We start from the raw sequence: 112,425 nt of genomic DNA on the forward strand, positions 1-112,425 counted from the left end.
AGGACAGCACCGACGTCATCGGCTCGCTGCTGCTGGGCCTGTACAACCAGGCCGGCGTGCTGCAGCACGTGGGCGTGACCTCGTCGTTCACCAGGGACGTGCGGCGCCAGCTGGCGCAGGAGCTGGCGCCCTTGCGCGACAACGCGATGGAGAACCACCCCTGGCGCGACTGGGCGCAGGCCAGCGCGGGCGACGCCGACCGCATGCCGGGGGCGAAGTCGCGCTGGAGCGGCGGCAAGGACCTGGGCTGGGAGCCGCTGCGGCCCGAGCGGGTGTGCGAGGTCAAGTACGACCACCTGCAGGGCGACCGCTTCCGCCACGCCACCACCTTCCTGCGCTGGCGGCCCGACAAGGCGCCGCAGGACTGCCGCTACGACCAGCTGGAGACCGCGACGCCGTTCGAGCTGCAGCAGGTGCTCACAGCGCGTTGACCGGGATCTTCAGGTAGGCGACGCCGTTGGCTTCGGGCGGCGGCAGCTCGCCGGCGCGGATGTTGACCTGCACCGCCGGCAGGATCAGCGTCGGCATCTCCAGCGTCGCGTCGCGCCGGGTCCGCATGTCCACGAAGGCGTCCTCGCCGACGCCGTCATGCACGTGGATGTTGCCCTTGCGCTGTTCGGCGACGGTGGTCTCCCAGGCGGGCTCGCGGCCCTGCGGCGGGTAGTCGTGGCACATGAACAGGCGCGTGGACGGCGGCAGTTCCAACAGGCGACGGATCGACGCGTACAGCTTGCGGGCATCGCCCCCCGGGAAGTCGCAGCGCGCGGTGCCCACGTCCGGCATGAACAGGGTGTCGCCCACGAACACCGCGTCGCCGAAGCGATAGGCGATGTCGGCCGGCGTATGGCCGGGCACGTGCAGGACCTCGCCGACCAGCCGGCCCACGCGGATCTCGTCGCCGTCGGCCAGCAGGCGGTCGAACTGCGAGCCGTCCTGCCGGAACTCCGGCCCCAGGTGGTAGATGGCCTTGAACACGCCCTGCACGGCGGTGATGTGCTCGCCGATGGCCGTCTTGCCGCCCAGTTCCGCCTTCAGGTAGGGCGCCGCCGTCAGGTGGTCGGCATGGGCGTGGGTCTCCAGGATCCATTCGACCCGCAGGTTGTGCGCCTGCACGAACTCGATCAGGCGGTCGGCCGATGCGGTGCCGGTGCGGCCTGACCTGGGGTCGTAATCCAGCACCGGGTCGATGATGGCGCAGGCCGAGCCCGGACCGTCGTGGATGACGTAGCTCACGGTCCACGTCGCTGCGTCGAAGACGGCGTGCACTTGGGGGTTCATGGGACAGCTCCTTCGTTTGGCTTGTCGATATTCTATTGACAAATATCTTGTCCCTCAATAGACTATCTGCCAAGCAAACGTTGAAGAGCCACCCATGACCCCCGACACGACCGTTCCCCTGTCCGAGATGCAGGCGGCCTCGCACAAGGCCTGCGTCCTGATGAAGGTGCTGGCCAACCCCGACCGGCTGCTGATCCTGTGCCACCTGTCGCAAGGCGAGGCACGGGTCGGCGAACTGGAACAGGCGCTGGGCATCGTCCAGCCCACCTTGTCGCAGCAGCTGACCGTGCTGCGGGCCGAAGAGCTGGTCACCACCCGGCGCGAGGGCAAGAACATCTACTACTCGCTGGCCAGCCCGCAGGCGCTGGCGGTGATCCAGACCCTTTACCAGCAGTTCTGCCAAGGCGCGCAGGAGTAAGCCCATGACCATCGACTGGACCCATTTCACCCCTTGGGCCTCGCTCGCCGGCGGCGTGCTGCTCGGCGTCGCGGCTGCCGTCTTCATCCTGGCCAATGGCCGGGTGCTGGGCATCAGCGGCATCCTGGGCGGGCTGCTGTCGCCCAAGCCGGGCGACGCCGGCTGGCGCATCGCCTTCCTGCTCGGCATGGCGGCGGCACCCGTGACCTTCGGGCTGCTGGCGCCGGCCGGTTTTCTGCCGGCGCCGCGCATCGAGGCCGGCCTGGGGGCGGTGATCGCGGCCGGCCTGCTGGTCGGCTTCGGCACCCGCTACGGCTCCGGCTGCACCAGCGGCCATGGCGTATGCGGGCTGTCGCGCCTGTCGCCGCGCTCGCTGGTTGCCACCGCGGCCTTCATGGGCGCGGGCTTCCTGACCGTCTATCTGCTGCGCCACGCCTGAAAGGACCCCGCACCATGAGCCGTGCCATCGAATTCCTCGTCGGCCTGCTGTTCGGCTGGGGCCTGCTGCTGTCGGGCATGACCGATCCCGGCAAGGTCCAGGGCTTTCTCGACGTGGCGGGCGCCTGGGACCCCTCGCTCGCCTTCGTGATGGGCGGCGCCATTGCCGTCGGCTTCTTCGCCTTCGCGCTGGCGCGCAAGCGCACCCGCACCTTACTGGGCGGCGCGCTGCAGCTGCCGACAGCGCGCGACATCGACAAGCCGCTGGTCGTCGGCTCCCTGATCTTCGGCGCCGGCTGGGGCCTGGCGGGCTTCTGCCCGGGACCGGGGCTGGTGGCGATGGCCGCCGGCAACGGCAAGGCGCTGGTGTTCGTCGCCGCCATGGTCGTGGGCATGCTCGGCTTCGAGCTGCTGGACCGCTTCAGCCGTCGCGGGCCGCGGCCCGCCGCCTCCTGAAGCAAGCGACGCCATGAGTGCCGCCGCCGGCCGCCGCGCAGCTTGGCTGCTGCGTCCGGCCTGGTCGCGCGGCTACGGCCGCGACACCCTGCTGCGCGATGGCGTGGCGGCGGTGATCGTCACGCTGATGCTGATCCCGCAAAGCCTGGCCTATGCCGCGCTGGCGGGGCTGCCACTCGAGGCCGGGCTGTACGCCAGCATCGCGCCGCTGCTGCTCTATGCCCTGTTCGGCAGCAGCGGCGTGCTGGCGGTGGGGCCGGTGGCCGTGGTGTCGCTGATGACGGCCGCCGCGATCGGCGAGCACGCCGCGGCCGGCGTGCCGGCTTGGACCGCCGCGCTCACGCTGGCCTTCCTGTCCGGCGGCATGCTGTTCCTGATGGGACTGCTGCGGCTGGGCTTCGTCGCCAACTTCCTCAGCCGCCCGGTGATCGCCGGTTTCATCACGGCCTCCGCGCTGCTGATCGCGGCCAGCCAGCTGGCCGTGGTGCTCGGCGTGCCGGCCAAGGGGCCCAACTTCTTCGTCACGATCGCCGCCCTGCTTGCGCGGCTGCGCGAGGTGCACGGGCTGACCGCCGCCGTCGGCCTGGGGGCCATCGCCTTCCTGTGGTGGGTGCGGCGCGGCCTCCAGCCGCTGCTGCTGCGCCTGGGCGTGGGCGCGCGGGCGGCCGACCTGGCCGCCAAGGCCGGCCCGGTCGCCGGCGTCGTGCTCACCGGCCTGCTCACCTGGGCGTTCGGGTTGGACCAGCAGGGGCTCAAGGTGGTCGGCACCGTGCCGCAGGGCCTGCCGCCGCTGACGGCGCCGGCCTGGGACCTGTCGCTCTGGCAGCGGCTGGCCGTGCCGGCGCTGCTGATCGGGGTGGTGGGCTTCGTCGAGTCGGTCTCGGTCGGCCAGACGCTGGCGGCGCGCCGACGCGAGCGCATCGACCCCGACCGCGAGCTGCTCGGCCTGGGTGCCGGCAACGTCGCCGCGGCGTTCACGGGGGGCTTTCCCGTCACCGGGGGCTTCGCCCGCTCGGTGGTGAACTTCGATGCCGGCGCGCAAACCCCGGCCGCGGGCATCTTCACCGCCGGCGGCATCCTGCTGGCGGCGCTGCTGCTGACGCCGGCGCTGTACCACGTGCCACAGGCCACGCTGGCGGCCACCATCATCGTCGCCGTGCTGTCGCTGGTGGACCTGGACAGCCTGCGCCGCACCTGGGCCTATTCCAAGGGCGACTTCCTGTGCGTGCTGGCCACGCTGGCGGTGACGCTGGGCTGGGGCGTCGAGAGCGGCCTGATCACCGGGGTGTTGCTCTCGCTCGCGCTGTACCTGCTGCGCAGCAGCCGGCCGCACATCGCCGAGGTCGGGCTGGTCCCCGGCACCGAGCACTTCCGCAACGTGCTGCGCCACCGCGTGCGGGTCTCGCCCCGGGTGCTCAGCCTGCGGGTGGACGAGAGCCTGTACTTCGCCAATGCCCGTGCGCTGGAAGACCGGATCAACGACGCCGTCGCCGCCCGCCCCCAGCTCAGGCACGTGGTGCTGCAGTGCTCGGCGGTCAACGCCATCGATGCCAGCGCGCTCGAGAGCCTGGAAGCCATCGACCACCGGCTCGCCGACGCCGGCGTGCGACTGCACCTGAGCGAGGTGAAAGGCCCGGTGATGGACCGGCTGCAGCCGACCGCCTTCCTGCGCCGCCTGCGCGGCCAGGTGTTCCTGACGCACTACCAGGCGATCGAAACGCTGGCGCCCGAGGTGCTGCAGGACGACCGCGCGAACCCGGCTGCCACAGCCGCGCCCGCCGCCCGCGCCTGAGCCCGGCGGCCGGCTAACGGTCCTTGGCGAGCGGCTGCGCTGCACGGCCCGCCTTGCGCGCCGACGGCGGCGCCCGCGGCGGCTCGCCGGCCTGCTTGCGGTAGTGCGGCGGCCAGGGGGCGTCGCCCTGCCCCTCGCGCTCCTGCTGCGACGACAGCTCCAGCAGCGATTCGAGCGAGCCGGCCGCATCGTCGATGCCGGCGTGCGGGTCGCCGATCTTCGCCAGCCGGCCCGGCACCGTGCGCAGCGTGAAGTCGGCCGGGTCGCACCGCTGCAGTTCGTCCCAATCGACCGGGGTGGACACGCGCGCGTCCGGGCGCGGACGCACCGAGTAGGCCGAGGCCACCGTGCGGTCCTTGGCGTTCTGGTTGTAGTCGACGAACACGCCGTGGCGCTGCTCCTTCCACCACTGGGCGGTCGCCAACCCGGGCGCGCGCCGCTCGACCTCGCGCGCCAGCGCCAGCGCGGCGCGCCGCACCTGGTCGAACGACCAGCGCCGCTCGATGCGCACCAGCACGTGGATGCCGCGCGAGCCGGAGGTCTTGGGCCAGCCCGCCAGGCCGTGCTCGTGCAGCACCTCGCGCGCCAGCGCCGCCACCTGCCGGATCTGCGGCCACTCGACGCCGGGCACCGGGTCCAGGTCGACCCGCAGTTCGTCCGGGTGCTCCAGGTCGTCGGCGCGCACCGGGTGCGGGTGCAGCTCGATGCAGCCGAGGTTGGCCATCCAGGCCAGGGTGGCGGCGTGGCGCGGCACCACCTCGTCGGCCGTGCGGCCGGACGGGAAGCGGATGGTGCTGACCTCCACCCAGTCCGGACGGCTGGCCGGGGCCCGCTTCTGGAAGAAGGACTCGCCCTCGATGCCATCCGGGAAGCGCTTGAGGACGCACGGCCGCCCGCCGGCGCCGCGCAGGGCGCCTTCGGCCACCGCCACGTAGTAGCGCACGAGGTCCAGCTTGCCGATGCCCGCCTGCGGGAACAGCAGCTTGCCCGGATTGCTGATCGTGACTTCGTGCTCGCCGACGGCGAGCACCGTGCCGCTGGACGCCGCAGCCATCCAGCCACCGTACACCCATCGGCGACAATACGGGCCCCGCCGAAACGCTTTGCAGCTCATCGGCCGAGCGCTTCTTCCGAAAGCCCTTTCCCCCGTGTCCGCTTCGCCCTTTGCCGCCGAGACCCGGCGCCGCCGCACCTTCGCCATCATTTCTCACCCCGACGCGGGCAAGACCACGCTGACGGAAAAGCTGCTGCTGTTCTCCGGCGCGATCCAGATCGCCGGCGCGGTGAAGGGGCGCAAGGCCTCGCGGCACGCCACCAGCGACTGGATGGAGATCGAGAAGCAGCGCGGCATCTCGGTGGCCAGCTCGGTGATGCAGATGGTCTACCGCGACCACGTGATCAACCTGCTGGACACGCCCGGCCACAAGGACTTCTCGGAGGACACCTACCGGGTGCTGACGGCGGTCGACTCGGCGCTGATGGTGATCGACGCGGCCAACGGCGTGGAGGCGCAGACGCGCCGCCTGATCGAGGTCTGCCGCCAGCGCAACACGCCCATCATCACCTTCGTCAACAAGCTGGACCGCGAGGTGCGCGAGCCGCTGGACATCCTGGACGAGGTCGAGCGCGAGCTGGGCATGCCCTGCGTGCCCATGACCTGGCCGGTCGGCAAGGGCAAGAGCTTCGGCGGCATCATGAACCTGCGCACCGACGCGATGACGGTGTTCGAGTCCGGCAGCGAGCGCCGGCCGCAGGACTTCGAGACGATTCCCCTGGCCGACGAGGACACGCTGCGCGCGCGCTTCGGCGCCGAATACGAGGCCGCCGCCGAGAGCATGGAACTGGCCGCCGGCGCCTCGCCGGAATGGAACCACCAGGACTTCCTGGACGCCAAGCAGACCCCGGTGTTCTTCGGCTCCGGCGTCAACAACTTCGGCGTGATGGAGGTGCTGGACGCGCTGGTGGACCTGGCGCCGCCGCCGCAGCCGCGCAAGAGCTCGCTGGTGGTCAACCGGCAGGCGGTCGAGAAGATTGTGCGGCCGGAGGAGCCGAACTTCGCCGGCGTGGTGTTCAAGGTGCAGGCCAACATGGACGCCAACCACCGCGACCGCATCGCCTTCGTGCGCATGGCCTCCGGCAAGTACACCCCGGGCATGAAGCTCAAGGTGCAGCGCACCGGCAAGGAGCTGCGCCCGACCTCGGTCGTGACCTTCCTGTCGCAGCGGCGCGAGGCGGTGGACGAGGCCTTCGCCGGCGACATCATCGGCTTCACCACGCACGGCGGGGTGCAGCTGGGCGACACCATCACCGACGGCGCCGCGCTGCAGTTCACCGGCCTGCCCTTCTTCGCGCCCGAGATGTTCATGACGGTGCTGCTGAAGAACCCGCTGCGCACCAAGCAGCTGCAGCAGGGGCTGGCCCAGCTGGGCGAGGAAGGCGCGATCCAGGTGTTCCGGCCGCAGATGGGCGGCGCCATGCTGCTGGGGGCGGTCGGCCAGCTGCAGTTCGAGGTGGTGCAGCACCGCCTGAAGACCGAGTACGACGCCGACATCCGGCTGGAAGGCTGCCCCTACACCGGCGCGCGCTGGATCACCGCCGACACGCCGCAGGAGCTGCGCCAGTTCACCGACGCCTATCCGCAACGGATGGCCCTGGACGCCGCCAACGCCCTGGCATTTCTTTGCACTTCGCCGTACGACGTGCGGCTGGCGCAGGAACGATTTCCCAAAATCCACTTCCATCCGTTGCGCGAACACGCCGGCCTCGAACTTCAGCACTGATCCACGGCTGAGCCGCGCGAATAATCGCACTCCCACTGTGGAGTTGCGCCTTGTTCCGCCTTGCCCCGCTGCGCCGCGCAGCCGCCGTTGCCGCGGCCTTCTCCATTGCTTTCCTGCTGGCCGCCTGCGGCGGCGGAGGCGGCAGCGGCCCTGACCTGGCTGCCGGCGCGCTGTCGTCGCGCGGGCTGTTTCCCGAATCGTCCTCGCTGGCCGGCATGTGCTCGCTGGCCGACCAGCAGCGCTGGCTGCGCGCCTACATGGACGAGAAGTACCTGTGGAACGACGAGGTGCCCGAGGTGCGGCCCGCCGACTACGGCACGATGCCGGCCTACTTCGACGCCCTGCTGGTGCGCACGTCCGACGCCGACGGGCTGGCGCGCGACCGCTTCAGCACCAGCATGAGCAGCCGCGCGGCCGACGTGATGCAGGGCGTCGCCAGCGCCAGCGCGGCGGTGGCCGACTACGGCTCGAGCCGGCCGGTGCCGCTGGTGCGGACGATCCTGAGCACCGGCAGCCGCAAGGTCGGCTACATCCTCTTCAACGAGCACTCGAAGGGCGCGCAGGACGCGCTGATCGGCGCCTTCGGCAGCCTGCGCGACGCCGGCGTGCAGGACCTGGTGCTGGACCTGCGCTACAACGGCGGCGGCTTCCTGTACATCGCCCAGGCCGCAGCCGCCATGGTGGCCGGGCCGTCGATCGAGGGCCAGGTGTTCGAGAGCGTGCGCTACAACAGCCATCGCTCGGCCGAGAACGCCGCCGGCACCTTCATCTTCAGCACCCGGGTGCTGACCGGCGAGACCACCTATGGCCGCGGCCACCCGCTGCCGCAGTTGAAGCTGCCGCGCCTGTACGTGCTGACCTCGCAGCTGACCTGCTCGGCCAGCGAGTCCATCGTCAACAGCCTGCGCGGCATCGGGGTGCAGGTGGTCCTGATCGGCGACCGCACCTGCGGCAAGCCCTATGGCTTTCACCGCAAGGACAACTGCGGCCAGGCCTACTTCCCGATCGAGTTCCAGGTCTACAACGCGCAGGGCTACGGCGACTACACGGCCGGCTTCCCGGTGCAGTGCCGGGTGCAGGAGAACCCGCGCACCGCGCTGGGCGCGGTCGACGAGCCGCTGCTGGCGGCGGCGCTGACCCACATCGACACCGGCCGCTGCCCGGTTGCAGGCCGGCAGCTGCTCGCCAGCCCGATGCTGCAACAATCGCCGGACCCGTCGCCCCTGGACCGGCCCGAGGCGCCCCCTGCCGACTCGCCGATGTACCAGCCGGGCTGGAACGGGCGCGTGCTGCAGCCTTGACCCACTCGATACCTCCCCTCGCCCACTGGCCCCAGGACGCCCGCCGCGGCGTCCTCGGCGTCTTCACCGACATCGACGACACCCTCACCACCGAGGGTGCGATCACCCCCGATGCGCTGGATGCGCTCGGCGCGCTGCGCGCCGCCGGCCTGCACGTGATCCCCATCACCGGCCGGCCGGTGGGCTGGAGCGAACCGTTCGCGCTGGCCTGGCCGGTCGATGCCATCGTGGCGGAGAACGGCGCCGTGGCGCTGGTGCGCGACGCCGGCGGACGCCTGCGCAAGCTGTACCAGCAACCGGCCGACGAGCGCGCGCGCAACTACGCCCGCATGCAGCAGGTGCTGGCGCGCATCGAGCGCGAAGTGCCGGGCGCTCGCCGCGCCGAAGACAGCCCCGGCCGCGAAACCGACATCGCGATCGACCACAGCGAATTCACGCAGCTGCCGCCCGAGCGCATCGACCAGGTGGTGGCGCTGATGCGGGCCGAAGGCATGACCGCCACGGTCAGCTCCATCCACGTCAACGGCTGGTACGGCGACCACTCCAAGCTGGAAGGCGCGCGCTGGATCGTGCGCGAGCTGCTCGGCACCGAGCTGGACGTGCAGCTCGATCGCTGGGTGTACGTCGGCGACTCCACCAACGACGTGCTGATGTTCGAGCACTTCCCGCACAGCGCAGGCGTCGCCAACATCCGCCGCTTCCTCGACCAGCTCACGCACCGGCCGGCCTACGTGACCGAAGGCGAGCGCGGGGCCGGCTTCGCCGAAGTGGCGCGGGCGCTGCTGGCAGCGCGGTAGGCGCCCGCCAGGCCCGGCGTACACGCCCGGGCGGGGGCCGGGATAATGCCCCTGATCCCATGAGCTGCCGGCATGTCACTCCCACTTGTCCGCCTGCCCCCGCTTGACCTCGTCCGGGGCTTCGTCGCGGTCGGGCGCCGCATGAGCATCACGGCGGCGGCCGACGACCTGTGCGTGACGCAATCGGCCATCAGCAAGCAGGTCCGGGCGCTGGAAGATGCGCTGGGCGTCAAGCTGCTGCACCGCGGCTACCGCCAGGTCTCCTTCACCGAGGCGGGCGAACGCTTGTTCCGCAGCGCCGATGCGGCGCTGCAGCAGATGCAGGATGCGGTGGCCAGCCTGGCCGCGGACGGCCGGCGGCCGGTGACGATCACGGCCAGCATCGGCGTCTCGGCGCTCTGGCTGCTGCCCCGGCTGGGGGAATTCCAGCGCCGCCATCCGGCCGTCGACGTGCGCGTGGCGGCCAACAACCAGGTGCTGAACCTGGCGGCAGAGCAGATCGACCTGGCGATCCGCTACTGCGCCGAGAGCCAGGCACCGCCGGGCGCGGTCAAGCTGTTCGGCGAAACCATCGCCCCGGTGGCCAGCCCGGTGCTGCGGCTGCGCTCGCTGGCCAGCCCGCGCACGCTCGCTCGGCAGGTGCTGCTGGAGTACGAGGACCGGCGGCCCTGGCTGCAATGGGACGACTGGCTGGCAGCGCGCCGATGGAGCCGGACGCAGGCGCGCGGCATCCTCCGCTTCAACCAGTACGACCAGGTGATCCACGCCGCCGTGAACGGCCAGGGCATCGCGCTGGGCCGCCTGGAGCTGCTGGCGCCGATGCTGCAGGACCAGCGGCTGCGGGTGCTGGATGCGACGCACCCGCGCGCCCCGAGCGCCTTCTCCTACTGGCTGGTGCAGGCCAGCCCCGCCCCGCGCCGGGAGGTGGCGGACGTCGCCGGCTGGATCCTCGAGGAAGCGCGGCAGCTGCCCGATCCGGCCATCAGGTGACATGCCTGCCAGGCATGTGAGTCCGGCGCGCATTTCGCGTGACGGCCGGTGCCGGCGTTCGAACAATGAGTCTTCAGGCGCAGGTCGCGCCGAAGCGAGAAGACCATGACGACGCTGACCGAGTTTTCCACCTGCCGTCCCGCCCGCCCTCGGCACTCGCGGCGCGCGGCGCTGCTGCCGCAACCCTCCTGCTACCAGCTTCAACTGCAGGAGATCGGCCCGCAGGCCACCCCGCGGCGGCGGCGCCGGGCCGGCGATCTGCCCGAAACGATCGAGCTGAGCCGCAGCGGACCGCGCGCCGCCTCGTTGCGAGCGCTGTCCCCGTTGCGGCTCACCTGCACGGCTGGCGTGATCTGGCTCACCTGCGAGGGCGATCCGCACGACTACGTGCTCCAGCCGGGCGACGACCATACGGCGCAGCCGGGCGACCGCCTTGCGCTGCTCGGCATGCCGATGGGCGCGGTCGTGGTGAACTGTGCCTGAAGCCGTCGGTGCGATGTCGGCCCGCGGCACCACGGGCCAGGCCATGGCCGGCCCTTCAGCCGGCCGGCGCACGGGCGTAACTGACGGTCAGGATCTCCCAGATGTGACCGCGCGGTTCGTCCCAGTACACCAGCCGCCCACCGCCGTGGCTGCCGACCCGCCGGTCCGCCGGGCCGTCGGGTCGACTGCGCCAGGCGATGCCGGCGGCCTGCAGCCGACCCAGGATCTGATCGAAACGCTCGGGCGGCACCTGGAACGCGAAGTGGCCGACCGGGAACGGCTCCTGCATCTCGTCGAAATCGAGCGTCAGCGTGTCGCTGACGTAGACCGCGGAGAACGGCCCCGGCCCGCCGTTCGCCGACCAGGGGACACCCAGCAGCTCGGCGATCTTCCGGGCCGAAGCAATGCGGTCTTGCGAGTGGACGACGACGTGGTCGAGGTGGATGGTCATGGTCGGGCCTCCTGCGTGCGCAGGAACAGCCTACGACAGTCCCGCACGTCCTGCAGACAGGCCGGCGGATCGGCATCACCCAGCACTCGTGTGGAGGAATCCACGCACCTGGAGGCTGTCACTCGATCGACATATCCGCCAGATGGAAGCCCTTCTTCCTGCTCCAGCTGATCGTGTTGCCATCATTGCCCTCTCCGGTGTTCCGGCAGGGCAGGAAGACGCACCAGTCGATGCGGCGTTGGCGCTTGACCAGCACGCTGAAATTGCCCGCCTTCGGGTCGGGGCTCGATCCGCGGAAGCTGGCCAGCTCGGCCCACTCTCCGTTCGGCCGGCGTGCAGCCACCAGGACAAAGCTGCCGATCTTCCCCGAAGCGTCCTCGTACACACCCACCGCGACCTTGTCCGGGCTTCCGTCCCGATCGACATCGGCATCGAAGGCGAAGCTCCGGCAGCGCCGCTGGACAACAGGCGGTCGACCGACGCGCTGGCCCCCTCGAAGGCTGCAAAGTGTTCCTTCCTGAGGAGAGCGGCCCGTACCCAGGAGGGATCGAGTTGGCTGGCGTCGATACCCAGCACCCGGTCGGAACGGGGCCAGATCTGCAATCGCGCGAACCAGTCCGCGCCTTGCGGCTGGCCCTTGTCGCACACCAGCACCTCCGGGGTGGTGACAAGCCCACCGGCAGGACATGACGGGGCTGCCGCCCAGGACGTGGGCGCAAGGGCCCACAGGAGCAGCCCCACGCACGCGAGTTTCCGCGCGGCATGCGGCCTCTGAAGCTCGTCTGCAGATGCCTTCATGGGACAGCCGACGCGCCTACTGCGGTCGCGAGGGCTGCCGAGGGGCGGCCGCCTGCTTGTCCTTACGCCACCGGTAGATACCGAAGAGGCACCAGGCGGTCACGAAGAACGGCACCGACAACCCGAGCGCGTGCACGACGTCGTAACCCGGGTCCGGGCGGAACGCCGCGTTGAGCAGCGGGAGCGCGGCGCCCGTCGTCAAACCGAGTCCGAGGGCATGCTGCACGACGACGTAGCGCAGCCAGGTGATCGACTTCTTGTTCTTCATCTTGGCTCTTGGGTTAGCAAGTCATTGGCCTTGCTGGCGCACGAGGAGGTCAGTCGCTTGCGTCACCTGATGTGAAACTCGTCCCATTCGAGATCGGTCCACCACTCGGCTTCGAGTCCGTTGCACGTCTCGCCGTGGGCTCGGCACATGAAACAACCATCGCCGCGCGTGAGCGCACTGTCCTCGACCGACGGGTAACGGACCAGCAGGGCCGCGGCGCCCTCACGTGCGGCCGCCTCCGTCTCGTTCATCGGCCGATCCGGCAACTCGTGAAGGCCGCACCGGCGAAGCCGCTCCGCACCCTCCGGGAACAGGACGGAGTTCTCCGCGTCGATATGACGCCAGAGCGCGTGCGAGTAGCGGATCGCCAGGGACCGGAGCCGGACCCGATCGTCGCCGGACGGCGGGCCCTGTTCGAGGAACGGCGCCATCATCGCGCAACCACGCCTCCATCTCGGCGTGCTCCTGAAGGACGGCGTGCACGGGTCCGCCGTCGCCCGGCAGTTCCGCATCCTTCATGAGCGCAGCGAGGAACACCCGCTCCTCGCGCTCATGGTGGAAATGGCCGGCGAACTCGGTGAAGAAGGCGGCGAACCGCCTGCCGTCGTCCAGAGCCGCCGTTCCGGCGGCGAGCCCATCGACGTACGTGCGAAAAGATCCGAGCACCCGATCGATCAGCACGTGTTCGTCCTGGAACGTGTCGATCATCTTCATCGTCGATTCGCCCTGGTCGTGCCGCCTTGCGCTTAAACCGAGACAGAGTCGCTCGACTGACTCGAAACTCTTCTCATCGACCACTCTCTTCGTCAAGGAGTCAACGGAAGCGGGCAAGCTCCACGTCCGAGTCGAATGACCTGTTAGGGCTGCAACCCTGCAGTTGCCGGCAGCTTTTCCTCGACCATCGCGGTCATGCCATCTCGTCCAATTCTCGAAGGGTTGTGCCGTCTTTCCTTCGCCAAGCTGTCAGGCCATTGGCGTTCCCGCCCTTGATGGTCGCCGCTGCAGAAGACGGGCTAGAGAACTCGGCATCCTTCACAAACCTCAGCAGGCCGTTCTCGATGACGAGAGTCCCCTCGTCAAGCAACTGCTGTCGAAGGTTCTTGACCCACTGATGCGCCGATGGTCGCTCTTCGGCTACCGCTGTGGAGCCCTTATAGACCACAAATCCGTTCGGGCTGCGCTTGCCTTGAGCCTCCGCATTCTTAACGGTGCAGAACAGGAGGTCTGGAGCCGACATTGATGTCGCCTGCTGCACGACTGGCGTCAGGATGTCGGACCCGAGTACCGGCAAGAGCTGCCGGATTCTCCCCAGGAACACCTCCATATCCTCTCGATCAGACTCCGGCAGCTTGGAGCCCCCGGCTTGGTTCTGATCGAGAGCGTAGCGCCCGACCGATGTCGCCTCCGATAGAAGCCGGCTCTCTAGATGGCGCACGTGAGCCTTTGTTAGGTTCTCGTCCTTGCTCACGAACGCGATAGCCCCAATCCAGAACTCTTTGGATTTGTGCTGCTTCAGGCGCTCACGAAGAACTTCCGCCTCGCCGATATACGCTCGCGGCGCATTAGTTTCTGGATCAGTTCCAAGCAGGATGTAGATGCCAGGCTTATCGAGTTCCTCCCGCGACAGGAGCTCGTCAAGTTCGGTACGAGGAGCAGCAATGGCCTTGCCACTCCAGTTCGAGATTTCCGCGGTCCGCAGACTTTTTGCGTCCCCATGCGGAAGAAACAGCTTAATAGTTGCAGAAGTCATGTTCGATGTGTGCGGTTGCTCTTGCAGCCTAACGCCTGCGGCGGTCTTCGTGTGCCGCCAGCCACATCAAAGGCTCGAACCCGCACGCCGGTCCCCCGCGGCGTGCAATAGCTAGGAAGCGCTGGCGCGTTGCGCTGGATCCCCCGCCTTCGCGGGGGGTGACGAGCATTGGCGGGGCAACCACCACGATGCGCGCGAGCGCAGCTCAATTCGCCTTCACCAGCCCCAGCTTCTCCACCAGCGCCTTCTCCGTCGCGAAGGTGTCCTGCGCGAACTTGGTGTAGCCGGCCGGGCTCATGTACATGGGCACCATGTCGTAGCGGGCCAGCGCCTGCACGTAGCTGGGTTCTTCCATCGCCTTCTTGAAGGCGTCGTGCAACTTGGCCACCACTTCCGGCGGCGTGCCGCGCGGCGCGCCGATGCCGAAGGGCGAGTTCTGGACGATGTCCAGGCCCAGCTCCTTGAGCGTCGGCGCATCGGGGAATTTCTCCAGCCGCTTCTCGCCCCAGGTGTTGAGCACGCGCAGCTTGCCGGCCTGCACCAGCGGCGCGAAGCCGGTGGAATCGGCGGCGGCCATGATGTGGCCGCCGGTGATGGCCTGGGCCAGGTCGGCGCTGCCCTTGTAGGGGATGTGGTTCAGCTGCACGCCCAGCTTCTGCGCGATCAGCTCGGTCGTCAGGTGCGGGCTGGTCAGCGTGCCGGTCGATCCGTAGCTCAACTTGCCCGGGTTCGCCTTGGCGTAGGCCACGAAGTCGGCCCAGTTCTTGATGGGGCTGTCGGCCGGCACCACGATGCCGAACGCATAGCCGGTGACGTTGAGGACGTAGGCGATGTCCTTGACCGGGTCCCAGTTGATCTTGGTGGTGTACGGCAGCCGGAACACGCCCAGCGGGATCTGCGCCAGCGTGTAGCCGTCGGCCGGCGAGGTCTGCAGCTGCTGGGCCGGCAGCGTGCCGCCGGCGCCCGGCTTGTTCTCCACCACCACCGGCTGGCCCAGCACCTTGCCGGCGTTGTCGGCCAGCTGGCGCATGGTGATGTCGGTGGGGCCGCCGGCCGGGAAGGCGATCACCAGTCGAATCGGTTTGTTCGGGAAGGCGCCCGCGCCCTGGGCGAAGGCGGGCACGGCGGGCAGGGCCGCGGCAGCGGCGGCAAGCTGGATCAGGTGGCGGCGGCGCATCGGAATCAGGCTCCTGTGGTGAATGGCGGTGCCGGCATTGGAGGGGCACCGCGGCCGCGCCTCAACCGGGGAAACACCCGCCGGGTGTCGCGCAGGTGAAAGGGGGTCTCAACCGGCCGCCCGGCCCGCCAGCCAGCGCTCCAGCACCCCGAGCTCGGCGTCGCTGGGCCGCCCCCGCCCGGTGACCACCGCATGGACATGGCCGCCGAAGGTACGCGTCTGCGGCTGCAGCGGATCGCCCCAGCCGATCAGCAGGTCGCCGACCGGCCCGGCGCCCGGCGCGGCATTCCCGGTAGCCGCGACCGCGCCATCCACCCGCAACTGCTGCCCACCGGGCCCTCCGACCAGCGCCAGCACGTGGGTCGCGCCCACCGCGGGCGCCGGTGCCGACAGCGTCAGCGTGCCGCCCCCGCCGCCGCTCCAGCTCGCCTGTGGCTGGCCGTTGGCCAGCGCCAGCTCCACGCTGCCCCCGGGCAGCCCCACCACGCCGGCCCGGAACACCACGCCGCCGGCGCCGGCCAGCGGCAGGCCGATCGCGGCCAGCACGAAGTGGTCGTCCTGCAGGTTCCAGGGCGCCTGGTTGCTCGGGTTGGGATAGGTCGGCCCGGGGATCGCCTTGCGGCACCACAGGCCGGTGGCGCCGGCGCCGGTCAGGTCGGCGTGCGGGTGGCCGGTGCGGCGCAGCACCGGCGGCTGCCGCGGCCCCGAGTTGGCGCTGTCCTGGTTCATCCAGTTGAGCATTTCCATCGGGTTGCCGACGCCCGAGGCGAAGCCGCTGTCGGCCACCGCCCGCACCGGCTCGCCGTCCTGCGCGGGACGGCCCAGCAGGTAGTCGGTGAAGCCATCGGCGAAGTCCCACAGCGCCGCCGAGTGGCGCGCCAGGATCGCCCGCGCGGCGTTCTCCAGCGACGTCGCGGCCTGCGCGACCGGATCGGCGATCGAATAGACCTGCCGCGGCGGCGGCACCTGCCGTCCGCTTGCGGCCTGGTAGCTCAGCGTGGCGACACTGTCCGGGGCCGGCGTGAAGGCGAACGAGTCCTGTCCGTTCGGCCCTGCCGGGATCAGCAGCGCCGTCTTGCTGAAGCTGCCGCCGGCATCGGAGCTGACCGTCAGCGCCGCCGGCGCCGCCAGGTTGCCGCGGGCGAACACGGTGATCGTCACAGCCGCGCCGCCGGCCGCCGCGCCGGGCCCGGCGTCGAACAGGTCGGCCTGGTCGATGCCGGCGGCCGCCTTGATCGGCCCGGCCACCATCGGTTCCAGCGTGCGGTGCTGGTGCCAGCCGGGCACGTGGTTGATCCCGTGGTTGCGCGCGGCCCAGTGGCTGCCGCCGATCCAGGTCTGGATCTCCCAGCCGTTGGCCCAGGTGTGGTCGATCATCCGGCGGAAGGCCTCGTGCCAGCGCTCATCGTCGACCGGCATGCCGGTTTCGGTCAGCGCCACGACGGTGCCGTGGGCATGGGCCCAGTCGGTGGCGATGCGCATGCGGTTGACGCCGGTGTCCAGCGTCATCGGTCCGACGCCGAAGCCGGCCGTGAAGTTCTTGGCGACCTCCAGCTCCCAGTCGAAGCCGTTGCCGTTGTTGAAGGCGTCCACGTAGCTGTGCACCTCGTACACGAGGTTGCTGCCCGCCAGCGGCCAGGCGGGGTTCAACGCGGGTCCGATGTTCATCGCCCCGCCCCAGGCGTTGCCGGAGAGGTAGATGGTGCCGGCCGGGTCCACCGCGCGGATCGCGTCGATCGCGGCGCGGGCGAACACCGGCCAGATCAGCAGGTCCTCGCCGACGCCGCCGACTGGCGTGGAGTCCGTGACCTGGCCGGGCAGCGGCATATCGTGCGGCTCGTTCATCAGGCCGTAGCCGCCGAAGCCCGGATGGCTGCCCCAGCGCTGCGCCAGCCGGCGCCAGAAGTCGGCGAACGCGGCCGGGCTGAGCGTGGCGCCGGGCGCGGTCGCCATGATGCGGGTGAACACCTGCGACGGGTCGGTGGTGTAGGCGCGGCGCAGCGGATCGGCCGGCTGCGTCAGCCCGATCACCGAGCCGTCCGGCTGGAAGCGGAAGTCGCGGTAGCGGCAGTAGTTGTGGCAGTCGAGGATGCAGCGCGTGCCGGCGGCGGCATGGGCATCGAGCACCGTGTCGATGTAGCCGGCGTAGCCGGCGTGCAGCGCACCGGGCTCGCCGATCAGGGCGCGCGCCTGCGCGTTGGCCGACGTGTCCACCAGCATCGGCTGCAGCAGCTCCCACATGAACGGCAGGCGGTTCTTGCCGAAGCCGCGGGTGGCCAGCCAGCGCACCTCGGCCGCGCGCGGCACGGTGAAGTCCAGGTTGGGCGCGGTGGCGTCGCTGGCGCGCACGCCGTCGGCCCATTCCATGCCCGACAGGTTGGAGCCGATCCGACCCACCGGTGCGACGGCCGATGCATCCGGCTGCACGCCGGAATCACCGCCCGGGCCGACGCCGCTGGCGGGACCGGGGGCAGCCGCACTGTCGCTCCCACCGCCGCCGCCCCCGCAACCGACGGCGCCCAGCAGGGTCAGCACCGCGACGCTGATCGCGCCCTTGTGGAATTCCCGTCGCTGCATCGCTGCCCCGCCCTGCGGCTACTGCCCGCTCTGCGGCCAGTGTCGGCAGCACGTCGGCGCGACGGGTGTAATGCGCGACTACAGCGGTAACGAAGCTGGGCGGCCAGGCGGCCCGTTCGGGCCCTTGCGCCGGCTGGCTCAGCCGGCGTGCTGGCGAAATCCCTCGAGCACGTTGGCGGCGTTCACGCCGACCTCGGCCACCGCATAGCCGCCTTCGAACACGAACAGCGTCGGCAGCCCGGCCGCCGCCAGCGCCTCGCCCACCCGCAGGTAGTCGGCGCTGCGCAAACGGAAGCCGGCGATCGGGTCGCCCTCGAAGGTGTCCAGGCCGAGCGAGACGACCAGCGCCTGCGCCCCGTGCGCGGCGATCGCCTGCAGCGCCGTGGCCAATGCTTCGCGCCAGCGATCGAAGCCGGTGCCGCGCGGCAGCGGCAGGTTGAGGTTGCAGCCCTCGCCGGCGGCGGCTCCGCGCTCGTCGGCGTAGCCCAGGAAGTAGGGGTACTCGGTGTGCGGATCGCCATGCACGCTGGCGAAGAACACGTCGGCCCGCTCGTAGAAGATGGCCTGGGTGCCGTTGCCGTGGTGGTAGTCGACGTCGAGGATCGCCACCTTGTCCATGCCGCCATCGCGCAGCGCCTGGGCGGCGATGGCGGCGTTGTTGAGGAAGCAGTAGCCGCCGAAGAAGTCGGCGCCGGCGTGGTGGCCGGGCGGACGCGTCAGCGCGAAGGCGCTGCGGTGCCCCTGCAGCAGGTGGCGGGCACCGGCCACGGCACACGCCGCGCCCTGACGCGCGGCTTGCCAGGTGCCGGCGGTGAGCGGCGAGCCGGCATCGAAGGAAAACAGCCCCATGCGCGCCGGAAAGCTGGCCGGCAGCACGTCGCTGCGGAAGGTGCGGATCGGCCAGTACGAGGGCAGCGCATCGCGTTCGGCGTTCTTCGGGTCGAGCGCCACCCATTCGTCCCAGGCGCCGGCGAGGAAGTCGAGGTAGCGCGGCGCGTGCACGCGGGCCAGCACGTCGAGGCCCACCTCCGGCAGCGCCGACTCGATCGGCCCGAGCTGGCGCGAGCGCAGGGCCTCCAGCACGTAGTCGGCCCGCGCCGGCACCTCGAAGCAGGGCACCAGCTCGCCGCGGAACATCTCGTGGCGGCCGTGGTGCAGGGCGTGGCGGTCGTTGAAGAAGGTGTGCATGGTTCTCAGGCCCTTGCCAGCACCGGAGCCAGCGCCTTGCCGGTGTGCGTGCCCAGCCGCACCACTTCCTCGGGCGGCGCGGCGGCGACCACCTGGCCGCCGGCGCTGCCGCCCTCGGGGCCGAGGTCGACGATCCAGTCGGCTTCGGCGATCACGTCCAGGTCGTGCTCGATCACCAGCACGCTGTGGCCGCCGTCCACCAGCCGGTGCAGCACGCGGATCAGCTTTTCCACGTCGGCCATGTGCAGGCCCACCGTCGGTTCGTCCAGCACGTACAGGGTGTGCGGCGCCTTCTGGCCGCGCCGGGTGATGTCGTCGCGCACCTTGGACAGCTCGGTCACCAGCTTGATGCGCTGCGCCTCGCCGCCCGACAGCGTGGGCGAGGGCTGGCCCAGCGTGAGGTAGCCCAGGCCCACGTCCTTGAGCAGCTGCAGCGGGTGGCTGACGTTGGGCATGGAGGCGAAGAACTCGACCGCCTCGTCCACCTCCATCTGCAGCACGTCGCCGATGCTCTTGCCGCGCCAGGTGACGGCCAGCGTCTCCGGGTTGAAGCGGGCGCCGTGGCAGGACTCGCAGGGCACCTTCACGTCCGGCAGGAAGCTCATGGCGATGGTGCGCACGCCCTGGCCTTCGCAGGTCGGGCAGCGGCCCTCGCCGGTGTTGAAGGAGAAGCGTCCCGGGCCGTAGCCGCGCGCCTTGGCTTCCAGCGTGTCGGCGAACAGCCGGCGGATGGTGTCCCAGAAACCGATGTAGGTGGCCGGGCAGGAGCGCGGCGTCTTGCCGATCGGGGTCTGGTCCACCTCCAGCACGCGATCGATCGCCTGGTAGCCGTCGAGCGCCGCGCAGCCGCTCCACGCCGGGTGCTTGCCACGATCGTCGGCCTCGCGGCCGGCCTTGGTGCTGCGCTGCTGCACGGCCGCCTGCACGTTGTGCAGCAGCACGTCGCGCGCCAGCGTCGACTTGCCGGAGCCGGACACGCCGCTGACGGCGACCAGCCGGCGCAGCGGGATGTCGACGTCCACCTGGCGCAGGTTGTGCAGATCCGCGCCGCGCAGCTGGAGGAAGCTCACGTCGCCCGGGTCATCGTTGCGCGGGGGTGGCAAGACAGGATCGTCCGTGGATGGGATCGCCCGCCGCGGCTTGAGCGGATGCCGCATGGCGTGCAGCAGGTAGCGCCCGGTCAGCGATTCCTCGCTCGCGACCACGTCCTGCGCCGTGCCCTGCGCGATCACGCGGCCGCCGCGTTTGCCCGCGCTCGGGCCGATGTCGATGATGTGGTCGGCGCGGCGGATGGTGTCCTCGTCGTGCTCCACCACCACCAGCGTGTTGCCCTTGTCGCCCAGCTTGTGCAGCGCATCCAGCAGGATCTGGTTGTCGCGCGCGTGCAGCCCGATGGTCGGCTCGTCCAGCACGTAGCACACGCCCTGCAGGTTGGAGCCGAGCTGCGCCGCCAGCCGGATGCGCTGGGCCTCGCCGCCCGACAGCGTGGGCGCGCCGCGGTCCAGCGTCAGGTAGCCCAGGCCCACTTCCTCCAGGAACTCCAGCCGGCTGCGGATCTCCGGGATCAGGTCGCGCGCGATGCCCTGCTCGCGGTCGGTCAGGCCGCCGGCGCGCTGCAGGCGCTCGACCCAGCGCCGCACGTCGGTGACCGACAGCGCGGCGATCTCGGCGATGCCGATGCCGTCGAACTTCACCGCACGCGCCTGCGCGTTCAGGCGCGTGCCCTGGCAGGACGGGCAGCATTCGTCGGTGAGGTCCTCCACCTCCGGCTCGGCGAAGGTCTGCTCGCGGCCCTTGTTGTCGTCGGCGCCGAGCACGGTGTCGTCGAAGGCCTTGCGCTGCTCGCGCGTGAGCCGCACGCCGGTGCCGACGCACTCCGGGCACCAGCCGTGCTTGCTGTTGTAGGAGAACAAGCGCGGGTCCAGCTCGGCGTAGCTGGTGCTGCACACCGGGCAGGCGCGCCGGGTGGAGAACACCTCGACCTGGCCGATGTGGCCATGCTGCGCCTCGCCGTTGGCGAAGGCGGCGCGCAGCCCGTCCAGCGGCGCCAGCAGGTGCAGCACGCCCTTGCCATGCTCCAGCGCCTCGGCGAGCTTGTCGCGCAGCAGCGCCTCGTGGGCCGGGGACACGTCGAGGTCGCACACCGGCAGCTCGATGGTGTGTTCCTTGAAGCGGTCGATGCGCGGGAAGCCGACGGTGGGCAGGAAGTTGCCGTCCACCCGCAGGTGGGTGTACTTGCGCGCCCGCGCCCACTCGGCCAGCTCGGTGTACACGCCCTTGCGGTTGACCACCAGCGGCGCCAGCAGGCCGACGTGCTGGCCCCGGTAGCGCCGCATGATCTGGGCGGCGATGCTGTCCGGCGTCTGCGGCCGCACCTCGGCGCCCTCGTTGACGCAGTGCTGCACGCCCAGCTTGACGTACAGCAGGCGCAGGAAGTGCCAGACCTCGGTGGTGGTGCCGACGGTGGACTTGCGGCCGCCGCGCGACAGGCGCTGCTCGATCGCCACGGTGGGCGGGATGCCGTACACCGCGTCCACCTCGGGCCGGCCGGCCGGCTGCACGATGCTGCGCGCGTAGGCGTTGAGCGACTCCAGGTAGCGCCGCTGCCCTTCGTTGAACAGGATGTCGAAGGCCAGCGTCGACTTGCCCGAGCCCGACACGCCGGTGATCACGCTGAAGCGGTTGTGCGGGATGTCGACCGACAGGTTCCTCAGGTTGTGCTCGTGGGCGTTGACGATCTGGATGGCCGCCGGCCTCGCCGGCCCGGTCGGCTTCACCGCAGCGAGCGCGGTGTCGGGCCGCCGCTCGGCAACCCCCAGCGTGCCGTCGTACTCGCGCAGCGCCTTCGCGGTGTGCGACGCCGGATGCAGCTTCAGCTCCTCCGGCGGCCCTTCGGCCACCAGCAGGCCGCCGGCCTCGCCGCCTTCCGGGCCCAGGTCGACCAGCCAGTCGGCGGCGCGGATCACGTCCAGGTTGTGCTCGATCACGACCAGCGAATGGCCGGCCTCCAGCAGCTTGCGCAGGGCGCGCATCAGCTTGGCAATGTCGTCGAAGTGCAGGCCGGTGGTGGGCTCGTCGAACAGGAACAGCGTGCCCTTGCGCGCCAGGCCCTGCCGGCTGTTGCTGGCCGACTTCGCCGCCTCGGCCAGGAAGCCGGCCAGCTTCAGCCGCTGCGACTCGCCGCCCGAGAGCGTGGGCACCGGCTGCCCCAGCTTCACGTACTCCAGCCCGACGTCGACGATCGGCTGCAGCGCGCGGATCACGTCGCGGTCGTCGGCGAACAGCGCGGCGGCCTCGCTGACGGTCAGATCCAGCACGTCGGCCACGTTCAGCCGGCGGAAATTGGAATCTGACCCCGATTTCCGCTCGATCGTGACTTCGAGGATCTCGGGGCGGTAGCGCTTGCCGTCGCAGTCGGGGCAGCGCAGGTAGACGTCGGAGAGGAACTGCATCTCGACGTGCTCGAAGCCGGAGCCGCCGCAGGTCGGGCAGCGGCCGTCGCCGCTGTTGAAGCTGAACTTGGCGGCGGTGTAGCCGCGCTGGCGCGCCAGCGCCGAGTTGGCGAAGATCTCGCGGAGGCTGTCCCAGGCGCCGACATAGCTGACCGGGTTGGAGCGCGCGGTCTTGCCGATCGGCGACTGGTCGACGAACACCACGTCGCCCAGGTGGTCGGCGCCGAGCAGGCGCTCGTGGTGGCCGGGCGTCTCGGTGGCGCGGCCGAAATGGCGCAGCAACGCCGGCGCCAGGATGTCCTGCACCAGCGTCGACTTGCCCGAGCCCGACACGCCGGTCACCACCACCAGCCGCTGCAGCGGAAACTCCACCGACAGGTTCTTCAGGTTGTGCTCGCAGGCGCCTTCCAGCACCAGCCGCGGCGTGGCGGCGGTGACGGCGCGCTTGAAGCCCATGCCGACCTGCTTGCGTCCGCCCAGGTAGGCGCCGGTCAGGGTGTCGGCATGGCGCAGGTCGTCGGTGGCGCCGTCGAACACGATCTGGCCGCCGCGCTCGCCGGGGCCGGGGCCCATGTCGATCATGCGGTCGGCCGCCAGCATCACGGCCGGGTCGTGCTCCACCACCACCAGCGTGTTGCCGGCGTCGCGCAGCCGCTTCATCGCCTCGGTGATGCGGTTCATGTCGCGCGGGTGCAGGCCGATGCTGGGCTCGTCCAGCACGAACAGCGTGTTCACCAGCGAGGTGCCGAGGGCCGTGGTCAGGTTGATGCGCTGCACCTCGCCGCCGGATAGCGTGCGGCTCTGGCGGTCCAGCGTCAGGTAGCCGATGCCGACGTCGACCAGGTACTTGAGGCGGGTGGTGATCTCCTCGAACAGCAGCTTCAGCGCCTGGTGCTCGCCGGCCGGCGCATCGGCGCCCGCCTGCGGCTCCAATTGGGCAAAGAACTGCCGCAGCTTGTCGATCGGCAGCAGCATCAGGTCGTGCAGCGACAGCCCCGGCAGCGCTTCCAGCTGCTCGCGCGGCCAGTCCACGCCCACCGGCAGGAAGCGCCGGGCCGGCGGCAGCACGGCATCGGCGGCTTCGCGGCTGCCCAGTCGCCAGAGCAGGCTTTCCAGCTTCAGGCGCGCGCCGCCGCAGGCCTCGCACGGGGTGTAGCTGCGGTACTTGGACAAGAGCACGCGGATGTGCATCTTGTAGGCCTTGCTCTCCAGGTACTGGAAGAAGCGCCGCACGCCGTACCACTGCTTGCTCCAGTTGCCCTCCTTGTAATTGGGCGTGCCGTCGATCACCCACTGCTTCTGCTCGGGCGTGAGCTTGTACCAGGGCGTGTCGCGCGGAATGCCGGCGGTCTCGGCGTGCCGCATCAGGTCGTCCTGGCACTCCTGCCAGGCCGGCGTCTGCATCGGCTTGATGGCGCCGGCGCGCAGCGTCAGCTTGTCGTTCGGGATCACCAGCCCGTAGTCGACGCCGATCACCCGGCCGAAGCCGCGGCAGGTCTCGCAGGCGCCCACCGGCGAGTTGAACGAGAACATCGAGGGGATCGGGTCGGCGTAGCGGATGTCGCTGTCGGGGCAGTGCAGGCCGGTGGAGAACTTCCAGACTTGCGCCTCGTCTTCCGCGACGGTGGCGTACACCGCCATCCGCCCGGCCCCGCGCTTGAGCGCGACTTCGATCGCCTCGATCGCGCGCACCTTCTCCACGCCCTGGATGCGGAAGCGGTCGGCCACCACGTCCAGCACCTTGCGTGGGCCGGTGACGGTCGCCACCTCGCGCTGCGCCTGCACCCGGGTGAAGCCGCTGGCGGCCAGCCATTGCTCGACTTCCTCCGGCGTGGTGCTGGCCGGCAGTTCGACCGGGAAGGTCACCACCAGGCGCGGATCGCCGTCCTTCGTGCGCGCCATCAGCTCGGCGTAGATGGTCTCGGGCGTGTCGTGCCGCACCCGGCGGCCGCTCTTGCGGTCGAACAGCTCGGCGGCCCGGGCGAACAGCAGCTTGAGGTGGTCGTTCAGCTCCGTCATGGTGCCGACGGTGGAACGCGAGGACCGCACCGGGTTGGTCTGGTCGATCGCGATCGCCGGCGGCACGCCCTCGACCCGGTCGACCGCCGGCTTGTCCATGCGGTCCAGGAACTGGCGCGCGTAGGCCGAGAAGGTCTCGACGTAGCGGCGCTGCCCTTCCGCGTAGAGCGTGTCGAACACCAGGCTGGACTTGCCCGAGCCGCTGGGGCCGGTGACCACGGTCAGCTCGCCGGTGCGCAGGTCGAGGTCGAGGTTCTTGAGGTTGTGCTGCCTGGCACCGCGGATGCGGATCAATCCCTGGGTCATGTGGCCGTGTTCTCGTCGAAGGCGGAACATTCTAGGGATGAGCCCCCGGCCGAGGCCGGGCAAGGGGCTCTGGGGGGCGACGGAAGCCAGCCGCGGCCCTTCGGTGTCATGGCGGCTTGCCCCGCCATCCAACTTCCGCGCGCCGGACGTGGCTGGCGCGTGTTCGGTCAGCCGGCGATTGTTCCCGGCTTTCGCCGGGATGACATGCTGCTGCCGTCGACCGACTGCGCCACGCGGTCCCAGTTCGCGGCGAACCAGTCGTCGCCTTCCAGGTAGGCCCGCAGCATCGGCAACGCGTCGAAGCCCCAGAACAGCTTGTCGTCGACGGCCAGCGTCGGCACCCCGAACAGGCCGCGCTCGATCGCGGCCTGGGTCGCCTGTTTCAATTCGTTCTTGACTTCATCGCTGCCCGGATCGCGCGCCGGCGCCAGCTGCCGCTGCAAGGCCTGCAGCCGCGCCGCATCGGCCGCATCCGCGCCGCCGCGCCAGACGTGCCGGAACAGCGTCTCGCAGACATAGCGGTTGGGGCCGCAGGCCAGCGCCAGCCGCAGCAGGCCGAGCGGGTTGAAGGGGTGCGCCGCCGGCATCTGCATCGGCACGCCCTGGGCATGCGCGAGCCACAGCACCTGCCGGTAGGTCCACTCGCGCTTGCCGGCGATCTCAGCCGGGCCGAGCTGGCCGTGGTGCTTGAGCAGGCCGGCGAACAGCACCGGCCGGTACTCGACCTGGTAGCTCAGGCCCTGCAGCGCCTGCGGCAACCGTTCGAAGGCGAGGTACGCGTACGGCGAGATGAAGTCGAGGTAGAAGGTGAGGGTCTTCATGCGGTCGGCTCTCCGGAGGGCTGGGATGACTGCGCCGCGGCGCGCTCGCCGAGGCGCTGCCACACCGCGCGCTTGCCGGCGTCGTCCAGGGACGTCCAGCCGGCGACCTCGTCGATGGTGCGCAGGCAGCCGTCGCACAGCCCGGTGCGCGGGTCGATGCGGCAGATGCAGACGCAGGGCGAAGGCACCGGCTGCCCGGGCGGCAGCGCGGCGACTTCGCGCAGCTTGCGCCGCACCTGCCTGGCGGCGGACGACGTCACGCCGCGGGCTCCTGCACCACGTCGGCGACCGGCGCGCCCGTGAGGCGCTCCAGGTCCTGCGGCCGCAGCCGGAAGACGCCGTGCGGGTGGCCGGCCGCGGCCCAGATCTCGTCGAAGCGGAACAGTTCGCGGTCGATCAGCGTCACCGGCGGCTGCGCGTGGCCGACCGGCGACACGCCGCCGATCGAGTAGCCGGTGCGCGACTTGACGAAGTCGGCATCGGCGCGGCCGGTCTTGCCGACCAGCGCATCGACCTTCTTCTCGTCCACGCGCCGGTCGCCCGAGGTCACCACCAGCACCGCCGCGTCGTCCGACTTGCGGCGGAAGATGATGCTCTTGGCGATCTGGCCGACCGCGATGCCCAGCGCGTCGGCCGCCTGCTGCGCCGTGCGCGCCGCGTCGTCCAGCATCACGGGCGCGTGCGGGTGGCCCTTGTCCTGCAGCAGGCGGGCGACCCGCTGGACGCCTTCGGGAAGTGCATTCAATTCAGCGCCGCACATCAGCCGATCCTCTTGTTGAGGATCGCCGTCGCCGCGCGGGAATTCGGCTGGCGCTGCAGGAAATCGCTGATGTACTTGCCCGCATCGACCAGCTTGTCCAGGTCGATGCCGGTCTCGATGCCCAGCCCGTGCAGCAGGTAGACCACGTCCTCGGTGGCGACGTTGCCGGTGGCGCCCTTCGCGTAGGGGCAGCCGCCCAGCCCGGCGGACGAGGTGTCGTACTGCCAGATGCCCATCTCCAGGCAGGCCAGCGTGTTGCCCAGCGCCTGGCCGTAGGTGTCGTGGAAGTGGCCGGAGACGTCGTCGATGGCGTAGTGCTTCAGTGCCGCTTCCATGGCGGCCTGCACCTTGCGCGGCGTGCCGACGCCAATGGTGTCGGCCACGCCGACGTGCTGCACGCCGATCTGCTGCATCAGGCGCGCCACCATCTCGACCCGCTCGGGCGCGACCTCGCCCTCGTAGGGACAGCCGACCGCGGTGGAGATCGCGCCGCGAACATGGATGCCTTGGGCCCGCGCCGCTTCCACCACCGGTGCGAAGCGCTCGATGCTCTCGGCGATCGAGCAGTTGATGTTCTTGCGGCTGAAGGCCTCGCTGGCGGCGCCGAACACCACGATCTCATCGGGGCGGCTCGGCAGCGCGGCCTCGAAGCCCTTCAGGTTGGGCGTCAGCACCGAGTAGCGCACGTCCGGGCGGCGCTGGATGCCGGCCATCACCTCGGCGGCGTCGGCCATCTGCGGCACCCACTTGGGCGAGACGAAGCTGGTGACCTCGATCTCCTTCAGGCCGGCGTCCTGCAAGCGGTGCACCAGCCCGATCTTGACTTCGGCGGGCACCTGGCCCTTCTCGTTCTGCAGCCCGTCGCGCGGGCCGACGTCGACGATCTTGACTCTGGATGGCAGCTTCATGGCTTTCAGTATCCCTTCTCGCGGTCAACCACGCCGGCCACGGGCTCGCCGCGCTCGAGTGCACGGATCTTGCCGGCGATCTGGGCGATGCTCTCGTCGCGCAGGGTGCGCGCCGAGGTGTGCGGGGTCAGCGTGATCCTGGGGTGGCCCCAGAACGGGTGCTCCGGCGGCGGCGGCTCCTCGCGCAACACGTCCAGCGTGGCGCCGGCGAGCTGGCCTCGGTCGAGCAGCTCGAGCAGGTCGGGCTCGACCAGGTGGCCGCCGCGCGCCACGTTGACCAGGTAGCCGCCGGGCATCATCCGCCCCAGCGTGTCGCGGTTGAGGATGTCCCGGGTGTCGGGCGTCAGCGGCAGCAGGCAGACCAGGATCCGGCTGGCCGCCAGGAAGTCCTGGAGCTGCTCGCGGCCGGCGAAGCAGCGCACGCCGTCGATGGCCTTGGGCGAACGGCTCCAGCCGTGGACGGTGTACTCGAAGCCCTGCAGCGCCCGCGCCACCCGCGCGCCGAGCACGCCCAGGCCCATGATGCCGACCGGCCATTCCGCGCGCAGGCGCGGCCGGCGGAACGACCACCGGCCGGCGCGCATGTCGGCCTCGTAGGCGTCGAGCTCGCGGAAATGGCGGACCACCGCCTGGCAGACGAACTCGGCCATCTGCACCGACATGCCGGCGTCGTCGAGCCGGACCACCTGCGTGTGCGCCGGCAGCCTCAGCTTCAGCAGCGCATCGACGCCGGCGCCCATGTTGAACAGGGCTTTCAGCCGCGGCTGGTCGTCCACCAGCTGCTGCAGCGGCGACCACACGACCGCGTAGTCCGCCGGCGGCACGCCGGGCTGCCACTCGGCGACTTCGGCCTCGGGCAGGGCGGCCTGCAGCCCGTCGAGCCAGGGGCCGGCCTTGTGGGCCGGCGAATGGAACAGGATTCGCATGCGGCGATTGTCGGCGCCCGGTGGCGCCTCTACGCCGCAGCCAAACGCAGCAGCTCGGCGCCCTCGGCCACCTGGTCGCCCGGGGCGTACAGCAGCTCGGCCACCGTGCCGTCGGCCGGCGCCGCGATGGTGTGCTCCATCTTCATCGCCTCCAGCACCGCCAGCGCCTGGCCCTTCTGCACGGCGTCGCCGGCCTTCACGGCAAAGGAGACCACCTTGCCCGGCATGGGCGCGGTCAGCCGGCCGCCTTCGGATTCGCCCTCGCCCGCATGGGCCAGCAGGTCCAGTGCCACGATCTGGGCGGCGCCCTGCGGCGTGAAGACGTGGTCGGTCTCGCCCTGTGCGTAGACATGGGCCCGCGTGCGGTGGCCGGCGAACTGCAGGTCGACCGCGCCGCCGTCCGCCACGCTGAACGACAGCGGACCGGTAACGCCGTCGGCGCTCAGGTGCAGGGAGCCGTCGCGGCGCCAGGCCAGCTCGGCCTCGCGCGGCTCGCCGCCGAACTCGAAGCCGAAGCGACGCGTGGCGTCGCCCCAGGCGCGCCAGCCGTCGCGCCGGCTGAACGGGTCGGAGCCCTCGTCCGCCCGCTCGCGCAGCAGGGTGCTGGCGACGGCCGCGGCCGCGGCGGTGGCGAAGCCGACCGGCTCCTGCCCGAACAGCGCGGCCTGCTCGCGCGGGATCAGCGCGGTGTCCAGGTCGGCCTGCGCGAACGAGCGGCTCTTCACCACGTGGCGCAGGAACTGCACGTTGGTGGCCAGGCCGACGATGTGCATGCGCGCCAGCGCCTCGTCCAGCCGCGCCAGCGCCTGCTCGCGGGTGTCGCCGTGCACGATCAGCTTGGCGATCATGGAGTCGTAGAAGGGCGTGATCGGGTCGCCTTCGCGCACGCCGGAATCGATGCGCGGCACGCCTTCGCGCGCCAGGAACTCGGTCGCCTCCGGCGTCCGGTAGACCCGCAGCTGGCCGGTGGACGGCAGGAAATTGTTGTCCGGGTTCTCGGCGCAGATGCGCGCCTCGATGGCATGGCCGTGGATGCGCAGGTCCTCCTGCTTGAGCGGCAGCGGCTCGCCGGCCGCCACCCGCAGCTGCCACTCGACCAGGTCCAGCCCGGTGATCGCTTCGGTCACCGGGTGCTCGACCTGCAGCCGGGTGTTCATCTCCATGAAGAAGAACGCCATCTCGCCCCCGGCGCCCTGCTCGACGATGAACTCCACGGTGCCGGCGCCGACATAGCCGACCGCGCGCGCCGCCGCCACCGCGGCCTCGCCCATGCGCTGGCGCAGCTGCGGCGTCATGCCGGGCGCGGGCGCTTCCTCCAGCACCTTCTGGTGGCGCCGCTGCACCGAGCAGTCCCGCTCGAACAGGTACACCAGGTTGCCATGGCTGTCGCCGAACACCTGGATCTCGATGTGGCGCGGCCGCTGCACGTACTTCTCGACCAGCACGGCGTCGCTGCCGAAGCTGTTGCGCGCCTCGCGCTGGCAGGACGCCAGCGCCGCCTCGAAGTCCTCGGGCCTGTCGACCGCCCGCATGCCCTTGCCGCCGCCGCCGGCGCTGGCCTTGATCAGCACCGGGTAGCCGATCCGGTCGGCTTCGCGCTGCAGCAGGGCGGCGTCCTGCCCGGCGCCGTGGTAGCCCGGCACCAGCGGCACGCCGGCCTGCTCCATCAGCCGCTTGGACTCGGCCTTCAGGCCCATGGCCTGGATCGCCGAGGCGGGCGGGCCGATGAACACCAGCCCCGCTTCGGCGCAGGCGTTGGCGAAGTCCTCGTTCTCGCTCAGGAAGCCGTAGCCGGGATGGATGGCCTGGGCGCCGCTGGCGCGCGCCGCCTCCAGGATGCGGTCCCAGCGCAGGTAGCTGTCCTTGGGCGCCGGGCCGCCGATCAGCACGGCCTCGTCGCAGGCCGCGACGTGCTTGGCACTGGCGTCCGCTTCCGAGTACACGGCCACCGTCTTCACGCCCAGTCGGCGTGCGGTCGATGCGACCCGGCAAGCAATCTCTCCCCGGTTGGCAATCAGGATCTTCTTGAACATGGTTTTCTTCTCAAGGCAGCCGGGGCGCGCGGCGCCCGGCGAAAAAGTCACGCAACTCGCGCGCCACGGCTTGCAGGAACTTCAGCAGCAGCACCAGCAGCACGAGGGCCGCGATCACGCTCACGACCAGCACCACGGTGAAGATGGCCGGGTGGGTGGCCGACAGCCACAGCAGGAACACCACCCAGCCGTCCTCGAACAGCGACACCGCCATGTTGGAGAACGGCTCCGGCGAGGTGTTGACCGCGGCGCGCGTGGTCATCTTGGTGGCATGGCTGGTGGCGGCCAGCCCGCCGCCCACCAGCGCCGCGATCCAGGCCATCGCCGTGCTGTCGGCGCCCAGCGCGCCCGCCGCCAGCGCGGCACCGGCGGGAATGCGGATCACGGTGTGGACCGCATCCCAGGCCGAATCCAGGTACGGGATCTTGTCGGCGAAGAACTCGACGAACAGCATGAAGCCGCTGGCGCCCAGCACGGCCGGGTGCTGCAGCACGTGCAGGCCGGCCGGCAGCTCGATCCAGCCCATGAAGCCGGCCAGTCCGGTGAAGAACACCGCCGCGTACAGCCGGAAACCGCTGGCAAAGCCCAGCGCCGCCGCCAGCGCCAGGAACTGCGGAGGGTCGATCAGGGCGGGGATGCCGTCCATTGGCAGTGCCGGACCATCACCCCTGCGGCAGCAGCCAGCCGGGCTTGCGCTTTTCCAGGAAGGAGCGCAGGCCTTCGCGCGCCTCGTCGCTGGCGCGGATGTCGGCGATGCCCTCCACCGTGCGGCGGATCAAGCCGGCGCTGATCTCGTGACCGGCGACGTCGTGCACCAGCGCCTTGCAGGCCTTGACGGCCGCCGGCCCGGCCTGGACCAGCGCCTGCGCCAGCTCGGCGACCTTGGCGTCGAGCTGGGCCGCGGGCACGACCTCGTGCACCAGGCCCAGGCGGTGCGCCTCGGCGGCGCCGAAGCGCTCGGCGGTGAGGAACCAGCGGTGCGCCGCGCGCGCGCCCATGGCGCGGATCACGTACGGGCTGATCGTCGCCGGGATCAGCCCCAGCTTCACTTCGCTCAGGCAGAAGTGCGCGCTGTCCACCGCCACCGCCATGTCGCAGGCGCTGACCAGCCCCATGCCGCCGGCATAGACGTCGCCGTGGATGCGGGCGATGGTCGGCTGGGGCAGCCGGTACAGCACCTCCAGCATGCGCGCCATGCCGCTGGCGTCCTCGATGTTCTGCTCGCGCGTGTAGTCGGCCACGCGCTTCATCCAGTTCAGGTCGGCGCCGGCACAGAACGCGCTGCCGCTGCCGGCCAGCACGACGCAGCGCACCTCGGGCCGCTTGCCCAGCTCCAGCAGGACGGCGGTGAGCTCGGTGATCACCTCGTCGTTGAAGGCGTTGCGCATCTCGGGCCGGTTGAGCGTGAGCGTGGTCACGCCGCCGGCGGTGGTCAGGAGCAGGTGCTTCATCGGGGTCCTTTCCAGTTCGTGGTGGGCGGGTTCGCGCCGCGGACGCGGAGCAGCCCTACATCCGGAACACGCCGAACTTCGGCTCGCCGATCGGCGCGTTGAGCGCGGCCGACAGGCCCAGCGCCAGCACGCGGCGGGTGTCGGCCGGGTCGATCACGCCATCGTCCCACAGGCGGGCGGTGGCGTAGTAGGGATGGCCCTGGGCTTCGTACTGCTCGCGGATCGGCGCGCGGAAGGCTTCTTCCTCGTCGGCGCCCCAGTTGCCGCCGCGCGACTCGATGCCGTCGCGCTTGACGGTGGCCAGCACGCTGGCGGCCTGCTCGCCGCCCATCACCGAGATGCGCGCGTTCGGCCACATCCACAGGAAGCGCGGCGAGTAGGCCCGGCCGCACATGCCGTAGTTGCCGGCGCCGAAGCTGCCGCCGATGATCACCGTGAACTTGGGCACCTGCGCGGTGGCCACCGCCGTCACCATCTTGGCGCCGTGCCGGGCGATGCCCTCGTTCTCGTACTTGCGCCCGACCATGAAACCGGTGATGTTCTGCAGGAACACCAGCGGCACCTTGCGCTGGCAGCACAGCTCGATGAAGTGGGCGCCCTTCTGCGCGCTCTCCGAGAACAGGATGCCGTTGTTGGCGACGATGCCCACCGGCAGGCCCTCGATGTGGGCGAAGCCGCACACCAGGGTGGTGCCGAAGCGCGCCTTGAACTCGTGGAACTCGGAGCCGTCGACGATGCGGGCGATGATCTCGCGCACGTCGTAGGGCTTGCGCGTGTCGCTGGGCACCACGCCGTGCAGCTCCTGCGGGTCGTACTTCGGCGGGCGCGGCTCGCGCGCCTGCGCCGGCAGCGCCTTGTCGCCGCCGAGCGTGGCCACCGCCTGCCGCGCCAGCGACAGCGCGTGCAGGTCGTTGTGCGCCAGGTGGTCGGCCACGCCGGACAGCCGCGTGTGCACGTCGCCGCCGCCCAGGTCCTCGGCCGACACCACTTCGCCGATGGCGGCCTTCACCAGCGGCGGCCCGCCCAGGAAGATGGTGCCCTGGTTCTTCACGATGATGGCCTCGTCGCTCATCGCCGGCACGTAGGCGCCGCCGGCGGTGCACGAGCCCATCACCACGGCGATCTGGGCGATGCCCTGGGCCGACAGGTTGGCCTGGTTGTAGAAGATGCGGCCGAAGTGCTCGCGGTCGGGGAACACCTCGTCCTGGTTGGGCAGGTTGGCGCCGCCCGAATCGACCAGGTAGATGCAGGGCAGCCGGTTCTGCAGGGCGATCTCCTGCGCCCGCAGGTGCTTCTTGACGGTCAGCGGGTAGTAGGTGCCGCCCTTGACGGTGGCGTCGTTGCAGACGATCACCACCTCGCGGCCGCCCACCCGGCCGATGCCGGTGATGACCCCGGCGCTGGGCGCGGCATCGTCGTACATGCCGTGCGCCGCCATCGGCGACAGCTCCAGGAACGGCGTGCCGGGATCCAGCAGCATCTGCACGCGGTCGCGCGGCAGCAGCTTGCCGCGCGCGGTGTGCTTGGCGCGCGCCGCCTCGCCGCCGCCGAGCGCGTGCCGCGCGACCTGTGCCTGCAGGTCGGCGACCAGTTCGCGCATGGCCTGCGCATGGGCCTGGAATTCGGCGGAGCGGGGATTGAGTTGGGTTTCCAGAACGGGCATGTGTTTCTCGCGGGAGCGGACCGCAGCCCGGGAGACTACGCCAGCCCGCGGCCGCCCGGCTGCCGCGCGAGTTGCAAATCGTGCCACACTGAGCTCATGTCTTCCGCCGCCGGGCGGGCGCCCGGGCCGGCCCCGGCCGCCGCCACGCCCATCGCCTTTGCCCGAGCCATCGTTGCCGCGTACCGGCGCTACGGCGGAGCGCCGGACGAGGCCCTGCGGACGGCACGGATCGCGCCAGCGCAATTGCGCCAGCCGCAAGGCCGCATGACGGCACGCCAGATGGAGCTGCTGTCGGCCGCGGCCATGCAGGAGCTCGACGACGAAGGGCTGGGTGCGTTCAGCCGGAAGCTGCCCTGGGGCAGCTACGGCCTGCTGGCGCGCGCCTCGCTCACGGCGCCCGATCTGGGGGTGGCGCTGGGCCGCTGGTGCCGGCACCACGGCCTGCTGGTCCCGGACATCCGGCTCGAGCTGGCCACCACCGGCGACAGCGCCGTGGTCCGCCTGCACGAGCTCGTGCCGCTGCAGCCGGCCGCCCGCGAGCTGTCGATCGCCTTCATCCTGCGCAACGTGCATGGGCTGGCCTGCTGGTACGTCGACTCGCGCATCCCGCTGCAGGGGGCGGACTTCCCGTTCGCGGCGCCGCCCCACGCCGACGCCTATGCGCACATGTTCCCCGGCGGGCCGCTGTCGTTCGGCCAGGCGCCGGCTTCGATCCGCTTCGATGCCCGCTACCTGGCCCTGCCGCTGCGGCGCGACGAGAAGGCCCTGAGCCAGCTGCTGCGCCAGCGTGCGCTGAGCGTCACGGTGCTGCAGTACCGGCGCGACCGGCTGCTGGTGCCGCAGGTGCGGCAGGCGCTGGCCGCCCACCCCGGCCGCAGCCACAGCGCCGAGTCGGTGGCCGGCCTGCTGCACCTGTCGGCGCGCACCCTGCACCGGCAGCTCAAGGCCGAAGGGGCCAGCCTGCAGCAGCTCAAGGACGAGGTGCGGTTCGATCTCGCGCGCGACCTGCTGCTGCGCACGGCGCGGCCGCTCAAGCAGGTGGCGGTGGCGGCCGGCTTTCGCAACGAGAAGAGCTTCGCGCGCGCCTTCAAGGCCCGGATGGGCGCGGCGCCGGGCGAGTTCCGCGCGGCGGGCGGCTCCTCGAGCCGGGTCTGAAGCTGGGCGGACGGCGCCGGATCAGGCCCTGCACGCGCCGCTAACGGAGCCGGGCGGGAGGCGGGCGTCAGTTACGCACTGCCCCGCGACCCGCTTGGGGATTCAGGCGCCGGTGCCGGACGCCGAGGTACGCAGGGTGCCGGGCTGGACGCTGCCGACACCGGGGCCGCCGACACGCAGCTCGCTGCCTTCGACGAACACCGGGGTACCCACGGCCAGCGGCTCGGACCGGCGCAGGGTGCGCACGCTGCCGTCTTCCATGCGCACCTGCACGTCGTAGGCAACGGTGGAACGCGCGCGCTTCTCGACCTCGTGGCCGGCCAGTCCGCCGCCCACGGCGCCGACCACGGCCATCGCCTTCTTGCCGTTGCCGCCGCCGACCTGGTTGCCCAGCAGGCCACCGACCAGGGCGCCGCCGACCGCGCCCAGGCCGGTGCCCTGGCCCTTTTCCTTCACCTCATGCACGGCCAGCACCGTGCCGCAGGTGGCGCAGATGGCCGCGCGGGTGGTCTGGACCGGGGCCGGCGGTGCATAGACCGGCGCTTGCGCGACGACCTGCGGCGCCTGCTGCACGGGCGCCGGGGCTGGCTGGCGATGGACCTGCTGCACCGGGGCCGGCTTGGGCGGTGCCGGCCGCGCCACCTTGGCCGGGGCGGGGGCCGGCTCGGGCTGGGCTGCCGGCGCGGCCGCCTGCGGTTGAGCCGGGGCGAACTGCTGCTGGCCGGCCACCTGGGTCGGCGCGAGCTGCGCCGCGGCCGCGACCTGGGTTGGCTCGGGCTTGTCGATGGAACGCATCACCAGCGCGCCGGCTAGGCCGGCCGTGGCCAGGGCCAGGGTTCCCACCATCACCCACACGGCGCGGGGCACCGCGGCCAGCGAGGAAGGGGGGGTGGCGGAAGCGGAAGCGTTGGGGTTCAGGGCTGCGGACATGGTTGGGCTCGTGGTTGTTCGTCCGTTTATAACGGCCGAGTTTGTACGGCGAGCACTTCGCTTGAGTTGACTTTGTGTCGCTTGGTGACGCGCCCGAGCGCCGCCGCCGGCTTCAACTGTCGAGCCAGCGCGTGATCGGCGCCCACTGGGCGAGGTCGCGCTCGACCCGCGCCGGCGCCAGGTCGAACACGGTCAGCCCGCGGGCGGCCAGGTGCACGTAGTTCTGGGTCGGCCGCAGCTCGCCGAGCACCGGCAGGCCCAGGCCCTTGACGAAGGCCTGCAGCTGATCGGCCGCCAGCGTGCGGGGGTCGACCCGGTTGCCGACGATGGCCACCGGCAGGCCGCTGGTCTTGTGGTGCCCGGCCAACTCATCCAAAAAGGCGCGGGTGGCGAAGATGTCGAACACGCTCGGCGACAGCGGCACCACCACCTTGCTGGCCGATTCGAGCAGCGCCCGCAGCTCCTTGCCGTGCAGCCCGGCCGGGGTGTCGATCACGACGTGGGTCGTGCCCTTGGGTGGCCGGGCGAGCTTGCCGTCGCCGACCTCCCAGCCCTGGATGGGCCGGGCCGCCGGTGGACGCAGGTTCAGCCAGAGCCGGCTCGATTGCTGGCGGTCGGCGTCGCCCAGCATGACCGCATGACCCTGGCTGGCGAAATGACCCGCGATGTGGGTGGCGACGGTGGACTTCCCGACACCGCCCTTGGGATTGGCAACGACCACGACCGGCATGGGCACCTCCGAAGGGAGCGGTCCATGTTCGGGCAGGGCCGCTTGCGCGCCATGGTAACCGCACGGATGAGCCGCCCCTTGCGGGCGGGTCAAGCAGCCAGGAAGCCGTCCCAGGTCAGCTTCAGCCCGGTCAGCAGCATGCCCAGGTAGACCAGCCGGTAGAACAGCCGGGGCTGGATGCGGTGCGCCAGCTTGACGCCGACCAGCACGCCGACCGGCGCCAGCGGCAGCAGCACGGCGGAGGTCGCCATGTTGCGCAGGTCCAGCAGGCCCAGCCAGGCATACGGGATCCACTTGCTCAGGTTGATGGCGAAGAAGAACACCGCCATCGAGGCCGTGTAAGCGGTGGGCGCCAGCCGCATCGGCAGCACGTAGGCGTTGACCGGCGGCCCGCCCGCATGGGCAATGAAGCTGGTGAAGCCGGAGGTGGTGGTCAGCAGCGCGCCCACCCAGGTCGGCGGCGCCGGGCTGTCGGGCCGGGGTGGAAACAGCAGCCGCTGGGCCAGGAACACCAGGGTGAAGACGCCCACGATGCCGGCCACCAGGCGCGCATCCAGCAGCTTGAACAGCAGGGTGCCGACGACGGTGCCGAGCAGGCCGAACGGCAGCAGGAAGCGGATCAGCTTCCAGTCGAAGTGGCCGCGCCAGGCGCGCAGGCCCAGCACGTCCATCACGAACAGCAGCGGCATCAGGATGGCCGCCGCCTGCGGCACCGTGACCGACAGCGCCATCAGCGGCACCGCCAGCGAGCCGAAGCCGGCGCCGAAGCCGCTCTTGCTGATCCCCAGCAGCAGGACGGCGGGAATCGCGACCGCGTAGAAGCCCGCGTCGGTGATCAGCGGGAAGTCCAAGGCGGGTTCAGACCCGCTCGAGGACCAGCGCGATGCCCTGGCCGACGCCGATGCACATGGTGCACAGCGCATAGCGGCCGCCGCTGCGGTGCAGCTGGTTCACCGCGGTGGTCGCCAGGCGGGCGCCCGAGGCGCCAAGCGGATGGCCCAGCGCGATGGCGCCGCCGTTCGGGTTGACCCGTGGGTCGTCGTCGCGCAGGCCGAGCTGGCGCAGCACCGCCAGCCCTTGCGCGGCGAACGCCTCGTTCAGCTCGATGACGTCGATCTGTTCCAGCTTCAGGCCGGTGAGCGCCAGCACCTTCTGCGTGGCCGGCGCCGGCCCGATGCCCATGATGCGCGGCGGCACGCCGGCGGTGGCCATGCCGACCACCCGCGCGCGCGGCACCAGGCCGTGGCGGGCGGCCGTGCCCTCGTCGGCCAGCAGCAGGGCGCAGGCGCCGTCGTTGACGCCGCTGGCGTTGCCGGCGGTCACCGTGCCGTCCGGACGCACCACGCCCTTGAGCCTGGCCAGCGCTTCCAGCGAGGTCTCGCGCGGGTGCTCGTCCTTCGCCACCACCACCGGGTCGCCCTTCTTCTGCGGGATCGTCACCGGCGTGATCTCGGCGTCGAAGAAGCCGGCCTGCTGCGCCGCCACCGCCTTGAGCTGGGAGGCCAGGGCCATGCGGTCCTGGGCCTCGCGCTCGATGCCGAATTCGACCGCCACGTTCTCCGCCGTCTCGGGCATGGAATCGATGCCGTACTGCTCCTTCATCCGCTTGTTGACGAAGCGCCAGCCGATGGTGGTGTCGTAGACCGCGTTGTTGCGCGAGAAGGCGGATTCGGCCTTGGGCATGACGAAGGGCGCGCGGCTCATGCTCTCGACGCCGCCGGCGATCAGCAGCGCTGCCTCGCCGGCCTTGATCGCGCGGGCGGCGCTGCCGACCGCGTCCAGGCCCGAGCCGCACAGGCGGTTGATGGTGGCGCCGGGCACCTCGATCGGCAGTCCGGCCAGCAGCGCGGCCATGCGCGCCACGTTGCGGTTGTCCTCGCCGGCCTGGTTGGCGCAGCCGTACAGCACGTCGCCGACCGCCTGCCAGTCGGCCTTGGGGTTGCGCGCCATCAGCGCCCGGATCGGCAGCGCGGCCAGGTCGTCGGTGCGCACGGCGGACAGGGCGCCGCCGTAGCGCCCGAAGGGGGTGCGGATGGCGTCGCAGATGAAGGCTTGCTGGCTCATGGAGGCTCCGGTGGGCCGATATGGATTCGGCGCGAAGCGACGATTTTCGCCCACCCGTGCCGGTGTTAGCCTAGGCCCATGTTCAATCCTTCACAGCAGGACGTGCGGCGCTTCTTCTGCGACGTGCACGCCCGGGCGCGCGCCGGCCAGCCGCTGGATGCGCTGCAGACGCTGGCCAGCCAGTGGCTGCTGGAGCATCCCGAGTACGACCCCGACCTGGCCGACGCGGATGCCGCCGTGGCGCGCGTGTACGACGGCGGCGACGGCCAGTCCAACCCCTTCCTGCACCTGTCGATGCACCTGTCGATCAGCGAGCAGTGCTCGATCGACCAGCCGCGCGGCATCCGCCAGGCCGTGGAGCTGCTGGCGGCGCGCCGCGGCTCGCTGCACGACGCCCACCACGAGGCCATGGAGTGCCTGGGCCAGATGCTGTGGGAAAGCCAGCGCGCCGGCCGCCCGCCCGACGGCGACGCCTACGTGGCCTGCGTGCAGCGCCGGGCCACCAAGGACTGACAAGGGCGCCCCCACAACGGACAAGGCCCGCCGGAGGCGGGCCTTGTTTCCTGTTGGTGCGAAGCGCTTATTTGTGGAAGCGCGACTCCGGCACCGTCTCCAGTTCGCCGTCGAGGCTGCCGATGTAGTCGGCCATGGCCTTGAGCTCGGCGTTGCCGAACTGCTTGGCGATGCCGCCCATGACGGCGTTGCCGCGGCCGACAGGCCCCTTCGGATCGGCCTTGTACGACTTCAGCGCGACGAACAGGTAGTCCCTGTGCTGGCCGGCGATCTTGGGGTAGTTGGGGGCGATCGGCTTGGAGAAGTTGGCGCCGTGGCACGACACGCAGGCGCCCTTCTGCAGCAGGGCGCCGACCTGGGCGCCGGGCTGGCGGCTGGGCTGCTCGGCCACGGGTTCGTCGGTCCCGAGCTTGGCGTAGTACGCCGCGATTTCCTTGATGTCCTGCTCCGACAGCGAATCGGCGATGCTTCGCATGGTCGGGTGCCGGCGCTCACCGGTCTTGTACGCGCCCAGGGCCGCTTCGATGTAGGCGGCGCTCTGGCCGGCGATCATCGGCACCTTGTGCACTTCGGGGAAGCTGGCCTGGTAGCCCGGGATGTTGTGGCAGCCCACGCACATCGCGATGCGCGCCTGCAGCGGCACCGCGCCGGCGGACGCCGCAGCGGCAGGCGCGGCCTGTGCGTGTGCAAACCCCGTCGCAGATGCGACAACGAGGGCCATGAGCGTGGTCAACAACTGATTCATTTTGAGCGCACAATCGACGAGCGTCTGATCCAGATCAACCGGTGATTATAGGGGCGCACCTCGACAGCGCCGATGATGTCCCTTCCCATGAAATTCCAAGGCTCACAGAACTACGTCGCCACGCAGGACCTGATGCTGGCGGTCAATGCATCCATCACGCTCAAGCGGCCGCTGCTGGTCAAGGGCGAGCCGGGCACCGGGAAGACCATGCTGGCCGAGGAAGTGGCGCAGGCGCTGGGCATGCCGCTGCTGCAGTGGCACATCAAGTCCACCACCAAGGCGCAGCAGGGCCTGTACGAGTACGACGCGGTCTCGCGCCTGCGCGACTCGCAGCTGGGCGACGAGAAGGTCAGGGACATCCACAACTACATCGTCAAGGGCGTGCTGTGGCAGGCCTTCAGCGCCGAGCAGCCGGTGGCGCTGCTGATCGACGAGATCGACAAGGCCGACATCGAATTCCCCAACGACCTGCTGCGCGAGCTCGATCGGATGGAGTTCTACGTCTACGAGACGCGCGAGCTGGTGAAGGCCAGGCACCGGCCGCTGGTGTTCATCACCTCCAACAACGAGAAGGAGCTGCCCGACGCCTTCCTGCGCCGCTGCTTCTTCCACTACATCAAGTTCCCCGACGCCGACACGATGAAGAAGATCGTGGACGTGCACTTCCCCGGCCTGAAGCAGGAGCTGCTGTCGGCCGCGATGAAGACCTTCTACGACGTGCGCAACCTGCCGGGGCTGAAGAAGAAGCCCAGCACCTCGGAGCTGCTCGACTGGCTCAAGCTGCTGATGGCCGAGGACATCCCGACCGAGGCGCTGCAGTCCAAGGACGACAAGGTCGCCGTGCCGCCGCTGGTCGGGGCGCTGCTGAAGAACGAGCAGGACGTCACCCTGTTCGAGAAGCTGGTGTTCATGCAGCGGCACAACCGCTGAAGGCAGGCCGGTGCATCCGCTGCTGATCGAGGGCCTGACCGACGCCATCGGGTTCGTGGCCGGGGCGCTGCTGGCCTGGCGGATCGGCCGCATGCTCGGCTTCGATCCCATGGCGCAGGGCTCCGGCGGCAGCGCCATCGGCGGCATCGTGCTGGCCGGCCTGGGCGGCGGCATCGGCCTGTCCCTGGCGCGCCGGTTGCGCTCGCGGCGGCGCAACGACAAGCCATGAAGACGCCCGAGCCCTGCACCCTGCACGACCGGCGGCTGCGGCTGGTGCCGATGACGCGCGACCATGCGAGCGGCCTGGCTGCCGCGGCGCGCGACGGCGAACTGTGGAAACTGCGGGTCACCTCGGTGCCGGCGCCGGGCGAGGAAGCGGCGTACGTCGAGACCGCCCTGGCCGGCCAGGCCGCCGGCCACATGCTGCCCTTCGTGGTGCTGGACGCCGACGGCCAGGTGATCGGCAGCACGCGCTACCACGACATCGTGCCGGCGGTCGAGCGGCTGGAGATCGGCTACACCTGGTACGCCGCGCGCTGCCAGCGCACCCACGTCAACACCACCTGCAAGCTGCTGCTGCTGACCCATGCCTTCGAGGTGCTGGGGGCGCAGTTCGTAGGCTGGCGCACCGACAAGGACAACTTCGCCAGCCAGCGCGCCATCGAGCGGCTGGGCGCGCGCAAGGACGGCGTGCTGCGCCACCATGCGTTACGGCGCGACGGCACGGTCCGTGATACGGTGATGTACAGCCTCGCGGCCGGGGAATGGCCCGAGGTCAAGGCCCACCTGCAGTACCAACTGGAGCGCCCGCGCGCCTGACCGGAAAGGCCTGCGATGCTGATCGACTTCTTCTACACCCTGCGCAGCGCCAAGCTGCCGGTCTCGGTCAAGGAGTACCTCACCCTGCTGGAGGCACTGCAGGCCGGCGTGGTCGGCCCGACCAGCGAGGACGGCTACTCGGTCGACGACTTCTACTACCTGTCGCGCACCGCGCTGGTCAAGGACGAGAAGCACTACGACAAGTTCGACCGCGCCTTTGCCGCCTACTTCAAGGGCGTCGAGCTGCTGGCCGACTTCACCAAGGACGTCCCGCTCGAGTGGCTGCGCAAGAACCTGGAACTCGAGCTGTCGCCGGAGGACAAGGCGAAGATCGAGAAGATGGGCTGGGACGAGCTGATGGAGACGCTGAAGAAGCGCTTCGAGGAGCAGAAGGAGCGCCACGAGGGCGGCAGCAAGTGGATCGGCACCGGCGGCACCTCGCCGTTCGGCGCCTACGGCTACAACCCGCAGGGCATCCGCATCGGCCAGGACAAGGGGCGCAACCGCAGCGCGGTCAAGGTCTGGGACCAGCGCGCCTACAAGGACTACGACGACAGCCAGGAGCTGGGCACGCGCAACATCAAGGTGGCGCTGCGCCGGCTGCGAAAGTTCGCGCGCGAGGGCGCCGAGGAAGAACTGGACCTGGACGACACCATCAAGTCCACCGCCGCCAACGCCGGCTGGCTGGACATCAAGATGGTGCCGGAGCGGCACAACAACGTGAAGGTGCTGCTGCTGATGGACGTGGGCGGCACCATGGACGAACACATCCACCGCGTCGAGGAGCTGTTCTCGGCCGCCAAGGCGGAGTTCAAGCACCTGGAGTTCTACTACTTCCACAACTGCGTCTACGACTTCATGTGGAAGAACAACCGCCGGCGCTTCTCGGAGAAGTTCCCGACGTGGGACATCATCCGCAAGTACAACAAGGACTACAAGCTGGTCTTCGTGGGCGACGCGACCATGAGCCCCTACGAGATCCTGCAGCCGGGCGGCAGCGTCGAATACAACAACGAGGAAGCCGGCGCCGAGTGGCTGCAGCGCCTGACCAACGCCTTCCCCAAGTTCGCCTGGATCAACCCCGAGCCGCAGGGCGTCTGGCAGTACCGCCAGTCGATCGCCGTGATCCAGCAGCTGATGAACCAGCGGATGTACCCGCTGACGATCAAGGGCCTCGAAGAGGCCATGCGCCTGCTGTCGAAGTGACTTCGCCAATGCAATGAGCGAGGTCATCCCCGCGAAGGCGGGGATCCACAGCCCACCGAGAAGCAGCGGCGGCTGCAGAGCCACCGAAGTCATCCCCGCGCAGGCGGGTATCCAGCGCAACGCGCACCCCCCGCAAAATTCCCACACCTGCGGCGCTCCGCGCCGGCGTGGACTCCGCGCGTGCGCCGACATGGCCGGCGCCTTGCGCACACCCCCGTGACACCCCTGTGACAAGCCCCGCCCTCGCGTGCGGGTTGTTGTTTGCTCAGGGAAAACCGCCATTGTGACAACGACTGTCATCAAGTCTTAGCTCTGCCGCGCTGCAATGGGGATGTCGACCGGCGTTGTGCCGGCGGCCGGGGCCCACGGCCCCGCACGAAGCAGCAGACGGAGTAGTACCCCATGAAAAACAGCCTGATCGCGCTGGCCGCCCTGGCCTGCGCAGGCAGCGCACTGGCGCAGTCCAGCGCCACCCTCTACGGCCGCATCGACACCGGCATCGGTTCCGAGAAGATCAACGGCGCCAGCAACACCCAGGTGTTCAGCGGCCAGCTCAGCACCAGCCGGATCGGCCTGCGCGGCGCCGAGGACCTCGGCGGCGGCCTCAAGGCCAACTTCAACCTGGAAGGCACCCTGGCGGCCGACACCGGCGTCGTCGGTGGCGGCAACGGCTTCTTCGATCGCCAATCGTGGGTCGGCCTGTCGGGCGGGTTCGGCTCGTTCAAGGCCGGCCGCAGCGACACCGCGTTCGACGACATCCGCGACCTGGCCGTGGTCAACAACCTGTGGGACTCGGAGTTCTCGCCCACCAAGATCGCCTACACCGCCGGCGTCGGCGACTACTCCAGCCGCGCCAGCAACATGCTGCGCTACGACACCCCGTCGCTGGGCGGCTTCAGCGCCGGCGTGAGCTACGCGCTCGACGAGAACGATGCGCAGAAGCGCGACGTCACCGCCTACAACCTGCGCTACCGCGCCGGCGCGCTGGACCTGGGGCTGGGGTTCCAGCAACAGAAGCACGAGGCGACGCCGGCCAGCGACCGCGAGTACACCGCGCTGTCGGCCAGCTACAAGTTCGATGCCCTGCGCCTGTCGGGCGGCTGGCAGCGCGCCGAGAACGGCGCGGGCCTCGAGGACGACGAGTACTCGGTCGGCGTCGCCGTGCCCTTCGGCGCGTTCGAGCTGACGGCCGGCTACGCGTGGAGCAAGTCCGAGACGGCCGCCGGCGCCACCAGCGCCAAGGGCAAGGCGTTCTCGGTCGGTGGCACGTACTCGCTGTCCAAGCGCACGCGCCTGTACGCCGCGATGCTCGACGGCGAAGTGGAGAACGGCGCCGGCGCCATCACCACCGATCGCCGCCTGTTCGCCCTGGGCGTGCGGCACGACTTCTGAGCTCCCGCTCCGGCTGAGCGGCTCGTCCGCTCATTGACTTTTTTCTCCAAGGTTTTTCCGCCGGGACACCCCCGGCGGTTTTTTTTGCCCGCTGCAGGAAGGCCGCGACCAGGGTGCCGCCGGTCCAGCCGCCGGCGGCGGCGCAGGGAGGGCGCAATTACAATGCGCCCTCCCTGTGCCGCCGTAGTTCAATGGATAGAACGAGCGCCTCCTAAGCGCTAGATGCAGGTTCGATTCCTGCCGGGGGCGCCAGGCCCGCACGGACCTGCAGCACGCCGGCCTTCCCCCCACGCCGGCCCTCCCCCACTTCCTTCACTGCCCGGGCTGTGCCGCGGCCAGCGCCCCGATCCGCTCGCGCCAGTACGCCGTCAGCGGCGTGCTGGCCTTGGCCGGGCAACGCTCGTTCAGCACGTGCGTGGCCAGCGCCCGGTCGCCGGCGCGGATGGCGGCGTCCAGCAGCGTCTGCGTCAGGATGTCGCGCTGCGCGTGGCTGCCGCCGAAGGCGTGGGCGCGGTCGCGCACCCTGAACAGCCCCTCGGCGGCCGACGGCCAGTCGCCGCGCGCGTAGTCCAGCCAGGCCCGGGCGAGCGGCAATCCCACCTGCGCCGACATGGCTTGGTTGGACGCGCCGGCCGAGCTCGGCTCCGCCAGTGCGGCCAGCAGGCGCTCGCGCCCGGCCGCGGAAGCGGGCGAGCTGCCAGCCCCGATGCCGGCAACCAGCGCATGCAGGTCGTTGAAGGCATAGAAGCCGGCGTCCGGCGCTTCGGTGCGCCAGTACCCGGCCAGGCGCTCGAACCGCACATCGACGTCGACGCCCAGCAGTTGCAACCGCCAGAGCACCGCCGTGCCGTCCACCCGCTGCAAGGCCATGTCGGTGGCATCGGCCAGGTGGGCGTCGTAGGTGTCCAGCGCAGCGGCCAGGTCCATGTTCTCCAGCTGGAACAGCGCGGCATGGAACCAGTTGTGGTACGCGAAGCCGTTGTCCACCGCCCAGTCGGCCTGCCGGGTGCCCAGCCAGCGGGCGCCTTCGGCATGGCGGCCCTGCATCTCGTGCACGTGGGCGACGGCGTGCACCGCCCACGGGTCGCGCCGGTTGACCTCGAGCGCCGCGCGGCCGGTCTCCTCGGCCTCGCCGTACTGGCCCGACTCCTCCAGCCCGAAGGCCTGCATGCCCAGCACGTAGCCGTACAGGGGCAACCCGCGCGACCAGTGCGGCAGCACCCGCTGCGGGCGCCGCCTGAGGTTGAGCGCATCGCCACGGTAGAAGTCGAACAGGTGGGCGAACAGCAGCGCGGCGCTGTCGAGCGGCCAGCGCACCAGGATCGCGTCCCACAGCTCGCAGCCGCGCTCCCAGTCGCCCTGCGCCACCGTGCGCGCCGCTACCAGGTGGGCGCGCTCGCGCTCGTTGGCGCCGCGGGCGAGCCCTTCGGCACGGTCGAGGCATTCGCGCGCCTCGCATGCAGGCTCGTATTCGGCCAAGGTCAGCAGCACGGCCGCCTTCAGCGTGTGCGGGTGGACCCAGCCCGGATCGGCGGCGATCGCCTGGTCCAGCGCCTGCAGCGGATCGCCGAAGTAGGAGAGCATGGATTCGATCGCCTGCTCGACAGCGAGGATGGCGCTGTCGGCACCGGCGGAGATCGCAAGGCCGCGCGGGTCGCGGCGAATGGCAGCGCCGCGCGCGGCCCGGTCGGTGTGCTCGATGAGAGAGTCCATGGTTCAGTCCCCGTGACGGAGTGGAGCGCCGGATCGGCGTGCCGCCAGCATCGGCGCGATCCGGCTCCTACACTGAGTGCATCGGAGCAAGGAACCGGCCATTTCTGCCATGGCAAGCCCCGTCACCGTCGCGCTGCTCACGCTGCCGCAGTCGACCGCCGCCACCCTGTTCGGCGTGTTCGACGTGCTGGCCAGCGTGCGGCGCGACTGGAGCCTGCTGCACGGGCGCGGGCCGCTCCCGTCGCCGTTCCGGCCCCTGCTCGTCAGCGAAGACGGACTGCCCCTGGAAACCGCCAACGGGGTGCGGATCACGCCCCATTGCAGCTATGCCGCCTGTCCTGAGCCCGACGTGGTGGTGGTGGCCGACCTGATGGTGGCGCCGGGCGAGACCGCGTCGGGGTTCGCATCCGCCGTGGAGTGGCTGCGCGGCTGCCATGCGCGCGGCGCCACGCTGGCGTCGGCCTGCTCGGGCGCGGTGCTGCTGGCGCAGACCGGCCTGCTCGAAGGCCTGGACGCGACTTCGCACTGGGCCTATTGCGACTGGTTGCGGCGCGCCTATCCGGGCACCCGCTGGCATGCCGACCGCGGCCTGGTCAGCGCCGGACCGGCGCAGCGCATCCTGATGGCCGGCAGCGGCGTGTCCTGGCACCTGCTGGCGCTGGCGCTGGTGGCCCGCCACGCCGGCCCCGAGGAGGCCATGCACGTGGCCCGCATCAACCTGATGGACCTGCAGGCGGCGTCGCCGGTCGCCTATGCCTCGCTCACGCACGGCAGCCGCGCCGCCGATCCGGTGATCGCGCACTGCCAGCAGTGGGCCTCGCAGCACTACGCGCAGGAGTCGCCGGTCGCGCGCATGGCCGAACTCTCGCGGCTGGCCGAGCGCACCTTCAAGCGGCGTTTCGCGGCGGCCACCGGCATGGCGCCGATCGAGTACGTGCACCACGTACGGCTGGAGGAAGCCAAGCAGTTGCTGGAGTCCGGCGACTCGCCGGTGGAAGCGGTCGCGCTCGATGTCGGCTACAGCGACACGAGCTTCTTCACGCGCCTGTTCCGGCGCAAGGTGGGCATGACGCCGGCGCACTACCGGCAGCGGTTCGGCCGGCTCGCGCGGCAATTGGAGGCGGATACTGGCGCGTCGATCGCACGGCACTCTTGACGGGGTGACCCGTCCCACCGTCGGGCTTTACGTCCATGCGGTGACGTCCTACATACACGCCAGCGCCCGCCGGTAAGCTGTACTGCAAGCGATCGTTTCGGGCGGCTCCCACAACAAGAACCCTCCGTCCGCCGCGGCGCGCCACAAGACACAAAAGACAGAGAGGACCTCCGCATGACATCCGCCGACTACCGCATCGAGAGCAGCTATCCCATTGCGGGCTATCTGCTTCCCGTATCCGGTGCGCAGCAGTATTTCGTCAGCGACCGCGCCCTGGCGGTCTCGGTCGCCGCCAAGAGTTCGACGCGGCCGGTCGGCCAGGAAATCCGGGTGGTGCACGTGCCCACCGGCGAGATCGTCTTCCGCAAACAGCGCCTGCAGCGCGCCGACGGGCCCGACGAGGCCTGACCCCGCCGCGCGCGCCTCAGCGTGCCCGCAACGCTCGGCTGAGCAGCACCACCGGCAGCAAGCCCACCAGCACCAGCGCCAGTGACGGCAGCGCCGCCTCGCCCAGGCGCTCGTCGCGCGCGAGCTGGTAGGCCACCACGGCCAGCGTGTCGCTGTTGAAGGGCCGCAGCAGCAGCGTCGCCGGCAACTCCTTCATCACGTCGACGAACACCAGCAGCGCCGCGGCCGCCGCCGAACGCCGCAGCAGCGGCCAGTGCACGCGCGCCAGCAAGGCCAGCGGGCCCGTGCCCAGCATGCGCGCCGAGTCGTCGAAGCTGGCCGGGATGCGGGCATACCCGCTCTGCATGGACTGCAGCGCCACCGACATGAAGCGCACCAGGTAGGCCCAGACGATGCCCAGCGCGGTGCCGGTCACCCAATAGACCGTCGGCGTATCGGGCGCGACCTGCTGCAGCCAGCCGACCGGCAGCAGCAGCCCCACCACGATCACGGCGCCCGGGATGGCGTAGCCGAGGCCAGCCAGCCGCACGACGGTTCGCGTGACGGCGTCGCTGCTGCGCCGCAGGCTGGAGGCCAGCAGCATGGCGATGGCCACTGCCAGCACCGCGCTGATGCCGCCCAGGCGCACGCTGTTGCCGGCCCACTGCAGGAAGCGGTCCCAGGGCAGCGCCGTCCAGTCGGCCAGCAGCGGGCGCAGCATGAACAGCACCGGCAGCACGAACCCCATCAGCACCGGCAGCGAGCCGGCGGCGATGGCCAGCGCGGCGCGCCGGCCGGCCAGCGGCACCGGCTGCGCCTCGCCGGAGCCGGCGCGACCGCCGCGCGTGGCGGCAAACCGCATCCGCCGCTGCGCGCGGTGCTCCAGCGCCAGCAGGACCACGACGACCGCCAGCAGACTGGTGGCGAGCTGGGCGGCCGCGATCCGGTTGTCCATGGCCAGCCAGGCCTTGTAGATGCCGGTGGAGAAAGTCTGGACACCGAAGTAGCTGGCCACGCCGAAGTCGGCCAGCGTCTCCATCAGCGCCAGCGCGACGCCGGCGGCCACCGCCGGCCGCGCCAGCGGCAGCGCGACCCGCAGCATCCGCGCGCGCAGCGGCGCACCGAGCAGCCGCGCCGCTTCCATCAGCTGGGTGGCACGCTCGGCCAGCGCGGCACGCGCCAGCAGGTAGACGTAGGGATAGAGCGTGAAGACGAACACCACCGTGGCGCCAGCCACGTTGCGGATTTCGGGGAAGACCCGGCCTTCCAGCCCGAAGGTGGCGCGCAGCCAGGTCTGCAGCGGACCGCTGAACTGCAGGAAATCCGTGTAGGCATAGGCCACCACGTACGACGGCACGGCCAGCGGCAGCAGCAGCGCCCACTCGAAGAAGCGGCGGCCGGGAAAGTCGAACAGCGTGACCGCCGCCGCGCTGGCGGTGCCGACCACCGCCACGCCCACGCCCACCGCAATGCAGAGTCCGAGGCTGGTGACGGTGTAGCCCGGCAGCACGGTGGCCGCCATTTCGCGCAGGATGCCGGCACTGTGCGGATCCCACTGCAGCCAGGAGCCGACGACGGCCGCCACCGGCAGCACGATCAGCGCGGCAAGAACGAGCAGCAGGACTTCTTGCAGGCGCGCGAGGGACATGGATGAGATTGGACCGGCGCTGCCCTGGGCCGGGCTTGATCTGCACCAATGCAAATGAGAATTGTACTCATCTAAAATCGGGCTCATGCACGTCGAGCTGTCCCGATTGAGCGTCCATTACAGCGGCCAGGCCCGGCCGGCGGTGGACGAGGTGTCGCTCGGCCTGCCCGAGGGCAGCATCGGCGTGCTGATCGGCCCGTCCGGCTGCGGCAAGACCACGCTGCTGCGCGCGGTGGCCGGCCTGGAGCGGGCCAGCGCCGGCGAAGTGCGCCTGTCCGGCGAGGTGGTCGAGAGCCCCGGGCTGCACCGCCCGCCGGAGACGCGGCGCATCGGCATGGTGTTCCAGGACTACGCGCTGTTTCCGCACCTGGACGTCGGCCAGAACGTCGGCTTCGGGCTCGGCAAGTTGCCGCGCGGCGAGCGGGCCGCGCGCGTCGCCGAGGTGCTGGCGCTGGTCGGCCTGGCCGGCAGCGAGCGGCGCATGCCGCACGAGTTGTCGGGCGGCCAGCAGCAGCGCGTCGCCCTGGCCCGCGCGCTGGCGCCGCGGCCGCAGCTGCTGCTGCTGGACGAGCCCTTCTCCAACCTCGACGTGGAACTGCGCGAGCGCCTGGCGCACGAGATCCGCGCCATCCTCAAGGCCGCGCGCACCACCGCCCTGTTCGTCACCCACGACCAGCTCGAGGCCTTCGCCATCGGCGACACCATCGGCGTGATGCACCAGGGCAAGCTGCACCAGTGGGACGACGCGTACACGCTGTACCACCGGCCGGCCACCCGCTTCGTCGCCGACTTCATCGGCCACGGCGTGTTCGCGCCGGCGACGCTGCGCGAAGTCGACGGCCAGGTGGTGGTGGACACGCCGCTGGGCGCACTGACCGACGTGGCCGAGTGCCCGCTGCCCACTGCGTTCGGCGGCGGCCAGTGCGAGGTGCTGCTGCGCGCCGACGACATCGTGCACGACGACCATGCGCCGGTGAAGGCGCAGATCGTGCGCAAGGCCTTCCGCGGCTCGGAGTTCCTCTACACGCTGCGCCTGCGCAGCGGCGAGACCGTGCTGGCCCACGTGCCCAGCCACCACGACCACAAGGTCGGCGAGTGGATCGGCATCCGGCCCGAGGTGGACCACGTGGTCACCTTCGAGCGCGGCTCCGGCGCGGCCGCGCCGCCGATGGCGCCCTACCCTTCCTGACGCAGGCGCTGCACCGCGGCGCGCAGGTCGGCCGCCCAGGCGCGGCGGTCGCGGCCGTTCGCGTGCTGCGGCGCGCCGAAGGACACCACCGCCGTGATCGGCGGGCCGGTGAGGGTGCGCCAGAGCGAGGCCACCAGCGTGTCGTCGCCGATGTAGCAGGGCTCCAGGCTCATGCGGCCGGTGTGGGTCTCGATGAACTGCAGCGCCACCGGCTGGGCCGGCGCCGGCGCCGAAACCGCCGCCTGCACCAGGTTGGCATGGAACGGCAGCAGGTCGATGCCGTCGCTGGTGGTGCCCTCGGGGAACACCGCCAGGATGTCGCCCGATTTCAGGCTGGCGGCCATGTGGTGCACCACCCGCATGGCGTCGCGGCGCGATTCGCGCTCGATGTACAGCGTGCCGGCGCCGGTGGCCAGCGCGCCGATCAGCGGCCAGCGCTTGACGTCGGACTTCGACACGAAGCGGCAGTGCCGCGCCGCGTGCAGCACCAGGATGTCGAGCCAGGAGATGTGGTTGGACACCAGCAGCACCGGGCCGCGCACCGCCGGCTGGCCGCGCACCTGCAGCGCAATGCCCAGCACCGCCAGCATGCGGCGGGCCCAGGCCTGCACCCGCTCTTCGCGCTGCGCCTCGGACAGGCGCGGGAATTCGAACCGGATGGTGGCCCAGCCGCGCAGCGCCAGCAGCAGCGCCCGCAGCAGCCGCCAGGCGGCGCGCACGCCGGCCATCGTCAGGCGCGCGTGGCGTCGCCGCCGTCCCAGGCGAGCTGCCCGGCGGCCAGCGTCCAGCGCACCCGCCCAGGCAGCTCGTAGCCGGAGAACGGCGTGTGCTTGCCCTGGCTGCGCAACGCCGCCGCATCCACCGTCCAGTGCGCCTGCGGATCGAACACGCACAGGTCGGCCACGCCGCCTTCGGCCAGCCGGCCGCAGCTGGCCTGCAGCGTGCCCAGCGCCGGGCCGAGCACGCGGGCCGGCTCGCTGGTCAGCACGGCCAGCGCGCGCGCCAGGCCGACGCCGCTTTCCTGGCCCCACTTGAGCGCCAGCGACAGCAGCAGCTCCAGCCCGGTGGCGCCGGGCTCGGCCTCGGCGAAGGGCAGCGTCTTGGCGTCCTCGTCGACCGGCGTGTGGTCGGACACCAGCGCATCCACGGTGCCGTCGGCCAGGCCCTCGCGCAGAGCCTCGCGGTCGCGCTGCTGGCGCAGCGGCGGCGCCAGCCGCATGCGGCTGTCGAAGTAGCCGATGTCGGTGTCGGTCAGGTGCAGCGAGTTGATGCTGACGTCGCAGGTGACGGGCAGGCCCTGGTCCTTGGCCTGGCGCACCAGCTCGAGGCCGGCGGCGCTGCTGATGCGGCACAGGTGGACGCGGGTGCCGGTGGCGCGCACCAGCTCCAGGATGGTGTGCAGCGCGATCGTCTCGGCCGCCACCGGCACGCCGGACAGCCCCAGCCGGGTGGCGAGCGGGCCGCTGGCGGCCACGCCCTTGCCCAGGTACGGCTCCTGCGGGCGCAGCCAGACCGTATAGCCGAAGGTGGCGGCGTACTGCAGCGCGCGCAGCAGCACCTGGGTGTTGGCCAGGCTCACTTCGGCCTGGCTGAAGCCGACGCAGCCGGCCTCGGTCAGCTCGACCATCTCGGTCAGCACCTCGCCGCCCAGCCCGCGCGTCAGCGCGCCGAGCGGGAACACGCGCGCCTGGTGCAGCTTCTCGGCGCGCATCTTGAGCATCTCGACCAGGCCCGGCTCGTCCAGCACCGGATCGGTGTCGGGCGGACAGACCAGGCTGGTGACCCCGCCGGCCGCGGCCGCGGCCATTTCCGACTCCAGCATGCCTTCGTGCTCGTGGCCGGGCTCGCGCAGCCGCACCGCCAGGTCCACCAGCCCCGGCGCGACGATGCAGCCGCGCGCGTCCAGCACCCGCGCCGGGCTGAAGCCGGCCGGCGTGCCGCCGATCGCCACGATGCGCCCGGCCGCCAGCGCCACGTCGGCGATCTCGTCGCGGTTGCTGGCCGGGTCGATCACGCGGCCGTTCTTGATCAGGATCTTCATGGGGTTCTTCTAGGCCTCGTTGCTCGCCACGATGCTCATCACCGCCATCCGCACCGCGATGCCGAAGGTCACCTGCGGCAGGATCACGCTTTGCTGGCCGTCGACCACGGCGGAGTCGATCTCGACGCCGCGGTTGATCGGCCCCGGATGCATGACGATGGCATCGGGCTTGGCCAGCCGCAGCTTCTCGGGCGTGAGGCCGAAGCTCTTGAAGAATTCCTGCGACGAGGGCAGCAGCGCGCCGCTCATGCGCTCGTTCTGCAGCCGCAGCATGATCACCACGTCGCAGCCGCGGATGCCCTCCTCCAGCGTGTGGCACACCCGCACGCCCATCTGCGCCAGGTCGCCCGGCACCAGCGTCCGCGGGCCGACCACCCGCACCTCGGCGCAGCCCAGCGTGGTCAGCGCATGGATGTCCGAGCGCGCCACGCGCGAGTGCAGCACGTCGCCGACGATCGCCACCGTCAGGTTGGAGAAGTCCTTCTTGTAGTGGCGGATGGTGTACATGTCGAGCAGCCCCTGGGTGGGGTGCGCGTGGCGGCCGTCGCCGGCGTTGATCACGTGCACGTGCGGCGCGACGTGCTGCGCGATCAGGTAGGGCGCGCCCGACTCGCTGTGGCGCACCACGAACAGGTCGGCCGCCATCGCCGACAGGTTGGCGATGGTGTCCAGCAGCGACTCGCCCTTGCTGGCCGACGAGCGGGCGATGTCCAGGTTGATCACGTCGGCCGAGAGCCGGGTGGCCGCGATCTCGAAGGTAGTGCGGGTGCGCGTGCTGTTCTCGAAGAACAGGTTGAACACGCTCTTGCCGCGCAGCAGCGGCACCTTCTTGACCTCGCGGTCGCTGACGCCGACGAATTTCTGCGCGGTGTCCAGGATGTGGGTGACGATGTCGCGCGGCAGGCCTTCGATCGACAGCAGGTGGACCAGTTCGCCGTTGCGATTGAGTTGCGGGTTGCGTCGGTACAGCATCAATTCACCTGGAAGCTGAAGCGGCCCTGCTCGTCGCGCGCCAGTTGCAGCGACTGTTGTTCCGGCAGGCTGACGCGGGCGGCGGCGAAGTCGGCCTGCACCGGCAGTTCGCGCCCGCCGCGATCCACCAGCACCGCCAGCTTCACGCTGGCCGGCCGGCCGTAGTCGAACAGCTCGTTGATCACCGCGCGCAGCGTGCGCCCGGTGTAGAGCACGTCGTCCAGCAGCACGATGTGCGCGCCATCGACGTCGAACGGCAGCGAGGTCTGCGCGCCGGAAGCGGACAGGCCGCGCTGCGCGAAGTCGTCGCGGTGCATCGACGAGGAGATGGTGCCAGCCTCGCCTTCCAGCCGCAGATCCTGCTGCAGGCGCTGCGCCAGCCAGGCGCCGCCGGAAGTGATGCCCACCAGCCGGCCGTCCGGGCCGCGCAGCGCCGGCACGCCGCGCAGCAGCTCGCGGTACAGCGCCTCGGCGTCCAGCCGCAATTCAGTCATAGGAATACCTCCGCGCTACGCGCTGCGGTGCGAGCCCCTTCGGGCGGCCGTGCGGGGCTCATTCGATGCTCCTCAGGAACTGTTCCAGGATGATGCAGGCAGCGCCGGCGTCGGCATCGGCCGCGCCGGCGGCCTGCGCCTCGGTGGTGCTGTAACGCTCGTCGACCTCATAGACCGCCAGCTTGACGCGGGCCGCCAGTTGCCGGCCGAAGCGCCGGGCGCGGGCCGTATTCTCGTGCGGCGCGCCGTCGGGGTGGAACGGCACGCCGATCACCAGCGCGTCGGGCTGCCACTCGCGCACCCGCTGCTCGGCCGCATCGATGCGGGCCCGGCCTTCGGCCCGGATGGTCGGCTGCGGCGTGGCGCTGCGCAGCAGGCGGTTGCCCACGGCGACGCCGGTGCGGCGCAGGCCGTAGTCGAAAGCCAGAAAAGAGGTGAAGTGGCGGGGGACGTCGGGCCGCGCAGGCACGCTCATGCGTGGCCGGCCTCGGGCGACAGCATCCAGGCCTGCAGGCCCAGCAGCGACAGCGCCTTGTCGTAGCGCTGCTCGACCGGCGTGTCGAAGATCACCTGCGGGTCGGCCGCCACCGTGAGCCAGCTGTTCTCGGCCAGCTCGGACTCGAGTTGCCCCTCGCCCCAGGCCGAGTAGCCGAGCGATACCAGCACCTTGCGCGGGCCGGCGCCGGTGGCCATGGCCTCCAGCACGTCCTTGGAGGTGGTCATCTCGAGGCCGCCGGGAATGGTCATGGTGGAGGCGTAGACCGGCTCGTCCGGCTGCGCCTGGTCGGCGATCACCGCCTCGTGCAGCACGAACCCGCGCTCGGTCTGCACCGGCCCGCCCTGGAACACCGGGGCACCGGCCAGGTCGTCGCGCGCCAGCGGCAGGTCGACCTTCTCGAACAGGTTCTTCAGCTTGATGTCGCTGGGCTTGTTGATCACCAGCCCGAGCGCACCGCGCGAGCTGTGCTCGCACAGGTAGACCACGCTGCGGGCGAACGACTCGTCCTCGAGGCCCGGCATCGCGATCAGGAAGTGATGCGTCAGGTTCATGGACGTGGCGTCGGCCGGCATGGGCCGGATTTTAGGGACTCTGCGCAGGAAATGTCGCCGGGGGGCATTTCTGCCGATCCCGGCCCGGCGTCCTCAGGCCGGCGCCGCTGCGGGTGCCGCCGTGCAGTAGTGCCGCACCAGGCTGAGCAGCTCCTCTTCCGAGTAGGGCTTGCCCAGGTAGTGGTTGACGCCCAGCTCGCGCGCATGCTCGCGGTGCTTCTCGGCGATGCGCGAGGTGATCATCACGATCGGCAGGCTGGACCAGCGGGCGTCGGCGCGGATGTTGCGGGCCAGGTCGAAGCCATCCATGCGCGGCATCTCGATGTCGGACAGCACCACCGCCGGCCGCTCCTCGGCCAGCCGCTCCAGCGCCTGCAGGCCGTCGGCCGCCAGCGCCACCCGGTAGCCTTCGCGCTGCAGCAGGCGCTGGGTAACGCGGCGCACCGTGATCGAATCGTCCACCACCAGCACCAGCGGCACCAGCGGCACCTGCGGCGCCGCCGGCACGAGCTCGGCCAGCCGAGCGCCGCCGCCGGCCTGCTCCAGCACCTCGGGCTGGGCCCGGTCGGCGCTCAGGCGGCGGGCCTGCTCGCCGTAGACCGAGGACAGGGCCACCGGGTTGTAGATCAGGACCACCGCGCCCGAGGCCAGCACCGTCATGCCGGCCAGGCCGGGCAGGCGAGCCAGCTGCGGGCCCAGGTTCTTGACCACCACTTCCTGGTTGCCCAGCACTTCGTCCACGTGCACCGCCACGCGCTGCGCGGCGCTGCGGAAGATCACCACCGGCAGGGTCTTGCCCTGCGGCTCGCCGCTGTGCGCGGACGACTGCAGCAGCGCGCCCGACCAGAAGAACGGCACGGACTCGCCGGCGTGCTCGAAGCTGCCGCTGTTGTAGGCCTGCTGGATCTCCTTGCCGCTGGCGCGGCGCACGATTTCCACCAGGTTGGCCGGCACGCCGACGGACAGGCCGCCGCTGCGCACCATCACCACCTGCGTCACCGCGGTGGTCAGCGGCAGCACCAGCTTGAAGCGCGTGCCCTGGCCGCGCCGGGTGCTGGTCTCGATGCGGCCGCCCAGCGCATTCACCTCGGAGCGCACCACGTCCATGCCGATGCCGCGGCCGGCCAGCTCGGTGACCTGGGCGGCGGTGGAGAAGCCCGGCATGAAGATCAGGTTGGCGGCGTCGGCCTCGGTCAGCACCTGGTCCGGTGCGATCAGGCCCTGCTGCAGCGCCTTGTCGCGGATGCGGCCCAGGTCCAGCCCGACGCCGTCGTCGTGGAACTCGACCGAGACATCGTTGCCTTCCTGGCGCACGTCGATCACGATGGTGCCGACCGGGTCCTTGCCGGCTGCCGCACGCAGTTCGGCGGCCTCGATGCCGTGCGCCACGCAGTTGCGCAGCAGGTGCTCGAACGCCGGCGTCATGCGATCGAGCACCCCGCGGTCCATTTCGATGGAGCCGCCGGTGATGTCGAGCTTGACCTGCTTGCCGGTTTCCTTGGACGCCAGCCGGATCACGCGGTACAGGCGGTCGGAGATGCCCTCGAACTCCACCATCCGGGTGCGCAGCAGGTCGCGCTGCAGCTCGCGGGTCTGCCGGGCCTGGGCGATCAGGTCGTCCTCGGTGGCTTCCACCGTGCGCTGCAGGTTGCGCTGCACGGTGGCGACGTCGTTGACCGACTCGGCCATCATCCGGGTGAGCTCCTGCACCCGGGTGAAGCGGTCGAACTCCAGCGGATCGAAGCCGACCGCCGAATCCTTGGCCTGGGCCAGGCGCGACTGCATCTGCGTCTCGGCCTGCAGTTCGATGTCGCGCAATTGCGAGCGCAGCCGGTCGAGGTTGCCGTTCAGGTCGTTGAGCGAACCGCGCAGGTTGCGCAGCTCGTTTTCCAGCCGCGAGCGGGTGATCATCACCTCGCCGGCCTGGTTCATCAGGCGGTCCAGCAGGTGCGAGCGCACCCGCACGGCGCCGCTGGCCACCCGCTGCGGCGCGAGCTGGGTGGTGATCGGCGCGGCCAGCACCGCGCGGCCGGCGCCGGCTGCGGCGGCCGGCGCGGCCGGCTCGCTTTGCGGCTGGGCGGCGGCGGTCGCCGGCAGGTCGGTCGCGATGGGCGGCGCCTCCACGACCGGCTGGGTGGCGGCGGCGCGCAGCGCATCGAAGCGCGCCTGCAGGTTGTCGAAACGCTGCAGCAGCGGCTCCAGGTCGGCGCCAGCCGCTTCGGCCGCGATGCCTTCGACGCTGGACTCCATGCGGTGGGCCAGTTCGCCCAGCCGCAGCGCGCCCGCCAGGCGGGCGCTGCCCTTGAGCGTGTGCAGTTCGCGCAGCACTTCGTCGCGCCCGGCACGCTGGCCGAGTTGGGCCCATTGGCGCAAGGCGGTGCCCAGGCGCGGCAGCAGTTCGACCGCTTCGTCCTCGAAGATCGGGAACAGGTCGGGGTCGATCGCGTCGGCGACGTCGATGTCCTGGTCCTCGTCGTCGGCGTCGAATCGCTGCGGCGCGGCAACGGCGGCCGCAACCGGCGGCAACGGCACGCCGGGGCTGCCGGCCTCGGCGCGGGCAGCGGCCGGTGCGACGGCATCGGAGGGCGGCAGCGGGGCGGGGCCGAAATCGCTGTCCAGGCCCAGCCGGCCGCTGTCGGGCAGGTCGGTGCGGCGCGGGACGTCCAGTTGCTCCAGCGCGGCCAAGGCGTCGCCGATGGCCGGGTCGGCCTCTTTCAGGAAACCGGCGGCGAACTGGTGCAGCAGGCGGCGGATCTCCGCCGTCGCCCGCACGAACGCGCGGCCGTGCTGCGGCGTTCCCCAGGCCAGCGTCTGCGCGTGGGCCAGCGAGCTCTCCAGCGCCCGGGCGACGTCGGACAGGGCATGGAAGCCCACCGTGGCCGAACTGCCGCCGAGTGCGTGCGCCAGGCCGACCACCGAGTCGGGCACCGGTTCGCTGACCTGCAGCGCCCATTCGCCCAGGTCGTGCTCGAGCCGGCGCGACCACTCGTCGGCCTCGTTCAGGTAGACGTTGTAGAGCGGGATGCCGATGCGCAGCGAGCCGATGACCTTGATCTGCTCGTCCAGCGGCGCGGAGGCCGCCGGGTCTTCGTCAGCGGCCGGCTCGGACGGGAGCCCGGCGGTGAAGGTCGGATCGTTGCCGGCCGCATCGTGCGCAACGGCTTCGGGTTCCGGCTCGGGCGCGGTGATCTCGATCACCTCCATGTCGCCCGCGTCGAATCCGGGCCACTCGGCGTCGGCTGCGGTTGCGGTTGCGGATACTGGCTCGGCGGACACGGCGGCCGCCGCCGGCGCTGCCGGCAGGTCGAAGGCCATGCCAGCGGCGTCGGGCTGCACCCCGGCCACGGGCGGCGCCGCTTCGGGGCTGGAAGCCGGTTCCGCCCCCGCCAACGCTCCCAGGCTGGCGAAATCGATGGCTTCGATGTCGGCCGGCGGCTCGCCGGCGCCGGGCGCGGCGAGCTCCGGCGCGGCCGGCGCCAGGTCCAGCACGAAGTCGGCCGGCAGCTCGGGGGCCGCGGCTTCCGGCGCCGGCATGACCGGCACCTGGATCGTCTGGGTGATGGCGAACTGCGGGTCTTCCGTGATCGCGGCCTCGGCCGCGGGCGCGCCCACCGGCGTGCGGCCCAGGTCCAGCTCGAACGCGGGCAGGTCGGGCACGGCGACAGCAGCTGGTTGCGCCGACGGCTCGGGCAGCCCGGCCTCGGGCAGGGCCGGGATCTCGAAGGACGGCGCGACGACCGCCGCAAGCGCCGGGGCGGCGGGTTCGGCAGGCGCGAACGCATCGAAATCGATGGCGACGAGCGGCGACTCGTCGACCGCGGGCAACGGCGGCGCAGCGACCTCCACCGCTTCGGCCGGAGCGGCGGCCTGCAGCTCCTCGGCGGGCGGCACGAGACCGGCGGGGGGCGCGGCGTTGTCGGTCGGCTCGGCGCCCGGCAGCGCCAGGGCGACCCGCCGCCCCTCGGTGCGCAGCGCGTCGGCCGGTCCGCGGAACATGGCAGCCTTCCAGGCCGCGTCGCTGCGCGCCGCGATGTCCTCGACCCAGCGGCCGAAGCCGCGCAGGGCATCGGCCGCCAGCGCGCGCAGGTCGTCCGAGGCCGGCTTCTGGTCGCCCAACCAGGTGTTGAGGACCTGCTCCATCGCCCAGCCGGCTTCGCCGAACTCGTTCAGTCCGACCATGCGCGAACTGCCCTTGAGCGTGTGGAACGCGCGGCGCAGGGTGGTCAGTTCGGCCACGTCGGCCGGGTTGGCGGCCAGCGCCTCGACCGCGGCCAGGCCGTTGCCGACCACCTCGCGCGCTTCCTCCAGGAAGATCTCGCGCAATTCGCCATCGTCCTCGTCCTCTTCGGCGGCCGCCGGCTGCGCCGCCACCAGCGCCGGGGCGGGAGCAGCGGCGGGCGCCGGTGCTTCGACCGCGAACCGCTGCGGCGTCGCTTCGGCCGCGGCTGGCGGCTGCGACGCCGCGGGCGCGACCGCCACCGGCGCGGCCACCGCGGGCTCTTGCAGCAACGCGTTCGCCACTGGCGCCGCGGTGCGCCCCATCAGCGGGCGCAGCTCGCCGGCGCTTTCGTCATAGACGAACAGCTTCTTGGCCAGCGCCGGCTGGTAATTCAGCATGTCGATCAGGAAGCCGAGCGCACCCAGGTTGTTGCCCAGCTTGTCGAAGGTGCCGGCCTTGCGCGCCATCGCCTCGTCGACTTCGGTGAGGATGATTTCCTCCACCGCCTCGCGCATGCGGGCCACCGCGTGGCTGGCCTGTTCCAGCCCGAGCACCGACAGCACGCCGCGCATCTGCAGCAGGTGGCTGGGCGCGTTGGCCAGCGGCGCCTTGTCCTGCGGGTTGCGGAAGAAGGCGTCGAGCAGCTTCTCCAGCTCGGCCAGCGTGCCGCGCAGCTCGCCCACCACGCTGCCCATGGTCTGGCGGTCGCTGACGCGGCGGTACAGCTCCTCCATCCAGGGCTCCAGCGCCGGCGGCTGCCCGCCCTGGCGCACCTGCTGCAGGCGCTCGGCCAGGCGAGCCGTGCGCAGCGCCAGTTGCGAGTCGGTCGGATCGAGGTCCTGGAACGACGCTTCAAGGTACAGCACGGCCGTGGCCACTTCCATCGCCAGTTCGGGCTGGGGCGGGCGGGCCGAGCGCCCGACCGCCTCGACGGTGGCGCCCAAGGCCTGGGCCAGCGGCGCGCTGGCCGGATGCAGCTTGGTCAGCAGGTCCCCGATCTGGTGGAAGTGCTCGGTGGCGGACTTGAGCTTGCCCAGGTCGCCGCCGGAGACGGCCGACCAGCTTTCCTTGGCCGCGGCAATGCGCTTGCGGATCTGCCCGAGCAGCAGCGGGTCGAAGCGGCCGAACTGCGCGACCTGGTAGTCGACCGGGGCGAAGCGGGCCAGGCCCCAGGCGCTGCGCACCGCCGCCAGCAGCGGCGCCTGGGTGCCGGCCGCGGGCACCGCCTGGGCGCAGAAGAACAGCAGGTCCTGGGCCAACCGGTCGGACACACCCGGGTCGCCCTTGGCCAGCGTGGCGTACTGCAGCAGCACGCGCGAGCCGCCCCGCTTGACGTGCAGGTCGGGCGGCAGCAGGGCCAGCGCCATGGCCTCGAAGTAGCCGGCGCACAGCTTCCAGAAGCTGCGCGGCTTGGGCGCCTCCTGCCCGGCCGCCAGGCCGAGGCAGATGTCGGCCAGCTCGCGCGCGGCCGCAGGCTCGGCGCCCTTGACGATGCGCAGCACCGCCTGGTCCATGCGCGAGCGCAGCGCCGGGTCGTACACCAGCGTGGCGGCGGGCGCCGGCGTCTGCGGCTCCAGCCAGCGCCAGTCGATCGTCCACAGGTCGGCCGGGTGGATGCGGTCGGCCCCGGCCAGCTCCTGCACGTCCTTGTACTGGGGAAACAGGGCCACCGGCGACAGCGCCTTGCCCAGCAGCACGGCCTCGAGGTATTCGGTCAGGGCAAAGCCGGCGCGCTCGACCTTGGCGGCGGCGGCCTCGCTGCACAGCTCGGGCCGCTCGACGAATTTCTGCACCGCCGCTTCCATCGCGCGCAGGATCAGCGCCGGGGCGCCCAGGCCCACCATCTCGAGCGCGCCGACCGCCTGGTGCAATTGCTGGCGGGCGATGCGCAGCTGGCCGTCGTCGACCGAGGCCATGTCCTGGCCGCGCGCGAGGGCGGCATCGCGCACGAAGCGCCGCAGGGCCGCCGACGCGGACTCGAGCGACTTGCGCAGCTCGTCGAGCACCCAGGCCAGCGGCCCGAGGTCGTGGGTCGACAGGTCGATGTCGGTTCCTGCTTGCATGGTCTCTTCCGGTGGCGAACGACGGGGCGGCGCGTCCATGGGGGCGGAACCGCGGCGCTCAGCCGTCATTCATCATCTGTCGTCTGGGGCCGGCGTCAGGCGATCTTGAACCGCGCCACCGACTGCCGCAGTTCCTCGGCCATGCGCGAGAGCTCGCGCACCTGCTGCGCGGTCGAGCGCGTGCCCTCGCCGGTCTGCTCGGTCACCGCGAAGATGTGCTGGATGTTGCCGGCCACCACGTTGGCCGATTCCGCTTCCTTGGATGCCGACGCCGAGATCTGCTCGATCAGCTCGGCGAGCCGGCGCGACACCTGGTCGATCTCGGTCAGCGCGGTGCCGGCGTTGTCGGACAGCTTGGCCCCCTCCACCACACCCTGGGTGGAGCGTTCCATGGCGGCCACCGCATCCTGCGTATCGGTCTGAATCGCCTTCACCAGCGCCGAGATCTGGCGCGTGGCGTCGGCCGACCGCTCGGCCAGCCGCTGCACTTCCTCGGCCACCACCGAGAAGCCCCGGCCGGCCTCGCCGGCCGACGCCGCCTGGATGGCCGCGTTCAGCGCCAGCACGTTGGTCTGCTCGGTGATGTCGGAGATCAGCTCGGTGATTTCACCGATCTCCTGCGACGACTCGCCCAGCCGCTTGATCCGCTTGGAGGTCTCCTGGATCTGGTCGCGGATCGAGTTCATGCCGCCGATGGCGTTCTGCACGGCCGCGAGGCCCGACTCGGCCGCCTGCAGCGACTGGCGCGCCACCTGGGCCGATTCCTGGGCCTGGCCCGACACCTGGTTGATGCGGCCGGCCATGTCGAGCACCGACTGGCCGGTCTCGCGGATCTCGCGCAGCTGCTCGGTGGAGGCTGCCAGCAGCTCGGTCGACGTGCTTTCCACCTGGGCCGTGGTCTGCGCCACCTTGGTGGCCGTGTTCTGCACGTTGCCCACCAGCTGGCGCAATTCCTCCACCGTGTAGTTCACCGAGTCGGCGATGGCGCCGGTGATGTCCTCGGTCACGGTGGCTTCCTGTGTCAGGTCGCCTTCGGCCACCGTCTGCAGTTCGTTCATCAGGCGAAGAATGGCGGCCTGGTTGGCGTCGTTGACGCGCTTGGCCTCCTGCTCCTGGCGCTCGGCTTCCTGGCGCTGCTGCTCGGCCGTTTCCTGGCGCTTGCGGCTGTCCTGCAGCTGCACGTAGGCCAGCCCGATCGAGCACAGGATGGCGAAGGCGGCCGCCAGGGCCAGCGCGACGATGGCACCGAAGCCCAGGCCGGTCTGCAGCGACAGCTTGCCCTGCAGGTCTTCCAGCGAGCGGCGCAGCGGCTCCGAGTCGGCGATGATCGCAGCCTGCGCCTCGCGCGCGGACACCAGGCCCTGCAGGTTGCCCAGGATGGCGCTGGCCTGGTTGCGGGTTTCCTCATAGACCTTGAGCAGCGACTCCAGCCGCTCGCGGGTCTGGGCGTCCTTGGTGCCGCCCAGGCGCAGCTCGGGGCTGCCGTCCAGCAGGCCCTGGGCGATTTCCTTGAACGAGTTCAGGTCCTTGCCCAGCAGGAACACCGCCTCCGGCGACAGGCCCTCGCTGGCGGTCATGAATTCGTTGGCCGACTTGCCGATGCGCTGGGTCAGCATCACCAGCTGGCCGGCGGCCGAGATCTCGGCGGCCGAGGCGTTCTGCTGCAGCTTCAGCGAGGACACCGTCTCGGCGATCTCCAGCAGGTCGGACGACTGCCGGTTGATGGTGCGCAGGGCGGCGCCCACCTGGGTCAGGATCTTCTGCTGGCCCATCACCACGCCGGCGTTCTTTTCGGCGCGCTCCATCAGCGGCACGATCTTGTCCATGTCCTCCTGGAACTCGGCGGCCACCGGGTCCAGCCGCAGGTTGTCGTCGCCGGACTTGAGGCCGCGCACCGAGCGGGCCAGCACGTTGGCACTGTCACGCACTTCGGTGAAGGCCTGCTCGCTGCCCACCAGCGCCTGCGCCACCGACTTGGCCAGGCGCTGCGACTGGGTCAGCGAGTCGCCGGTGTTCTTCACCTGCTGGGCGACCTTCTCGCCCTGGTTGACCGCGAACACGGCCACCGAGCCCAGCACCAGCAGCGCCAGGGCCAGCAGCGTGAACAGGATGCGCTGGTGGGTGGCGATGGCGCGGCGGCCCAGCAGCGGGACGCTGACCCGCTCGGCCTCGGCGGCCTGCTCGACCGCGTCGATCGAGTCGGGGGCGTCGATGCTCTCGGCATCGCCCTCGGTCAGCACCTGTTCCTCGGCTTCGAGCGTGCTGCCGGCCAGCGGATCGGCGGCCGGTCGGACGGCGACGGCGCCCTCCTCCTGACCGGCGGATTTCTTCCTGGCAAAGAGGTTCTTCAGTTGGTCGACGACGGACATGGTTGCAAGGCCTTCCGGGGATGCTTCAAGCGCTGATGCTGAGGAACTGGGGTTGCTGCGACAACGCCTGCAGGTCGATCTCCTGCCACCAGGCGCCGGCGGCGTCGGTGTAGCGGCTGCCGAACCAGGCCGGCGAGCCCTCGGGCGGCTCGCTGGAGGCGGCGAAGCCGTCCAGGTTGCGCAGCCCCGCCAGGCGGTCGATCAGCAGCGCGCAGTTGACGTCCAGGGCGGCGTTCAGGGCCACCAGGCGCGACGCGGCGCGGCCTGCTTCGGTGCGCGCGGCGGGCGGCCGGTCGCTGGCGAAACCGGCCAGGTCGACCACGCCATACAGGCCGCCGCGCAGGTTGGCGACGCCCAGGAACCACTGGCGCGTGTAGGGCACGGGCTGCGGTTGGGCGAACGGGAAGATCTCGCCGGATTGCGCCAGCGGGAACAGGTAGCGGACATCGCCCGCCTCGACCGCCAGCCACGAGGCCTGCTGACCCTCGGCGCGCGCCGCCTGCAGCCGGCCGGCCAGGCGGGTCTGGAGTTCGCGCAGCGCTTCGCGATTGGCCATCGGGGGCGTCGGCCCGGGCTCAGCCCAGCGCCTTGATCTTGGCCATCAGCTCGTCGGCATCGACCGGCTTGGTGATGTAGTCGCGCGCGCCCTGGCGCATGCCCCAGACGCGGTCGGTCTCCTGGTTCTTGCTGGTGCACATGATGATCGGCACGTCGGCATACAGCGGGTCGCGCGTGATGGCGCGGGTGAGCTGGAAGCCGTTCTGGCCCGGCATCACCACGTCCATCAGGATCAGGTCGGGCTTTTCCTCGGCCAGCCGCCGGAAGGCGTCTTCGGCGTTCTCGGCCGTCTTGACCGAAAAGCCGCTCTTTTGCAGCAGGTCGGTCATGAACATCAGCTCGGTCTTGGAATCGTCCACCACGAGCACTTTCCTGATCGGCATCGCGTACTCCTCTTATTGCCTGTAGGTCTTATTGCGCCTGCTGCGATGCGGCGCCGAACTGCTGCACGGTCTGCAGCAACTGGTCTTTGGTGAAGGGCTTGGTCAGGTAGTCCTGCGAGCCGACCATGCGCCCGCGCGCCTTGTCGAACACGCCGTCCTTGGACGACAGCATGACCACCGGGACCGACGCGAACTTCGCGTTGCGCTTGATGATGGCGCAGGTCTGGTAGCCGTCCAGGCGCGGCATCAGGATGTCGCAGAAGATCAGGTGCGGCTGGTAGTCGTTGACCTTGGCCAGGGCATCGAAGCCATCCTCGGCCAGCATGACCTCGTGGCCGCCCTGCTTCAGGAAGATCTCCGCACTGCGCCGGATGGTGTTGCTGTCGTCGATCACCAGCACCTTGAACCCAGTCGTGCTCAATTGACGCTGCTCCTCATTCGTAACTTCCGCGGGGCTGCACCGCCATCACGGGGATGTAACCGGGTCGCCCTCTAGACCTGCACCATCTCGAAGTCTTCCTTGCGGGCACCGCACTCGGGGCAGGTCCAGTTCATGGGGACCTGTTCCCAGGGGGTGCCAGGGGGAATTCCGTGGTCCGGTGCGCCGGCGGCTTCGTCGTAGATCCAGCCGCAGATCAGACACATCCAGGTTCTCGCTTCAGTCACAGCTTAAAGGGCCTTCGAATAGAATGCAACGATTGTATCGAGGGCACCCACGCCGGATTTCACGGTGCCGATGCCTGGAAGATTCAGGCTCATGACAAACCCCGATTCCCCCCGCACCGACGCCGGCGCGCAGGACACCGACGACAGCGGCCCGGCCTGCGTGATGGTGTTCAACGCCAGCGACCCGAGCGGCGCCGGCGGGCTGGCGGCGGATGTCACCGCCATCGCCTCGGTCGGCGCGCATGCGCTGCCGGTGGTCACCGGGGCCTACGCGCGCGACACGGCGGAGATCCACGACCACTTCGCGTTCGACGAGGAAGCCATCGGCGAGCAGGCCCGCGCCATCCTGGAGGACACGCCGGCGCAGGTGTTCAAGGTCGGCTTCGTCGGCAGCCCGGAGGCGGTCAGCGCGGTGGCCGCGATCGCGGCCGACTACGCCGACGTGCCGGTGATCGCCTACATGCCCGCCCTGGGCTGGTGGGACGAATCGCAGGCCGACCTGTACCTGGACGCCTTCCGCGAGCTGATGCTGCCGCAGGCCACGGTGCTGGTGGGCAGCCACAGCACCCTGTGGCGCTGGCTGCTGCCCGACTGGAGCAGCGACCGCAGCCCCGGCGCGCGCGAGATCGCCAAGGCCGCCGCCGACATGGGCGTGCCCTACACCCTGGTCACCGGCATCCCGCTGCCCGAGCAGTACCTCGACAACGTGCTGGCCACGCCGCAGTCGGTGCTGGGCAGCGAGAAGTTCGAGCGCTTTGAGGCCGTCTTCTCCGGCGCCGGCGACACCCTGTCGGCGGCGCTCGCGGCCCTGGTGGCCAGCGGCACCGACCTGGCGGCGGCCACCACCGAGGCCCTGTCCTACCTGGACCGCTGCCTCGATGCCGGCTTCCGGCCCGGCATGGGCAACGTGGTGCCCGACCGCCTGTTCTGGGCCCAGCCGGACACCGAGCCCGAGGAGCTCAGCCCGGAAGAAGCCCAGGCCCTGCAGGTCCTGGACATGCCCGCCCACGACACCAAGCATTGATCCGACCACCCCCGAAGCGGCCTGCGGCCGCCTCCCCTACGAAGGGGCACCCCTGGCGGGCCGGCCCGGCCGGTTCCGCGGGGGCCGCCTGAAGCCAGAAACACATGGACCGCAACCAAGAACTCTTCGACCGCGCCCGCCGCATCATCCCCGGCGGCGTCAACTCGCCCGTGCGCGCCTTCCGCGCCGTCGGCGGCACCCCGCGCTTCGTGCAGCGCGCCCAGGGCCCCTTCTTCTGGGACGCCGAGGGCCGCCGCTACATCGACTACATCGGTTCCTGGGGGCCGATGATCCTCGGCCACGGCCACCCGGCGGTGGTCGAGGCGGTGCAGCAGGCGGTGCAGGACGGCTTCTCCTTCGGCGCGCCGACCGAGCGCGAGATCGAGCTGGCCGAAGCCATCGCGACCGTGATGCCCGGGCTGGAGATGGTGCGGCTGGTCAGCTCCGGCACGGAGGCGGCGATGAGCGCGATCCGGCTGGCGCGCGGCGCCACCGGCCGCAGCAAGCTGGTCAAGTTCGAGGGCTGCTACCACGGCCACGCCGACTCGCTGCTGGTCAAGGCCGGCTCCGGCCTGGCCACCTTCGGCAATCCGACCAGCGCCGGCGTGCCGGCCGAGGTGGTGCAGCACACGCTGGTGCTCGAATACAACAATCTCGCGCAACTGGAAGAGGCCTTCGCGCTGCATGGGCCCGACATCGCCTGCCTGATGATCGAGCCGATCGCCGGCAACATGAACTTCGTGCGGGCCGGCACCGACTTCATGCGGCGCTGCCGCGAGCTGTGCACGCAGCACGGCGCGCTGCTGGTGTTCGACGAGGTGATGACCGGCTTCCGCGTCGGCCTGGGCGGCGCGCAGGCGCACTACGCGCAACAGATCCCGGGGTTCCGCCCCGACCTCACCGTGCTGGGCAAGGTGATCGGCGGCGGCATGCCGCTGGCGGCCTTCGGCGGACCGCGCGCCGTGATGGAGCAGCTCGCGCCGCTCGGCCCGGTGTACCAGGCCGGCACGCTGTCGGGCAATCCGGTGGCCACGGCCTGCGGGCTGGCGACGCTGCGCGAAATCGGCAAGCCCGGCTTCTACGAGTCGCTGGCGGCGAAAACCCGCGGCCTGGTGGAGCAACTGGCCGGCGCGGCCCGGCAGGCCGGCGTGCCCTTCAGCGCCGACAGCGAGGGCGGCATGTTCGGCTTCTTCCTGCTGCCGCAGCTGCCGCGCAACTACGCCGAGGTCATGAAGACCGACGGCGCGCGCTTCAACCGCCTGTTCCACGGCCTGCTGGAGCGCGGCGTGTACATCGCGCCGGCGCTGTACGAAGCCGGCTTCGTCAGTGCGGCGCACGGCGAGGCGGAGATCGCCGAGACGGTGGCGGCGGCGCAGGCCGTGTTCGCGGCGCTGTAGGCGCCCGCTCGCCCGTCGCGCTGGATCCTCCGCCTTCGCGGGGGATGACAAGGACCGGTGGCCTGGCCACGCAGCCGGCGCCGGCGCCAGGCCGGCCGCCGGCGCTCAGTGCCGGAAGTGCCGCACGCCGCTGAACACCATCGCCACCCCGCGTTCGTCGGCCGCGGCGATCACTTCCTCGTCGCGCATGCTGCCGCCCGGCTGGATCACGCAGCCGGCGCCCGCATCCACCACCACGTCCAGGCCGTCGCGGAACGGGAAGAAGGCGTCGCTGGCCACCACGGTGTCCTTGAGCGACAGCTTGGCGTGCTCGGCCTTGATGCTGGCGATGCGGGCCGAATCGAGCCGGCTCATCTGCCCGGCGCCCACGCCCATGGTCATGCCGTCCTTGCAGAAAACGATGGCGTTGGACTTGACGTACTTGGCCACCTTCCAGGCGAACAGCAGGTCGTCGAGCTGCTGCGGCGTCGGCTGCTTCTTCGTCACGACCTTCAGTTCCGCGCGCGTGAGCTCGCGGTTGTCGGCCGTCTGCATCAGCAGCCCGGAGCCGACGCGCTTGATGTCCATCAGGTTGCGGCCGTTGTCCCAATCGGTGGCGCCGCCCGCCGGCAGCTCGATCTGCAGCAGCCGCACGTTGGCCTTGGCCTTGAAGACCTCCAGCGCCTCCGGCGCGAAGCCGGGCGCCATCAGGACCTCGACGAACTGCTTCGACACGGCATGCGCCGCCGCGCCGTCGAGCGGGCGGTTGAAGGCGATGATGCCGCCGAAGGCGGAGGTCGGGTCGGTCTGGAAGGCCTTGCTGTAGGCCTCCAGCGGGTCCTTGCCCAGCGCCACGCCGCAGGGGTTGGCGTGCTTGACGATCACGCAGGCCGGCACGTCAAAGCTCTTGACGCACTCCCAGGCGGCGTCGCCGTCGGCGATGTTGTTGTACGACAGCTCCTTGCCCTGCAGCTGCCGGGCCGTCACCAGCGAGCCGGGGGCCGGGTACAGGTCGCGGTAGAAGGCGGCCTGCTGGTGCGGGTTCTCGCCGTAGCGCAGGTCCTGCACCTTGACGAAGCGGCCGTTGGCCTGGCCGCCGAACAGGGCCAGGCCGGGCGCCTGCTGCGGCCCGGTCGCAGACTCGAACTGAACGCGCGACAGCCAGTCGCTGATCGCCCCGTCGTAGTCGCTGATGCGATTGAACGCGGCCACGGCCAGCCCGAACCGCGTGGGGTCCGACAGCTTGCCGGCCGAGCGCAGTTCGGCCAGCACCGGCTCGTACTGCGCCGCGTCGGTCAGCACGCCGACGTCCTTCCAGTTCTTGGCGGCGCTGCGCACCATGGCCGGGCCGCCGATGTCGATGTTCTCGATCGCCTCCTCCAGCGTGCAGCCGGCACGGGCCACGGTCTGCTCGAACGGATAGAGGTTCACCACCAGCAGGTCGATCGTGGCGATGCCGTGCGCCTGCAGCGCCGCCACGTGCTCCGGCACGTCGCGCCGGGCCAGCAGCCCGCCGTGCACCATCGGGTGCAGGGTCTTGACCCGGCCATCCAGCATTTCCGGAAACCCGGTCACTTCGGCCACCTCGGTGACCGGCAGGCCCTCGGCGGCCAGCAGCCTGGCGGTGCCGCCGGTGGAGATCAGGCGGATGCCCAGGGCGTGCAGCCCGCGGGCGAGTTCGACGATCCCGGTCTTGTCCGAGACGGAAAGGAGTGCGTTCATGGTGGTCAGGGCGCGAGCCCGTGGAGGATGGGAATTACTTCAGCGGCTACTTGAGCAGCTTGTGCTCGACCAGCTTCTTGCGCAGCGTGTTGCGGTTCAGCCCCAGCCACTCGGCGGCGCGCGACTGGTTCTGGTCGGCCTTGGCCATCACCACTTCCAGCAGCGGCTTCTCGACCACCTTGACCAGCATCTCGTAGATGCCGTCCGGCTCGATGCCGCGCAGGTCGCGGAAATAACCTTCCAGGCTGTTGCGCACGCACTCCTCGATCTGTTTCTTGCTCATGCTTGCTGTTGCGCCGTTTCTTCCTGGTTGTTGTCGTGTCCCGCCGGCGGCAGCCGGTCCCCCTGCTGCGCCAGCCGGTCGAAGAAGCCGGCGACGGCCTGCCACTGCGCCTCGGCCTCCTCGATGCCGTTCATGCGTTCGCGGAACGCCTCGCCGCCCGGCAGGCCGCGCACGTACCAGCCGATGTGCTTGCGCGCGCTGCGCACGCCGGTGAAATCGCCGTACAGGCCGTAGTGGTCCTGCAGGTGCTCCAGCAGCAGCTTGCGCACCTCGGCCACCAGCGGCGGCGCCAGCTGTTCGCCCGTTGCCAGGAAATGCGCGACCTCGCGGAAGATCCAGGGCCGGCCCTGGGCGGCGCGGCCGATCATCAGCGCGTCGGCGCCGGTGGCCGCGAGCACCTCGCGCGCCTTGGCCGGCGAGTCGATGTCGCCGTTGGCCGCCACCGGGATGCGCACCGCCTGCTTGACCGCCGCGATGGTCTCGTACTCCGCGCAGCCCTTGTAGCCCTGCTCGCGCGTGCGCCCGTGCACCGCCAGCATGCGGATGCCGGCGTCCTCGAAGGCTCGCGCCAGCCGCGCGGCATTGCGGTGGGCGGCGCTCCAGCCGGTGCGCATCTTCAGCGTCACCGGCACGCCGCGCGGCTCGCAGGCCCGCACCACCGCCTGCGCGATCGCCAGCGCCAGCGGCTCGTCCTGCATCAGCGCCGAGCCGGCCCACTTGTTGCAGACCTTCTTGGCCGGGCAGCCCATGTTGATGTCGATGATCTGCGCGCCGCGGTCGATGTTGTAGGCGGCCGCCTCGGCCATCATGGCCGGGTCGGTGCCGGCGATCTGCACCGCCACCGGCCCCGGTTCGCCGTCATGGTTGGCGCGGCGCGAGGTCTTCAGGCTGTTCCACAGTTCGCGCCGCGAGGTCACCATCTCGCTCACCGCATAACCGGCGCCGAGCCGCCGGCACAGCTGCCGGAACGGGCGGTCCGTCACCCCGGCCATCGGCGCGACGAACAGCTGGTTCGTCAGGGTGTGCGGGCCGATGTTCATGGGGAAGGGGAAAAGCGGGATTGCTGAAAAATGAGGCACGCATTGTATGCCCCGGGGCAGGCCCGGCCCGGGCGCGGCCTGCGTCCGCACGCGGCGCACGGCAGCCGACCGCTGCCGTAACATGCGCGCGCATGCATGAGTGGCTCGAGTCCCTGCTGGCGCTGCTGGCCCTGCCCCGGTTCGGGCTCTCGACCCTCTTCCTGGTCGCCCTCGTCTCGGCCACGCTGCTGCCGCTCGGCTCCGAGCCGGCGCTGTTCGGGCTGCTCAAGCTCAATCCCGAACTGTTCTGGCCGGCGGTGCTGGTGGCGACGGCCGGCAACACGCTGGGCGGCGCCGTCACCTGGTGGATGGGCTACGGCGCCCACCAGGTGGTCGACAAGTGGGGCCACTCGCGCTCGCACGTCAGGGCCATCGAGTGGCTGGGCCGGCTCGGGCCCAGGGCCTGCTTCCTGTCGTTCCTGCCGCTGGTCGGCGACCCGCTGTGCGCGGTGGCCGGCTGGCTGCGCCTGCCGTTCTGGCCCTGCGCGGCCTGGATGCTGGCGGGCAAGTTCCTGCGCTACGTGGTCATGACCGCCGTGCTGCTGCAGGCGTTCCCGGGCGGCCTGCCGCAGCCGGCCGGATGATCGCTAGACGTTGAACAGGAAGTTCATCACGTCGCCATCCTTGACCACGTACTCCTTGCCTTCGCTGCGCATCTTCCCCGCGTCCTTGGCGCCCTGCTCGCCGGCGAAAGCGATGAAGTCGTCGAAGGCGATGGTCTGGGCGCGGATGAAGCCGCGCTCGAAGTCGGTGTGGATCACGCCGGCGGCCTGCGGCGCGGTGGCGCCGATGTTCACGGTCCAGGCGCGCACTTCCTTGACTCCGGCCGTGAAGTAGGTCTGCAGCCCGAGCAGCTTGAAGGCCGCGCGGATCAGCCGGTTCAAGCCGGGCTCGTCCTGGCCGATCTCGGCCAGGAACACCTGCTTGTCCTCGTCGTCCATCTCGGCGATCTCGGATTCGATCTTGGCGCAGATCGCCACCACCGGCGCGTTCTGCGTCTGCGCATAGGCGCGCAGGCGGTCCAGGTGCGGGTTGTCCTCGAAGCCGCCTTCGTCGACGTTGCCGACGAACATCGCCGGCTTGGCGGTGATCAGGAACAGCGGCCGCAGCAGCGCCTGCTCTTCGTCGGTCAGTTGCAGCGTGCGCACCGGCCGGCCTTCGTTCAGCGCGGCCTGCACCTTGGGCAGCAGCTGCACCATCTTCGCCGCTTCCTTGTCGTTGCCCGACTTGGCGGCCTTGCTGTAGCGCGCCAGGCTCTTTTCCACCGTGCCCAGGTCGGCCAAGCACAGCTCGGTCTGGATCACCTCGATGTCGGTCACCGGGTCGACCTTGCCGGCCACGTGGATCACGTTCGGGTCCTCGAAGCAGCGCACCACGTTGACGATGGCGTCGGTCTCGCGGATGTGGGCCAGGAACTGGTTGCCCAGCCCCTCACCCTTGCTGGCGCCCGCGACCAGCCCGGCAATGTCGACGAACTCGACGATGGCCGGTACGATGCGCTCGGGCTTGACGATCGCCGACAGCTGCGCCAGCCGCGGATCGGGCAGTTCGACGATGCCGACGTTGGGTTCGATCGTGCAGAAGGGGTAGTTCTCGGCGGCGATTCCCGCCTTGGTCAGGGCATTGAACAGGGTCGATTTGCCGACGTTGGGCAGACCCACGATGCCGCACTTCAAGCTCATGGCAGTTCCAGACAGACAAGCGGGAAAGTGTATGCCAAGGGCTGTCGGGCTCGACCGGGGGCCGGCGCAGCCGCCGCCCGCGCGCGGCCGCGCCTGGATCGCCCTGCTGTCCTTGCTGCTGTGGCTGGCCCCGGCGTGGGCCCAGACCGGGCAGCCGGTGCTGCTCGCCCAAAGCACACCCAGCCAACGGGTCGACCCGCTGGCGCGGGCCTGGCTCGATCCGGGCGGCGACGCCAGCCTCGAGCAGGCGATGGCGCACGCCGCCGCCTTCGAACCGGTGCGGCCCGACACCGTCCACCCGCTGGATCCGCGCTCCGCCCTGTGGCTGCACCTGCGCCTGCTGCGCGCCGAGGGCAACCGCCAGCAATGGCTGCTGGTGTTGCCCAATCCGCTGATCGACGAGGTCCGCATCTGGCAGCGCAACGAGGCCGGCCGCTGGTGGTCGCAAGCCGCCGGCGACCGGCTGGCGGTCGAACGCTGGGCCGAACCCGGCCGCTACCCGGCCTTCCGGCTCGACCTGCCCGGCGGCCAGCCGCACGACCTCTACGTGCAGGTGCGCAGCGCCATCCCCACCGGCGTGCCGCTGCGGCTGTCCAGCGACGCGGCGCACAGCCAGCGCCAGCAGCTCGAGTACCTGGGCCTGGGGGCGGCCTTCGGCGCGCTGCTGTTGCTGCTCACCGCCTGCCTGGCGCAAGGGTGGGCCTACCGCGATCCGGCCTACGGCTGGTATGCGCTGTATGCCGGGCTGAGCACGCTGGGCGTGATGGCCTACACCGGCGCCGCCGCCCACCTGCTGTGGCCGGGCGCCACCGCCTGGGCCGATGCGGCGCCCGGCGGCCTGGCGGCCCTGGCGACCGGTGCCGCCATCCTGTTCGTGCGCGACCTCACCGCGGTGCCGGCGCGCCACCCGCTGCTGGACCGCGTCGCCACCGCCTGCGCCTGGTCCGGCCTGCCGCTGGCGCTGGCCTACCTGCTGCTGCCCCGCGCCCAGGCGCTGGATGCGCTGGCCGCCTACCTGGCCCTGGCCACGGTGCTGAACACCGGCATGGCCGCGCTCGCCTGGCTGCGGCGCGACGTGGTCGGGCTGTGGGTGCTGTGCGCCTATGTGCCGCTGGCCGCCTCGGTGATCGCCGCCGTGATGCGGCTGCTCGGCTGGCTGCCGACCTCCTTCCTCACCCAGTACGCGGTGGTGCTGGCGATCCTGTTCGAGGTGCCGATGCTGCTGGTGGCGCTGTCGGTGCGCTCGCGCGACCGCCACGGCGCCCAGATCCGCGAGCAGGCGCTGGCCAGCCAGGACGCGCTGACCGGCCTGCTGGCGTCGCACCTGTTCCACGACCGGCTGCGCCAAGTGGTGACGCGCTTCAAGCGCGACCGCGAGAGCGCGGCGGTCGTCTTCATCGACCTGGTGAACTACCCGCGCATCAAGGGCCACTTCGGCCAGCCGGTGGCCGAGCAGAGCCTCCTGCGCAGCGTGATCAAGCTGCGCCGGCTGGTGCGCGACGTCGACACGCTGAGCCGCATCGGGGAGGCCCGCTTCGGCCTGATCATGGAAGGAGTGGGCGCGCGCGCGGCCGTCACCGACCGCGCCGCGCGCCTGATCGCCGCCGGCCTGATGCCGCTGCCCGGGCTCAAGCCCGACGTCACGCTGCACTTCCACATCGCCGCCGTGCTGCTGTCCGAGCGGCCGGTCGAAGCGGTAGAGGCGGCCGGCGAGCTCGATGGCCTGCTGGCGTCGATGTCACCGCGCACGCGGCGGCCGATCCGCTTCCTGCAGCCGGCCGCCGCCGGCGCGGCCGGCCCGGATGGCGTCGGCCCAGGCGCCGACAGCGAGTTGCCCGAAGCCGCAGTGACCTGAAGCCGGCCGGGCCGCCGGCCGCGCAGCTCAGTCGAACTTCCAGTCGCCGCGCACCGCCTGGCCGACGCGCAGCAGCGCGTCCTCGCCTTCCAGCACGATGGCATTCATGGCGAAGGTCACTGCGCCGCCGACGCGCGGGTCCTGCCGGTAGCCCTGCAGGGTGTCGAGCACCGCCGGCGCGCTGTCGGCGGTTTGCGGGTCGATGTTGGGGATCGGGCAGCGCGCACAGGGCTTGACCGGCTTGATCGCCACCGGGCGGTCGGCCTCGATGTGCAGCACATCGACCCGGTCCTCGTCGTGCGCCTCGCCACCGGCCAGCACGATGTTGGGGCGGAAGCGCTCGATGCCCACCGGCGCGTGGCCGGCCTTGGCCAGCCGCTGGTTCAGGCCCGCCAGCGAGGCCTCGCTCGCCACCAGCAGCGGGAAGGCGTCGGCGAACTGGTTGGGCGCTTGCACGCCGCCGGTCCACTTCAGGCTGGACAGGCGCTGCTGCTCCGGGTCGAAGCGCACCAGCCGCAGGCGGCGGCCGAGGAAGTCGCTGAACCACTGGGCGGCAAGCGCGCCCATGTCCCAGGCATCGACCTCGTCGTCCCAGACGCGCACGCGCGCCGGGCCTTCGACGCCGTCGATCGCCAGGTGCAGCGCCAGCATGCCGGGCGCCCGCAGCACCACCTCGTGGTGCTTGATCTGGGGCCGCACCAGCACCATGCGGGGCAGTTCGCGCTGCGACACGAACACCCCCTGTTCGTCCACCACCATCCAGGCCCGGTCCAGGTCGAGCCCGGTCGGCGTGAGCACCGCCTCGGCCAGTTCGATGCCGGCGCAGGACTTCACCGGATAGACGAACAGGCGGGCGATGCGGGCGGCGAATGCGGTGTCGGCGGCGGTCATGGCGGGCTCGGAACTCATCGGCCTTCGATTGTGCCCGGCTCCTACAATCGAGCCATGGCGCCTGTCCTCGACGTCTGTATCCGCGGCGCGGGAATCGTCGGCCGCACGCTGGCCCTGCTGCTCGCGCGCGACCGGTTGCGGGTCGGGCTGGTGCAGGCCGCGCCGGCCGCCGGCTCCGACGTGCGCGCCTATGCCCTGAACGCCGCCTCGCGCCAGCTGCTCGAATCGGTGCGCGGCTGGCCCGATGCCGCGCACGAGACGCCGGTCACCGGCATGGAGGTCCACGGCGACGAAGGCGGCTGCGTGCGCTTCGGGGCCGGCAGCCGGCCGGCGCTGGCCTGGATCGTCGACGTGCCGGCGCTGGAGCAGCGGCTGGACGACGCCTTGCGCTACCAGCCCTTCGTCACCGTCCTCGATGCGCCGGCGCGCGCGGCCCTCACCGTGGCCTGCGAAGGCCGCGGCAGCGCCACCCGGGCCGAGTTCGGCGTGCAGTACGACGTGCAGCCCTACGGCCAGCACGCGGTGGCCGCGCGCCTGCACTGCGAGAAGCCGCACGGGCACGTCGCCCGCCAATGGTTCCAGAGCGGCGAGGTCCTGGCCCTGCTGCCGCTGGGCGGCGAAGCGCCGGCCGCAGGCAGCCAATCGGTCGCGCTGGTGTGGTCGGTCGGGCAAAGCCGCAGCGAGTCTCTGCTGCAGTGCCCCGCCGCCGACTTCGAATCGCAGCTGGTCGCCGCCAGCGAGGGCGCGCTCGGCCAGCTCACCCTGGCCAGCCAGCGCGCCGCCTGGCCGCTGCAGCTGGCCCGCGCCGACCGCTGGTGCGGCCCCGGCTGGGCGCTGGCCGGCGACGCCGCCCACAGCGTGCACCCGCTGGCCGGCCAGGGCCTGAACCTGGGGCTGGCCGATGTCCGCGAGCTGGCCCGGGTGCTGCATGAACGCGAGTACTGGCGCAGCGTCGGCGACGTGCGGCTGCTGCGCCGCTACGAGCGCGCGCGCAAGGGCGACACACTGGCCATGGGCGCCACCACCGACGGCCTGCAGCAGCTGTTCGCGCAGGACCATGCCGCCTGGTCGATGCTGCGCAACCTGGGCATGCGCGGCTTCGACGCCAGCGGCCCGATCAAGCAATGGGTGGTGCGGCAGGCCGCCGGCCGGCTGTGACCCCCTTCCCGAGAGAACCACTGGACACCCCATGACACGCATGACGACCGGCCTGCTGGCCGCGCTGCTGGCGACCACCCTGCTGGCCGGCCCCGCCGCGGCGCAGGAAGCCGCCATCCGCAAGAACCTGGGCGAGCGGCTGCCGCAGATCGGCAAGATCGACGAAGTGACCAGGACGCCCATGGCCGGCCTGTTCGAGGTGCGCGTGGGCTCCGACCTGTACTACACCGATGCCGAGGGCAACTACCTGATCCACGGGCAGATGATCGATGCCCGCGCCCAGCGCAACCTGACCGAGGAGCGGGTGAACAAGCTGACCGCGATCGACTTCGGCCAGTTGCCGGTCAAGGACGCCTTCACCATCGTGCGCGGCAACGGCAAGCGCCGGCTGGCGGTGTTCGAGGACCCGAACTGCGGCTACTGCAAGCGCTTCGAGCGCGAGCTGCAGAAGCTCGACAACGTCACCATCCACATGTTCCTGTACCCGATCCTGGGCAACGACTCGGTCGAAAAGTCGCGCAACATCTGGTGCGCCAAGGACAAGGCCAAGGCCTGGCAGGACTGGATGCTGCGCGACCAGGCCGCCCCGGCCGCCGCAGCAGCGTGCGACGCGAGCGCGCTGGAGCGCAACCGCGAACTGGGCCGCAAGCACCAGGTCACCGGCACGCCGACGCTGGTGTTCGCCGACGGCACCCGCGTACCCGGCGCCATCAACGCGGCCCAGGTCGAGAAGCAGCTGTCGCAAGCGCAGTGAGCCCGCGCGCGCAAGCCGGTCCGCCCTGGCGGCTGCACTACCGCATCGAGGCGGCCGACCTCCATGCCCACCTGTTCCACGTCACGCTGGCGATCGAGCAGCCGGCGGCCGGCCAGCGGGTGTCGCTGCCCGTGTGGATCCCCGGCAGCTACCTGGTGCGCGAATTCGCCCGCAACCTGCAGCGGCTGGTGGCGCGCCAGGACGGCCGTCCGGTGCCGGTCCGGCAGATCGACAAGTGCACCTGGCAGGTCGACTGCGTGCCCAGCAGCCCGCTGGTGCTGGCCTACGAGGTCTATGCCTTCGACCACTCGGTGCGCACCGCCTGGCTCGACGCCGACCGCGGCTTCTTCAACGGCACCAGCCTGTGCCTGCAGGTGCACGGGCAGGAGCGGCAGCCGCATGCGCTGGAGCTGGTGTCGCCGCGCCCCGGCTGGGAAGCCGCCACCGGGCTCACCCCGCTGCGCGTGGGCAAGCGGGGCTTCGGCACCTACCTGGCGCCGGACTACGACGAGCTGGTCGACTGCCCGGTGGAGATGGGCAGCTTCTGGAGCACCGAATTCCGGGCCGGCGGCGTCCCGCACCGGCTGGTGGTGGCCGGCGCGGCAGCGTCCTTCGACGGCGAACGGCTGGCGGCCGACGTGCAGCGCATCTGCGAGACCACGATCCGCTTCTGGCACGAGCGCCGCAAGCCGCCCTTGCGCAACTACCTGTTCCTGCTCAACGCGGTGGACGACGGCTACGGTGGGCTCGAACACCGCAACTCCACCGCCCTGATCGCCTCGCGCCGGGACCTGCCGCGGCTGGGCGAAGCCAAGGTCAGCGACGCGTACACCACCCTGCTGGGGCTGGTCAGCCACGAGTACTTCCACACCTGGAACGTCAAGCGGCTGCGGCCGGCGGAGTTCGCCCGCTACGACTACGGGCGCGAGAACCACACCCAGCTGCTGTGGTTCTTCGAGGGCTTCACCAGCTACTACGACGACCTGCTGCTGCGCCGTGCCGGCCTGATCGATGACGCCGCCTACCTGCGCCTGCTGAACAAGACCATCAACCAGGTGCTGCAGACGCCCGGGCGGGAAGTGCAGTCGGTCGCCCAGGCCAGCTTCGACGCCTGGATCAAGTACTACCGGCCCGACGAGAACACGCCCAATGCCACCGTCAGCTACTACAGCAAGGGCGCGCTGGTGGCGCTGTGCTTCGACCTGACGCTGCGGGCCGAGGGCCAGACCACGCTGGACGAGGTGATGCGCGCCCTGTGGCAGCACTGCAAGGCCGGCCCGATGACCGAGGCCGACTTCGCCGCCGTGCTGCGCGAGCTGGGCGGGCGCAGCTTCGCCCGCGAGATCGCCGCCTGGGTCCATGGCACGCGCGAACTGCCGCTGGCCGACCTGCTGCGCCGGCAGGGCGTGTTCGCGCTCGACGAGCCGGCCCAGCTGCAGCAGCGGCTGGGCATCCGGATCGACGAAACCGGCGGCAGCATCCGCCTGAAGACGGTGCTGCGCGGTGGCGCCGCCGAGCAGGCCGGCCTGGCCGCCGGCGACGAGTGGCTGGGCATCGAGGTGGCCGGCCAGGGCTGGCGCCTGGCCAAGCTGGACGACCTGCCGCTGCACGCCGGCGCGCACCGCCGCCTGATCGCGCTGGTGGCGCGCGACCGCCGGTTGCTGCGGCTGGAGTTGCAGCTGCCGGCGACCGCCACCACCTGGCGCCTGGTGCAGCGCGAGCCGGCGCTGGCCCAGCCATGGTTGGGCGGACCGACCTGAACCCGGCCGGCCGCCGGCGCCTGCTGGCGCTCGTGGCCGTGGTGCTGCTGGCCCACGTGCTGGGCCTGCATGCCCTCTCGCGCTGGCTGCCGGGCGGCGAGCGGCTGCGGGCGATGGCCGAGCCGATGTACACGCGACTGCTGCAGCCGCAAGCGCCGGAGCCGCCGCCCGCCGTCCAGGTCGCGGTCGCGCCGCCGGCGGCACCGCAGCGGATGCGGGCCAGCCCCAGCGTGCCGCCGAAAGCCACCGGCACCCTGCCGGCGGCGGAGCCCGCGCCAGAAGCGCGCGCCGCGCCGGATGCGGAGCCGCCGGCCACCTCCCCGCCCAAGAACCAAACGGCCGAACCGCTCCCCGAGCCGGCGCCAGTCGCCGCGGACGCGCCCGTGCCTGAGCCAGCGCTGCCGCAGCCCTCGCTGGCGCAACCCGAGTCGCCCGCGGGGCCCGCCGCCGCAGCCGCTGCCGCCAGCGATCCGGCCCCACCCGCGGCGGGCACGGCGGCAGCGCCAGGCCCGGCCACATCGGCGCCGGACACCGGGCTGGATGGCTGGCCGGCCGACACCCGCCTGCGCTACACGCTGGGCGGGCGCTTCCGCAGCGGCGACCTGTACGGGCAAGCGCGCGTGCTGTGGCAACGCGAGGGCGCGCGCTACCAGGTGCGGGTGGAAGTGGACGTCACGCTGTTCGCCACCCTGGTCATGACCAGCCAGGGCGAGGTCGGGGCGCAGGCGCTGCAGCCCAGGGCCTACGAGGAGGTGCGCAACCGCAAGTCGCGCGGCCTGCTGCGCATGGGCGAGGGCGAGGTCCTGCTGCCCAACGGCAAGGTGCTGCCCCGCCCGCCCCAGCTGCAGGACACCGCCAGCCAGTTCGTCGAACTGAGCCACCGCTTCGCCAGCGGACGGGAGCGGCTGGAAGTCGGTCGTGCGGTGAGCTTCTGGATGGCGCGCCCGGGCGCCGTAGACCTGTGGACCTACGACATCGTCGGCCAGGAGCGGCTGGTCACGGCCCTGGGCGACGTCGATGCGTTCCACCTCAAGCCGCGTCCGATCGCCAACCCGCGCGGCAACATCACCATGGAGTTGTGGTTCGCGCCGGCGCTGCAGTACCTGCCGGTGCGGGTGCGGGTGAACATGGGCGAGGAGGCCCACGTCGACCTCCTGGTCGAGGCCATCGACCAGCGCTAGCAGTTTGGGTTCAGCGGCCACCGCGGAACCGGCTTCGCCGGGCCGCCGGTGGGCCTTGCAGGCCGCTTCGGGGTGGGCCCTTACCGGCGCTTGTCCACCACGCGCTTGGCCTTGCCGACGCTGCGCTCGACGCCGCCTTCGGGCCGCAGCTCGATCACGGCGGTGGTGCCGATGTAGGTCTTGATCTCGTGGGCCAGCCGCTCGGCGGCGCCGCGCGCCTCGTCGCCCTCGTGCGACAGGCCCTGGCGCGCCTCGATCGCGATGGTCAGCGAATCCATCGGCCCCTCGCGCGTCAGGATGCACTGGTAGTGCGGCGCCAGTTCGGCCCGCTTGCAGATCAGCTCCTCGATCTGGGTCGGGAACACGTTGACGCCGCGCACGATCATCATGTCGTCGCTGCGGCCGGTGATCTTCTCCATCCGGCGCATGGTGCGCGCCGTGCCCGGCAAGAGGCGCGTCAGGTCGCGCGTGCGGTAGCGGATGATCGGCAGCGCCTCCTTGGTCAGGCTGGTGAACACCAGTTCGCCCAGCTCGCCGTCCGGCAGCACCGCGCCGGTTTCCGGGTCGATGATCTCCGGGTAGAAGTGGTCTTCCCAGATGGTCGGGCCGTCCTTGGTCTCGATGCACTCGTTGGCCACGCCGGGGCCCATCACCTCCGACAGGCCGTAGATGTCGACGGCGTCCATGCCCATGCGCTGCTCGATCGCGCGGCGCATGTCGTTGGTCCAGGGCTCGGCGCCGAAGATGCCCAGCCGCAGGCTGGATTCGCGCGGGTCCAGTCCCTGGCGCTCGAACTCGTCGGCGATGGCCAGCATGTAGCTGGGCGTGACCATGATGATGTCGGGCCGGAAGTCGTGGATCAGCTGGACCTGGCGTTCGGTCTGGCCGCCGCCGAACGGCACCACCGTCAGGCCCAGCTTCTCGGCGCCGTAGTGCGCGCCCAGCCCGCCGGTGAACAGGCCGTAGCCGTAGCTCACGTGCACCATGTCGCCCGGCCGCGCGCCGCTGGCCCGGATGCTGCGGGCCATCACCGCCGACCAGGTCTCGATGTCGTTGCGCGTGTAGCCCACCACCGTCGGCTTGCCGGTGGTGCCGCTGGAGGCGTGGACGCGCACGCACTGCTCGCGCGGCACCGCGAACGAGCCGAACGGGTAGTGGTCGCGCAGGTCGAGCTTGCTGGTGAAGGGGAATTTCGACAGGTCGGCCAGCGTGCGGCAGTCCGACGGGTGAACCCCCGCCTCGTCGAACTTGGCCCGGTACATGGGCGAGTTGCGGTACGCGTGGGCCAGCGTCGCCTGCAGCCGGCGCAACTGCAGCGCCTGCAATTCGTCCTGGCTGGCCTTCTCGATCGGTTCGAGGGGAAAGGTCGTCATCACGCCTCCGGTATCACGCTGCCCTGGATCTGCGCGCTCTTGCCGCGGAACATCGCCACCACCTCGCCGCGCTGGTTGGTCACCTTCATGTCATACACGCCGTGCCGGCCCTGCAGCACCTGCTCCACGCCCTCGCAGGTGAGCACGTCGCCGGCCTGCCCCGGCTTGAGGAACTCGATGCTGCAGCCGGCCGCCACCGTGACCTTGTTGTGGCTGTTGCAGGCGAAGGCGAAGGTGGAGTCGGCCAGGGTGAAGATGAAGCCGCCGTGGCAGATGCGGTGGCCGTTGAGGTGCCGCTCGTCGATGCGCATGCGCATCACGGCTCGCCCGGCACTGCAGCTGACCAGCTCCATGCCCATGGTCTGGCGCGAGGCCACGTCGCCCTCGAACATGGCCGCGCCGACGCGCGCCGCGAGCTCGTCGGCCGTCATCACTCGCCCTTGAACTGCGCCGGGCGCTTCTGCAGGAAGGCGGCGACCCCTTCGAAGTAGTCGTGGGTGCGGCCCAGCGCCGACTGGGTGTCGCGCTCCAGGTCGAGCTGGGCGTCGAGGTCGTTGCTGGCGGCGGCACGCAGGGTGCGGCGGGTGGCCACCAGCGCCTGGGTCGGCAGCACGGCCAGGCGCTGCGCCAGCGCCAGCGCCGCCTCGACGCAGTCCTGTCCTTCGGGCGCCACGTCCCAGATCATTCCCCACGCCCTTGCGTCCGCGGCCGACAGCTTGTCGCCCAGCAGTGCGCAGCCCATGGCCCGGGCCAGGCCCAGCTTCCTGGCCAGGAACCAGGTGCCGCCGGCGTCGGGGATCAGCCCGATCTTGCTGAAGGCCTGGATGAAGGACGCGTTCGAGGCCGCCACCGCCAGGTCGCAGGTCATGGCCAGCGAGGCGCCCGCGCCCGCGGCCACGCCATTGACGGCGGCCACGGTAGGCACCCGCAGCGCCATCAGCCGGCGCACGGTGGGGTTGAACGCCTGCTCGATGATGGGGCCCGGATCGGCGCGCTGGATGCGATCGGGGCCCTCGGTGAAGTCGAACTCCGCCAGGTCGGCCCCGGCGCAAAAGCCCCGCCCGGCGCCGGTGATGACGGCGGCGCGCACCGACTTGTCGGCCTCGATGCGGTCCAGCGCCTGCCACAGCGCCTGGTGCATGGCGCGCGTGAAGCTGTTCAGCGACTGGGGGCGGTTCAGCGTGATCAGCGCGACGGCGCCGCGCGTTTCGTACAGGACGGTGCTCTCGGTCATGGGGTCTCCTGGCGATGAATCTAGCATCGGCCGACCGCGCGGTCGGTCATGGTTTCCCTTGGGTATAGTCGTCCGCGCTACAGGAGAAAAGCAATGGCCTACGAGAACATCGAAGTGCGCACCGAAGCCGGCCGGGTCGGCGTGGTGACGCTCAACCGCCCCAAGCAGCTCAACGCCCTGAACGAGCAGCTCATGGACGAGCTGGGCGCCGCGCTCAAGGCCTTCGACGCCGACGACGCGATCGGCTGCATCGTGGTCACCGGCAGCGAGAAGGCCTTCGCCGCCGGCGCCGACATCTCGCTGATGGCCAAGTACAGCTTCGCCGAGGCCTATGGCCGCGACTTCATCACCCGCAACTGGGAAACCATCCGCAGCATCCGCAAGCCGGTGATCGCGGCCGTCAGCGGCTTCGCCCTGGGCGGCGGTTGCGAGCTGGCCATGATGTGCGACTTCATCATCGCGGCCGACAACGCCCGCTTCGGCCAGCCCGAGATCAAGCTGGGCATCATCCCCGGCGCCGGCGGCACCCAGCGGCTGCCGCGCGCGATCGGCAAGTCCAAGGCCATGGACCTCGTGCTGACGGCCCGCAACATGGATGCGACCGAAGCCGAGCGCAGCGGGCTGGTCAGCCGGGTGGTGCCGCTGGACAAGTTGATGGAAGAGGCGCTGGCCACGGCCCTGCTGATCAGCAGCATGCCGCGGCTGGCGGTGCTGGCGGCCAAGGAATCGGTCAACCGGGCCTTCGAAGGCACGCTCAGCGACGGGGTGATGTACGAGCGGCGGCTGTTCCACTCGCTGTTCGCCACCGCCGACCAGAAGGAAGGCATGGACGCCTTCCTGGCCAAGCGGACCCCGGTGTTCAGCCACCGCTGAGCGCGGTTTGGCTATAATCTCGGGCTCTCGGCGCTTTAGCTCAGTCGGTTAGAGCGATGGAATCATAATCCACAGGTCCGCGGTTCGAGTCCGTGAAGCGCCACCAAATCCCCCAAAGGCACTGTCCGCGCGCAGTGCCTTTGTTCTTTCTAGCCTCTGGATCCACACCATGAACCGCTGGAGTCTTGCCCTCGTCGCGGCGCTGGCCGCCGCCCCCACCCTGCAGGCGCAGGTGATCCGCACGGCCCCGGCCGACGTCAAGCCGGCCCGGCTGGTGGTGACCGCGCCGCCGGACATCACGCTGGACGGCCAACCCGACCGGCTGTCGCCCGGCGCCCGCATCCGCGGCACCAACAACCTGGTGCTGCTGTCGGGCAGCGTGGTCGGGCAGACGCTGCCGGTGGTCTACCGGCGCGATGCCGCCGGGCTGGTGCACGAGGCCTGGGTGCTCACCGAGGACGAGTACGCCAGGGTCGGCGGCGCCGACGACGGCAGCGCGCAAGGCCAGCGGCGCCTGGCCGAACTGCTGCAGGCCGTCTTCGGCGCGCGCAGGTGAGCGCCATGAAGAAGGTTTTCATCAAGACCTTCGGCTGCCAGATGAACGAGTACGACTCGGACAAGATGGCGGACGTGCTGCACGCGACCGAAGGCTACGAAGCGACGCAGGACCCCGAGGAAGCCGACCTGATCCTGTTCAACACCTGCTCGGTGCGCGAGAAGGCGCAGGAGAAGGTGTTCTCCGACCTCGGCCGGGTCAAGCACCTGAAGAAGAAGGGGGCGCTGATCGGCGTCGGCGGCTGCGTGGCCAGCCAGGAAGGCGCGGCCATCATCGAGCGCGCACCCTATGTCGACGTGGTGTTCGGCCCGCAAACCCTGCACCGGCTGCCCGAACTGCTGGTCCAGCGCCGGCAGCAGGACCGGCCGCAGGTGGACATCCGCTTTCCCGAGATCGAGAAGTTCGACCACCTGCCGCCCGCTCGGGTGGACGGCGCCACCGCCTTCGTTTCCATCATGGAAGGCTGCAGCAAGTACTGCAGCTACTGCGTGGTGCCCTACACCCGCGGGGAGGAGGTCTCGCGCCCGCTCGACGACGTGCTGGCCGAGGTGGCCGAGCTGGCCGGCCAGGGCGTCAAGGAAGTCACCCTGCTGGGCCAGAACGTCAATGCCTGGCGCGGCCGCATGGGCGACACGGCCGAGGTCGCCGACTTCGCGCTGCTGCTGGAGTACGTGGCCGACATCCCCGGCATCGAGCGCATCCGCTACACCACCAGCCACCCCAACGAGTTCACCCAGCGGCTGGTCGAGGCCTACGGCAAGGTCCCCAAACTGGTCAGCCACCTGCACCTGCCGGTGCAGCACGGCAGCGACCGCATCCTGATGGCGATGAAGCGCGGCTACACCGCCATGGAATACAAGAGCACCATCCGCAAGCTGCGGGCGGTGCGGCCGCAGATCTCGATGTCCAGCGATTTCATCGTCGGCTTCCCGGGGGAGACCGAGGAGGACTTCGGCAAGCTGATGAAGCTGGTCGAGGACGTCGGCTACGACGCCAGCTTCAGCTTCATCTTCAGCCCGCGCCCCGGCACGCCGGCGGCCAACCTGCAGGACGACACGCCGCACGCGGTCAAGCTGCGCCGGCTGCAGCACCTGCAGGCCGTGCTGGAGGAGAACGTGCGCCGCATCGGCGCCAGCCGCGTCGGCACCGTGCAGCGCATCCTGGTCGAGGGCCCCTCGCGCAAGGACCCCAACGAGCTGATGGGCCGCACCGAGTGCAACCGCATCGTCAACTTCGCCGGCGGTCAGCGGCTGGTCGGGCAGATGGTCGACGTCACCATCACCCAGGCGCTGCCGCACTCGCTGCGCGGCGAAGTCGTGCAGCGCGCGGGCTGATCGCCGCAGCGATGCTGCCGCTGCGCCCTAGCCGCCTTTCGTTCCGCCCGCTGCTGCTGGTCGCCTTCGTGCTGGTGGGCGGGCTGCTGGGCGGCACCGCGCTGCGGGCGGTGGTCATCCTCGACCGGCTGATGGCGCAGAGCACGGCCGCCAGCGCCGCGGCACTGGACCTGACGTCCAGCGCCCAGACCCTGGCCGAGCGCACCCTGGACATGGAGCGCGCCGCCCGCCAGTCGCTGATCCTCAACGACGCGCAACTGCGCCGCCGCTACCACGAGGAAGCCGGGCGGGCCCGCGACGCGCTGCAGCGGCTGGTCGACCAGGGCCTGCCGCAGCGCCAGGCCCATCGATGGCTGGCGAAGATCGAAGTGGTCGACGAGCTGATGCAGGGCCCGGCCGAAACGGCGCTCGATCGCGAGCGCACCTCGGCCCAGCACTTCCGCGACTTCGACGGCATCAATTCCGGCATCGCGCGCGAGGTGCACCAGCTGATCGATGCGCGCAACAAGGCGCTGAGCCAGCGCCTGGCCGCCAGCCGCTCGCGGCTGATGCAGCAAGTGGTCTTCGCCATCGGCCTGGCCGCCCTGCTGGCGGCCGGCCTGGGCATCTGGCTGGCGCGGCCGTTCCAGCGGCTGGAGCGCGCCATCGTCGGCCTGGGCGAGAACCGGCTGGAGGTGCCGATCGACATCCAGGGCCCGGCCGACGTGCGCCGCCTGAGCCAGCAGCTGGAATGGCTGCGGCTGCGGCTGACCGAGCTGGACGCCGACAAGGCCCGCTTCCTGCGCCACGTCTCGCACGAGCTGAAGACGCCGCTGGCCGCCTTGCGCGAAGGCGTGTCGCTGCTGGAGGAAGGCGTCACCGGCGAACTCAACACGCGCCAGCGCGAGGTGGCGCGCATCCTGCAGCACAACGCCGCGGTGCTGCAGGAGCGCATCGAGGCGCTGCTGCGCTTCAACGCCGCCGCCTTCGAGGCGCGCCAGCTGCAGCGCCGGCCGACCGAGCTGCTGGCCCTGCTGCACGAGCAGGTCGAGGCGCAGCGGCTGCAGTGGCAGGCGCGCGAGCTGGAGCTGGACGTCGAGGGCGAACCCGTGGTGGCGCCGGTCGACCCCGACAAGCTGGGCACGGCGCTGGCCAACCTGCTGGCCAACGCGATCCGCTTCGCCCCGCTGGGCTCGAGCGTGCGGGTGCGGCTGTCGCGCGCCGCAGGCCGCGCCCGCATCGACATCCAGGACCAGGGCGCCGGCATCGCGCCGGCCGACCGCGAGCGCGTGTTCGAGCCGTTCTACCGGGGCGAGCGCCAGCCGGCCGACGCCGCGGCGGGCACCGGCATCGGTTTGTCCATCGTCAACGAATACATTGCAGCCCATGGCGGCCGCATCGAACTGCTGGACGGCGCGGCGTCCGGCGCCCACTTCCGGATCGAACTGCCCCATGCCTGACTTCCTGACTCGAGCGATGCGGCGCTCCCTGCCGGCACTGGCCCTGGCCCTGGCCGCGGCGGCCACGCTGGCCGCCTGCAGCACGCCGCCCCCGCCGCCGACGCCCGCCGCCCCGCCACCGCCGCCGGTCGCCAGCGAGGCCACGCGCGAGGCGCCGGCGACGCCACCCGAGCCGGCCACGACGCTGCCGCCGACCGGCAACCTGCCCACCCAGCCGCTGGCCGCCGCCCTGGCCTATGCCGACCGCGTGCGCGGCGCGCCGGCCGCCGCCCTGGGCCCGGAAATCGCCCGGCTGTCGCAGCCGGGCGCGGCGCCCCTGGAGCAACTGCAACTGGCGCTGGCCCTGCAGCAGATGCGCACGCCGGCCGACAACGGGCGCGCCGCCCAGGTCCTGCAGCGCCTGCTGGCGCTGGCCACCGACGACGCCCGCGAGCTGCATCCGCTGGCCCGCCTGCTGCAGGCGCAACTGGCCGAGCAGCGGCGGCTGGAGGAAGCCGGCGAGCGCCAATCGCAGCAACTGCGCGACGCCCAGCGCCGCGTCGACCAGCTCAATGAACGGATGGAGGCCCTGCGCGCGATCGAGCGGCGCCGGCCCTCGAGGAACTGACATGGCCGGCGCCCGCATCCTGGTGGTGGACGACGACGCCGACCTGCTGCGGCTGCTGTCCATGCGCCTGTCCGCGGCCGGCTACCAGGTCTCGGCCGTCGCCTCAGCCGAAGCCGCGCTGGCGCAGCTCGAAGTCGAGCGTCCGCACCTGGTGCTGAGCGACGTGCGCCTGCCCGGCCGCGACGGCCTGGCCCTGTTCGACGACATCCGGCGCCGGCATCCGGCGCTGCCGGTGATCCTGCTGACCGCGCACGGCACCATCCCCGACGCCGTCGAGGCGACCGCGCGCGGCGTGTTCGGCTACCTCACCAAGCCGTACGACGCCCGCGAGCTGCTCGACAAGATCGGCCAGGCGGTGGCGCTCGGGACCGCCGGCGAGCCGGAGACGGCGGCCGACGCCGGCTGGCGCGAGGAGATCGTCAGCCGCTCCAGCCGCATGGCCGAGCTGCTGGCCGAGGCGCGCATGGTGGCGCGCTCCGATGCCTCGGTGCTGCTGCGCGGCGACAGCGGCAGCGGCAAGGAACTGCTGGCCCGCGCCATCCACAAGGCCAGCGCCCGCGCCAGGCGGCCGTTCGTGGCGGTCAACTGCGGCGCCATCCCGGAGGCGCTGCTCGAATCCGAGCTGTTCGGCCACATGAAGGGCGCGTTCACCGACGCGGTGGCCAACCACAAGGGCCTGTTCCAGGCGGCCGACGGCGGCACCCTGCTGCTCGACGAGATCGGCGACATGCCGCCGGCGCTGCAGGTCAAGCTGCTGCGCGTGCTGCAGGAGCGCGCGGTGCGCCCGCTCGGCTCCAGCCAGTCGCTCCCGGTCGATGTGCGCATCATCTCGGCCACCCACCGCGACCTCGACGCCGCCATGCAGTCGGGCCAGTTCCGCGAGGACCTGTACTACCGGCTGAACGTGGTGACGCTGAGCCTGCCCACGCTGGCCGAGCGGCGCGAGGACATCCCGCTGCTGGCCAACCACTTCCTGCACAAGCTGGCCGCCAAGTACGGCCGGCGGCTGTCCGGCTTCGCGCCGGAGGCGCTCAAGGCGCTGGCGGCCGCGCCCTGGCCCGGCAACGTGCGCCAGCTGTACAACGTGGTCGAGCAGGTCTGCGCCCTGTCCACCACCGCGCTGGTGCCGCTGGCGCTGGTGCAGCGCGCCCTGCGCGTGCCAGGCGTGTCGGTGCAGACCTATGCCGAGGCCAAGCGCCGCTTCGAGCGCGAGTACCTGGTCGGCCTGCTCAAGATGACTGACGGCAATGTCTCCGACGCGGCCCGGCTGGCCGGGCGCAACCGCACCGAGTTCTACCGCCTGCTGCAGCGCAACGAGCTCACCCCGGGGCTGTTCAAGGCCGATTCCGGCCCGCTGTCGCCGGATGACGACAGCGCACAAGCGCCGCCCGCCAAGTAGAACCGGCGGCCGGGCTGCCGGCCTGTCGCCAGGCGGCGACGAAATAGCAGGTTTTCCGCCGAGAACCGGTGCCGCCTTCCCGCCCGGCCGCCCGATCGCGCGCAAGTGCTTGATTCCAAAGGGAAAAGAAAGCTGGCATAGGGTTTGCACTAGGCGAACATGCCTTTGTGTTTGCGCCGCCTGCGCGCCGCCGCGCTGGTGGTGGCGGTCCTGCTGGCCGGAACCTTCTCTGCAGCCTCGGCCCGGGCCGCCTGGGGATTCGAACAAGTCGCGGAACTCGCCCGCGCGCGGGCGGCTGCGCCCTTCCAGGCGCCCGATTCCGCGCTGCCGCCGGCGCTGGCCCAGCTCGACTACGACGGCCTGCGCGACATCCGCTTCCGCCCCAGCCACGCGCTGTGGCGCGGCGCCTCGCCGTTCGAGGCCATGTTCTTCCACCGCGGCCGCTACCACCCGGAGCCGGTGCGCATCCATGAGGTGGATGCGGCCGGCCGGGCCCACCCGGTGCGCTGGCAGGCCAGCGACTTCGACTACGGCAAGAACACCCTGGCAACCCAGGTCTGGCCCGACCTCGGCCATGCCGGCCTGCGCATCCACTACCCGCTCAACACGCCGGCCTACAAGGACGAACTGATCGTCTTCCTGGGCGCCAGCTACTTCCGCGCGCTCGGCGCCGGCCAGCAGTACGGCCTGTCGGCGCGCGGCCTGGCGATCGACACGGCCGGCGCCAATGGGCCGGAGGAATTCCCGCGCTTCACCGATTTCTGGCTCGAGCGGCCCGACCCGCAAGCCAGCCAGGTGGTGGTGCATGCCCTGCTGGATTCGCCGCGCGCCAGCGGCGCCTACCGCTTCACCGTGCGGCCCGGCAGCCCGACGGTGGTCGAGGTGCAGGCCCGCCTGTTCCTGCGCGCCACCGACCGGCCGATCGCCACCCTCGGCCTGGCGCCCCTCACCAGCATGTTCCTGGCCGGCGAGAACCAGCCGCGCGAGGGCGACTTCCGGCCCGAGGTGCACGACTCCGACGGGCTGATGGTGGCCAGCGCCAGCGGCGAATGGCTGTGGCGCCCGCTGCTGAACCCGCAGAGCCCACTCGTCACGAGTTTCAGCCTGGACGGGCTGCGCGGCTTCGGCCTGATGCAGCGCGACCGCTCGTTCGCCAGCTACGAGGACACCGAGGCGCGCTACGAGCGCCGGCCCAGCGCCTGGGTGCGGCCCCTGGGCGACTGGGGCCCCGGCCGGGTCGAGCTGCTGCAGTTGCCCACGCCGGACGAGACCCACGACAACATCGCCGCCTACTGGGTGCCGGCGCGCCTGCCCGCGCCCGGCCAGCCGCTGGACTTCGCCTACGAGCTGTCCTGGCAGGGCGACGAGCAGCAGCGCCCGCCGGCCGCCTGGGTGACCCAGTCGCGCATCGGCTTCGGCTACGTGCGCGCCGACCAGGCCGCGGCGCTGGCCGGCCAGGTGCAGTACGTCGTCGATTTCACCGGCCCCGCGCTGGACGCGCTGCCGGCCGACGCCCCGGTGCAGGCGATCGCCAGCAGCCCCGGCAACGGCGCCATCGAGCAGGCCATCACCTGGTTCAACCCCGCGACCCGCAGCTGGCGCCTGGCGCTGCGGGTGCGCCCCATCGACGCGTCGCAGCCGGTCGAGCTGCGCGCCTTCCTGCGTCACCGCGACGACATCGTGAGCGAAACATGGACCCACATCGTGCTACCCACCTCCGCCCCCTGAGGCATGCCACCGAGGGCGACAGCGGCGGCGGCGCGCTGGCCGGCGGCACGGCGGCTGCCGTACCCGCGGCCCGGCGCAGCCGGCTGCGCGAGGAGCGCCACCCGAACGCGGTGACGGCTCCGCCGGTGCGGCGCGGCTCGATGCCGACCCAGCCCTGGCGCGGCTTCTGGAACAGCATCGGCACGGCCTCGCTGGAGATCGCGCACCGGCTGCTGCCCGGCGAATCGCCTGCCCGTCGCGCACCCGCGCGCACCCGGGCGCCCTGGGAGCGCGCGGCCACGCGCCGCCGCGCCGCCTTCGCGGCCATCGCCCTGCTCAGCACCGCGATCGCCACCGTGCTGTTCGCCAAGGCGCAGCCCGATTCGCCCAATCCCTGGCTGCAGTGGGGCCAGATCGCGCTGTTCGCGGCGCTGTCCAGCTGGGTGGTGACCGGTTTCGCCACCGCGCTGATGGGCTTCTGGGTGGTGCTGCGCGGCGATGCCCACGGGTTGACGGCGCGCTCGGTGCACAACCAGGCGCTGGCGCCGGAGGTGCGCACCGCGATCATCATGCCGATCTGCGAGGAGCACGTAGCCACCGTGTTCGCCGGCCTGCGCGCCACCTGCGAGTCGCTTGCCGCCACCGGCCAGGCCGGCCAGTTCGACGTGTTCGTGCTGTCCGACAGTGCCAGCCCGGAAACCGCGGCGGCCGAGCGCGCGGCCTGGGAGGAACTGCGCGCCGCGCTCGCCACCCAGCCGGGCGTGCAGCCCGAGGTCTACTACCGCCGCCGCACCCGCCGCACCCACCGCAAGGCCGGCAACGTCGCCGACTTCTGCCGCCGCTGGGGCCGCGACTACCGCTACATGGTGGTGCTGGACGCCGACAGCGTGATGAGCGGCGACTGCCTGGTCACGCTGGCCAAGCTGATGGAGGCGAATCCGAAGGCCGGCATCATCCAGACCGCCACCCAGCCGACCGGGCTGATGACGCTGCATGCGCGGGCGCAGCAGTTCGCGGCGCGCGTGACCGGCCGGCTGTTCACGCTCGGCCTGCAGTTCTGGCAGCTGGGCGAGTCGCACTACTGGGGTCACAACGCCATCCTGCGCGTCAAACCGTTCATGGCGCACTGCGGCCTGGCGCCGATCCGCGGCACGGGCGGACTGGCCGGCGGGATCATGTCGCACGACTTCGTCGAGGCCGCGCTGATGCGCCGCGCCGGCTACCACGTGTGGCTGGCCCCCGACGTGGCCGGCAGCTACGAGCAGCAGCCGCCCGACCTGCTGTCAGAACTGCAGCGCGACCGCCGCTGGTGCCAGGGCAACCTGCAGAACGCGCGCCTGATGGCCGAGCCCGGCCTGCACCGGGTGCACCGCGCCATGTTCGCCATCGGCGCCATGTCCTACCTGTCGGCGCCGTTGTGGCTGGCCTTCATCGTGTTCGGCGCCTCGCTGTGGATGTCCGGCGCGCGCCTGCTGGTCGACGACGCCGGCTCGTCCGGCGCGCTGGTGGGCCTGTGGATCTGGACGCTGTGCATGCTGTTCCTGCCGCGCGTGCTGGGCGTGGCCGCCGTGCTGCTGGGCCGCCAGCAGCGCGCATTCGGCGGCACCGGCCGGCTGCTGGCCAGCTCGCTGGCCGAGACCCTGCTGTCGCTGCTGCTGGCCCCGATCCGCATGTTGGCGCACTCGCTGTTCGTGGCGGTGGCGCTCACCGGCATCAAGCTGCACTGGCAGTCGCCGCCGCGTGAAGCGCGCGCCCTGGGCTGGGGCTACGCCGCCGGCCAGCTGCTGCCGCTCACGGCCGCGGTCGGCGCGCTGGCCGCCGCCGTCGCCCTGGTCGATCCCGAAGCCGTGGCCGCGCTGCTGTCGGTGGCCGTGCCGCTGCTGCTGTCGGTGCCGCTGGCGGTGTTCACCAGCCATGCCGGCCTGGGCGCCTGGCTGCGCCTGCGCGGCCTGATGCTGATCCCCGAGGAAGCCTGGTCGCCGCCGGTGCTGCGCCGCGCCCGGCTGCACGCCGGACGGGCGGCCCGGCTGCTGCGCGCCGCATAAGACAACGGCGCCCAACGGACCTCGTCGCACCCGCACGTCGCTTGACGCGGCGGGCGGCGACTGCCGGGGCCGATTTGTGGGGCGCCGCGAAATTTCTCCGGCCGGGGGCAGCGCGCCGCAGGCGCGCGTTCGTGCACTGACTTGGCGGCGACTGTCTGAGCAGTGCGACGAAGGAGCACAGCGAGTTTCGCCGCCCGCCCCCGGCCGGAGAAATTTCGCGGGAAGCCCTTGCGAGCGCCAGCGAGCAGGGGCCGCCACACCATGAGGCACCGGCAGGCGCCGCCCGCCGCGCCCCCCGGGCCTCAACTCACTTGGATGGATGCGCGCACATTGCGCGCTGCTGAGGGCGGAAGCAGTGGATCCCCGCCTCCGTGGAGATGACGGGGAATTAAGCGGACTTCAGAAGGGCAACTTGGGCAACCCGCCCTTGCCGGCGCCCATCCGCTTCATCATCTTCATCAGGCCGCCGCCCTTCATCTTCTTCATCATCCCCTGCATCTGCTCGAACTCATTGAGCAGCCGGTTGACGTCCTGGACGTGGACGCCGGCGCCGGCGGCGATGCGGCGCTTGCGGGTGGCCTTGATGATCTCGGGCTTGCGGCGCTCGGCAGCCGTCATGCTGCAGATGATCCCTTCCTTGCGGCGGATGTCGCGCTCGGCCTTGTCCATGTCGACCTGGCCGGCCTTGGCCTGGACCTGCGCCGGCATCTTCTCCATCAGCGTGGACAGGCCGCCCATCTGCTTCATCTGCTGGATCTGGGCCAGGAAGTCGTTCAGGTCGAAGCCCTCGCCGCTCTTGACCTTGGCGGCCAGCTTCTGCGCGGCCTGCACGTCGACGCCGGCGGTGACCTGCTCGACCAGCGCGACGATGTCGCCCATGCCCAGGATGCGGCCGGCGTGGCGCTCGGCGTCGAACACCTCCAGCCCGTCGATCTTCTCGGACACGCCGGCGAACTTGATCGGCGCGCCGGTGACCTGCCGCACCGACAGCGCGGCGCCGCCGCGCGAGTCGCCGTCCATCTTGGTCAGCACGATGCCGGTCAGCGGCAGCGCCTCCCTGAAGGCCTTGGCGGTGTTGACCGCGTCCTGGCCCTGCATGGCGTCGACCACGAACAGCGTCTCGACCGGGTTGAGCGCGGCGTGCAGCTCGCGGATCTCGCGCATCAGCACCTCGTCGATCGCCAGCCGGCCGGCGGTATCGACGATCAGCACGTCGAAGTACTGCCGGCGCGCGTGGTCCAGCGCCGCGCGGGCGATGTCCAGCGGCTTCTGCTCGGGCGTGCTCGGGAACCATTCGGCCCCGGCCTGCTGGGTCACCGTCTTGAGCTGCTCGATGGCCGCCGGCCGGTAGACGTCGCCGGAGACCGTCAGCACCTTCTTCTTGCGCTTGTCGATCAGGTGGCGGGCCAGCTTGGCCGTGGTGGTGGTCTTGCCGGCACCCTGCAGGCCCGCCATCAGGATCACCGCCGGCGGCTGCGCCGCCAGGTTGATGTCCGACACGCCCTCGCCCATGGTGGCCACCAGCTCGCGGTTGACGATGCCCACCAGCGCCTGGCCGGGGTTGAGCGAGCCCACCACCTCCTGGCCGAGGGCCTTGTCCTTGACGCGGGCGACGAAGTCGCGCACCACGGGCAGCGCCACGTCGGCCTCGAGCAGGGCCATGCGAACCTCGCGCAGCATGTCCTGCACGTTGGCTTCGGTGATGCGCGCCTGGCCGCGCATTTCCTTGACCAGGCGGGAGAGTTTGTCGGAGAGGGCGGAGGCCATGGAAGTGCCGCGGGGCTGCCGCGGGGGCTGCGGCCGGCAAGGGGCCAAAGGCTAAACTGCGAAGCATGATTCTAGCCAGTGGCCCCGCCACCACCGTGCTGTCGCTGGCCGCCGCCGCGGCCTATGCGCTGCCGGCCGCCGCGGCCACGCGTCTGAGCCAGCGCAGCGCGCGCTGGGCCCTGCTGGCGGCCTGGCTGCTGCACGCGATGGTGCTGGGCTGGACCCTGCTGGGCGAGTCGCCGCGCTTCGGCTTCGCGCCGGCGCTGTCGGTGACGGCCTGGCTGGTGCTCACGGTGTACGCCGTCGAGCGCGAGCTGTTCCCGCAGATGCAGGCGCGCTGGGCGCTCGCCGGACTGGGCTCGGTCGCCGTGCTGCTGGCCCTGTTGTTTCCCGGCGCGCCGCTGCACCCGGAGATCTCGCCGCTGCTGCCGCTGCACTGGGCGCTGGGGATCGCCTCCTACGGGCTGTTCGCCGCCGCCGTGGTGCACGCCTGGCTGATGCGCCGCAGCGAGCAGGCGATGCGCCAGGCCGCCGAACCGCAGGCCGGGCTGCCGCTGCTCACGCTGGAGCGCCTCACCTTCCGCTTCGCCACCGCCGGCTTCGTGCTGCTGTCGGCCACGCTGCTGGCCGGCATCGTGTTCGGCGAGGAGCTGTACGGCCGGGCCTGGCGCTGGGACCACAAGAGCGTGTTCTCGGTGCTGGCCTGGGCCGCATTCGCGCTGCTGCTGCTCGGGCGGGCGCGCTTCGGCTGGCGCGGCCGCACCGCGGTGCGCGTGCTGTACACCGGCTCGCTGCTGCTGCTGCTGGCCTATGTGGGCTCGCGCTTCGTGCTGGAGGTGGTGCTGGGACGGGCGGCGTCATGAAGTACCTGCTGGTGCTGGCCGTGCTGGCGATCGCCTACCTGCTGTGGCGCGGCGCGCGCACCCGCGCCATCGGTCGCCAGTCGAAGGGCCCGGCGGCCCTGCCGCAGGACATGGTGCGCTGCCCGGTGTGTTCGCTGCACCTGCCGCGACCCGATGCCGTGCCGGGCGCGAGCGGTCGGCTGTACTGCAGCGCCGAGCACCGCCGCGCCGGCGGCAACTGACCGTGGCGTCCAGCTTCGCCGTCACCGGACCGGCCGGGCCCGCCGCCTCTCCCGAATCGGCCTTCGTGCGGCTCTGGCTGGGCTTCGCCACCGCCCGGGTCGGCGTGGCGGTGGCGCTGCTGATCCTGCTGCTGGGCGCCGGCCTCGCCGGCACGCCGCCGGTCTCCGGCTGGCTGGTGGGCCTGTGCGGGACCTACCTCGCCGCCACGCTGGCGGTGCGGCTGCTGGCGCGCCCTGGCCGGCCGGGCGCGGCGTTCGACCCGCAGTGGGTCTCCAGCATCGGCGTCGACCTGCTGGTGTTCGCCTGCCTGCAGTTCGTGCAGGCAGGCGGGATCTATTACGCGCCGCTGTTCGCGGTCCCGGTGCTGATGGCCTCGGTGCTGGGCTCCACCTCGCTGGCGCTGGGCACGGCGGCCGCGGTCGCCCTGCTGCTGCTGGCCGAGGCCTGGGTACTGGCGCTGCAGTCCCCCGGCGACATGGCGCAGCGCTTCGTGCAGGGCGGGCTGACCGGCATCGGGTTCTTCGCGCTGGCCTTCCTGGCGCACCAGCTCGCGCTGCGGCTGGAGCGCGAGGAAGCGGCGGCGCGCCGCAGCCGCAAGCTGGCGCTGATGCAGGTGCAGGTCAACCAGCTGGTGATCGACGCGCTGGCCGAGGGCGTGCTGGTGGTCGATCCGGCCGGCGAGGTGCAGGCCGCCAACCCCGCTGCGCGCGATTTGCTGGGCGCGCCGGCCGGCGAGCAGCCGCTGCACCTGTCCGACGACCCGGCCTGGGCGCCGCTGGCCGGCATGGCGGGGCGCACCTTCGACAGCCGCCAGCCGCAGCTGGCGGACCTGGCGCTGGAGCAGGCCGGCGCGCCGGCGCGCCACATGTATGCGCGCACCCGGCTGGCGGCGGCCGGCGAGTGGCCCAGCGACAGCCTGTGCGTGATCTTCCTGCAGGACCTGCGCGAGATGGAGGCGCGCCTGCGCACCGAAAAGCTGGCCGCCATGGGCCGCATGTCCACCGCCGTGGCGCACGAGATCCGCAATCCGCTGGCGGCCATCTCGCAGGCCAACGAGTTGCTGGAGGAGGAGCTGCACGACCCGGCGCAGCGCCAGTTGAGCGCGCTGGTGCGCCAGAACGCGCAGCGGCTGTCGCAGATCGTCGAGGAGATCCTGGACGTCGCGCGCGTGCAGCACCAGCCGATCGACCCGGCGCAGGCCCGGCTCAACCTGGACCCGGCGGTTGCCGCGCACTGCCGCGACTGGGCCACCCAGAACCGCGCCGGGCAACGTCTCGCGCTGGTGCTGGCGGCGTCGCCGCAGCAGCCGGTGGACTTCGCGCCACACCACCTGCGCCGCATCCTGGTGAACCTGCTGGACAACGCCCTGCGCCATGCGTCGGCGGCGCCCGATGCGATCCAGGTCGCCACCACCGGCGCCGCGCAGCCCACGCTGACGGTCTGGAGCGACGGGCCGGCGCTCGAGCCCGCCGTCGAGCGCCACCTGTTCGAGCCCTTCTTCTCCTCCGACAGCCGCTCCAGCGGCCTGGGCCTGTACATCTGCCGCGAGCTGTGCGGCCGCCACGGCGCGCGCATCGGCTACCGGCGCGGCCCGGCGCCCGGCGGCGACCGGCGCGCCGGCAACGCGTTCTTCGTGGCATTCCGCACGTCCGGCACGGCCGGTGCGCACCCACCCTTTGCCAAAATAGCGGTGTGAACCAGCCGTCCGCACCGGTCGCCCAGGTCCTGGTCGTCGATGACGAGCCCGACTTGCGCACGCTCTACGAGCTCACGCTGCTGCGCGAGGGCTACCGCGTCGATGCCGCCGCCACCCTGGCCGACGCCTGGCAGCAGCTGCAGGATCGCCGCTTCGACGCCGTGATCACCGACATGCGCCTGCCCGACGGCCTCGGGCTGGAGCTGCTGCAGCGCATGCAGGCGCAGCAGCGCAGCGAGCGCTGCATCGTGATGACCGCCTACGGCTCGGCCGAAAACGCGGTGGAGGCGCTCAAGGCCGGCGCCTTCGACTACCTGACCAAGCCGGTGGACCTCAAGCAGTTCCGCGCCGTGGTCGCCTCCGCCATCCACGACCGGCAGGGGCCGGCCCGGCCGGCCGCCCGCAGCGAGCGCGCGGCGCCGCCGTCGGCTTCGGCCGCCCAGTCGGCGCTGGAGCGGCTGGTCGGCACCTCGGCCGCCATGCAGCAGGTCAAGGAGCGCATCGCCAAGGTGGCGCGCGGCATGGCCCCGGTGCTGGTGCGCGGCGAGTCGGGCACCGGCAAGGAGCTGGCCGCCCGCGCCCTGCACGCCTGCAGCCACCGCGGCGACGGCCCGTTCGTGGCGGTCAACTGCAGCGCCATCCCCGAGTCGCTGCTGGAAGCCGAGTTCTTCGGCGCCCGCAAGGGCTCCTACACCGGCGCCAGCGCCGATCGCGAGGGCTACTTCCAGGCGGCGCGCGGCGGCACCCTGTTCCTCGACGAGATCGGCGAGCTGCCGCTGGCGATGCAGTCCAAGCTGCTGCGCGCCATCCAGGAGCGCCAGGTGCGCGCGCTCGGCTCGACCCAGGAAGACGCGGTCGACGTGCGCGTGGTCAGCGCCACCCACCGCGACCTGGCCGCCGACGTGGCGGCCGGGCGCTTCCGCCAGGACCTGTTCTATCGCCTGAACGTGATCGAGATCGTGCTGCCGCCGCTGCGCGAGCGGCGCGAGGACCTGCCGGCACTGTGCGACGCGCTGCTGGCGCGCATCGCGCAGGACGCCGGCATGCCGGTGCCGCGCCTGTCGCCGGCGGTGCTCGAACAGCTCGCGGCGCAGCCGCTGGCCGGCAACGTGCGCGAGCTGGAGAACCTGCTGCACCGCGCCGTGGCGCTCTCCGACGGCGAGGCGCTGCAGCTGGACGCGGCCGCCAGCGCCGCGCCGGAGGCCCCGCCGGCACCCGTGGTGGCGGCCGCCGGGCCGCAGGAGCCGGCCGCGGTGACGGACCGGCTGCCGATGCCGAGCGACCTGCAGGGCTGGCTCGACCAGCAGGAGCGCGAGATCCTGGTGCGGGCGCTTCAGGAGACCGGCTTCAACCGCACCGCCGCCGCGCAGCGTTTGGGCCTGAGCCTGCGCCAGATCCGCTACCGCATCGCCCGGCTGGCGATCGCCGCGCCCGGCGACGAGCCGAATGAACCCGCCGCCTGAAACCGACGCACTGTGGGCCGGCGGCTGGTACCGCTTCGCCCGCCGGCTCGACTCGCCCAACTTCGGCCCGCGGCCGGCCGGCGCGATCGTCGACCTGGTGGTGGTGCACTCGATCAGCCTGCCGCCGGGCGAGTACGGCGGCGACCACGTGCAGGCGCTGTTCACCAACCGGCTGGACTGGGCGGCGCACCCCTACTTCAAGTCGATCGAGGGCCTGCAGGTCTCGGCGCACTTCTACGTGCGCCGCGGCGGCGAGGTCTGGCAGTTCGTCAGCTGCGACGACCGGGCCTGGCACGCCGGCGCCTCGTGCTGGCGCGGGCGCGACAATTGCAACGACGACTCGGTGGGCATCGAGCTGGAAGGCATCGAGGGCGGAACCTTCGAGCCGGCGCAGTACGAGGCCCTGGCCAGCCTGTGCGCCGCGCTCGCGCAGCGCTACCCGGTGCGCCACGTCGCCGGCCACGAGCACATCGCACCCGGCCGCAAGCACGACCCTGGCGCGGGGTTCGACTGGCCGCTGCTGCAGCGAAGCCTGGGATGGGACGCATCGGCGTTTCCGGCGCCGCCGGCGTAACTTCCTGTTGCGTTCCGAGTTGCGGGACAACCACTACCTATAGCGCTTGATCTCGTTGCGGGCACTATCTATAGTGTCCCAAGCCTCGGGGGCGATTACACTCGCGCCCTTCGAAAAGAGAACAACTGCAGCAGAGGAAAAGACACATGCAAGTCCCGAGCGCCGCCGGCCTGTCGCCGCAACCCGCACCCGCCTTCAACGCCCCCGCCGCGGCCGCAACCGCCACCGACCCGCTGGCGCACTACCAGATCATCCGCCGCAACGGCGCCGTCGTCCCCTTCGAGCCGAACAAGATCGCCGTGGCCATGATGAAGGCCTTCCTGGCGGTGCACGGCACCCAGGGCGCGGCCTCGGCCAGCGTGCGCGAGACGGTCGACACGCTCACCCAGCAGGTCATCCGCGCGCTGGTGCGCTCGCGCCCGGGCGGCGGCACCTTCCACATCGAGGACGTGCAGGACCAGGTTGAACTGGGCCTGATGCGCGGCGGCCACCACGAGATCGCCCGCGCCTACGTGCTGTACCGCGAGCGCCGCGCGCAGGAGCGGGCCCGCCAGGCCGAGCCCGAAGTCGCCGAAGCACCGGTGCTGCACGTCACCGACGGTGGCCAGCGGGTGCCGCTGGACCTGGCGCACCTGAAGGCGCTGATCGAGAACGCCTGCGCCGGGCTGTCGGCCGACGTCCGGCCCGACCCGATCGTGGCCGAGACCATGCGCAACCTGTACGACGGCGTGCCGATCGACGAGGTGTACAAGGCCTCGATCCTGGCGGCGCGCACGCTGATCGAGAAGGACCCCGACTACACCCACGCCACCGCCCGCCTGCTGCTGCACACCATCTTCAAGGAAGTGCTCGGCCGCGACGTCGCGCCGGCGGCGGCGGCCGAGGCCTACGCCGACTACTTCCCCGGCTTCGTCAAGAAGGGCGTGGAGGCCGAGCTGCTCAACCCCGAGCTGCTGCAGTACGACCTCAAGCGCCTGGGCGCCGCGCTCAAGGCCGAGCGCGACCTGCAGTTCGACTACCTCGGCCTGCAGACCCTGTACGACCGCTACTTCCTGCACGTGCGCAAGACCCGCATCGAGCTGCCGCAGGCCTTCTTCATGCGGGTGGCGATGGGCCTGGCGCTCAACGAGATCGACCGCGAGGCGCGCGCCATCGAGTTCTACGAGGTGCTGTCGAGCTTCGACTTCATGTCCTCCACGCCGACGCTGTTCAACAGCGGCACCCTGCGCAGCCAGCTCTCGTCGTGCTACCTGACCACGGTGCCGGACGACCTGGACGGCATCTACGAGTCGATCAAGGAAAACGCGCTGCTGTCCAAGTTCGCCGGCGGCCTGGGCAACGACTGGACCCGGGTGCGCGCGCTCGGCTCGCACATCAAGGGCACCAACGGCGAGAGCCAGGGCGTGGTGCCGTTCCTGAAGGTGGTCAACGACACCGCGGTGGCGGTCAACCAGGGCGGCAAGCGCAAGGGCGCGGTCTGCACCTACCTGGAGAGCTGGCACCTGGACATCGAGGAGTTCCTGGAGCTGCGCAAGAACACCGGCGACGACCGCCGCCGCACCCACGACATGAACACGGCCAACTGGATCCCCGACCTGTTCATGCGCCGGGTGATGGAACAGGGCGAATGGACCCTGTTCTCGCCGTCCAACGTGCCCGACCTGCACGACCTGTTCGGCGCCGACTTCGAAAAGGCCTACGTCGCCTACGAGGAAAAGGCCCGGCGCGGCGAGATCAAGCCCAGCAAGGTGGTGGCCGCCACCGACCTGTGGCGCAAGATGCTGTCGATGCTGTTCGAGACCGGGCATCCCTGGATCACCTTCAAGGACGCCTGCAACGTGCGCTCGCCGCAGCAGCACGCCGGGGTGGTGCACTCGTCCAACCTGTGCACCGAGATCACGCTCAACACCAGCGACACCGAGACGGCGGTGTGCAACCTGGGCTCGGTCAACCTGCTGCAGCACCTCAAGGACGGCGCAATCGACCACGACAAGCTGAAGAAGACGGTGTCCACCGCCATGCGCATGCTGGACAACGTCATCGACATCAACTACTACGCGGTCAAGAAGGCGCGCGACTCCAACCTGCGGCACCGCCCGGTCGGCCTGGGCCTGATGGGCTTCCAGGACGCGCTGTACGAGCTGCGCATCCCCTACGCCTCGCAGCAGGCGGTGGAGTTCGCCGACCGCTCGATGGAGGCGATCTGCTACCACGCCTACTGGGCGTCGACCGAGCTGGCGCGCGAGCGCGGCCGCTACTCCAGCTACAAGGGCTCGCTCTGGGACCAGGGCATCCTGCCGCCCGACACGCTGGAGCTGCTGGCCCAGGCCCGCGGCGGCTACGTCGAGGTCGACCGCTCGGCCACGCTGGACTGGGATGCCCTGCGCCGCAAGATCGCCCAGGACGGCATGCGCAACTCCAACTGCGTCGCCATCGCCCCGACGGCCACCATCTCCAACATCATCGGCGTGGACGCCTCGATCGAGCCCTGCTTCGGCAACCTGTCGGTCAAGTCCAACCTGTCGGGCGAGTTCACCGTGATCAACCACTACCTGGTGCGCGACCTCAAGCGCCTGGGCCTGTGGGACGACGTGATGGTGATGGACCTCAAGCACTTCGACGGCTCGCTGCGGCCGATCGACCGGGTGCCGCAGGAGGTCAAGGCGCTGTACGCCACCGCCTTCGAGGTCGAGCCGCTCTGGCTGGTCGAGGCCGCCTCGCGCCGCCAGAAGTGGATCGACCAGGCCCAGTCGCTCAACATCTACATGTCGGGCGCCTCCGGCAAGAAGCTGGACGACACCTACAAGCTGGCCTGGGTGCGCGGCCTGAAGACCACCTACTACCTGCGCACCATCAGCGCCACGCACGCGGAGAAATCCACCGTGCAGTCGGGCCGCCTGAATGCGGTGGCCAACGGCGCCGGCAACGGCGGCATGAGCGCCGGTGCGGATGGCGGCATGTCCGCGCTCGACGCCGCGGCGGCCGCCGCGCAGCAGCAGATGAACGCGGTGCCCGCCACCGACATCAAGTTCTGCGCGATCGACGACCCGACCTGCGAAGCGTGCCAGTGAGCCACGCATGAAGAGGGTATCGGCGTTCTCCGACAGGACGCCGATGCAAACGAGCAACACAATCGCGGCGTGATGTGAACGGACACTTTGAAACACCGCATCACTGCCCGGATAATCCGAGCACTGGAAGACACATGCTGACCTGGGACGACGACGTCAAGCCCACTTCGCCAATCGCGCCGAGCAGCGGTTCACACTGGAACCGCGAGGCGGCCCCTTCACCGCTGTCCGCGGCGGCTCTCCAGCCATCCCCCACTTTCGCGCAACCCGCGCTGCGCACGCCGGGCGAAGGCCTGCGCGCGCCGGCCGCGCCCATCGCCGCGCCCATCGCCGCGCGCAGCGCCGAGGCCTCCAGCCACCGCCGCGTGCTGGCCGCCGACAAGCGCATCATCAACGGCCAGACCGACGTCAACCAGCTGGTGCCGTTCAAGTACAAGTGGGCCTGGGAGAAGTACCTCGCGACCTGCTCCAACCACTGGATGCCGCAGGAAATCAACATGAACCGCGACATCGCCCTGTGGAAGGACCCGAACGGTCTGACCGAGGACGAGCGCCGCATCATCAAGCGCAACCTGGGCTTCTTCGTCACCGCCGACTCGCTGGCCGCCAACAACATCGTGCTGGGCACCTACCGCCACATCACGGCGCCCGAGTGCCGCCAGTTCCTGCTGCGCCAGGCCTTCGAGGAGGCGATCCACACCCACGCCTACCAGTACATCGTGGAGTCGCTGGGCCTGGACGAGAGCGAGATCTTCAACGCCTACAACGAAGTGGCGTCGATCCGCGACAAGGACCAGTTCCTGATCCCCTTCATCGAGGCGATCATGGACCCCGACTTCCGCACCGGCACGCCGGAGGCCGACCAGACCCTGCTCAAGAGCCTGATCGTCTTCGCCTGCCTGATGGAAGGCCTGTTCTTCTACGTCGGCTTCACCCAGATCCTGGCGCTGGGCCGGCAGAACAAGATGACCGGCGCGGCCGAGCAGTACCAGTACATCCTGCGCGACGAGTCGATGCACTGCAACTTCGGCATCGACCTGATCAACCAGCTCAAGCTGGAGAACCCGCACCTGTGGACGGCCGAATTCAAGGCCGAGATCCGCGGCCTGTTCCAGAAGGCCGTCGAACTCGAATACCGCTATGCCGAGGACACCATGCCGCGTGGCGTGCTGGGCCTCAACGCGTCCATGTTCAAGGGCTACCTGCGCTACATCGCCAACCGGCGCGCCACGCAGATCGGCCTGGAAGCGCTGTTCCCCAACGAGGAGAACCCCTTCCCCTGGATGAGCGAAATGATTGACCTGAAGAAAGAGCGCAACTTCTTTGAAACCCGCGTGATCGAGTACCAGTCGGGTGGCGCGCTTTCCTGGGATTGATGGCAACTGCGAAGTCGTTGGACTCGTGAGTTTCGCCCGCACGGCAGACCGGCCTCCAAGAGCCGGCGCCCTGCGGGTTTACGGTGTTCATGGGGTTGGACGCATGAAGTCCAGCCTCATGGATCGCTCGGTGCCGCCAACAGGCGCTGAGTGCTTCTTTGGTTGATATCGATGTCAACTTGAACAGGAGAATGGAAATGGCAACTGCGAAGAAAGCCGCCGCGAAGAAAGCTCCGGCGAAGAAGGCTGCGGCCAAGAAGGCCCCGGCGAAGAAGGCCACCGCCAAGAAGGCGCCGGCCAAGAAGGCCGCTGCGAAGAAGGCCCCGGCCAAGAAGGCGGCGGCGAAGAAGGCGCCGGCCCGCAAGGTCGCCGCCAAGAAGACCGCGGCCAAGAAGGCGCCGGCCCGCAAGGCCGCTGCCAAGAAGACCACGGCCAAGAAGGCACCGGCGCGCAAGGTCGCCGCCAAGAAGACTGTCGCCAAGAAGACCGCGGCCAAGAAGGCGCCGGCCAAGAAGGCCGCCGCCAAGCGCGCCCCCGCGAAGAAGGCGGCGGCGAAGAAGGGCGGCGCCAAGAAGGCCGCGAAGAAGGCGCCTGCGAAAAAGGCTGCGAAGAAGGCCCCTGCGAAAAAGGCCGCCAAGGCCCCTGCTGCCAAGCCCGCGTCGGCGCCGGCCGCGGCTGCGGCTCCTGCGGCGCAGACCACGCTGAACCCGCAGGCCGCCTGGCCTTTCCCCACGGCGTCCAAGCCGTAACCGGATTTCACCGGAGAAGCCTGCGCGCTTCTCCGGTGGTCCCAGCCAAGATCGACAAGCCGGGCCAAGCCCGGCTTTTCTTTTGGGCGATCGGCCGGCGCTACTCCATCGCCTTGCGCACGCCGTCCGGGTGCCGCTGATTCAGCGCTGGCCGGCGGCCAGCGCGATGCGGCGCTGCAGGCGCGCGGCCTGTTCGCCGTCGCCGCGCTGCTCGGCCAGCTTCAGTTGCGCGCCCAGCCAGGCCAGCAGCGGCCGGCGCCAGCCTTGCGCCGAGGCCGTGTCGACCGCCACCTGCAGCAGGTCCGGCGACGCGCGGCCGGCGCGCATCGCGACGCCCGCCGCCACCAGCCGCGAGAATGGATCTTCGATCGCCGCCAGGCGGGCCGCGTCGGCTCCCCCCGCCACGGCGCGGTGCGGCGCCGGCAGCAAGTCGGCCGCTATCGGCGCGCCCTGCAGGTAGTCGGCGTAGGCGCGTTCGGCCGCGGGCGCATCGGCGCGCAAGGCCTCGAAGCCCGGGCAGGCTTGGAAGTCCAGGCTGGCCACCTGCAGCGCGCAGCGCGTGAGCTCGGCGCGCGCCACCAGGCCGGCCTGCCCGGTGGCCGCCAGCGCGCGCCGCGCCCGGTCGAACTCGGCCTGCGCTGCGCGGTCGCTGCCCGCCAGCCAGGCCTGCTCGTAGCGCTGCAGCGAACCGTGGGCATTGACCTGCCAGTCGGGCGCTGGCGGCCGGCTGCCGCAGGCCGCCAGCAGCACGGCGATGGAGGCGGCGGCCAGCCGCCTCATGGCAGCCTGATCTCCGTGTCGCGCGCGAACGGCCACTTGCGGTTGATCTCGTTGATCAGCGACTCGACCTTGCGCAGGTTGGCCTCCACCTCGTTGCGCAGCGGGCCCAGGTCTTCGGTGGCGCCGCGCACGTTGGCGCCCACCGCCTGGGCTTCGACCAGCACGGCGTCGACCTTCTTCAGGCTCTCGCGCGTGTCGGCCAGCAGGCCATTGAGCTGCACCACCGCGGCCCGCGCCTCGCGCACCACGCCTTCCGGACCGAACACCTGGGTGTCGGCCTTGGCCGCCAGCGTGTCGAAACGGGCCAGCAGGGCATTGGTGCGGTCCAGCGTGGTGATCACCCGGCGCGCGTCGGCCTCGTTGCCGAACAGCACGCCCAGCGCGCCTTGCGGACCCTTGAGCTTGTCGGTGACCGCCTGCACGTTGGCCAGGCTGGCCGGCAGCGCCGCATCCTCGCGCGTCATCGACGACAGGTTCTCCAGCACCTCGCGGGCCGAGGCGATCACGCGCGGCAGCTCCGCCGTGGCGTCGCCGCGCAGCACCGGCCGCTCGGCCCCGTCGGCCAGCGGCGGGTCGGTCAGCACGCCGGTGAAGGCGCGGATGGCGGTGCCGCCCACCAGCCCGCGCACCAGCGTGAACACGCTGCTGGTGCGCAGCCAGTGCGCATCCTTGCGGGCCACGTCGATGAGGATGCGCACGTCGCCGGTGGCGCCCAGCTCCACCTTGCGCACGCGGCCGATCGGGAAGCCCGAGAAGGTCATGTCCATGCCCACCGAGACCCCTTCCGAATCGTCGGTGGTCAGCACCAGCTGCTGCACCGGCTCGAAGAAGCCGCGGGCATACAGCAGGTAGGTGACGGCGGCGCCGATCAGCAGCACCGTGAACAGCAGCAGCAGCCGGGCCTTCAGCGCCAGTTGCGGCACCGGCGGCGCGGCGGCGGGCTCGGAGTCCTGCAAGGGGGTTTCGGCCATGGGTTCAGTAGTAATTGCCCACCAGCGAAACCGATTCCAGCAGCAGCAGCACCGCGAACATCCGCACCAGCCCCTGCAGGGCGGCGCCTTCGCGCGAGCTGGGCGAGGCGATGTCCTCGTTGGCGCCGGAGGCCATCGGGATCACGGCCACCGCCAGGCTGAAGAACAGCGTCTTGATCGCGAAGATCAGTGACACCGAAGGGTTGAACACGTGGCCGAACATGCGCGTGTAGGCCGGCAGCCCCGCGGGCGTGAGGCCGTATACCGCCAGGTAGGCCACCACCGCGGTCACCACGCAGCTCAGGGCCGCCAGGGTGACGGTGGAGAAGATGCCGGCCAGCAGCCGCGGCAGCACCTCGCCGGCCAGCGGGTCGATGCCGCGGCGGCGCAGCGCGTCGAACTGCCGCGTGCGGCGCATCTCGCCCAGGGCAGCGCCGTTGGGGATGGTGCAACGCAGGGCGACGAACAGCGCCGCCGTCAGCGGGATCAGCTCCAGCACCAGCACCCGGATCACCATCTCCAGCGCGTACTGCGACAGGCCGTAGCTGCGCGCGGTGACGACGACGATCTTGGTCAGCACCACCGTCAGCAGCGCCGCCAGCATGGAAAAACCCAGCAGGATCGGGGCCGTGTCCAGCCAGGTGTGGCGGGCCAGCGCCGCCCGGGTGCGCGCGTCGCGGTAGCTGGAAGGCGACAGCGCCAGCGCCAGCAGCATCGCGCCGAAGAAGACCACGGCCCACCAGCTCAGGATCCAGCGCAGCGGCGCCGCGGCCGCGTGGCCCAGCCGGTGGTACCAGAGCGGTGCCGCAGTCATGGGCGGGATCATAGCGGCGGCTTTCGCGCACCGTGCCCCGCAATGCCCCCGCGGCGGCGGCCCGGCAGCCTGCAGCCCACAATGCGCAGCACCCGCAACCGCGCCCGGAAGTCCCATGGCCCACGAACCCGAATTCGACCTCTTCGTCATCGGCGGCGGCAGCGGCGGCGTGCGCGCCGCGCGCATGGCCGCGCAGCGCGGCGCGCGCGTCGCGCTGGCCGAAGCCGCCGCCATGGGCGGCACCTGCGTCAACGTCGGCTGCATCCCGAAGAAGCTGTACGCCTACGCATCGCACTACGCGCACGACTTCGCCGATGCCGCCGGCTTCGGCTGGGACGTGGGCCAGCCGCACCTGGACTGGGCCCGGCTCAAGGCCAACCGGGCCAAGGAGATCGCGCGGCTAAACGAGGTGTACGAACGCCTGCTGTCCGAGGCCGGCGTGCAGGTGCTGCGCGGCTGGGCCGAGCTGCTGGACCGGCACACGGCCCGGGTGCGCACCGAGGCCGGGCCGCAGACGCACACGGCGCGCCACATCCTGGTGGCCACCGGCGGCACGCCGACGGTGCCGCCGATCCCGGGCGCCGAGCTGGCCGTGACCTCCGACAGCATGTTCGACCTGGAGCCGTTTCCGCGCCGGCTGGCGGTGGTGGGCGGCGGCTACATCGCCTGCGAGTTCGCCTCGATCTTCCAGGGACTGGGCGCCCAGGTGACGCTGCTGTACCGCGGCGAGCAGATCCTGCGCGGCTTCGACGACGAGGTGCGGCAGTTCATCGCCGGCGAGATGGTGCGCAGCGGCATCGACCTGCGGCTGGACACCGAGCTGCGCGGCCTGGCGCGCGCCGGCGACGGCCTCGAGCTGGAACTGGACGACGACAGCCGCCTGCAGGCCGACACCGTGCTGTTCGCCACCGGCCGCGTGCCCAACGTCAACGGCCTGGGGCTGGAGGCAGCCGGGGTGCGCCAGGGCCGGCACGGCGCGATCGAGGTCGATGCCCACTACCGGACGTCGGCGCCCTCCGTGCACGCCGTGGGCGACGTCACGGCGCGCCTGCAGCTCACGCCGGTGGCGCTGGGCGAGGCGATGGCGGTCGTCGATCACCTGTTCGGCGATGGGCGGCGGCGCATGGGCTACGAGTACATCCCCACTGCGGTCTTCACGCACCCGAACATCGCCACCGTGGGCCTGACCGAGCTGCAGGCGCGCGAGCGCTTGGGCCGCGTCACGATCTTCCGCAGCGAGTTCCGGCCGCTGCGCCACACCCTCAGCGGCAGCGGCGAGCGCTGCCTGATGAAGCTGGTGGTGGATGCCGCCAGCGACCGGGTGGTCGGCCTGCACATGGTGGGGCCGGATGCCGGCGAAGTGGTGCAGGGCTTCGCGGTGGCGATGAAGGCGGGGGCGACCAAGGCGCAGTTCGACGCCACCATCGGCATCCACCCGACCCTCGCCGAGGAGTTCGTGACGATGCGCGAGCCGGTGCGCTGAAAGCGCTTCTCCCCAAAGAAAAGCGCCGTCGCACCCGGAGGTGGACGGCGCTCACGGCCGGAAGCCGGGGCAGATCAGTTGTACGGGCGCGCGTAGCTGCGGGCCGGCGCGGCCGGCTTGGACTCCTCTTCCGGCGGCAGGTAGATGGTGGTGCGGTCGATCTTGGCATCGTAGGCCGCAAGTTCCGCGCTGGCGCTGCGAATCACCGCCCGATCGAGGGGATGGCACTGGCGCTGGCTCAGTTTCGAAAGCTGCTCGGACTTGTCGATCGTTTCGCGCACGGCGGTCGGATCCGTCATGAGAGCGAAGGGGTTCGATGCCAAGGCTGCTGTCGTCATGGGCTCACTCCTGTTCAAGTTATCGGTCGTTCCCGGGTGGGAGAGACTGTCGCCGCTGGGCCAAACTTGTAACGTCAGGGGCCTTCGTTACACCTTGTAGGACGCAGGCGCACGACCCGGACGGGCCTGGCCGAAGCGCCGCGGGCCCCTGTGCACAATAGGCACATGCCCTACATGCCGCCCTTCATCGCCCCGACTCGCCACAGCGATCCGGAAGGTGCGCTGGCCCAGGTGCGCACCATCTACGCGCAGCAGATCAACCACCTGCGCGACGCGATGCAGCGCTTCGTCGCCGGCGAGGCGCTGCCGGGCCACGTGCGGGCCTGCTATCCGTTCGTGCGCATCCAGACCGAGACGGCGGTGCCGCAGGAGGTGCTGGAGAGCCTGGGCCTGAGCTACGGCTTCGTCAGCGGTGCCGGCCGCTTCGAGACCACGCTGACCCGGCCCGACCTGTACGGCAACTACTACCTGGAGCAGTTCCGCCTGCTGCGCCAAAGCCACGGCGTGGAGCTGGAGGTCGGCACCAGCACGCAGCCGATCCCGGTGCACTTCTCGTTCGCCGAGAACGACCACATCGAAGGCTCGCTCAGCCCGCAGCGCCAGGCGCTGCTGCGCGACCAGTTCGATTTGCCCGACCTGGGTGCGATGGACGACGGCATCGCCAACGGCACCTGGCGCGCCCAACCGGGCGAGGCGCAGCCGCTGTCGCTGTTCACCGCCGCGCGGGTGGACTACTCGCTGCACCGGCTGCGCCACTACACCGGCACCGCTCCCGACTGGTTCCAGAACTTCGTGCTGTTCACCAACTACCAGTTCTACATCGACGAGTTCGTTCGCCTGGGCCACGAGGAAATGGCCCGGGCCGGCAGCGACTACAGCGCCTTCGTGGAGCCCGGCAACGTGGTGACGCGGCGCACCGGCCTGCGCCCGGGCGCGCCCGGCACGCCGCCCGAAGCCAGCTGGGGCGTGGCGCCGGCGCGCCTGCCGCAGATGCCGGCCTACCACCTGATGCGGCCCGACCACCAGGGCATCACGATGGTGAACATCGGCGTCGGCCCGGCCAATGCCAAGACCATCACCGACCACATCGCCGTGCTGCGCCCGCACGCCTGGATGATGCTGGGCCACTGCGCCGGCCTGCGCAGCAGCCAGCAGCTGGGCGACTACGTGCTGGCCCATGCCTACGTGCGCGAGGACCACGTGCTGGACGAGGAGCTGCCGGTGTGGGTGCCGATCCCGGCGCTGGCCGAGATCCAGGTGGCGCTGGAGAAGGCGGTGGCCGACGTGACCCAATGCGAGGGCGCGGCGCTCAAGCGCATCATGCGCACCGGCACCGTGGCCAGCACCGACAACCGCAACTGGGAGCTGCTGCCCGGCAACGAGCCGCAGCGCCGCTTCAGCCAGAGCCGCGCCGTGGCGCTGGACATGGAAAGCGCCACCATCGCGGCCAACGGCTTCCGCTTCCGGGTCCCCTACGGCACGCTGCTGTGCGTGAGCGACAAGCCGCTGCACGGCGAAATCAAGCTGCCCGGCATGGCCAACCACTTCTACCGCGAGCGGGTCGACCAGCACCTGCGCATCGGCATGCGCGCCGTCGAGATCCTCAGCGCCGGCGGCAGCCGCCGGCTGCACAGCCGCAAGCTGCGGGCCTTCGACGAAGTGGCGTTCCAGTAGTCCCTGCGGAATGGAGGTTCAGAGCGGACTCGTGGCGCCCGCGATCGTTCCCATCGCTTCGCCCAGCCGCACCGACTTGCTGGGGGCCCAGTCCGGCTGGAACGTGACCACGTCCTTCGGGAACAGCAGCACCACGGTGGAACCGAGCAGGAAGCGGCCCATCTCCTGGCCCTGGCGCAGCACGATGTCGCGGCCGGCGTACTCCCAGGCCCGCACCTCGCGGCTGCGCGGCGGATTCACCACCCCGTGCCAGACGGTGGCCATGCTGCCGACGATGGTGGCGCCCACCAGCACGTTGACGAAGGGACCGAAGGCGGTGTCGAACACGCAGACCACGCGCTCGTTGCGCGCGAACAGGCCGGGCACGTGCCGCGCGGTGAGCGGGTTGACCGAGAACAGCTCGCCCGGCACGTAGGCCATCTTCACCAGCCGCGCGTCGCACGGCATGTGGATGCGGTGGTAGTCCTTGGGCGCCAGGTACAGCGTGGCGAAGTGGCCGTGGTCGAACCGGCGCGCCAGTTCGGCGTCGCCCGCCAGCAGCGCGGTGGTCGAGTAGCTGTGGCCCTTGGCCTGGAAGATCTGGTCGTGCTCGATCGGCCCGAACTGGCTGATCGCGGCGTCCACGGGGCAGACCAGCGGCGCATCGGCGATCGGCCGGGCGCCCTCGCGCAGCGGCCGGGTGAAGAAGTCGTTGAAGGTGGCGTACGACTCGATGCGCGGGTCGGCCGCCTCGGCCATGTTCACCCCGTAGTGCGCGACGAAGCGCCGGATGATGGCGTGGGTCAGCGCCCCGCCGTGCAGGCCGGCCAGCTTGCCCATCAGCACCGTGAGCAGTTTCTTGGGCAGCAGGTACTGCTGCTGGATCGACAGGGGTGGGAACAAGGAGCGGCCCGGCAGGAGGAAAGCGGCGAATTCTAGGCGGCCCCGCGCGCGCCGGCGCTGCGACACAATGGCGCGCCCATGGACGCCCCCCTGCTCGATGTCGAAAGGCTCTGCAAGCGCTACGGCGAAAGCACCGTGGTGGACGGGCTGTCCTTCCACATCGCGCCGGGCGAGTGCCTGGGCATCATCGGCCCCAACGGCGCCGGCAAGACCACCACCTTGCGCATGTGCCTCGGGCTCACCGCGCCCGACGAGGGCCGCATTACCGCGCTGGGCCTGTCGATGCCGCGCGACGCCATGGCGATCAAGGCCCGCTTCGGCGTGGTCAGCCAGTTCGATTCGCTCGACCCCGATTTCAGTTGCGCCGAGAACCTGCTGGTCTATGGGCGCTACTTCGGGCTGCCGCGCGCCGCGGTGCGCGAGCGCATCCCGCGCCTGCTGGCGTTCGCCGCGCTCACCCACAAGGCCGACGCCAAGCCGGTGGAGCTGTCCGGCGGCATGCGCCGGCGCCTGTCGCTGGCCCGCGCGCTGGTCAACGACCCGCGCCTGCTGCTGCTGGACGAGCCCACCACCGGGCTCGACCCGCAGGCGCGCCACCTGATGTGGGAGCGGCTGCAACTGCTGCTGCAGCAGGGCAAGTCGATCCTGCTGACCACCCACTTCATGGACGAGGCCGAGCGCCTGTGTTCGCGCCTGCTGGTGCTGGACCACGGCCGCAAGATCGCCGAGGGCACGCCGCGCGAGCTGATCGCCCGTCACCTGGAGCCCGACGTGGTCGAGGCCTACGGCAACGGCGCGCTGGCCCTGGCCGGTTCACCCGCGCGCGCCCTGGCCGAACGGGTCGAGGTCAGCGGCGAGACCGTGTTCTTCTACACCCGCGACGCCGGCCCGCTGCTGCAGGCGCTGTCGCACGAGCCGCGATTGCGCACGCTGCACCGGCCCGCCAACCTGGAAGACCTGTTCCTCAAGCTGACGGGCCGCCAGATCCGCGAGGAGGGCTGATGCGACCCGGCCTGTGGCATCCGCCCGACCTGTCGCTGCGCTGGTGGCCGGTGTTCCTGCGCAACCTGCTGGTCTGGCGCAAGCTGGCCGTGCCCAGCCTGATCGGCAACATCGCCGAGCCGCTCATGTGGCTGCTGGCCTTCGGCTACGGCATGGGCGCGCTGGTCGGCCAGGTGCCGCTGCACGGCCAGCCGGTGCCCTACATCGTGTTCCTGGCCAGCGGCTCGGTCTGCATGAGCGCGATGAACGCGGCTTCGTTCGAGGCGCTGTATTCCGCCTTCTCGCGCATGCACGTGCAGAAGACCTGGGACGGCATCATGAACACGCCGGTGGGGCTGGACAGCGTGCTGCTGGCCGAGATGCTGTGGGCCGCCTTCAAGTCGCTGTTCACGGTCACGGCCATCCTGTTCGTGATGCTGGCCCTGGGCATCAGCCACAGCCCCAAGCTGCTGGCGGCCTGGGTGATCCTGCTGGGCGCCGGCATCACTTTTTCCAGCGTGGCGCTGATCTTCAATGCGCTGGCCCGCGGCTACGACTTCTTCACCTACTACTTCACGCTGTTCGTCACGCCGATGATGTTCCTGTCGGGCGTGTTCTTCCCGCGCGAGCAGCTGCCGGCCCCGCTGCGGCTGCTGTCCGAGGCACTGCCGCTGACCCATGCGGTGGAACTGGTGCGACCGCTGTTCATCGACCAG

General features: G+C 71.1%; 101 protein-coding genes, 2 tRNA genes and 1 pseudogene (2 of these 104 running past the window's edge). 50 read left to right on the plus strand and 54 right to left on the minus strand.

Annotated elements, in window-relative coordinates:
- A protein-coding gene (locus PE066_RS09025) for an ATP-dependent DNA ligase (RefSeq protein ID WP_271236216.1) crosses the window boundary here: on the plus strand, positions 1-431 show its end. 649 nt of this gene lie to the left of the window's left edge; 431 of the gene's 1,080 nt are visible here — the last part of the coding sequence; its start codon lies off the left edge, out of view; its stop codon occupies positions 429-431.
- On the opposite strand, the gene PE066_RS09030 is transcribed toward PE066_RS09025, so the two are convergent.
- Positions 418-1,278, minus strand: coding sequence for an MBL fold metallo-hydrolase (locus PE066_RS09030; RefSeq protein WP_271236217.1), 861 nt, complete (start codon positions 1,276-1,278; stop codon positions 418-420). The two genes, PE066_RS09025 and PE066_RS09030, sit on opposite strands and share 14 nt — an antisense overlap.
- Before the next feature lie 94 nt (positions 1,279-1,372).
- On the opposite strand from PE066_RS09030, the gene PE066_RS09035 reads away from it, so the two are divergent.
- The 4 genes from PE066_RS09035 to PE066_RS09050 are packed head-to-tail and all read left to right on the plus strand — an operon-like array spanning position 1,373 to position 4,382.
- Complete coding sequence (locus tag PE066_RS09035) at positions 1,373-1,696, plus strand: ArsR/SmtB family transcription factor (protein ID WP_271236218.1); 324 nt, start codon at positions 1,373-1,375, stop codon at positions 1,694-1,696.
- Between the two features lie 4 nt (positions 1,697-1,700).
- Entirely contained in the window at positions 1,701-2,135 is a 435-nt protein-coding gene (locus PE066_RS09040; protein WP_271236219.1) for a YeeE/YedE family protein, read from the plus strand.
- A 14-nt stretch (positions 2,136-2,149) separates the two neighbouring features.
- Positions 2,150-2,590: a DUF6691 family protein gene (locus tag PE066_RS09045; RefSeq protein WP_271236220.1), complete on the plus strand. Its 441-nt coding sequence runs from the start codon at positions 2,150-2,152 to the stop codon at positions 2,588-2,590.
- Positions 2,591-2,603: 13 nt separating this feature from the next.
- Positions 2,604-4,382 (plus strand): SulP family inorganic anion transporter, encoded by a 1,779-nt coding sequence (locus PE066_RS09050; RefSeq protein ID WP_271236221.1) that lies wholly within the window; start codon positions 2,604-2,606, stop codon positions 4,380-4,382.
- Between the two features lie 13 nt (positions 4,383-4,395).
- Here the strand turns inward: PE066_RS09050 and ligD are convergent, their stop codons facing one another.
- Positions 4,396-5,436, minus strand: coding sequence for a non-homologous end-joining DNA ligase (gene ligD, locus PE066_RS09055; protein ID WP_271236222.1), 1,041 nt, complete (start codon positions 5,434-5,436; stop codon positions 4,396-4,398).
- Between the two features lie 94 nt (positions 5,437-5,530).
- Here ligD and PE066_RS09060 point away from each other — a divergent pair, with 94 nt between their 5' ends.
- From PE066_RS09060 to PE066_RS09080, 5 genes are all read left to right on the plus strand, one after another.
- Positions 5,531-7,162: a peptide chain release factor 3 gene (locus PE066_RS09060; RefSeq protein ID WP_271236223.1), complete on the plus strand. Its 1,632-nt coding sequence runs from the start codon at positions 5,531-5,533 to the stop codon at positions 7,160-7,162.
- Positions 7,163-7,212: 50 nt separating this feature from the next.
- On the plus strand, positions 7,213-8,463 hold the full coding sequence (locus PE066_RS09065) for a S41 family peptidase (RefSeq protein WP_271236224.1): 1,251 nt from the start codon (positions 7,213-7,215) through the stop codon (positions 8,461-8,463).
- An 8-nt stretch (positions 8,464-8,471) separates the two neighbouring features.
- A complete protein-coding gene (locus PE066_RS09070; protein WP_271236538.1) occupies positions 8,472-9,260 on the plus strand; it encodes an HAD family hydrolase in 789 nt (262 codons plus the stop codon).
- 72 nt (positions 9,261-9,332) lie between these two features.
- Entirely contained in the window at positions 9,333-10,250 is a 918-nt protein-coding gene (locus PE066_RS09075; RefSeq protein ID WP_271236225.1) for a LysR substrate-binding domain-containing protein, read from the plus strand.
- A gap of 105 nt (positions 10,251-10,355) precedes the next feature.
- Positions 10,356-10,733: a DUF2917 domain-containing protein gene (locus PE066_RS09080; protein ID WP_271236226.1), complete on the plus strand. Its 378-nt coding sequence runs from the start codon at positions 10,356-10,358 to the stop codon at positions 10,731-10,733.
- A gap of 55 nt (positions 10,734-10,788) precedes the next feature.
- Here PE066_RS09080 and PE066_RS09085 read toward each other — a convergent pair whose 3' ends face one another.
- From PE066_RS09085 to PE066_RS09175, 19 genes and pseudogenes are all read right to left on the minus strand, one after another.
- Positions 10,789-11,184 (minus strand): VOC family protein, encoded by a 396-nt coding sequence (locus PE066_RS09085; protein WP_271236227.1) that lies wholly within the window; start codon positions 11,182-11,184, stop codon positions 10,789-10,791.
- Between the two features lie 118 nt (positions 11,185-11,302).
- Positions 11,303-11,575 carry a hypothetical protein gene (locus PE066_RS09090; RefSeq protein WP_271236228.1) on the minus strand — a complete coding sequence of 91 codons (273 nt, stop codon included), beginning with the start codon at positions 11,573-11,575 and terminating at the stop codon, positions 11,303-11,305.
- A gap of 423 nt (positions 11,576-11,998) precedes the next feature.
- Complete coding sequence (locus PE066_RS09095; protein WP_271236229.1) at positions 11,999-12,250, minus strand: hypothetical protein; 252 nt, start codon at positions 12,248-12,250, stop codon at positions 11,999-12,001.
- Between the two features lie 62 nt (positions 12,251-12,312).
- The gene (locus PE066_RS09100; RefSeq protein ID WP_271236230.1) at positions 12,313-12,684 is read right to left on the minus strand and encodes a hypothetical protein; all 372 of its coding nucleotides are present in this window, start codon (positions 12,682-12,684) and stop codon (positions 12,313-12,315) included.
- Between the two features lie 58 nt (positions 12,685-12,742).
- Positions 12,743-12,964: pseudogene (locus PE066_RS21425) on the minus strand (hypothetical protein); the annotation flags it as partial.
- 193 nt (positions 12,965-13,157) lie between these two features.
- Positions 13,158-14,000: a GIY-YIG nuclease family protein gene (locus PE066_RS09110; protein ID WP_271236232.1), complete on the minus strand. Its 843-nt coding sequence runs from the start codon at positions 13,998-14,000 to the stop codon at positions 13,158-13,160.
- A gap of 205 nt (positions 14,001-14,205) precedes the next feature.
- Positions 14,206-15,177, minus strand: a complete 972-nt coding sequence (locus tag PE066_RS09115) for a tripartite tricarboxylate transporter substrate binding protein (protein WP_271236233.1) — start codon at positions 15,175-15,177, stop codon at positions 14,206-14,208.
- A gap of 108 nt (positions 15,178-15,285) precedes the next feature.
- A complete protein-coding gene (locus tag PE066_RS09120) occupies positions 15,286-17,754 on the minus strand; it encodes a glycoside hydrolase family 5 protein (protein WP_271236234.1) in 2,469 nt (822 codons plus the stop codon).
- Between the two features lie 138 nt (positions 17,755-17,892).
- Positions 17,893-18,942: a histone deacetylase family protein gene (locus PE066_RS09125; RefSeq protein ID WP_271236235.1), complete on the minus strand. Its 1,050-nt coding sequence runs from the start codon at positions 18,940-18,942 to the stop codon at positions 17,893-17,895.
- A gap of 5 nt (positions 18,943-18,947) precedes the next feature.
- Positions 18,948-24,719 (minus strand): excinuclease ABC subunit UvrA, encoded by a 5,772-nt coding sequence (uvrA, locus tag PE066_RS09130; protein WP_271236236.1) that lies wholly within the window; start codon positions 24,717-24,719, stop codon positions 18,948-18,950.
- Between the two features lie 167 nt (positions 24,720-24,886).
- On the minus strand, positions 24,887-25,540 hold the full coding sequence (locus PE066_RS09135) for a 2-hydroxychromene-2-carboxylate isomerase (protein ID WP_271236237.1): 654 nt from the start codon (positions 25,538-25,540) through the stop codon (positions 24,887-24,889).
- On the minus strand, positions 25,537-25,800 hold the full coding sequence (locus tag PE066_RS09140; RefSeq protein ID WP_336298454.1) for a DUF1289 domain-containing protein: 264 nt from the start codon (positions 25,798-25,800) through the stop codon (positions 25,537-25,539). The genes PE066_RS09135 and PE066_RS09140 overlap by 4 nt, the downstream gene beginning before the upstream one ends.
- On the minus strand, positions 25,797-26,300 hold the full coding sequence (locus PE066_RS09145) for a YbaK/EbsC family protein (protein ID WP_271236238.1): 504 nt from the start codon (positions 26,298-26,300) through the stop codon (positions 25,797-25,799). The genes PE066_RS09140 and PE066_RS09145 overlap by 4 nt, the downstream gene beginning before the upstream one ends.
- Positions 26,300-27,208, minus strand: coding sequence for a hydroxymethylglutaryl-CoA lyase (locus tag PE066_RS09150; RefSeq protein ID WP_271236239.1), 909 nt, complete (start codon positions 27,206-27,208; stop codon positions 26,300-26,302). The genes PE066_RS09145 and PE066_RS09150 overlap by 1 nt, the downstream gene beginning before the upstream one ends.
- A 5-nt stretch (positions 27,209-27,213) precedes the next feature.
- Complete coding sequence (locus tag PE066_RS09155; protein ID WP_271236240.1) at positions 27,214-28,134, minus strand: 2-hydroxyacid dehydrogenase; 921 nt, start codon at positions 28,132-28,134, stop codon at positions 27,214-27,216.
- Between the two features lie 29 nt (positions 28,135-28,163).
- Positions 28,164-30,167, minus strand: coding sequence for an acetyl-CoA carboxylase biotin carboxylase subunit (locus PE066_RS09160; RefSeq protein WP_271236241.1), 2,004 nt, complete (start codon positions 30,165-30,167; stop codon positions 28,164-28,166).
- A gap of 10 nt (positions 30,168-30,177) precedes the next feature.
- Positions 30,178-30,813: a DUF4126 domain-containing protein gene (locus PE066_RS09165; protein ID WP_271236242.1), complete on the minus strand. Its 636-nt coding sequence runs from the start codon at positions 30,811-30,813 to the stop codon at positions 30,178-30,180.
- 16 nt (positions 30,814-30,829) lie between these two features.
- Complete coding sequence (locus PE066_RS09170) at positions 30,830-31,618, minus strand: enoyl-CoA hydratase/isomerase family protein (RefSeq protein WP_271236243.1); 789 nt, start codon at positions 31,616-31,618, stop codon at positions 30,830-30,832.
- A gap of 55 nt (positions 31,619-31,673) precedes the next feature.
- On the minus strand, positions 31,674-33,281 hold the full coding sequence (locus PE066_RS09175; protein ID WP_271236244.1) for a carboxyl transferase domain-containing protein: 1,608 nt from the start codon (positions 33,279-33,281) through the stop codon (positions 31,674-31,676).
- Positions 33,282-33,377: 96 nt separating this feature from the next.
- Between PE066_RS09175 and PE066_RS09180 the strand changes: the two genes are divergently transcribed.
- A complete protein-coding gene (locus PE066_RS09180) occupies positions 33,378-34,436 on the plus strand; it encodes an AraC family transcriptional regulator (protein WP_271236245.1) in 1,059 nt (352 codons plus the stop codon).
- A 102-nt stretch (positions 34,437-34,538) separates the two neighbouring features.
- Here PE066_RS09180 and PE066_RS09185 read toward each other — a convergent pair whose 3' ends face one another.
- The 4 genes from PE066_RS09185 to pcaF all read right to left on the minus strand — a co-directional run bounded on the left by PE066_RS09185 (position 34,539) and on the right by pcaF (position 38,160).
- Positions 34,539-35,366: a glycine zipper 2TM domain-containing protein gene (locus tag PE066_RS09185; RefSeq protein ID WP_271236246.1), complete on the minus strand. Its 828-nt coding sequence runs from the start codon at positions 35,364-35,366 to the stop codon at positions 34,539-34,541.
- A gap of 112 nt (positions 35,367-35,478) precedes the next feature.
- Positions 35,479-36,096 carry a ParA family protein gene (locus tag PE066_RS09190; RefSeq protein WP_271236247.1) on the minus strand — a complete coding sequence of 206 codons (618 nt, stop codon included), beginning with the start codon at positions 36,094-36,096 and terminating at the stop codon, positions 35,479-35,481.
- 89 nt (positions 36,097-36,185) lie between these two features.
- The gene (locus PE066_RS09195; protein ID WP_271236248.1) at positions 36,186-36,947 is read right to left on the minus strand and encodes a sulfite exporter TauE/SafE family protein; all 762 of its coding nucleotides are present in this window, start codon (positions 36,945-36,947) and stop codon (positions 36,186-36,188) included.
- Positions 36,948-36,954: 7 nt separating this feature from the next.
- Positions 36,955-38,160, minus strand: a complete 1,206-nt coding sequence (pcaF, locus tag PE066_RS09200; protein WP_271236249.1) for a 3-oxoadipyl-CoA thiolase — start codon at positions 38,158-38,160, stop codon at positions 36,955-36,957.
- Positions 38,161-38,238: 78 nt separating this feature from the next.
- Here pcaF and PE066_RS09205 point away from each other — a divergent pair, with 78 nt between their 5' ends.
- On the plus strand, positions 38,239-38,673 hold the full coding sequence (locus PE066_RS09205) for a DUF1841 family protein (RefSeq protein WP_271236250.1): 435 nt from the start codon (positions 38,239-38,241) through the stop codon (positions 38,671-38,673).
- A 67-nt stretch (positions 38,674-38,740) separates the two neighbouring features.
- Here PE066_RS09205 and PE066_RS09210 read toward each other — a convergent pair whose 3' ends face one another.
- Positions 38,741-39,418 carry a c-type cytochrome gene (locus tag PE066_RS09210; protein WP_271236251.1) on the minus strand — a complete coding sequence of 226 codons (678 nt, stop codon included), beginning with the start codon at positions 39,416-39,418 and terminating at the stop codon, positions 38,741-38,743.
- Between the two features lie 87 nt (positions 39,419-39,505).
- Here PE066_RS09210 and PE066_RS09215 point away from each other — a divergent pair, with 87 nt between their 5' ends.
- From PE066_RS09215 to PE066_RS09240, 6 genes are all read left to right on the plus strand, one after another.
- Positions 39,506-40,348: an AAA family ATPase gene (locus PE066_RS09215; RefSeq protein ID WP_271236252.1), complete on the plus strand. Its 843-nt coding sequence runs from the start codon at positions 39,506-39,508 to the stop codon at positions 40,346-40,348.
- 10 nt (positions 40,349-40,358) lie between these two features.
- Positions 40,359-40,577: a hypothetical protein gene (locus PE066_RS09220; RefSeq protein ID WP_271236253.1), complete on the plus strand. Its 219-nt coding sequence runs from the start codon at positions 40,359-40,361 to the stop codon at positions 40,575-40,577.
- On the plus strand, positions 40,574-41,167 hold the full coding sequence (locus PE066_RS09225) for a GNAT family N-acetyltransferase (RefSeq protein WP_271236254.1): 594 nt from the start codon (positions 40,574-40,576) through the stop codon (positions 41,165-41,167). The genes PE066_RS09220 and PE066_RS09225 overlap by 4 nt, the downstream gene beginning before the upstream one ends.
- A gap of 15 nt (positions 41,168-41,182) precedes the next feature.
- Complete coding sequence (locus tag PE066_RS09230) at positions 41,183-42,373, plus strand: vWA domain-containing protein (RefSeq protein ID WP_271236255.1); 1,191 nt, start codon at positions 41,183-41,185, stop codon at positions 42,371-42,373.
- A 402-nt stretch (positions 42,374-42,775) separates the two neighbouring features.
- Entirely contained in the window at positions 42,776-43,765 is a 990-nt protein-coding gene (locus PE066_RS09235; RefSeq protein WP_271236256.1) for a porin, read from the plus strand.
- 177 nt (positions 43,766-43,942) lie between these two features.
- Positions 43,943-44,017 (plus strand) — tRNA-Arg (locus PE066_RS09240).
- A 60-nt stretch (positions 44,018-44,077) separates the two neighbouring features.
- Here PE066_RS09240 and PE066_RS09245 read toward each other — a convergent pair.
- Positions 44,078-45,478 carry a tetratricopeptide repeat protein gene (locus tag PE066_RS09245; protein ID WP_271236257.1) on the minus strand — a complete coding sequence of 467 codons (1,401 nt, stop codon included), beginning with the start codon at positions 45,476-45,478 and terminating at the stop codon, positions 44,078-44,080.
- Positions 45,479-45,587: 109 nt separating this feature from the next.
- Between PE066_RS09245 and PE066_RS09250 the strand changes: the two genes are divergently transcribed.
- Both PE066_RS09250 and PE066_RS09255 read left to right on the plus strand, forming a co-directional pair.
- Positions 45,588-46,634: a GlxA family transcriptional regulator gene (locus PE066_RS09250; RefSeq protein WP_271236258.1), complete on the plus strand. Its 1,047-nt coding sequence runs from the start codon at positions 45,588-45,590 to the stop codon at positions 46,632-46,634.
- A 174-nt stretch (positions 46,635-46,808) separates the two neighbouring features.
- Positions 46,809-47,042 carry a hypothetical protein gene (locus tag PE066_RS09255; protein ID WP_271236259.1) on the plus strand — a complete coding sequence of 78 codons (234 nt, stop codon included), beginning with the start codon at positions 46,809-46,811 and terminating at the stop codon, positions 47,040-47,042.
- Between the two features lie 16 nt (positions 47,043-47,058).
- On the opposite strand, the gene PE066_RS09260 is transcribed toward PE066_RS09255, so the two are convergent.
- Entirely contained in the window at positions 47,059-48,669 is a 1,611-nt protein-coding gene (locus tag PE066_RS09260) for an ABC transporter permease (protein WP_271236260.1), read from the minus strand.
- A gap of 85 nt (positions 48,670-48,754) precedes the next feature.
- Between PE066_RS09260 and PE066_RS09265 the strand changes: the two genes are divergently transcribed.
- Complete coding sequence (locus PE066_RS09265) at positions 48,755-49,858, plus strand: ABC transporter ATP-binding protein (protein ID WP_271236261.1); 1,104 nt, start codon at positions 48,755-48,757, stop codon at positions 49,856-49,858.
- Here the strand turns inward: PE066_RS09265 and PE066_RS09270 are convergent.
- From PE066_RS09270 to PE066_RS09325, 12 genes are all read right to left on the minus strand, one after another.
- Positions 49,846-50,586: a lysophospholipid acyltransferase family protein gene (locus PE066_RS09270; RefSeq protein WP_271236262.1), complete on the minus strand. Its 741-nt coding sequence runs from the start codon at positions 50,584-50,586 to the stop codon at positions 49,846-49,848. The two genes, PE066_RS09265 and PE066_RS09270, sit on opposite strands and share 13 nt — an antisense overlap.
- 2 nt (positions 50,587-50,588) lie before the next feature.
- Positions 50,589-51,899, minus strand: coding sequence for a dihydroorotase (locus tag PE066_RS09275; protein WP_271236263.1), 1,311 nt, complete (start codon positions 51,897-51,899; stop codon positions 50,589-50,591).
- A 9-nt stretch (positions 51,900-51,908) separates the two neighbouring features.
- Positions 51,909-52,871 (minus strand): aspartate carbamoyltransferase catalytic subunit, encoded by a 963-nt coding sequence (locus PE066_RS09280; RefSeq protein WP_271236264.1) that lies wholly within the window; start codon positions 52,869-52,871, stop codon positions 51,909-51,911.
- Positions 52,871-53,365, minus strand: a complete 495-nt coding sequence (pyrR, locus tag PE066_RS09285) for a bifunctional pyr operon transcriptional regulator/uracil phosphoribosyltransferase PyrR (protein WP_271236265.1) — start codon at positions 53,363-53,365, stop codon at positions 52,871-52,873. The genes PE066_RS09280 and pyrR overlap by 1 nt, the downstream gene beginning before the upstream one ends.
- A 58-nt stretch (positions 53,366-53,423) precedes the next feature.
- The gene (gene ruvX, locus PE066_RS09290; RefSeq protein ID WP_271236266.1) at positions 53,424-53,840 is read right to left on the minus strand and encodes a Holliday junction resolvase RuvX; all 417 of its coding nucleotides are present in this window, start codon (positions 53,838-53,840) and stop codon (positions 53,424-53,426) included.
- The gene (locus PE066_RS09295) at positions 53,837-54,436 is read right to left on the minus strand and encodes a YqgE/AlgH family protein (protein ID WP_271236267.1); all 600 of its coding nucleotides are present in this window, start codon (positions 54,434-54,436) and stop codon (positions 53,837-53,839) included. The genes ruvX and PE066_RS09295 overlap by 4 nt, the downstream gene beginning before the upstream one ends.
- A gap of 72 nt (positions 54,437-54,508) precedes the next feature.
- Positions 54,509-60,697: a hybrid sensor histidine kinase/response regulator gene (locus PE066_RS09300; RefSeq protein WP_271236268.1), complete on the minus strand. Its 6,189-nt coding sequence runs from the start codon at positions 60,695-60,697 to the stop codon at positions 54,509-54,511.
- Positions 60,698-60,792: 95 nt separating this feature from the next.
- Positions 60,793-63,066 carry a methyl-accepting chemotaxis protein gene (locus PE066_RS09305; protein WP_271236269.1) on the minus strand — a complete coding sequence of 758 codons (2,274 nt, stop codon included), beginning with the start codon at positions 63,064-63,066 and terminating at the stop codon, positions 60,793-60,795.
- 25 nt (positions 63,067-63,091) lie between these two features.
- The gene (locus PE066_RS09310) at positions 63,092-63,622 is read right to left on the minus strand and encodes a chemotaxis protein CheW (protein ID WP_271236270.1); all 531 of its coding nucleotides are present in this window, start codon (positions 63,620-63,622) and stop codon (positions 63,092-63,094) included.
- Positions 63,623-63,641: 19 nt separating this feature from the next.
- Positions 63,642-64,007: a response regulator transcription factor gene (locus tag PE066_RS09315; RefSeq protein ID WP_271236271.1), complete on the minus strand. Its 366-nt coding sequence runs from the start codon at positions 64,005-64,007 to the stop codon at positions 63,642-63,644.
- A 28-nt stretch (positions 64,008-64,035) separates the two neighbouring features.
- Positions 64,036-64,428, minus strand: a complete 393-nt coding sequence (locus PE066_RS09320) for a response regulator (protein ID WP_271236272.1) — start codon at positions 64,426-64,428, stop codon at positions 64,036-64,038.
- Positions 64,429-64,499: 71 nt separating this feature from the next.
- Positions 64,500-64,652, minus strand: a complete 153-nt coding sequence (locus tag PE066_RS09325; RefSeq protein ID WP_271236273.1) for a rubredoxin — start codon at positions 64,650-64,652, stop codon at positions 64,500-64,502.
- A 112-nt stretch (positions 64,653-64,764) separates the two neighbouring features.
- On the opposite strand from PE066_RS09325, the gene thiD reads away from it, so the two are divergent.
- Positions 64,765-65,697: a bifunctional hydroxymethylpyrimidine kinase/phosphomethylpyrimidine kinase gene (thiD, locus tag PE066_RS09330; protein ID WP_271236274.1), complete on the plus strand. Its 933-nt coding sequence runs from the start codon at positions 64,765-64,767 to the stop codon at positions 65,695-65,697.
- Between the two features lie 104 nt (positions 65,698-65,801).
- Positions 65,802-67,094, plus strand: coding sequence for a glutamate-1-semialdehyde 2,1-aminomutase (hemL, locus tag PE066_RS09335; protein WP_271236275.1), 1,293 nt, complete (start codon positions 65,802-65,804; stop codon positions 67,092-67,094).
- Positions 67,095-67,199: 105 nt separating this feature from the next.
- Here the strand turns inward: hemL and purH are convergent, their stop codons facing one another.
- The 3 genes from purH to dusB are packed head-to-tail and all read right to left on the minus strand — an operon-like array spanning position 67,200 to position 70,118.
- Positions 67,200-68,795: a bifunctional phosphoribosylaminoimidazolecarboxamide formyltransferase/IMP cyclohydrolase gene (gene purH / locus PE066_RS09340; protein WP_271236276.1), complete on the minus strand. Its 1,596-nt coding sequence runs from the start codon at positions 68,793-68,795 to the stop codon at positions 67,200-67,202.
- A 46-nt stretch (positions 68,796-68,841) separates the two neighbouring features.
- Positions 68,842-69,078, minus strand: a complete 237-nt coding sequence (locus tag PE066_RS09345; protein WP_271236277.1) for a Fis family transcriptional regulator — start codon at positions 69,076-69,078, stop codon at positions 68,842-68,844.
- Positions 69,075-70,118 carry a tRNA dihydrouridine synthase DusB gene (gene dusB, locus PE066_RS09350; protein ID WP_271236278.1) on the minus strand — a complete coding sequence of 348 codons (1,044 nt, stop codon included), beginning with the start codon at positions 70,116-70,118 and terminating at the stop codon, positions 69,075-69,077. Before dusB ends, PE066_RS09345 begins: the two co-directional genes overlap by 4 nt.
- Before the next feature lie 131 nt (positions 70,119-70,249).
- On the opposite strand from dusB, the gene PE066_RS09355 reads away from it, so the two are divergent.
- Positions 70,250-70,741: a YqaA family protein gene (locus tag PE066_RS09355; RefSeq protein ID WP_271236279.1), complete on the plus strand. Its 492-nt coding sequence runs from the start codon at positions 70,250-70,252 to the stop codon at positions 70,739-70,741.
- Between the two features lie 3 nt (positions 70,742-70,744).
- On the opposite strand, the gene ychF is transcribed toward PE066_RS09355, so the two are convergent.
- Complete coding sequence (gene ychF, locus PE066_RS09360; protein ID WP_271236280.1) at positions 70,745-71,839, minus strand: redox-regulated ATPase YchF; 1,095 nt, start codon at positions 71,837-71,839, stop codon at positions 70,745-70,747.
- A gap of 31 nt (positions 71,840-71,870) precedes the next feature.
- Here ychF and PE066_RS09365 point away from each other — a divergent pair, with 31 nt between their 5' ends.
- Positions 71,871-73,694 carry a sensor domain-containing diguanylate cyclase gene (locus tag PE066_RS09365; protein ID WP_271236281.1) on the plus strand — a complete coding sequence of 608 codons (1,824 nt, stop codon included), beginning with the start codon at positions 71,871-71,873 and terminating at the stop codon, positions 73,692-73,694.
- Positions 73,695-73,721: 27 nt separating this feature from the next.
- On the opposite strand, the gene PE066_RS09370 is transcribed toward PE066_RS09365, so the two are convergent.
- Positions 73,722-74,603: an MOSC domain-containing protein gene (locus PE066_RS09370; protein ID WP_271236282.1), complete on the minus strand. Its 882-nt coding sequence runs from the start codon at positions 74,601-74,603 to the stop codon at positions 73,722-73,724.
- A gap of 36 nt (positions 74,604-74,639) precedes the next feature.
- Between PE066_RS09370 and PE066_RS09375 the strand changes: the two genes are divergently transcribed.
- From PE066_RS09375 to PE066_RS09390, 4 genes are read left to right on the plus strand one after another with little or no spacing between them, the layout of a single operon-like run.
- Complete coding sequence (locus PE066_RS09375) at positions 74,640-75,743, plus strand: FAD-dependent monooxygenase (protein ID WP_271236283.1); 1,104 nt, start codon at positions 74,640-74,642, stop codon at positions 75,741-75,743.
- A 31-nt stretch (positions 75,744-75,774) separates the two neighbouring features.
- On the plus strand, positions 75,775-76,497 hold the full coding sequence (locus PE066_RS09380) for a DsbC family protein (protein WP_440480591.1): 723 nt from the start codon (positions 75,775-75,777) through the stop codon (positions 76,495-76,497).
- The gene (locus PE066_RS09385; RefSeq protein ID WP_271236284.1) at positions 76,494-78,257 is read left to right on the plus strand and encodes a M61 family metallopeptidase; all 1,764 of its coding nucleotides are present in this window, start codon (positions 76,494-76,496) and stop codon (positions 78,255-78,257) included. The genes PE066_RS09380 and PE066_RS09385 overlap by 4 nt, the downstream gene beginning before the upstream one ends.
- On the plus strand, positions 78,236-79,438 hold the full coding sequence (locus tag PE066_RS09390; protein ID WP_271236285.1) for a DUF3108 domain-containing protein: 1,203 nt from the start codon (positions 78,236-78,238) through the stop codon (positions 79,436-79,438). Before PE066_RS09385 ends, PE066_RS09390 begins: the two co-directional genes overlap by 22 nt.
- An 80-nt stretch (positions 79,439-79,518) precedes the next feature.
- Here the strand turns inward: PE066_RS09390 and paaK are convergent, their stop codons facing one another.
- Genes paaK through PE066_RS09405 form a run of 3 tightly spaced genes read right to left on the minus strand, consistent with a single transcriptional unit; the run spans position 79,519 to position 82,045 of the window.
- Positions 79,519-80,814, minus strand: a complete 1,296-nt coding sequence (gene paaK, locus PE066_RS09395; RefSeq protein WP_271236286.1) for a phenylacetate--CoA ligase PaaK — start codon at positions 80,812-80,814, stop codon at positions 79,519-79,521.
- The gene (gene paaI / locus PE066_RS09400; protein ID WP_271236287.1) at positions 80,811-81,242 is read right to left on the minus strand and encodes a hydroxyphenylacetyl-CoA thioesterase PaaI; all 432 of its coding nucleotides are present in this window, start codon (positions 81,240-81,242) and stop codon (positions 80,811-80,813) included. Before paaI ends, paaK begins: the two co-directional genes overlap by 4 nt.
- Complete coding sequence (locus PE066_RS09405; protein WP_271236288.1) at positions 81,242-82,045, minus strand: enoyl-CoA hydratase-related protein; 804 nt, start codon at positions 82,043-82,045, stop codon at positions 81,242-81,244. Before PE066_RS09405 ends, paaI begins: the two co-directional genes overlap by 1 nt.
- A 93-nt stretch (positions 82,046-82,138) precedes the next feature.
- Here PE066_RS09405 and PE066_RS09410 point away from each other — a divergent pair, with 93 nt between their 5' ends.
- From PE066_RS09410 to mdoH, 9 genes are all read left to right on the plus strand, one after another.
- Positions 82,139-82,918 carry an enoyl-CoA hydratase gene (locus tag PE066_RS09410; protein ID WP_271236289.1) on the plus strand — a complete coding sequence of 260 codons (780 nt, stop codon included), beginning with the start codon at positions 82,139-82,141 and terminating at the stop codon, positions 82,916-82,918.
- A gap of 29 nt (positions 82,919-82,947) precedes the next feature.
- Positions 82,948-83,024 (plus strand) — tRNA-Met (locus PE066_RS09415).
- Positions 83,025-83,087: 63 nt separating this feature from the next.
- A complete protein-coding gene (locus PE066_RS09420; RefSeq protein WP_271236290.1) occupies positions 83,088-83,474 on the plus strand; it encodes a hypothetical protein in 387 nt (128 codons plus the stop codon).
- 5 nt (positions 83,475-83,479) lie between these two features.
- Complete coding sequence (miaB, locus tag PE066_RS09425) at positions 83,480-84,808, plus strand: tRNA (N6-isopentenyl adenosine(37)-C2)-methylthiotransferase MiaB (RefSeq protein WP_271236291.1); 1,329 nt, start codon at positions 83,480-83,482, stop codon at positions 84,806-84,808.
- A gap of 11 nt (positions 84,809-84,819) precedes the next feature.
- Positions 84,820-86,247, plus strand: coding sequence for a sensor histidine kinase (locus PE066_RS09430; protein ID WP_271236292.1), 1,428 nt, complete (start codon positions 84,820-84,822; stop codon positions 86,245-86,247).
- Between the two features lie 16 nt (positions 86,248-86,263).
- On the plus strand, positions 86,264-86,854 hold the full coding sequence (locus PE066_RS09435; protein WP_271236293.1) for a hypothetical protein: 591 nt from the start codon (positions 86,264-86,266) through the stop codon (positions 86,852-86,854).
- 1 nt (position 86,855) lies between these two features.
- Positions 86,856-88,253: a sigma 54-interacting transcriptional regulator gene (locus PE066_RS09440; protein WP_271236294.1), complete on the plus strand. Its 1,398-nt coding sequence runs from the start codon at positions 86,856-86,858 to the stop codon at positions 88,251-88,253.
- A 159-nt stretch (positions 88,254-88,412) separates the two neighbouring features.
- Complete coding sequence (locus PE066_RS09445) at positions 88,413-89,981, plus strand: glucan biosynthesis protein G (protein WP_271236295.1); 1,569 nt, start codon at positions 88,413-88,415, stop codon at positions 89,979-89,981.
- Entirely contained in the window at positions 89,945-92,005 is a 2,061-nt protein-coding gene (gene mdoH, locus PE066_RS09450; RefSeq protein WP_271236296.1) for a glucans biosynthesis glucosyltransferase MdoH, read from the plus strand. The genes PE066_RS09445 and mdoH overlap by 37 nt, the downstream gene beginning before the upstream one ends.
- A 399-nt stretch (positions 92,006-92,404) precedes the next feature.
- Here mdoH and ffh read toward each other — a convergent pair whose 3' ends face one another.
- A complete protein-coding gene (gene ffh, locus PE066_RS09455; protein ID WP_271236297.1) occupies positions 92,405-93,772 on the minus strand; it encodes a signal recognition particle protein in 1,368 nt (455 codons plus the stop codon).
- A gap of 65 nt (positions 93,773-93,837) precedes the next feature.
- On the opposite strand from ffh, the gene PE066_RS09460 reads away from it, so the two are divergent.
- From PE066_RS09460 to PE066_RS09495, 8 genes are all read left to right on the plus strand, one after another.
- Positions 93,838-94,635 (plus strand): cytochrome C assembly family protein, encoded by a 798-nt coding sequence (locus PE066_RS09460; RefSeq protein ID WP_271236298.1) that lies wholly within the window; start codon positions 93,838-93,840, stop codon positions 94,633-94,635.
- Positions 94,632-94,856 carry a PP0621 family protein gene (locus PE066_RS09465; protein WP_271236299.1) on the plus strand — a complete coding sequence of 75 codons (225 nt, stop codon included), beginning with the start codon at positions 94,632-94,634 and terminating at the stop codon, positions 94,854-94,856. Before PE066_RS09460 ends, PE066_RS09465 begins: the two co-directional genes overlap by 4 nt.
- A gap of 2 nt (positions 94,857-94,858) precedes the next feature.
- Positions 94,859-96,553, plus strand: coding sequence for a sensor histidine kinase (locus PE066_RS09470; RefSeq protein ID WP_271236300.1), 1,695 nt, complete (start codon positions 94,859-94,861; stop codon positions 96,551-96,553).
- Positions 96,550-98,016, plus strand: coding sequence for a sigma-54-dependent transcriptional regulator (locus tag PE066_RS09475; protein WP_271236301.1), 1,467 nt, complete (start codon positions 96,550-96,552; stop codon positions 98,014-98,016). The genes PE066_RS09470 and PE066_RS09475 overlap by 4 nt, the downstream gene beginning before the upstream one ends.
- Entirely contained in the window at positions 98,000-98,590 is a 591-nt protein-coding gene (gene ampD, locus PE066_RS09480; RefSeq protein ID WP_271236302.1) for a 1,6-anhydro-N-acetylmuramyl-L-alanine amidase AmpD, read from the plus strand. The genes PE066_RS09475 and ampD overlap by 17 nt, the downstream gene beginning before the upstream one ends.
- Before the next feature lie 146 nt (positions 98,591-98,736).
- Positions 98,737-101,661 carry a ribonucleoside-diphosphate reductase subunit alpha gene (locus PE066_RS09485; protein WP_271236303.1) on the plus strand — a complete coding sequence of 975 codons (2,925 nt, stop codon included), beginning with the start codon at positions 98,737-98,739 and terminating at the stop codon, positions 101,659-101,661.
- Between the two features lie 134 nt (positions 101,662-101,795).
- Positions 101,796-103,037, plus strand: a complete 1,242-nt coding sequence (locus PE066_RS09490; RefSeq protein ID WP_271236304.1) for a ribonucleotide-diphosphate reductase subunit beta — start codon at positions 101,796-101,798, stop codon at positions 103,035-103,037.
- A 197-nt stretch (positions 103,038-103,234) separates the two neighbouring features.
- Positions 103,235-103,786 carry a histone H1-like DNA-binding protein gene (locus tag PE066_RS09495; protein ID WP_271236305.1) on the plus strand — a complete coding sequence of 184 codons (552 nt, stop codon included), beginning with the start codon at positions 103,235-103,237 and terminating at the stop codon, positions 103,784-103,786.
- Between the two features lie 141 nt (positions 103,787-103,927).
- Here PE066_RS09495 and PE066_RS09500 read toward each other — a convergent pair whose 3' ends face one another.
- The 3 genes from PE066_RS09500 to PE066_RS09510 are packed head-to-tail and all read right to left on the minus strand — an operon-like array spanning position 103,928 to position 106,351.
- Entirely contained in the window at positions 103,928-104,566 is a 639-nt protein-coding gene (locus tag PE066_RS09500) for a hypothetical protein (protein WP_271236306.1), read from the minus strand.
- Positions 104,563-105,537 carry an MlaD family protein gene (locus tag PE066_RS09505; protein ID WP_271236307.1) on the minus strand — a complete coding sequence of 325 codons (975 nt, stop codon included), beginning with the start codon at positions 105,535-105,537 and terminating at the stop codon, positions 104,563-104,565. The genes PE066_RS09500 and PE066_RS09505 overlap by 4 nt, the downstream gene beginning before the upstream one ends.
- Positions 105,538-105,541: 4 nt before the next feature.
- Entirely contained in the window at positions 105,542-106,351 is an 810-nt protein-coding gene (locus PE066_RS09510) for an MlaE family ABC transporter permease (RefSeq protein ID WP_271236308.1), read from the minus strand.
- 115 nt (positions 106,352-106,466) lie between these two features.
- Between PE066_RS09510 and gorA the strand changes: the two genes are divergently transcribed.
- Complete coding sequence (gene gorA / locus PE066_RS09515; RefSeq protein WP_271236309.1) at positions 106,467-107,834, plus strand: glutathione-disulfide reductase; 1,368 nt, start codon at positions 106,467-106,469, stop codon at positions 107,832-107,834.
- A 74-nt stretch (positions 107,835-107,908) separates the two neighbouring features.
- On the opposite strand, the gene PE066_RS09520 is transcribed toward gorA, so the two are convergent.
- Positions 107,909-108,172: a hypothetical protein gene (locus PE066_RS09520; RefSeq protein ID WP_271236310.1), complete on the minus strand. Its 264-nt coding sequence runs from the start codon at positions 108,170-108,172 to the stop codon at positions 107,909-107,911.
- 165 nt (positions 108,173-108,337) lie between these two features.
- On the opposite strand from PE066_RS09520, the gene PE066_RS09525 reads away from it, so the two are divergent.
- Positions 108,338-109,846: an AMP nucleosidase gene (locus PE066_RS09525; RefSeq protein WP_271236311.1), complete on the plus strand. Its 1,509-nt coding sequence runs from the start codon at positions 108,338-108,340 to the stop codon at positions 109,844-109,846.
- A gap of 18 nt (positions 109,847-109,864) precedes the next feature.
- Here PE066_RS09525 and asd read toward each other — a convergent pair whose 3' ends face one another.
- Positions 109,865-110,665: an archaetidylserine decarboxylase gene (gene asd, locus PE066_RS09530; protein ID WP_271236541.1), complete on the minus strand. Its 801-nt coding sequence runs from the start codon at positions 110,663-110,665 to the stop codon at positions 109,865-109,867.
- A gap of 141 nt (positions 110,666-110,806) precedes the next feature.
- On the opposite strand from asd, the gene PE066_RS09535 reads away from it, so the two are divergent.
- Complete coding sequence (locus PE066_RS09535) at positions 110,807-111,730, plus strand: ATP-binding cassette domain-containing protein (RefSeq protein WP_271236312.1); 924 nt, start codon at positions 110,807-110,809, stop codon at positions 111,728-111,730.
- Positions 111,730-112,425: the 5' portion of an ABC transporter permease gene (locus PE066_RS09540; protein ID WP_271236313.1), read on the plus strand. Its footprint extends 102 nt past the window's final position; only the first 696 of its 798 coding nucleotides appear in the window; its start codon is at positions 111,730-111,732; its stop codon lies off the right edge, out of view. Before PE066_RS09535 ends, PE066_RS09540 begins: the two co-directional genes overlap by 1 nt.

Origin of the sequence: Ramlibacter tataouinensis, from assembly GCF_027941915.1 — a bacterium.
Lineage (GTDB): Bacteria > Pseudomonadota > Gammaproteobacteria > Burkholderiales > Burkholderiaceae_C > Ramlibacter > Ramlibacter tataouinensis_C.

What these genes read in the sequence shown, in the direction of transcription:
- PE066_RS09030 (WP_271236217.1), bottom strand. Translation starts at nt 1,278, where the DNA reads ATGAACCCCCAAGTGCACGCCGTCTTCGACGCAGCGACGTGGACCGTG.
- PE066_RS09035 (WP_271236218.1), top strand. Translation starts at nt 1,373, where the DNA reads ATGACCCCCGACACGACCGTTCCCCTGTCCGAGATGCAGGCGGCCTCG.
- PE066_RS09040 (WP_271236219.1), top strand. Translation starts at nt 1,701, where the DNA reads ATGACCATCGACTGGACCCATTTCACCCCTTGGGCCTCGCTCGCCGGC.
- PE066_RS09045 (WP_271236220.1), top strand. Translation starts at nt 2,150, where the DNA reads ATGAGCCGTGCCATCGAATTCCTCGTCGGCCTGCTGTTCGGCTGGGGC.
- PE066_RS09050 (WP_271236221.1), top strand. Translation starts at nt 2,604, where the DNA reads ATGAGTGCCGCCGCCGGCCGCCGCGCAGCTTGGCTGCTGCGTCCGGCC.
- ligD (WP_271236222.1), bottom strand. Translation starts at nt 5,436, where the DNA reads ATGGCTGCGGCGTCCAGCGGCACGGTGCTCGCCGTCGGCGAGCACGAA.
- PE066_RS09075 (WP_271236225.1), top strand. Translation starts at nt 9,333, where the DNA reads ATGTCACTCCCACTTGTCCGCCTGCCCCCGCTTGACCTCGTCCGGGGC.
- PE066_RS09080 (WP_271236226.1), top strand. Translation starts at nt 10,356, where the DNA reads ATGACGACGCTGACCGAGTTTTCCACCTGCCGTCCCGCCCGCCCTCGG.
- PE066_RS09085 (WP_271236227.1), bottom strand. Translation starts at nt 11,184, where the DNA reads ATGACCATCCACCTCGACCACGTCGTCGTCCACTCGCAAGACCGCATT.
- PE066_RS09095 (WP_271236229.1), bottom strand. Translation starts at nt 12,250, where the DNA reads ATGAAGAACAAGAAGTCGATCACCTGGCTGCGCTACGTCGTCGTGCAG.
- PE066_RS09100 (WP_271236230.1), bottom strand. Translation starts at nt 12,684, where the DNA reads ATGATGGCGCCGTTCCTCGAACAGGGCCCGCCGTCCGGCGACGATCGG.
- PE066_RS09110 (WP_271236232.1), bottom strand. Translation starts at nt 14,000, where the DNA reads ATGACTTCTGCAACTATTAAGCTGTTTCTTCCGCATGGGGACGCAAAA.
- PE066_RS09115 (WP_271236233.1), bottom strand. Translation starts at nt 15,177, where the DNA reads ATGCGCCGCCGCCACCTGATCCAGCTTGCCGCCGCTGCCGCGGCCCTG.
- PE066_RS09120 (WP_271236234.1), bottom strand. Translation starts at nt 17,754, where the DNA reads ATGCAGCGACGGGAATTCCACAAGGGCGCGATCAGCGTCGCGGTGCTG.
- PE066_RS09125 (WP_271236235.1), bottom strand. Translation starts at nt 18,942, where the DNA reads ATGCACACCTTCTTCAACGACCGCCACGCCCTGCACCACGGCCGCCAC.
- uvrA (WP_271236236.1), bottom strand. Translation starts at nt 24,719, where the DNA reads ATGACCCAGGGATTGATCCGCATCCGCGGTGCCAGGCAGCACAACCTC.
- PE066_RS09135 (WP_271236237.1), bottom strand. Translation starts at nt 25,540, where the DNA reads ATGAAGACCCTCACCTTCTACCTCGACTTCATCTCGCCGTACGCGTAC.
- PE066_RS09145 (WP_271236238.1), bottom strand. Translation starts at nt 26,300, where the DNA reads ATGTGCGGCGCTGAATTGAATGCACTTCCCGAAGGCGTCCAGCGGGTC.
- PE066_RS09150 (WP_271236239.1), bottom strand. Translation starts at nt 27,208, where the DNA reads ATGAAGCTGCCATCCAGAGTCAAGATCGTCGACGTCGGCCCGCGCGAC.
- PE066_RS09155 (WP_271236240.1), bottom strand. Translation starts at nt 28,134, where the DNA reads ATGCGAATCCTGTTCCATTCGCCGGCCCACAAGGCCGGCCCCTGGCTC.
- PE066_RS09160 (WP_271236241.1), bottom strand. Translation starts at nt 30,167, where the DNA reads ATGTTCAAGAAGATCCTGATTGCCAACCGGGGAGAGATTGCTTGCCGG.
- PE066_RS09165 (WP_271236242.1), bottom strand. Translation starts at nt 30,813, where the DNA reads ATGGACGGCATCCCCGCCCTGATCGACCCTCCGCAGTTCCTGGCGCTG.
- PE066_RS09170 (WP_271236243.1), bottom strand. Translation starts at nt 31,618, where the DNA reads ATGAAGCACCTGCTCCTGACCACCGCCGGCGGCGTGACCACGCTCACG.
- PE066_RS09175 (WP_271236244.1), bottom strand. Translation starts at nt 33,281, where the DNA reads ATGCCCGTTCTGGAAACCCAACTCAATCCCCGCTCCGCCGAATTCCAG.
- PE066_RS09180 (WP_271236245.1), top strand. Translation starts at nt 33,378, where the DNA reads ATGTCTTCCGCCGCCGGGCGGGCGCCCGGGCCGGCCCCGGCCGCCGCC.
- PE066_RS09185 (WP_271236246.1), bottom strand. Translation starts at nt 35,366, where the DNA reads ATGTCCGCAGCCCTGAACCCCAACGCTTCCGCTTCCGCCACCCCCCCT.
- PE066_RS09190 (WP_271236247.1), bottom strand. Translation starts at nt 36,096, where the DNA reads ATGCCGGTCGTGGTCGTTGCCAATCCCAAGGGCGGTGTCGGGAAGTCC.
- pcaF (WP_271236249.1), bottom strand. Translation starts at nt 38,160, where the DNA reads ATGAGCCAGCAAGCCTTCATCTGCGACGCCATCCGCACCCCCTTCGGG.
- PE066_RS09205 (WP_271236250.1), top strand. Translation starts at nt 38,239, where the DNA reads ATGTTCAATCCTTCACAGCAGGACGTGCGGCGCTTCTTCTGCGACGTG.
- PE066_RS09210 (WP_271236251.1), bottom strand. Translation starts at nt 39,418, where the DNA reads ATGAATCAGTTGTTGACCACGCTCATGGCCCTCGTTGTCGCATCTGCG.
- PE066_RS09215 (WP_271236252.1), top strand. Translation starts at nt 39,506, where the DNA reads ATGAAATTCCAAGGCTCACAGAACTACGTCGCCACGCAGGACCTGATG.
- PE066_RS09225 (WP_271236254.1), top strand. Translation starts at nt 40,574, where the DNA reads ATGAAGACGCCCGAGCCCTGCACCCTGCACGACCGGCGGCTGCGGCTG.
- PE066_RS09230 (WP_271236255.1), top strand. Translation starts at nt 41,183, where the DNA reads ATGCTGATCGACTTCTTCTACACCCTGCGCAGCGCCAAGCTGCCGGTC.
- PE066_RS09235 (WP_271236256.1), top strand. Translation starts at nt 42,776, where the DNA reads ATGAAAAACAGCCTGATCGCGCTGGCCGCCCTGGCCTGCGCAGGCAGC.
- PE066_RS09245 (WP_271236257.1), bottom strand. Translation starts at nt 45,478, where the DNA reads ATGGACTCTCTCATCGAGCACACCGACCGGGCCGCGCGCGGCGCTGCC.
- PE066_RS09250 (WP_271236258.1), top strand. Translation starts at nt 45,588, where the DNA reads ATGGCAAGCCCCGTCACCGTCGCGCTGCTCACGCTGCCGCAGTCGACC.
- PE066_RS09255 (WP_271236259.1), top strand. Translation starts at nt 46,809, where the DNA reads ATGACATCCGCCGACTACCGCATCGAGAGCAGCTATCCCATTGCGGGC.
- PE066_RS09260 (WP_271236260.1), bottom strand. Translation starts at nt 48,669, where the DNA reads ATGTCCCTCGCGCGCCTGCAAGAAGTCCTGCTGCTCGTTCTTGCCGCG.
- PE066_RS09265 (WP_271236261.1), top strand. Translation starts at nt 48,755, where the DNA reads ATGCACGTCGAGCTGTCCCGATTGAGCGTCCATTACAGCGGCCAGGCC.
- PE066_RS09270 (WP_271236262.1), bottom strand. Translation starts at nt 50,586, where the DNA reads ATGGCCGGCGTGCGCGCCGCCTGGCGGCTGCTGCGGGCGCTGCTGCTG.
- PE066_RS09275 (WP_271236263.1), bottom strand. Translation starts at nt 51,899, where the DNA reads ATGAAGATCCTGATCAAGAACGGCCGCGTGATCGACCCGGCCAGCAAC.
- PE066_RS09280 (WP_271236264.1), bottom strand. Translation starts at nt 52,871, where the DNA reads ATGCTGTACCGACGCAACCCGCAACTCAATCGCAACGGCGAACTGGTC.
- pyrR (WP_271236265.1), bottom strand. Translation starts at nt 53,365, where the DNA reads ATGACTGAATTGCGGCTGGACGCCGAGGCGCTGTACCGCGAGCTGCTG.
- ruvX (WP_271236266.1), bottom strand. Translation starts at nt 53,840, where the DNA reads ATGAGCGTGCCTGCGCGGCCCGACGTCCCCCGCCACTTCACCTCTTTT.
- PE066_RS09295 (WP_271236267.1), bottom strand. Translation starts at nt 54,436, where the DNA reads ATGCCGGCCGACGCCACGTCCATGAACCTGACGCATCACTTCCTGATC.
- PE066_RS09300 (WP_271236268.1), bottom strand. Translation starts at nt 60,697, where the DNA reads ATGCAAGCAGGAACCGACATCGACCTGTCGACCCACGACCTCGGGCCG.
- PE066_RS09305 (WP_271236269.1), bottom strand. Translation starts at nt 63,066, where the DNA reads ATGTCCGTCGTCGACCAACTGAAGAACCTCTTTGCCAGGAAGAAATCC.
- PE066_RS09310 (WP_271236270.1), bottom strand. Translation starts at nt 63,622, where the DNA reads ATGGCCAATCGCGAAGCGCTGCGCGAACTCCAGACCCGCCTGGCCGGC.
- PE066_RS09315 (WP_271236271.1), bottom strand. Translation starts at nt 64,007, where the DNA reads ATGCCGATCAGGAAAGTGCTCGTGGTGGACGATTCCAAGACCGAGCTG.
- PE066_RS09325 (WP_271236273.1), bottom strand. Translation starts at nt 64,652, where the DNA reads ATGTGTCTGATCTGCGGCTGGATCTACGACGAAGCCGCCGGCGCACCG.
- thiD (WP_271236274.1), top strand. Translation starts at nt 64,765, where the DNA reads ATGACAAACCCCGATTCCCCCCGCACCGACGCCGGCGCGCAGGACACC.
- hemL (WP_271236275.1), top strand. Translation starts at nt 65,802, where the DNA reads ATGGACCGCAACCAAGAACTCTTCGACCGCGCCCGCCGCATCATCCCC.
- purH (WP_271236276.1), bottom strand. Translation starts at nt 68,795, where the DNA reads ATGAACGCACTCCTTTCCGTCTCGGACAAGACCGGGATCGTCGAACTC.
- PE066_RS09345 (WP_271236277.1), bottom strand. Translation starts at nt 69,078, where the DNA reads ATGAGCAAGAAACAGATCGAGGAGTGCGTGCGCAACAGCCTGGAAGGT.
- dusB (WP_271236278.1), bottom strand. Translation starts at nt 70,118, where the DNA reads ATGAACATCGGCCCGCACACCCTGACGAACCAGCTGTTCGTCGCGCCG.
- PE066_RS09355 (WP_271236279.1), top strand. Translation starts at nt 70,250, where the DNA reads ATGCATGAGTGGCTCGAGTCCCTGCTGGCGCTGCTGGCCCTGCCCCGG.
- ychF (WP_271236280.1), bottom strand. Translation starts at nt 71,839, where the DNA reads ATGAGCTTGAAGTGCGGCATCGTGGGTCTGCCCAACGTCGGCAAATCG.
- PE066_RS09365 (WP_271236281.1), top strand. Translation starts at nt 71,871, where the DNA reads ATGCCAAGGGCTGTCGGGCTCGACCGGGGGCCGGCGCAGCCGCCGCCC.
- PE066_RS09370 (WP_271236282.1), bottom strand. Translation starts at nt 74,603, where the DNA reads ATGAGTTCCGAGCCCGCCATGACCGCCGCCGACACCGCATTCGCCGCC.
- PE066_RS09375 (WP_271236283.1), top strand. Translation starts at nt 74,640, where the DNA reads ATGGCGCCTGTCCTCGACGTCTGTATCCGCGGCGCGGGAATCGTCGGC.
- PE066_RS09380 (WP_440480591.1), top strand. Translation starts at nt 75,775, where the DNA reads ATGACACGCATGACGACCGGCCTGCTGGCCGCGCTGCTGGCGACCACC.
- PE066_RS09390 (WP_271236285.1), top strand. Translation starts at nt 78,236, where the DNA reads ATGGTTGGGCGGACCGACCTGAACCCGGCCGGCCGCCGGCGCCTGCTG.
- paaI (WP_271236287.1), bottom strand. Translation starts at nt 81,242, where the DNA reads ATGACGGCCGACGAGCTCGCGGCGCGCGTCGGCGCGGCCATGTTCGAG.
- PE066_RS09405 (WP_271236288.1), bottom strand. Translation starts at nt 82,045, where the DNA reads ATGACCGAGAGCACCGTCCTGTACGAAACGCGCGGCGCCGTCGCGCTG.
- PE066_RS09410 (WP_271236289.1), top strand. Translation starts at nt 82,139, where the DNA reads ATGGCCTACGAGAACATCGAAGTGCGCACCGAAGCCGGCCGGGTCGGC.
- PE066_RS09420 (WP_271236290.1), top strand. Translation starts at nt 83,088, where the DNA reads ATGAACCGCTGGAGTCTTGCCCTCGTCGCGGCGCTGGCCGCCGCCCCC.
- miaB (WP_271236291.1), top strand. Translation starts at nt 83,480, where the DNA reads ATGAAGAAGGTTTTCATCAAGACCTTCGGCTGCCAGATGAACGAGTAC.
- PE066_RS09430 (WP_271236292.1), top strand. Translation starts at nt 84,820, where the DNA reads ATGCTGCCGCTGCGCCCTAGCCGCCTTTCGTTCCGCCCGCTGCTGCTG.
- PE066_RS09435 (WP_271236293.1), top strand. Translation starts at nt 86,264, where the DNA reads ATGCGGCGCTCCCTGCCGGCACTGGCCCTGGCCCTGGCCGCGGCGGCC.
- PE066_RS09440 (WP_271236294.1), top strand. Translation starts at nt 86,856, where the DNA reads ATGGCCGGCGCCCGCATCCTGGTGGTGGACGACGACGCCGACCTGCTG.
- PE066_RS09445 (WP_271236295.1), top strand. Translation starts at nt 88,413, where the DNA reads ATGCCTTTGTGTTTGCGCCGCCTGCGCGCCGCCGCGCTGGTGGTGGCG.
- mdoH (WP_271236296.1), top strand. Translation starts at nt 89,945, where the DNA reads ATGGACCCACATCGTGCTACCCACCTCCGCCCCCTGAGGCATGCCACC.
- ffh (WP_271236297.1), bottom strand. Translation starts at nt 93,772, where the DNA reads ATGGCCTCCGCCCTCTCCGACAAACTCTCCCGCCTGGTCAAGGAAATG.
- PE066_RS09460 (WP_271236298.1), top strand. Translation starts at nt 93,838, where the DNA reads ATGATTCTAGCCAGTGGCCCCGCCACCACCGTGCTGTCGCTGGCCGCC.
- PE066_RS09465 (WP_271236299.1), top strand. Translation starts at nt 94,632, where the DNA reads ATGAAGTACCTGCTGGTGCTGGCCGTGCTGGCGATCGCCTACCTGCTG.
- ampD (WP_271236302.1), top strand. Translation starts at nt 98,000, where the DNA reads ATGAACCCGCCGCCTGAAACCGACGCACTGTGGGCCGGCGGCTGGTAC.
- PE066_RS09485 (WP_271236303.1), top strand. Translation starts at nt 98,737, where the DNA reads ATGCAAGTCCCGAGCGCCGCCGGCCTGTCGCCGCAACCCGCACCCGCC.
- PE066_RS09490 (WP_271236304.1), top strand. Translation starts at nt 101,796, where the DNA reads ATGCTGACCTGGGACGACGACGTCAAGCCCACTTCGCCAATCGCGCCG.
- PE066_RS09495 (WP_271236305.1), top strand. Translation starts at nt 103,235, where the DNA reads ATGGCAACTGCGAAGAAAGCCGCCGCGAAGAAAGCTCCGGCGAAGAAG.
- PE066_RS09500 (WP_271236306.1), bottom strand. Translation starts at nt 104,566, where the DNA reads ATGAGGCGGCTGGCCGCCGCCTCCATCGCCGTGCTGCTGGCGGCCTGC.
- PE066_RS09505 (WP_271236307.1), bottom strand. Translation starts at nt 105,537, where the DNA reads ATGGCCGAAACCCCCTTGCAGGACTCCGAGCCCGCCGCCGCGCCGCCG.
- PE066_RS09510 (WP_271236308.1), bottom strand. Translation starts at nt 106,351, where the DNA reads ATGACTGCGGCACCGCTCTGGTACCACCGGCTGGGCCACGCGGCCGCG.
- gorA (WP_271236309.1), top strand. Translation starts at nt 106,467, where the DNA reads ATGGCCCACGAACCCGAATTCGACCTCTTCGTCATCGGCGGCGGCAGC.
- PE066_RS09520 (WP_271236310.1), bottom strand. Translation starts at nt 108,172, where the DNA reads ATGACGACAGCAGCCTTGGCATCGAACCCCTTCGCTCTCATGACGGAT.
- PE066_RS09525 (WP_271236311.1), top strand. Translation starts at nt 108,338, where the DNA reads ATGCCCTACATGCCGCCCTTCATCGCCCCGACTCGCCACAGCGATCCG.
- asd (WP_271236541.1), bottom strand. Translation starts at nt 110,665, where the DNA reads ATGGGCAAGCTGGCCGGCCTGCACGGCGGGGCGCTGACCCACGCCATC.
- PE066_RS09535 (WP_271236312.1), top strand. Translation starts at nt 110,807, where the DNA reads ATGGACGCCCCCCTGCTCGATGTCGAAAGGCTCTGCAAGCGCTACGGC.